The organism is Streptomyces sp. NBC_00690 (genome assembly GCF_036226685.1).
Taxonomy (GTDB): Bacteria; Actinomycetota; Actinomycetes; order Streptomycetales; family Streptomycetaceae; genus Streptomyces.
The window spans coordinates 8555003-8670345 of the sequence record NZ_CP109009.1 but is presented as its reverse complement, the minus strand read 5'-3'; the positions used below and the strand labels follow the sequence as shown (position 1 = coordinate 8670345).

Annotated in this window: 92 protein-coding genes and 1 riboswitch (2 of these 93 running past the window's edge); of the genes, 37 read left to right on the top strand and 55 right to left on the bottom strand. The window is 68.7% G+C overall.

Translation table 11 applies throughout. From position 1 onward, the window contains the following. Nucleotides 1-79: the end of an SAM-dependent methyltransferase gene (locus OID54_RS36780; protein WP_329026904.1), read on the top strand. It extends 722 nt beyond the left edge of the window; the window shows 79 of its 801 coding nt (coding positions 723-801); its start codon lies off the left edge, out of view; the stop codon is at nt 77-79. A 226-nt stretch (nt 80-305) separates the two neighbouring features. Here the strand turns inward: OID54_RS36780 and OID54_RS36775 are convergent, their stop codons facing one another. The 3 genes from OID54_RS36775 to OID54_RS36765 all read right to left on the bottom strand — a co-directional run bounded on the left by OID54_RS36775 (nt 306) and on the right by OID54_RS36765 (nt 1896). Then, entirely contained in the window at nt 306-815 is a 510-nt protein-coding gene (locus OID54_RS36775) for a GNAT family N-acetyltransferase (protein ID WP_329026902.1), read from the bottom strand. Between the two features lie 287 nt (nt 816-1102). After that, nucleotides 1103-1528 carry an RNHCP domain-containing protein gene (locus OID54_RS36770; RefSeq protein WP_329026900.1) on the bottom strand — a complete coding sequence of 142 codons (426 nt, stop codon included), beginning with the start codon at nt 1526-1528 and terminating at the stop codon, nt 1103-1105. Nucleotides 1529-1554: 26 nt separating this feature from the next. Beyond that, nucleotides 1555-1896 (bottom strand): RNHCP domain-containing protein, encoded by a 342-nt coding sequence (locus OID54_RS36765; protein ID WP_329028001.1) that lies wholly within the window; start codon nt 1894-1896, stop codon nt 1555-1557. Between the two features lie 635 nt (nt 1897-2531). Here OID54_RS36765 and OID54_RS36760 point away from each other — a divergent pair. Beyond that, nucleotides 2532-2846, top strand: coding sequence for a VOC family protein (locus OID54_RS36760; RefSeq protein ID WP_329026898.1), 315 nt, complete (start codon nt 2532-2534; stop codon nt 2844-2846). 21 nt (nt 2847-2867) lie between these two features. Here the strand turns inward: OID54_RS36760 and OID54_RS36755 are convergent, their stop codons facing one another. Both OID54_RS36755 and OID54_RS36750 read right to left on the bottom strand, forming a co-directional pair. Further along, the gene (locus OID54_RS36755) at nt 2868-3674 is read right to left on the bottom strand and encodes an SAM-dependent methyltransferase (protein ID WP_329026896.1); all 807 of its coding nucleotides are present in this window, start codon (nt 3672-3674) and stop codon (nt 2868-2870) included. Between the two features lie 65 nt (nt 3675-3739). After that, nucleotides 3740-3982, bottom strand: coding sequence for a DUF397 domain-containing protein (locus tag OID54_RS36750; protein WP_329026894.1), 243 nt, complete (start codon nt 3980-3982; stop codon nt 3740-3742). Nucleotides 3983-4879: 897 nt separating this feature from the next. On the opposite strand from OID54_RS36750, the gene OID54_RS36745 reads away from it, so the two are divergent. Further along, nucleotides 4880-6193 (top strand): amidohydrolase family protein, encoded by a 1314-nt coding sequence (locus tag OID54_RS36745; RefSeq protein WP_329026892.1) that lies wholly within the window; start codon nt 4880-4882, stop codon nt 6191-6193. 94 nt (nt 6194-6287) lie between these two features. Here the strand turns inward: OID54_RS36745 and OID54_RS36740 are convergent, their stop codons facing one another. Next, nucleotides 6288-6809 carry a GNAT family N-acetyltransferase gene (locus tag OID54_RS36740; protein ID WP_329026890.1) on the bottom strand — a complete coding sequence of 174 codons (522 nt, stop codon included), beginning with the start codon at nt 6807-6809 and terminating at the stop codon, nt 6288-6290. 182 nt (nt 6810-6991) lie between these two features. Further along, a complete protein-coding gene (locus OID54_RS36735; protein WP_329026888.1) occupies nt 6992-7234 on the bottom strand; it encodes a DUF397 domain-containing protein in 243 nt (80 codons plus the stop codon). Nucleotides 7235-7925: 691 nt separating this feature from the next. Here OID54_RS36735 and OID54_RS36730 point away from each other — a divergent pair. Both OID54_RS36730 and OID54_RS36725 read left to right on the top strand, forming a co-directional pair. Further along, entirely contained in the window at nt 7926-10322 is a 2397-nt protein-coding gene (locus OID54_RS36730; RefSeq protein WP_329026886.1) for a penicillin acylase family protein, read from the top strand. A gap of 217 nt (nt 10323-10539) precedes the next feature. After that, the gene (locus OID54_RS36725; protein WP_329026884.1) at nt 10540-11640 is read left to right on the top strand and encodes a calcium:proton antiporter; all 1101 of its coding nucleotides are present in this window, start codon (nt 10540-10542) and stop codon (nt 11638-11640) included. Nucleotides 11641-11710: 70 nt separating this feature from the next. Here OID54_RS36725 and metX read toward each other — a convergent pair whose 3' ends face one another. The 3 genes from metX to OID54_RS36710 all read right to left on the bottom strand — a co-directional run bounded on the left by metX (nt 11711) and on the right by OID54_RS36710 (nt 15304). Next, nucleotides 11711-12853, bottom strand: a complete 1143-nt coding sequence (metX, locus tag OID54_RS36720) for a homoserine O-acetyltransferase MetX (protein ID WP_329026882.1) — start codon at nt 12851-12853, stop codon at nt 11711-11713. Nucleotides 12854-12870: 17 nt separating this feature from the next. After that, a complete protein-coding gene (locus OID54_RS36715) occupies nt 12871-14229 on the bottom strand; it encodes a bifunctional o-acetylhomoserine/o-acetylserine sulfhydrylase (RefSeq protein ID WP_329026881.1) in 1359 nt (452 codons plus the stop codon). A 595-nt stretch (nt 14230-14824) separates the two neighbouring features. Further along, nucleotides 14825-15304, bottom strand: a complete 480-nt coding sequence (locus OID54_RS36710; RefSeq protein ID WP_329026879.1) for a hypothetical protein — start codon at nt 15302-15304, stop codon at nt 14825-14827. Nucleotides 15305-15701: 397 nt separating this feature from the next. On the opposite strand from OID54_RS36710, the gene OID54_RS36705 reads away from it, so the two are divergent. Beyond that, entirely contained in the window at nt 15702-17528 is a 1827-nt protein-coding gene (locus OID54_RS36705) for a serine hydrolase (protein WP_329026878.1), read from the top strand. Between the two features lie 89 nt (nt 17529-17617). Here the strand turns inward: OID54_RS36705 and OID54_RS36700 are convergent, their stop codons facing one another. Together OID54_RS36700 and OID54_RS36695 are read right to left on the bottom strand one after the other, a co-directional pair. Then, nucleotides 17618-19150: a phytoene desaturase family protein gene (locus tag OID54_RS36700; protein WP_329026877.1), complete on the bottom strand. Its 1533-nt coding sequence runs from the start codon at nt 19148-19150 to the stop codon at nt 17618-17620. 217 nt (nt 19151-19367) lie between these two features. After that, entirely contained in the window at nt 19368-21611 is a 2244-nt protein-coding gene (locus tag OID54_RS36695) for a serine/threonine-protein kinase (protein WP_329026876.1), read from the bottom strand. Between the two features lie 615 nt (nt 21612-22226). Here OID54_RS36695 and OID54_RS36690 point away from each other — a divergent pair. Continuing rightward, nucleotides 22227-25157, top strand: a complete 2931-nt coding sequence (locus OID54_RS36690) for an AfsR/SARP family transcriptional regulator (protein WP_329026874.1) — start codon at nt 22227-22229, stop codon at nt 25155-25157. A gap of 45 nt (nt 25158-25202) precedes the next feature. On the opposite strand, the gene OID54_RS36685 is transcribed toward OID54_RS36690, so the two are convergent. Next, nucleotides 25203-26474 carry a class-III pyridoxal-phosphate-dependent aminotransferase gene (locus OID54_RS36685; protein WP_329026873.1) on the bottom strand — a complete coding sequence of 424 codons (1272 nt, stop codon included), beginning with the start codon at nt 26472-26474 and terminating at the stop codon, nt 25203-25205. A 54-nt stretch (nt 26475-26528) separates the two neighbouring features. Continuing rightward, entirely contained in the window at nt 26529-26981 is a 453-nt protein-coding gene (locus OID54_RS36680; protein ID WP_329026871.1) for an SRPBCC family protein, read from the bottom strand. 492 nt (nt 26982-27473) lie between these two features. On the opposite strand from OID54_RS36680, the gene OID54_RS36675 reads away from it, so the two are divergent. Next, the gene (locus tag OID54_RS36675) at nt 27474-28181 is read left to right on the top strand and encodes a formylglycine-generating enzyme family protein (protein ID WP_329026869.1); all 708 of its coding nucleotides are present in this window, start codon (nt 27474-27476) and stop codon (nt 28179-28181) included. A 73-nt stretch (nt 28182-28254) separates the two neighbouring features. Here OID54_RS36675 and OID54_RS36670 read toward each other — a convergent pair whose 3' ends face one another. From OID54_RS36670 to OID54_RS36640, 7 genes are all read right to left on the bottom strand, one after another. Next, nucleotides 28255-29469 carry an MFS transporter gene (locus OID54_RS36670; RefSeq protein WP_329026867.1) on the bottom strand — a complete coding sequence of 405 codons (1215 nt, stop codon included), beginning with the start codon at nt 29467-29469 and terminating at the stop codon, nt 28255-28257. 5 nt (nt 29470-29474) lie between these two features. Then, entirely contained in the window at nt 29475-30590 is a 1116-nt protein-coding gene (locus tag OID54_RS36665; RefSeq protein ID WP_329026866.1) for a hypothetical protein, read from the bottom strand. A gap of 68 nt (nt 30591-30658) precedes the next feature. Further along, entirely contained in the window at nt 30659-31915 is a 1257-nt protein-coding gene (locus OID54_RS36660) for a hypothetical protein (RefSeq protein ID WP_329026864.1), read from the bottom strand. Between the two features lie 10 nt (nt 31916-31925). Beyond that, the gene (locus OID54_RS36655) at nt 31926-32180 is read right to left on the bottom strand and encodes a chaplin family protein (protein ID WP_329027999.1); all 255 of its coding nucleotides are present in this window, start codon (nt 32178-32180) and stop codon (nt 31926-31928) included. 317 nt (nt 32181-32497) lie between these two features. Beyond that, nucleotides 32498-36205 (bottom strand): carboxypeptidase regulatory-like domain-containing protein, encoded by a 3708-nt coding sequence (locus OID54_RS36650; protein ID WP_329026863.1) that lies wholly within the window; start codon nt 36203-36205, stop codon nt 32498-32500. Between the two features lie 198 nt (nt 36206-36403). Further along, nucleotides 36404-39997: a S8 family serine peptidase gene (locus tag OID54_RS36645; RefSeq protein WP_329026861.1), complete on the bottom strand. Its 3594-nt coding sequence runs from the start codon at nt 39995-39997 to the stop codon at nt 36404-36406. A gap of 398 nt (nt 39998-40395) precedes the next feature. Then, on the bottom strand, nt 40396-40584 hold the full coding sequence (locus tag OID54_RS36640; RefSeq protein ID WP_329026859.1) for a hypothetical protein: 189 nt from the start codon (nt 40582-40584) through the stop codon (nt 40396-40398). Between the two features lie 652 nt (nt 40585-41236). Between OID54_RS36640 and OID54_RS36635 the strand changes: the two genes are divergently transcribed. Further along, nucleotides 41237-41851: a hypothetical protein gene (locus OID54_RS36635; RefSeq protein ID WP_329026858.1), complete on the top strand. Its 615-nt coding sequence runs from the start codon at nt 41237-41239 to the stop codon at nt 41849-41851. 156 nt (nt 41852-42007) lie between these two features. On the opposite strand, the gene OID54_RS36630 is transcribed toward OID54_RS36635, so the two are convergent. Beyond that, nucleotides 42008-43195 (bottom strand): PP2C family protein-serine/threonine phosphatase, encoded by a 1188-nt coding sequence (locus tag OID54_RS36630; protein ID WP_329026856.1) that lies wholly within the window; start codon nt 43193-43195, stop codon nt 42008-42010. A gap of 80 nt (nt 43196-43275) precedes the next feature. On the opposite strand from OID54_RS36630, the gene OID54_RS36625 reads away from it, so the two are divergent. Both OID54_RS36625 and OID54_RS36620 read left to right on the top strand, forming a co-directional pair. Further along, on the top strand, nt 43276-43794 hold the full coding sequence (locus OID54_RS36625; protein WP_329026854.1) for a MarR family winged helix-turn-helix transcriptional regulator: 519 nt from the start codon (nt 43276-43278) through the stop codon (nt 43792-43794). 194 nt (nt 43795-43988) lie between these two features. Next, complete coding sequence (locus OID54_RS36620) at nt 43989-44363, top strand: STAS domain-containing protein (RefSeq protein WP_329026853.1); 375 nt, start codon at nt 43989-43991, stop codon at nt 44361-44363. Between the two features lie 4 nt (nt 44364-44367). On the opposite strand, the gene OID54_RS36615 is transcribed toward OID54_RS36620, so the two are convergent. After that, nucleotides 44368-45333, bottom strand: coding sequence for a serine hydrolase domain-containing protein (locus tag OID54_RS36615; protein WP_329026851.1), 966 nt, complete (start codon nt 45331-45333; stop codon nt 44368-44370). Between the two features lie 209 nt (nt 45334-45542). Further along, complete coding sequence (locus OID54_RS36610) at nt 45543-46322, bottom strand: TetR/AcrR family transcriptional regulator (protein ID WP_329026849.1); 780 nt, start codon at nt 46320-46322, stop codon at nt 45543-45545. 102 nt (nt 46323-46424) lie between these two features. Between OID54_RS36610 and OID54_RS36605 the strand changes: the two genes are divergently transcribed. The 8 genes from OID54_RS36605 (at nt 46425) to OID54_RS36570 (ending at nt 54656) form a co-directional block, all read left to right on the top strand. After that, complete coding sequence (locus OID54_RS36605; RefSeq protein ID WP_329026847.1) at nt 46425-47477, top strand: ABC transporter substrate-binding protein; 1053 nt, start codon at nt 46425-46427, stop codon at nt 47475-47477. A 3-nt stretch (nt 47478-47480) separates the two neighbouring features. Continuing rightward, nucleotides 47481-48407, top strand: a complete 927-nt coding sequence (locus OID54_RS36600) for an ABC transporter permease (RefSeq protein WP_329026846.1) — start codon at nt 47481-47483, stop codon at nt 48405-48407. Nucleotides 48408-48410: 3 nt separating this feature from the next. Continuing rightward, nucleotides 48411-49211 carry an ABC transporter permease gene (locus OID54_RS36595; protein ID WP_329026844.1) on the top strand — a complete coding sequence of 267 codons (801 nt, stop codon included), beginning with the start codon at nt 48411-48413 and terminating at the stop codon, nt 49209-49211. A 1-nt stretch (nt 49212) separates the two neighbouring features. Then, nucleotides 49213-50382, top strand: a complete 1170-nt coding sequence (locus OID54_RS36590) for an ABC transporter ATP-binding protein (RefSeq protein WP_329026842.1) — start codon at nt 49213-49215, stop codon at nt 50380-50382. A 25-nt stretch (nt 50383-50407) separates the two neighbouring features. Then, nucleotides 50408-50836 carry a cupin domain-containing protein gene (locus OID54_RS36585; RefSeq protein ID WP_329026840.1) on the top strand — a complete coding sequence of 143 codons (429 nt, stop codon included), beginning with the start codon at nt 50408-50410 and terminating at the stop codon, nt 50834-50836. Nucleotides 50837-50840: 4 nt separating this feature from the next. After that, nucleotides 50841-51956, top strand: coding sequence for a hypothetical protein (locus OID54_RS36580; protein ID WP_329026839.1), 1116 nt, complete (start codon nt 50841-50843; stop codon nt 51954-51956). 40 nt (nt 51957-51996) lie between these two features. After that, complete coding sequence (locus OID54_RS36575; RefSeq protein ID WP_329026838.1) at nt 51997-53148, top strand: M24 family metallopeptidase; 1152 nt, start codon at nt 51997-51999, stop codon at nt 53146-53148. Between the two features lie 107 nt (nt 53149-53255). Next, nucleotides 53256-54656 carry an NAD(P)/FAD-dependent oxidoreductase gene (locus OID54_RS36570; protein ID WP_329026836.1) on the top strand — a complete coding sequence of 467 codons (1401 nt, stop codon included), beginning with the start codon at nt 53256-53258 and terminating at the stop codon, nt 54654-54656. A 426-nt stretch (nt 54657-55082) separates the two neighbouring features. On the opposite strand, the gene OID54_RS36565 is transcribed toward OID54_RS36570, so the two are convergent. Further along, nucleotides 55083-56516, bottom strand: coding sequence for a S41 family peptidase (locus OID54_RS36565; protein WP_443055824.1), 1434 nt, complete (start codon nt 56514-56516; stop codon nt 55083-55085). 869 nt (nt 56517-57385) lie between these two features. Here OID54_RS36565 and OID54_RS36560 point away from each other — a divergent pair. Then, nucleotides 57386-59422, top strand: a complete 2037-nt coding sequence (locus OID54_RS36560) for a M4 family metallopeptidase (protein WP_329026832.1) — start codon at nt 57386-57388, stop codon at nt 59420-59422. Between the two features lie 251 nt (nt 59423-59673). Next, a complete protein-coding gene (locus tag OID54_RS36555) occupies nt 59674-60354 on the top strand; it encodes a pyridoxamine 5'-phosphate oxidase family protein (protein ID WP_329026831.1) in 681 nt (226 codons plus the stop codon). Between the two features lie 61 nt (nt 60355-60415). On the opposite strand, the gene OID54_RS36550 is transcribed toward OID54_RS36555, so the two are convergent. Then, complete coding sequence (locus OID54_RS36550; protein ID WP_329026829.1) at nt 60416-62041, bottom strand: MFS transporter; 1626 nt, start codon at nt 62039-62041, stop codon at nt 60416-60418. A 110-nt stretch (nt 62042-62151) separates the two neighbouring features. Between OID54_RS36550 and OID54_RS36545 the strand changes: the two genes are divergently transcribed. Next, on the top strand, nt 62152-62643 hold the full coding sequence (locus OID54_RS36545; protein WP_329026827.1) for a MarR family winged helix-turn-helix transcriptional regulator: 492 nt from the start codon (nt 62152-62154) through the stop codon (nt 62641-62643). Nucleotides 62644-63260: 617 nt separating this feature from the next. Continuing rightward, nucleotides 63261-63417, top strand: a riboswitch (cyclic di-AMP (ydaO/yuaA leader). Between the two features lie 3 nt (nt 63418-63420). After that, on the top strand, nt 63421-64185 hold the full coding sequence (locus OID54_RS36540; protein ID WP_329026826.1) for a transglycosylase SLT domain-containing protein: 765 nt from the start codon (nt 63421-63423) through the stop codon (nt 64183-64185). Between the two features lie 185 nt (nt 64186-64370). Here OID54_RS36540 and OID54_RS36535 read toward each other — a convergent pair whose 3' ends face one another. Continuing rightward, entirely contained in the window at nt 64371-65687 is a 1317-nt protein-coding gene (locus tag OID54_RS36535; protein ID WP_329026824.1) for an HEXXH motif domain-containing protein, read from the bottom strand. 137 nt (nt 65688-65824) lie between these two features. After that, nucleotides 65825-66925 (bottom strand): FxsB family cyclophane-forming radical SAM/SPASM peptide maturase, encoded by a 1101-nt coding sequence (locus OID54_RS36530; protein WP_329026822.1) that lies wholly within the window; start codon nt 66923-66925, stop codon nt 65825-65827. A gap of 357 nt (nt 66926-67282) precedes the next feature. Between OID54_RS36530 and OID54_RS36525 the strand changes: the two genes are divergently transcribed. The 3 genes from OID54_RS36525 to OID54_RS36515 all read left to right on the top strand — a co-directional run bounded on the left by OID54_RS36525 (nt 67283) and on the right by OID54_RS36515 (nt 72305). After that, nucleotides 67283-67465, top strand: coding sequence for a hypothetical protein (locus OID54_RS36525; RefSeq protein ID WP_329026820.1), 183 nt, complete (start codon nt 67283-67285; stop codon nt 67463-67465). A gap of 62 nt (nt 67466-67527) precedes the next feature. Next, nucleotides 67528-71256 (top strand): FxSxx-COOH system tetratricopeptide repeat protein, encoded by a 3729-nt coding sequence (fxsT, locus tag OID54_RS36520; protein WP_329026818.1) that lies wholly within the window; start codon nt 67528-67530, stop codon nt 71254-71256. A 47-nt stretch (nt 71257-71303) separates the two neighbouring features. Then, a complete protein-coding gene (locus OID54_RS36515) occupies nt 71304-72305 on the top strand; it encodes a hypothetical protein (protein ID WP_329026816.1) in 1002 nt (333 codons plus the stop codon). On the opposite strand, the gene OID54_RS36510 is transcribed toward OID54_RS36515, so the two are convergent. The 4 genes from OID54_RS36510 to OID54_RS36495 are packed head-to-tail and all read right to left on the bottom strand — an operon-like array spanning nt 72265 to nt 77972. Beyond that, the gene (locus OID54_RS36510) at nt 72265-74655 is read right to left on the bottom strand and encodes a hypothetical protein (RefSeq protein ID WP_329026814.1); all 2391 of its coding nucleotides are present in this window, start codon (nt 74653-74655) and stop codon (nt 72265-72267) included. The genes OID54_RS36515 and OID54_RS36510 overlap by 41 nt on opposite strands. Nucleotides 74656-74691: 36 nt before the next feature. Beyond that, the gene (locus OID54_RS36505) at nt 74692-75765 is read right to left on the bottom strand and encodes an ATP-binding protein (protein WP_329026813.1); all 1074 of its coding nucleotides are present in this window, start codon (nt 75763-75765) and stop codon (nt 74692-74694) included. Further along, the gene (locus OID54_RS36500; RefSeq protein WP_329026812.1) at nt 75762-76709 is read right to left on the bottom strand and encodes a hypothetical protein; all 948 of its coding nucleotides are present in this window, start codon (nt 76707-76709) and stop codon (nt 75762-75764) included. Before OID54_RS36500 ends, OID54_RS36505 begins: the two co-directional genes overlap by 4 nt. Nucleotides 76710-76739: 30 nt before the next feature. After that, on the bottom strand, nt 76740-77972 hold the full coding sequence (locus tag OID54_RS36495; protein ID WP_329026811.1) for a hypothetical protein: 1233 nt from the start codon (nt 77970-77972) through the stop codon (nt 76740-76742). Nucleotides 77973-78680: 708 nt separating this feature from the next. Between OID54_RS36495 and OID54_RS36490 the strand changes: the two genes are divergently transcribed. Beyond that, nucleotides 78681-79922, top strand: coding sequence for a cytochrome P450 family protein (locus OID54_RS36490; RefSeq protein WP_329026810.1), 1242 nt, complete (start codon nt 78681-78683; stop codon nt 79920-79922). 43 nt (nt 79923-79965) lie between these two features. Here the strand turns inward: OID54_RS36490 and OID54_RS36485 are convergent, their stop codons facing one another. Beyond that, entirely contained in the window at nt 79966-80334 is a 369-nt protein-coding gene (locus tag OID54_RS36485; protein ID WP_329026808.1) for a hypothetical protein, read from the bottom strand. A 159-nt stretch (nt 80335-80493) separates the two neighbouring features. Further along, nucleotides 80494-81123 (bottom strand): ATP-binding protein, encoded by a 630-nt coding sequence (locus OID54_RS36480; protein WP_329026807.1) that lies wholly within the window; start codon nt 81121-81123, stop codon nt 80494-80496. A gap of 311 nt (nt 81124-81434) precedes the next feature. On the opposite strand from OID54_RS36480, the gene OID54_RS36475 reads away from it, so the two are divergent. Both OID54_RS36475 and OID54_RS36470 read left to right on the top strand, forming a co-directional pair. Continuing rightward, the gene (locus OID54_RS36475) at nt 81435-82064 is read left to right on the top strand and encodes a class I SAM-dependent methyltransferase (protein ID WP_329026805.1); all 630 of its coding nucleotides are present in this window, start codon (nt 81435-81437) and stop codon (nt 82062-82064) included. Nucleotides 82065-82288: 224 nt separating this feature from the next. Then, nucleotides 82289-83665 (top strand): PAS domain-containing protein, encoded by a 1377-nt coding sequence (locus tag OID54_RS36470; protein ID WP_329026803.1) that lies wholly within the window; start codon nt 82289-82291, stop codon nt 83663-83665. Nucleotides 83666-83736: 71 nt separating this feature from the next. On the opposite strand, the gene OID54_RS36465 is transcribed toward OID54_RS36470, so the two are convergent. Further along, nucleotides 83737-83916, bottom strand: coding sequence for a hypothetical protein (locus OID54_RS36465; protein WP_329026801.1), 180 nt, complete (start codon nt 83914-83916; stop codon nt 83737-83739). A 181-nt stretch (nt 83917-84097) separates the two neighbouring features. Continuing rightward, nucleotides 84098-84544 carry a nitroreductase family deazaflavin-dependent oxidoreductase gene (locus tag OID54_RS36460; RefSeq protein WP_329027997.1) on the bottom strand — a complete coding sequence of 149 codons (447 nt, stop codon included), beginning with the start codon at nt 84542-84544 and terminating at the stop codon, nt 84098-84100. Between the two features lie 311 nt (nt 84545-84855). Here OID54_RS36460 and OID54_RS36455 point away from each other — a divergent pair, with 311 nt between their 5' ends. Beyond that, nucleotides 84856-85221: a DUF779 domain-containing protein gene (locus OID54_RS36455; protein WP_329026799.1), complete on the top strand. Its 366-nt coding sequence runs from the start codon at nt 84856-84858 to the stop codon at nt 85219-85221. Nucleotides 85222-85293: 72 nt separating this feature from the next. Here the strand turns inward: OID54_RS36455 and OID54_RS36450 are convergent, their stop codons facing one another. From OID54_RS36450 to OID54_RS36410, 9 genes are all read right to left on the bottom strand, one after another. Further along, on the bottom strand, nt 85294-85488 hold the full coding sequence (locus tag OID54_RS36450; protein ID WP_329026797.1) for a hypothetical protein: 195 nt from the start codon (nt 85486-85488) through the stop codon (nt 85294-85296). A gap of 344 nt (nt 85489-85832) precedes the next feature. Then, nucleotides 85833-86576 (bottom strand): class I SAM-dependent DNA methyltransferase, encoded by a 744-nt coding sequence (locus OID54_RS36445; protein WP_329026795.1) that lies wholly within the window; start codon nt 86574-86576, stop codon nt 85833-85835. Between the two features lie 287 nt (nt 86577-86863). Continuing rightward, nucleotides 86864-87526, bottom strand: a complete 663-nt coding sequence (locus tag OID54_RS36440; RefSeq protein WP_329026793.1) for an ABC transporter ATP-binding protein — start codon at nt 87524-87526, stop codon at nt 86864-86866. Between the two features lie 245 nt (nt 87527-87771). Beyond that, nucleotides 87772-88689, bottom strand: coding sequence for an ABC transporter ATP-binding protein (locus OID54_RS36435; protein WP_329027995.1), 918 nt, complete (start codon nt 88687-88689; stop codon nt 87772-87774). A gap of 41 nt (nt 88690-88730) precedes the next feature. Further along, entirely contained in the window at nt 88731-89609 is an 879-nt protein-coding gene (locus OID54_RS36430; RefSeq protein ID WP_329026791.1) for an ABC transporter permease, read from the bottom strand. Next, nucleotides 89602-90567: an ABC transporter permease gene (locus OID54_RS36425; protein WP_329027993.1), complete on the bottom strand. Its 966-nt coding sequence runs from the start codon at nt 90565-90567 to the stop codon at nt 89602-89604. The genes OID54_RS36430 and OID54_RS36425 overlap by 8 nt, the downstream gene beginning before the upstream one ends. A gap of 62 nt (nt 90568-90629) precedes the next feature. Beyond that, nucleotides 90630-92261, bottom strand: a complete 1632-nt coding sequence (locus tag OID54_RS36420; RefSeq protein WP_329026789.1) for an ABC transporter substrate-binding protein — start codon at nt 92259-92261, stop codon at nt 90630-90632. 314 nt (nt 92262-92575) lie between these two features. Beyond that, complete coding sequence (locus tag OID54_RS36415) at nt 92576-93334, bottom strand: PIG-L deacetylase family protein (protein ID WP_329026787.1); 759 nt, start codon at nt 93332-93334, stop codon at nt 92576-92578. Nucleotides 93335-93384: 50 nt separating this feature from the next. Beyond that, nucleotides 93385-94683, bottom strand: a complete 1299-nt coding sequence (locus tag OID54_RS36410; protein WP_329026785.1) for an alpha/beta fold hydrolase — start codon at nt 94681-94683, stop codon at nt 93385-93387. A 347-nt stretch (nt 94684-95030) separates the two neighbouring features. Between OID54_RS36410 and OID54_RS36405 the strand changes: the two genes are divergently transcribed. Both OID54_RS36405 and OID54_RS36400 read left to right on the top strand, forming a co-directional pair. After that, entirely contained in the window at nt 95031-96194 is a 1164-nt protein-coding gene (locus OID54_RS36405) for an ABC transporter ATP-binding protein (protein WP_329026783.1), read from the top strand. A gap of 319 nt (nt 96195-96513) precedes the next feature. After that, nucleotides 96514-97926, top strand: a complete 1413-nt coding sequence (locus OID54_RS36400) for a hypothetical protein (RefSeq protein WP_329026781.1) — start codon at nt 96514-96516, stop codon at nt 97924-97926. A gap of 67 nt (nt 97927-97993) precedes the next feature. On the opposite strand, the gene OID54_RS36395 is transcribed toward OID54_RS36400, so the two are convergent. The 4 genes from OID54_RS36395 to OID54_RS36380 all read right to left on the bottom strand — a co-directional run bounded on the left by OID54_RS36395 (nt 97994) and on the right by OID54_RS36380 (nt 100829). Continuing rightward, complete coding sequence (locus OID54_RS36395; RefSeq protein WP_329026779.1) at nt 97994-98953, bottom strand: ABC transporter substrate-binding protein; 960 nt, start codon at nt 98951-98953, stop codon at nt 97994-97996. Continuing rightward, the gene (locus OID54_RS36390; RefSeq protein ID WP_329026778.1) at nt 98950-99621 is read right to left on the bottom strand and encodes an ABC transporter permease; all 672 of its coding nucleotides are present in this window, start codon (nt 99619-99621) and stop codon (nt 98950-98952) included. The genes OID54_RS36395 and OID54_RS36390 overlap by 4 nt, the downstream gene beginning before the upstream one ends. Beyond that, the gene (locus tag OID54_RS36385; RefSeq protein WP_329026776.1) at nt 99618-100298 is read right to left on the bottom strand and encodes an ABC transporter permease; all 681 of its coding nucleotides are present in this window, start codon (nt 100296-100298) and stop codon (nt 99618-99620) included. The genes OID54_RS36390 and OID54_RS36385 overlap by 4 nt, the downstream gene beginning before the upstream one ends. A 114-nt stretch (nt 100299-100412) precedes the next feature. After that, nucleotides 100413-100829: a VOC family protein gene (locus OID54_RS36380; protein ID WP_329026775.1), complete on the bottom strand. Its 417-nt coding sequence runs from the start codon at nt 100827-100829 to the stop codon at nt 100413-100415. Between the two features lie 83 nt (nt 100830-100912). On the opposite strand from OID54_RS36380, the gene OID54_RS36375 reads away from it, so the two are divergent. The 3 genes from OID54_RS36375 to OID54_RS36365 all read left to right on the top strand — a co-directional run bounded on the left by OID54_RS36375 (nt 100913) and on the right by OID54_RS36365 (nt 106908). Next, on the top strand, nt 100913-101503 hold the full coding sequence (locus tag OID54_RS36375) for a TetR/AcrR family transcriptional regulator (RefSeq protein WP_329026773.1): 591 nt from the start codon (nt 100913-100915) through the stop codon (nt 101501-101503). 657 nt (nt 101504-102160) lie between these two features. Then, complete coding sequence (locus OID54_RS36370) at nt 102161-105415, top strand: nSTAND1 domain-containing NTPase (RefSeq protein WP_329026771.1); 3255 nt, start codon at nt 102161-102163, stop codon at nt 105413-105415. 230 nt (nt 105416-105645) lie between these two features. After that, nucleotides 105646-106908 (top strand): MFS transporter, encoded by a 1263-nt coding sequence (locus tag OID54_RS36365; protein ID WP_329026769.1) that lies wholly within the window; start codon nt 105646-105648, stop codon nt 106906-106908. Nucleotides 106909-106995: 87 nt separating this feature from the next. Here OID54_RS36365 and mnhG read toward each other — a convergent pair whose 3' ends face one another. Genes mnhG through OID54_RS36335 form a run of 6 tightly spaced genes read right to left on the bottom strand, consistent with a single transcriptional unit; the run spans nt 106996 to nt 113463 of the window. Then, nucleotides 106996-107370 (bottom strand): monovalent cation/H(+) antiporter subunit G, encoded by a 375-nt coding sequence (mnhG, locus tag OID54_RS36360; RefSeq protein WP_329026767.1) that lies wholly within the window; start codon nt 107368-107370, stop codon nt 106996-106998. Beyond that, complete coding sequence (locus OID54_RS36355; RefSeq protein ID WP_329026765.1) at nt 107367-107684, bottom strand: monovalent cation/H+ antiporter complex subunit F; 318 nt, start codon at nt 107682-107684, stop codon at nt 107367-107369. Before OID54_RS36355 ends, mnhG begins: the two co-directional genes overlap by 4 nt. Continuing rightward, the gene (locus tag OID54_RS36350; protein ID WP_329026764.1) at nt 107681-108286 is read right to left on the bottom strand and encodes a Na+/H+ antiporter subunit E; all 606 of its coding nucleotides are present in this window, start codon (nt 108284-108286) and stop codon (nt 107681-107683) included. Before OID54_RS36350 ends, OID54_RS36355 begins: the two co-directional genes overlap by 4 nt. Before the next feature lie 7 nt (nt 108287-108293). Further along, nucleotides 108294-109952, bottom strand: coding sequence for a Na+/H+ antiporter subunit D (locus tag OID54_RS36345; protein ID WP_329026761.1), 1659 nt, complete (start codon nt 109950-109952; stop codon nt 108294-108296). Continuing rightward, entirely contained in the window at nt 109949-110551 is a 603-nt protein-coding gene (locus tag OID54_RS36340; protein ID WP_329026759.1) for a Na(+)/H(+) antiporter subunit C, read from the bottom strand. Before OID54_RS36340 ends, OID54_RS36345 begins: the two co-directional genes overlap by 4 nt. After that, entirely contained in the window at nt 110548-113463 is a 2916-nt protein-coding gene (locus OID54_RS36335; RefSeq protein WP_329026758.1) for a Na+/H+ antiporter subunit A, read from the bottom strand. Before OID54_RS36335 ends, OID54_RS36340 begins: the two co-directional genes overlap by 4 nt. Before the next feature lie 343 nt (nt 113464-113806). Here OID54_RS36335 and OID54_RS36330 point away from each other — a divergent pair, with 343 nt between their 5' ends. Together OID54_RS36330 and msuE are read left to right on the top strand one after the other, a co-directional pair. Further along, nucleotides 113807-114892: an LLM class flavin-dependent oxidoreductase gene (locus OID54_RS36330; RefSeq protein WP_329026756.1), complete on the top strand. Its 1086-nt coding sequence runs from the start codon at nt 113807-113809 to the stop codon at nt 114890-114892. Further along, on the top strand, nt 114889-115343 hold the 5' portion of the coding sequence (msuE, locus tag OID54_RS36325) for an FMN reductase (RefSeq protein ID WP_329026755.1). 112 nt of this gene lie beyond the right edge of the window; 455 of the gene's 567 nt are visible here — the first part of the coding sequence; its start codon is at nt 114889-114891; its stop codon lies off the right edge, out of view. Before OID54_RS36330 ends, msuE begins: the two co-directional genes overlap by 4 nt.

Below are 115343 nucleotides of genomic sequence, written 5' to 3'. Positions count from 1 at the left end.
GATCAGTCTGTGGCGGCCCGAGCAGCCTCCGACCGGAGAGCCGGTGGAGCAGTGGGGCTTCGTGGCCGTCAAGCCGTAGCCGACTCTTGATCAGCTAGGCCGACGGGTTCCACGACGCCGAGTACGGCTGAGACCTCCGACGTACGGGTATCGCGCCCACGTCGGAGGTCTCTCTTTGCCTCGTGGCCTGCCCGAGCGGGCCGTGTGCGGGCCCGCTCGGGCACCGTGTGCCACGAGGGGAACACCGGGGAACGAGCTGCTGCACCGTTGACGGCTGGTTCGAAGCGTGAGGTGGTGCGAGGCGTTCAGACGCCGAACGGTGCGGCATATCTGATCACACCGGACGGAACTGGTAGGTCCGAATCCAGGACGAGCGCCATCATCGCCTCGTCGGGCACCTCGAACGGAGCGCGGATGCCCCATCGGGAAGCCGGCAGAAATCCGAACCGCGGGTAGTAGTCGGAGTGCCCGAGGACGAGCACGAGGCTCTCCCCCATCCGTGCCGCGGCGTCGAGGGCGGCCCGGATGGCCGCGGAGGCCGCCCCTCGGCGCTGGTGGACGGGCAGAGTCGCGCACGGTGCAAGGGCGAGCGCAGGCCGGCCCTCCACATGGCACCGCGTGAGCAGGGCGTGTGCCGCAAGGGTTCCGTCCAGGGCGACAGCAACCCAGGACAGTCCGTCGATCCATGCGTCGGGATCGGCGCGGAGCGCATCCACCAGATCCGCTTCGGCTTCGGTGTCGAAGGCGGCGGCATTGATCTGGTGAATCGCCGCCCTGTCCGCAGGGGCTTCGGCACGGGTGGTCCACTGGGTCATCGTGCATCTCTTTCCGGCAGTAGGAGGGTGCGGGAGCGGTACGCCATCGGCAGGGCGGTCGCGTCCGGGCGGACGCATCGAATGATCCCTCCCCCGTCTGGCCTGCCGAGACATGCCATTCCGTATCGGGAGGAAGAAGCTGCGCCCACTGGGCGCCCGGGGGCGGTGAATGACTCCCGGGTGGTGCTCGACCAAGATCGGCACAGTAGTGGTGCCGTCCTCGTTCAAACTTCCCGGGTGCGACCCACCGCTGTGGTGGGGTCCGCACCCGGGAGACCCTTGGTCCTTCAGAGGGTGAGCAGCGCGCGGATGGGCATGCTGCCGTCCGCGAGCGGCCGTACGGCGATCCGTACCAGGGCCAGGGCGTTGTCGTCCCCGGCGATCCGGTTGGCACTGAGTTCACCGCACGACAGACATTGATGGATGATCATCCATTCGCCATCTGCACGTGCGGCCATGCTCAGCACCGTCATCCGGCCGCGGCACGTGGCGTCCCGGTCGCCCGGTACCCGCCGGTCGACGTGAAGGCTCGTCAGACAGTGCGGGCAGTGGTTGCGATGGGCCGTGCCGGGCGCACTCACGGAGACGTCGAGCCGGCAGCCGACGCATCTGAACGCCTCCCCCTGGCTGCCGTTGCGTCCGTGGAGCACGTCCTTGTGTCGTTGGGTGCGCGCAGGGCGCTGGCGGTTCTGGGGTGCTTTGCGTCGTGGCATGGTCGTCCTCCGTCCTTCCGGTCCCCTCACAGTTCCGCGAACAGTTCGAGTGGGAAGGGCGGCTGGGCCAGTGGTCTGACGGCCATGCGCATGAGGATCAGCTGGTTGTCGTCGGTGCAGATGGCGCTGGAGGTGAGCTCGTCGCAGCGGGTGCAGCGGTGGATCACCATCCAGTCGCCGTTTCTGAGGACGGCGATGGAAATGGGTGCCATCCGTGATCGGCAGTCGGAAGCACCGCCCTCGACGTGGTCGTGGACGTGTCGGGAGTGCAGGCAGCTGGGGCAGTGGTTGCGCCCGGTGCCGTCGGGCCCGAGTTCGCTGACGGTCAGTCCGCAACGTACACAAGCGAACGTCTTCGTCCGCTGGATGGGACTCGGCGTGAAAACGGGTCCGCCGGAGGCATGGGAATGCGAGTTGTGTGAAGACACCCTCGGTGCTCCTTGCTGAAGGTATGAAGCGATGACAGCAGGAGGAGGCCGAGCGGCCCTGGGCGAATCGTGGCCGTGAGGCGCGGTGGGAGCCGCGGTTCTCGGGGCGCGGCAAAACGGCGCACCAGCGGAATCGCGGTGTCGGAGACCGTGATGGACTCACCGACGGCCCGTTGCAACAGAGGCGGGGTCGGGTCGGCGATCAGGCTGTGGTCAGCGACCGGACCGGTTCACGGTTCGGCGGGGCCTTCTCGGCACGGACCGGGGCATACATCAACTACTTTCTCGGGCCGAGCGGTCCGATGGCATCGAGGAACGGCTGCCTGATGAGGCGGTGAGCACGCTAGCAAGCACGTATCGGTGCATGCCAATGGTTTTCCCACACTCATGTCCGACCAGGTCCCACGGCCGCGCATCGATCGGCCGGGGAGAAATGTCGATGATCCGCGATGGTCGGCAGGCGCCGGGGGCATCCGTACACGGGGCCCGTTCAAAGGCCCCCTGTCGACAGTTCAACGGACGGCCCATGCTCTGATGGAAGCGGCCACCGCGGCGCCACAGAGGAGATGCACCACTTGCACACCACCTTGACCGTGCTCTACACCGATCGACTCGAAGCGTGTCACGCCTTCTACACCGGTCTCGGGTTCGACTTCGTCAAGGAGCAGCACGGCGACGGGCCCGAGCACTACGCCGCGCAGACGCAGGACGGATGCGTGTGGGAGCTCTATCCGAGCGGTAGGCGCCCGGCCACGGGACGTCTACGACTCGGCTTCACGGTGCGGGCGGCCCGGGGCGCGTCGGCATACGCCCCGGGCCAACACCGCCTGACGGATCCCGATGGGCGCACCGTGATCCTCAGTGTGCTGGCTGCGGCCCCGTCCTCCTGAGCCGCGGCCGGGCTGCCCGCCCTACTGCTTGCGGGCGATGCCCACGTAGAGCGGGACCTGTACGTCGTCGCTCTCCGGGGTGTCGACCGGTCGGTGCCAGTCCCCCGCCAGCGCCAGACCTGGATCGAGGAGTACGAGTTCCTCGAAGAAGGCGGCGATCTCGTCCCTGGTGCGCAGTTGGACCGTGACGCCGCCGCTTCGATAGACCTCCATGACCCGTGCCATGGTTTCGGGGTCGACGTCGGCCGTTCCATGGGACAGCACCAGATGACTTCCGGGCGCCAGGGGCGCGAGGAGGTCGTGTACCAGTCTGCGGGGGTCCTGTGCGTCGTCGATGAAGTGCAGCAGTGCCACGAGGGACAGCCCGACGGGTTCGTCGAAGTCGAGCACTTCACGAGCCGCGTCGAGGATCGCCTCTGGATGGCGGACGTCCGCCTGGACGTACTCGGTGCGCCCTTCAGGACGGCTGTTCAGCAGTGCTTCGGCATGGCGTAGGACGATGGGGTCGTTGTCGACGTAGACCACCCGTGCATCCGGTATGACGCCCTGGGCGATCTGATGGAGGTTCGGCTCGGTGGGGATGCCGGTGCCGATGTCCAGGAACTGTCGCAGACCGCTTTGGGCGAGCTGCCCTACGGCTCGCTGCATAAAGCGACGGTTGGCCTGCGCGGCGGCCTTGGCTTGAGGGTAGAAGGTCAGGACCTGTTCGGCTGCCGCAGCGTCGACGACATGGTGGTCCTTCCCGTTGAGGAAGTAGTCGTACATACGGGCCGGATGGGGTTGGTGGGGGTTTAACTGGGGCGATCCGTCGTCCGTCGTTGCGGTCATGTCCCGTCCTTGTCTCTCGTCGGTGCGGGTGCCTCGGATGTGGTGTCAGACGACTCCGTGGGCACTCAAGAGATCAAGAAGTCAGCGCCGCCGTCCTTGGTCCACTGGATGAAGACCCGCATCTCCTCCGTGGTGCAGACCAGGGCCGGGCCGTGTGGGTCGGTGGATTGACGCAGGGCGATCCTTCCTCCGGGGAGCTTCTTGGCCTCCACGCAGGAGGCTCCGTTGGGTCCGCTCCACGGTCGGTTCCAGTTCTCGTCGCCCAGGTCTGCGGCGGCGTGGTCGACATGGTGGATACGCGCGGTCATTGCATCTCCTTGTGGATGTCCGTCCCCGGGACATCTCTGAACTTGCTGGGGGGTGTGCTGCGGTCACGCTCGGCGGGGCGGCGGTCGCGCGAGTGGAAGTGCGGAAGGTGGCGAACGCGGTCGGGGATGCTGATGTGGCCGGCCCGTCTACCAGGCTCGGTGGTGGCCACCACATCGTCTCCCCCTCCTTCGTGCAGACCATCCGTCGACACGGGCCGACGACGAGCATCGCCGGCCTTTTCGAGGCCGGGTCCGCCCTGCGGCAAGGGCGCGCGGTGTCGTGGTCCGCCGTGCCGATTCGTTCGACCGGCCGGTATCCATCGAAACGGCACCGACCCTCCGGCACACCGTCAAACACCCCTGCCCGTAGGCCCGTTGGGAAGCAGTTTGCCATGAGTGAGGTGGGGTGCACAGAGCACTTCACGACAATGCACTGTGCATTGTTCAGCGTGCAATCCCGGCAGCTCGGAAGGCGTGCAGGTCATCACCGTGTTGACTTACGCCACTGCACTACCGACTGTCCCGATCTCGATGGGGCACCTCTGGGCGGCGCCGGGGAACCGACGTGTTCGCCCTGGGTCCCGCCGCTGCCCGAGGGCGTGCGGCCCCTGGCCGGCCGCCGCTCCCGAACAGCGGAAGACGCAAAGGGTTCTGGCCCCATGGCGGACGAGCAGCGCCTCCATCTCATGACGGCTTCGACCTTCGGGGCCATAACACCCCGGCCGCAGGAGCAGGCACGGTACGACCCTTTCGTCGCACCAGTCGGAACTGCACACTCCCGTGCATTAACTGTTGTCTGCACACATACATGCGGCTAGGGTCCTGGCCATCGAGCACTGATCGCGCAGCAGGAGAGCGAGCGCGGAGCCGTAGCCACACCCTCAAGGAGCTATGTCCATGTGCGTTGACCCCAACATCCCGCCCCCTCCCTCCCGGGTCACGCGTCGCGGCGTACTCGCCGGCGCGGCCGTCCTGGCGGGAGGGGCGGCACTCACCGGCACGGCCGCGGGAACCGCCTCGGCGGCGGACGGCGCTCGCACCCATCAGTCCCGCCCGCCCCGCGGGGGCACCTTGATCATCGACGGCGGTACGCTGCTGGACCCGTTGACGGGTCGGGTCACCGAGGATGCCGTGGTGGTCATCGAAGACGGTTCCGTCCGTGCGGCAGGTACCCGGAAGGCAACGCGCAACGACGTGGCGGCCGTACGCAAGGTCGCTCGCGTCATTCGGGCGAACGGCCGCTGGATCCTGCCGGGACTCATCGACGCGCACATCCACTTGAGCAACCAGACCGACGCCCACCGGGCCATCAAGCTCGGAGCGACGAGCATCAGGAGCGGAAGCACCAGCTTCTACCAGGACATCGCGCTGCGAGAGTTGGCGCGCTGGGCACCCGGACGCGTGCCGCGGATACGGGCGGCAGGCATCTTCGTCACACCCAAGCTCGGGGACACGATCCTGGCCGACCCGGACCTCGCACCGCTCAGCCGGCTCAAGGACGGCGTGCGCACGGCCGAGGCGCTGCGCAGGGTGGTGGAAGTGAACCTGTCCCGAGGCGTCGACGTCATCAAGACGCGGGTAAACGAGCGGGCCGGATCACCGACGGAGGATCCGCTGACCCAGGTGTACGACCGCGATCAACTCGCCACGACCGTGGCTGCGGCCCGAAAGGGCGGCGCGACCGTGCTGTGCCACAGCTACAGCGAGAAGGGCATCCACGATGCGGTGATGGCCGGGGTCAGCAGCATCGAACACGGGGTGTACCTCGGCGAGCGCACCATGCGGGAAATGCGGAGGAGGGGTACCTACTTCACTCCCACGCTCGCCGCCATGGCCAGTCTCGCAGCCGATCCGGACCCGATACTCGCCGAGCGCGGTAGACGCTTCCTCCCCATCGCCCAGCGCGCCGCCCTACGAGCTCACGAGCTCGGGGTTCCCATCGCTTCCGGAACCGACTCCTCCACCGGTGCGGTCGATCCGATCGGCCGAGAGGTCGAACTGCTGCGCGAGGCCGGGCTGCCCGCGTTGGACGCGATCCGTACGGCGACCACGGGTGCGGCACGACTGGTGGGACTGTCACGGAGCGCCGGACGGCTGGCGCGCGGCTTCCGCGGTGACGCCGTACTGGTCGATCGCGACCCGCTCGACGACGTGGCAGCGCTCAAGAACCCGAGCACAGTGATCAGCTACGGCTTCCCCGTCGACGCCTGACGGATCCGCGCAGGTCGTCGCCCGGTCGGGCCGCTCACCGGGTACGACCGGGCCGTGGCCCGCCATCGACCGTCGGCCTCACCGCGGCGGCGGGTCACGGTCCAACCCCCGCGTCATCCGGCCCGTCGGACCAGGTGATCCGGTAGAAGGCCAGGCGTTCGTCCTCGGCGACGCATCGCATCCCGACGGCTTCCATCACGCGTCGGGATGCGATGTTGTCCCGATCGGCGTCGCCTTCGACTGCTGCCACACCCCAATCGCGCGCCGCCGCCAAGAGGCCCCGGAGTGCCTCCGAGGCGTAGCCCTTGCCCTGCGCCGAGTGAGCCAGTCCGTAGCCGATCGTCACCGTGCCGGCGGCGTTCGGCGGGCCGTGGAAGCCCACGCCACCGATGGCCCGGCCGTTGTCCGCACGACGGAGCTCGTACGGGCCGTACGGCCTTGTATCACCCGTCCTGGCGCAGTTGTCGAGGAACTTGCGAGCGCCCGTCACATCCCCGTCGGTGGGATATCCGGCCTCCCAATGGTCCTCGCCCTGAGGTGTGCTCTCCACCAACCGCCGGGCCTCGTCGATGCTCAGTGGGTGGAGAAGTAACCGCGTTGTGATCAGATCTGCCATGCTCCCGTGCCTATCACACGGGTTGTTGTGGGCGCTCGTGCATTTCGCGGTGCTTGCCAGCACGCCAGGCAGCCGAGGACGATCTACGGCTGAGTGCCATCGACGGGCGAACAGGGTTTCAGCTCGACGGACAGAGCGCCGTCCCATCGCACCGCGCCCACGGCTGGAGGCGGTACAGCAGGTCAGGTGAGGTCGAACTCCCCCTCCCGCGCGTTCAGCACGAACGCCCGCCACTCCGCCGGGGTGAAGATCAGTGACGGGCTCTCGGGTCGGCCGCCGTTGCGCATGGCGATGAAGCCTTCGACGAAGGCGATCTGAACGTCTCCGGTCCCTTGGGTACCGGAGCGCCAATCCGCTCTGCTGAGGTCGAGCTCAGGCTTCTCCCAACTCGAAAACATCTGCGTGGTGGTGGTGCTCTCGGCCACGTCCGTGCTCCTCCCGCATGGGTTCCGAGCCAGCGTAGCCACCTGCCGCCCTCCCGCACAGGCCGCCGACGCACCCGGCGCGGACCACACGATCGCGTGCCGAAGCCACCGGCCCGGCCACCAGCCCAGACGCCCGGGCATCCGAGGCGAATCGATCGTGATCGGTGCAGGGACAGCGGTTCACGACCGGCACCAACTGGTGGATCTGGCGCTCGACAACGCCACCGACACCTCGGCGGCTCGGCCGACTCCTCGTCTTTCCGCGATGGAAAACAGGGAGGGGGCATCTTCCGACGGGCTTCCGAACCAGAGGGCGACCCATACAACTCTCACCCTAGACTTGAGGTTGAGAGTGCGCCCTGAGCGAGCGATGGATGACCAGCGAACAGCGGCTCGACGATGCCCGTCGACAGGCCCGGCGTCATCCGAATCCCTCCGGGATGAGGTCGGACCACACCCTCGCACCGATAGATTCCGGACTCCCTCAACGGGGGCGCACGCAACCCAGGAGCCCACCAGCCCCAGGGCTGCCCAAGCCCCGCACACAACACAACCCCGACCTCGGTAAACCGGGGGCGTGCAAGGGATGACACGCGCCCTCCTCGGTTGGCCTGATCGCCCCGTTGACAGGAAATACCCGGGCTGACTGCATGGGGCGACCCCTTGTCGTTCGCCCCTCTGGGGAGGCACCGTGTTGCTCCGTACCCGTACCGGACGCTTTGGACTCGTGGGCATCGCCCTGGCGATAGGGGCGACCCTCCTGCCGACCAGCGCCGCGGCCCGCAGCACCGCACCACCTGCTCTCCGCTTGGCCGGTGATGGTCTGTCCGCAGTGATCCGGTATACCGAGTACGGCATCCCCCATGTCCTGGCGAAGGACTACGCGGGTCTCGGCTTCGGCACCGGCTGGGCGCAGGCGGCCGATCAGGTGTGCGTCCTCGCCGACGGCTTCCTGACGGTGCGCGGGGAACGGTCCCTGCACTTCGGCCCCGAAGCCGACTCCGACGATTCACTGTCGGCGGCTGCCAGCAACCTCTCCAGCGATCTGTACTTCCGAGGGGTGCGCGACAGCAGGACGGTCGAACAACTTCTCGCCACGCCCGCACCGAGGGGACCCAGCAGGGCATCGAAGGAGCTGATGCGCGGCTGGGCAGCCGGATACAACGCCTGGCTGAAGCAACGTCAGATCACCGATCCGGCCTGCCAGAACGCCGCCTGGGTGCGTCCGGTGTCCGCCCTTGACGTGGCGCGGCGAAACCATGCCCTCGCGGTGCTCGGCGGTCAGGGACGGCTCGTCGACAGCATCACCTCGGCGCAGCCACCCCAGCGGGTGGGCGGACCCGCGACCGTACCCGTCCCCACAGCGGCAGCGGAGGCGGCACGTCGGCTGTTCTCGGACGAGAGCACACGGAGTGCGGAGATGGGCTCCAACGCCGTCGCGTTCAGTGGCAACACGACCGCCGACGGACGTGGACTGCTGCTGGGCAATCCCCACTACCCCTGGCACGGCGGACGACGGTTCTGGCAGGTCCAGCAGACCATTCCCGGCGTGTTGAACGTGTCGGGCGGTGCCCTGTTGGGCACCACCGTGGTGAACATCGGCTTCAACGAGAAGATGGCGTGGAGCCACACCGTCTCCACCGGCGTACCGATGAATCTGCACCAGTTGGTGCTCGACCCCGCCGATCCCACCGTGTACGTCGTGGACGGTCTGCGGGAGAGGATGCGTCAGCGGACGGTCACCGTCGAGGTGAAGGGCGCGTCCCCCGTCACGCGTACGCAATGGTGGACGCGGTACGGCCCCGTGATCACCTCGCTCGGCCCGACGCTGCCCCTGCCGTGGTCGACGAACGTCGCGTACGCGCTGCACGACCCGAACGCCAGCAACCTGCGCCTGCCCGACTCGGCGCTTGCCCTGGGTGCCTCCCGTTCCACCGGCGAAGCCCTGCGCGCGCTACGACGGACCCAGGGATTGCCCTGGGTCAACACCATCGCCGCGGACTCCAGGGGCGGCACGCTGTTCACCCAGTCTCAGGTGTTGCCCCGTATGACGGATGAGCTGGTCACACAGTGCTCGACACCTCTGGGGCAGGCCATGTACCCGGCCTCGGGCATGGCCGTGTTGGACGGGTCCCGGAACGCATGTGCTCTCGGCTCGGACCAGGACGCGGTCCAACCGGGCATCCTCGGCCCCTCCAGGATGCCCACCCTGGTCAACGCTCCCTATGCCGCCAACTCCAACGACAGCGCCTGGCTCGCCAACGCGAATCAACCGCTGACCGGATACGAGCGGATCTTCGGCACCGTCGGCACTCCCCGATCGCTGCGCACCCGCGGTGGGATCGAGGACGTATCGGCCATGGCCGCCAGGGGCAGCCTCACCGTGGCGGACCTCCAGCGTCAGCAGTTCGCCAATCGGGTACCGGTCGCGGACCTGGCGATCACCGATGTGGTCCGGGCATGCCCTGCTGCCCTGCCCGATGACACGGAAGCCTGCCGGGCTCTGGCGAACTGGGATCGCACGGTCGGCGCGGACAGCCGCGGCGCACTGCTCTTCGACCGGTTCTGGCGGCGGTTGAGCGCCCAGTCGGCGGCAACGCTCTGGCGGACGCCGTTCTCGGTGACGGATCCGGTGGGCACGCCCCGTACGGTCAACACCCAGTCGGCCCTGTTCGGACAGGCACTGACCGCCGCGGTGGCCGAACTGCGCCAGGCCGGCATCGCCCTTGACGCACCGCTCGGACGGCACCAGTTCGTGGTCCGCAACGGCGAGCGCATCGCAGTCCACGGGGGTACGGAGTCCCTCGGCGTGTGGAACAAGGTCGAGGCGCGATGGGATCCCGCGGGGGGCGGGTACGCGGAGGTGGCCATGGGGTCGAGTCATATCCAGGCGGTGGGCTGGGATGGGGGGCGGTGCCCGGTGGCGCGGACCTCGCTGACGTACTCCCAGTCGTCGAATCCGCTCTCGCCCCACTACCAGGACCAGACGAAGTTGTACGCGGCCGGGAAGTGGGTGACCTCCCGTTTCTGCGAGAAGGACATTCTGAGCTCGCCCGCCCTACGGGTGGTGCAGGTGCGCGAACGATGAGGCACACCGTTCGAAGCGGGCCGGCCACCGGCTGCGGGCGGGTGCGGTCGTCTCAGCGGTGAAGCCGGTCGTCGGAACTGCTCGGGGTGGACGGCCCCGAGCAGTTGCGCAGGTCGACAGCCGGTCCGTTCCGAAGCGCCGGTGAGGGGTTGCGCTCCGCACCCCGTTGGCGCAGCACCCCGCGCGCCCGGCCCTCGCTGCTGGCAGCGTGGCGTGCATGAAGACTGGCGCACCACGGCTGAGATCCCAGTGGACCACGTGGGTGCCGCCCATTGCGGTGATCGCCCTCGTACTGGGGTGGGGTCGGGAGCTGCCCGGTCCTGCCGTTGCGCTCATCGGGGTGTGTCTCATCGGTGCCGTGCTGGCCGCGGTGCACCATGCGGAGGTGGTGGCGCACCGCGTCGGTGAGCCGTTCGGCTCGCTCGTCCTCGCCGTTGCCGTGACCGTCATCGAGGTGGGGCTGATCGTGACGTTGATGGCGGGGGGCGGCGCCAAGGCATCCACCTACGCCAGGGACACCGTCTTCGCCGCCGTCATGATCACGTGCAATGGGATCGTCGGCTTCTCGGTACTGGTCGGAGCCTTGCGCAATCGGGTCGCCGTCTTCAATGCCGAGGGTTCCGGCGGCGCCCTGGCGACCGTCTGCACGCTCGCCACGATGACCCTGGTGCTGCCGACCTTCACTACGGGTCAGCCCGGCCCCGAGTTCACCGGAAGCCAGTTGGCGTTCGCCGCCGGGGCATCCCTGTGTCTGTATGCGTTGTTCGTCGGGGTCCAGACGGTGCGCCACCGGGACTACTTCCTTCCGGTGCGCTCCCAGGACCAGGCCGCCGACCCCGATGACCACGCCCCGCTGCCGAACGACCGTGAGACCTGGTCGAGCGTCGCGCTGTTGGTACTGGCGCTGGTGGCCGTGGTCGGCAATGCGAAGCTGGTCTCGCCGGCCATCGAGGACGGTGTGGAGTCGGCGGGATTGCCCACGGCGGTGGTCGGTGTGGTGATCGCCCTGCTGGTGCTCGCTCCGGAGACGCTCGCCGCCGCACGAGCGGCCCGTCTTGGCCGGATGCAGACCAGTCTCAATCTGGCCTACGGCTCTGCGATCGCCAGCATCGGTCTGACCATTCCGGCCATCGCGTTGGCGACGCTCTGGCTCGAAGGACCGCTGGTACTGGGCGAGGACGCCACCCATATGGTGCTGCTGGTGCTCACCGCGGTGGTCAGCGCCCTGACCGTGGTGCCGGGGCGGGCGACGCTCCTCCAGGGCGGGGTGCACCTGGTGTTGTTCGCCGCGTTCATCTTCCTCTCCTTCAGTCCCTAGACCCGCGCACGGAAGGACGTGGCGGCCGTGGATACGTTCCCGGCCTCTCGGGTCACTCGGGTCACTCTGGTCACTCGGTGTCGAGCAGTTCCCCGACCAGTGCGGCGACCTGCTCGACCTCTACAAGGAACCCGTCGTGGCCGCAGGGCGATGCGATGGTGCGTACCCGGTCGGCCCCAGGGATGTGTGCGGCGAGGTGGTGTTGCTGCGCGAGTGGATAGAGCCGGTCGGAATCGACGCCGGCAATCAGCGTGCGGGCGCTGACCCGGCCCAGGGCCGCTGCTGTTCCGCCGCGGCCTCGACCGACGTCATGGCTGTTCATGGCCTCGGTGAGGACGACGTAGCTGCCGGCGTCGAAGCGGTGGACCAGTTTGCTGGCGTGGTGGTCGAGATACGACTGAACCTGGTAGCGACCGCCGCGCCAGGGGTCTTCCGCTTCCTGCGCCGCGCGCCCGAACCTGATGTCGAGTTCGCTCTCGCTGCGGTAGGTGACATGCGCCAGTCGTCGGGCGAGCCCCAGGCCCTGGTGGGGTCCGCGCCCGGGTCCGGCGTCGTGGTAGTCACCGCCGCGCCAGTTGGCGTCGCTACGGATCGCGCCCAACTGCACGCTCGCCCAGGCTATCTGTTCCGCGCTCGCCGCCGCGGTGGAGGTGAGCACGAGCAGCGAGGCCACCCGGTCCGGCCAGGACACCGCCCACTCCAACGCTCGCATCCCTCCCATCGAGCCGCCGACCACGAGGGCCCAGCGATCGATGCCCAACTGATCCGCGAGGCGTGCTTCAGCCTCGGTCTGGTCCCGGGTGGTCACGAAGGGAAAGGCTCCGCCCCAACGACCGCCGTCGGGGTGGGGCGAGGACGGGCCGGTGCTGCCCTGACAGCCGCCGAGCACATTGGGGGCGACCACGAACCAGCGGTCGGTGTCGAGGGCGCGTCCCGGCCCGATCAGCCCGTCCCACCAGCCCGCGGTGAGATGGCCTGGGCCGGCCGGGCCGCTGACGTGGCTGTCGCCGGTCAGCGCGTGGAGCACGAGTACCGCGTTGGATGCGTCGGGGGCGAGCTGCCCCCAAGTCTCGTACGCCATCCGGGCCCCCGGGAGTTCCCCGCCGCTCTCCAGGGGCAGTGCCGAGCGCAGTCGGGCCCACTGTCGCCGGCCGGGCGGGTCGCCCTCCTGCCAGGCCCCGGTGGCGGGGGGCAGGAGGGCGTTCCGGGACACCGTGTGGGCCTGAGGGTTCAGGATGCGCCCTTCGCCGCGCGGAATCCTGCTTCCAGATCCGCCTTGAGGTCGGCGATGTTCTCAACACCCACCGAGAGTCGGACCAGCCCGGGGGAGGTTCCGGTGGCGGCGAGCTGCTCGGGGGAGAGCTGGCTGTGCGTGGTGGATGCCGGATGGATGATCAAGCTGCGTACATCGCCGATGTTGGCGAGATGGCTGAAGAGTTCCACGGCGTCGACGAAGCGCTTGCCGGCTTCCACCCCATCCCGCAGTTCGAAGGAGAGGACGGCACCGGCGCCACGCGGGAGATAGCGCTGGGCGGCCCCGTGCCACCGGTTGCCGGGCAGGCCGGGGTAGTGGACGGCGGCCACTTCGTCGCGCTGCGACAGCCATTCGGCGAGCGCCTGGGCGTTGGCGGAGTGCCGCTCGATGCGCAGGCTGAGCGTTTCGATGCCCTGGAGCAGGAGGAAGGCGGAGTGCGGTGCGATGGCGGGGCCGATGTCCCGCAGGAGTTGGACGCGGAGCTTGATGGCAAAGGCGCTGGGCCCCAGGGCGGGCCAGTACCTCAGGCCGTGGTAGCTGGGGTCAGGCTCGTTGAAGTCGGGGAAGCGCTCGGCGTGCGCTCCGAAGTCGAAGGTGCCGCCGTCCACGACGACACCGCCGAGGGTGGTGCCGTGGCCGCCGAGGAACTTGGTCGCCGAGTGGACGACGATGTCGGCGCCGTGCTCGATGGGCCGCAGCAGGTAGGGCGTGGGGACCGTGTTGTCGACGATCAGTGGGACGCCGGCAGCGTGGGCGGTGTCCGCCACTCCCTGTACGTCGAGGACGTTGCCGCGGGGATTGCCCAGCGTTTCGGCGAAGAGCGCCTTGGTGTTGGGGCGGACGGCGGCGCGCCAGGCGTCGAGGTCGTCCGGGTCGTCGACGAAGGAGACCTCGATGCCGAAGCGGGGCAAGGTGTGGCGGAAGAGGTTGTACGTGCCTCCGTAGAGGGAGGTGCTGGAGACGATGTGGTCGCCGGCGCTCGCCAGGGTCAGGATCGCCAGGGTCTCGGCGGCCTGTCCGGAGGCGAGCGCAACGGCGGCCACCCCACCCTCCAGGGCTGCGACCCGCTGCTCCAGGGCGTCCTGAGTGGGGTTGTGGATCCGGGTGTAGATGTTCCCGGGCTCCGCGAGCGAGAAGAGGTCGGCCGCGTGCTGGGTGTCACGGAAGACGAAGGACGTCGTCTGGTAGATCGGGACGGCCCGCGCACCGGTGGTGGGGTCGGGTGCGGTGCCGGCGTGGACCTGCTTGGTCTCGAAGGACCAGCCCGGGCCGGGTACGGATGCGGTGTCGTCGGGCGTGTGACCGGCGGCGACCGAGTCGATGGGCTGGCTCATGGCTCTTCCTTCGGATGTGGTGGACGGTGTCGGACGGAGTGAGGTTGCGTGGCACTCCCGGGGCATCCGCTGCGGTGCTCGAAGAGGTGTCGGAGCACGGACGGAGGTCGCGGTGGCAGCGCCGGGCCGACGGGCGCGGTCCACCGCGGCGGTGGCCGGACGTCGAAGCGGGAGCGGCGGCCGGCTCGGCAGGTCTCCCGACGGGCTGAGGTCGATCGCGTGCGGACGGCCGGCGCGCGGATCGCCGTCGTCGTGAGGTGCCGTCGTTCAACCGCGTGCCCTTCCCGCTGCCGGTGGCCGAGGGGTCCCGAGAGATCGTGCACTGCAACGTAGCGACCCGGGGTGGTACCGGGAAGGGCGACGCCCGTTTCGCCACACTGCCGCAATACCACGGCAATATTGGATAAATGACCGAATGTACGTTCGGTGTTGATGCGAGTCTGTTCGGGCCCGTACGGGGTCGGTCCGCACCCGGTGGCCCGTCGTTCGGGTCAGGGCCGGACGACGGGGTACCAGACTGTTTGCAGGGGAGAGAACACCCCACGCACATACGGAGATCAGGGGGTGCGATTCCCTCCCCGGTCCCACCGGGATCTCACTCTCCCTGGAGGACCCGACCGGCAGGTGTGCCGAAGTACCAGTGGCGCCCCGGTGGGGGTGGCGGCAGGGTGTCGTCCACCAGATCGGACATGGCCTGCCCCAGCTCCACCAGAGGGCCGGGGGCCACATGGCGGGCGCCGCGCAGATCGATGGTCTGGCCGTCCAGTACGTTCCACCCGGCGACCTCGGCGAGATCGACACCGCCCCGCTCGGTCAGCTGCACGCCCGCTCGTGAGACCCACCCCAGCAACGCCCGCTGTTCCTCGGCGCTGAACTCGTCCAGGAGCACGGCCATGCTCGCCCCCACCACCGCATGCACCCGCAGTTGGTGCACCAACTCGCCCCACCACAGGGGATGCCGCTTCGCGGTGGATTCCTCGGCAACGCGGATCGCCTCGGCGAAGAGGACGCCCAGCCCCACGTCGTAGGCCCAGAAGAGCCTGTCCCCGAAGCAGACTGGTGTCGCCCTGCTCATCGATCCCGCCCCTGGAGTCCGGCCGTACCCGCCGCCGCCCGGCAGAGGTACCGCTCCGTGTCGCCAGGCTATACGCACGTGTCCTCAGTGGGACGCGCTGTTGCGCCCACTGCCACGGACGCGGTAAGGCCCCCACCCCTCGAATGCGCCGGAGCGCCGTGGGACGTGTCCCTGCGCACGGCACGGGGCACCCGATCCCCCGGGTGGGATCGGGTCGCGGCTCGATGCCTCGACAGCTCTGATGAACCGTCGACCTGCGGGGCAGACGAAGCAGCAATCCGCCGGACGGTGTCGAACCGGTCGGAGTGTTGACAGCGCACGACTTCCGCAAGAAAGCTTCACTGCTATTCGAGGACCCGCGAATTCTCGGCGGATTCACATGAGAGAGGGGTTCCGGGTGACCGAGGACACGACAGGCGCGGGAATCAGCAGACGTTGGCTCGGCAGCGGGGCACTGGCCCTCGGCGGGGCGTTCGCGTTGGCGCCGGCTTCCTTCGCGGACGCCGCGGGCTCGGACGACGGGCCCGTCGACGGCCTGTCATCCGACGCCGCCCTCCGCGGGAGCGGCCCCACCCTGCGCCGCGGCACGCCCGGACGGGCCGGTCTGATCGGGGCGCATCTGGAGCAGTTGGTCACCGAAGCCGAAGCGTTCCTCCGTCCTTCCCCGCGCAAGCCCTGGTACGCGGGGGCGGTGCTGCTGGCGGGGCGTGGCGGCACGGTCGCACTGCATCGCCCCATCGGCATGGCCGTGCGCTACGCCGGATACGACGAGCGGTCCGACACGGGTGTCGAACTGCCCGCCGAGCGGCAGATCCCCATGGCCGAAGACACCGTCTTCGATCTGGCTTCGGTTTCCAAGCTGTTCACCTCGCTGCTGGCCGTGCAGCGGATCGAGCGAGGAGAGCTGAAGCTCGACGCCACCGTCGCCTCCTATCTGCCGGAGTTCGCGGCTGCGGGCAAGCAGGAGATCACCGTCCGTCAGATGTTGACGCACACATCGGGACTGCGGCCGTGGATCGCCTTCTACCGGGAACCGACCCGGGAGGGAATGCTGCGACTGCTCTGGCAAGAGGCTCCCGTGAGCCCTCCGGGGAGCACCTACCTCTACTCCGATCTGAATCTGATCGCCCTCCAGTTGCTGCTGGAGCGGATCACCGGCCGGTCGTTGGACGTTCTCCTGCGCGAGGACGTCACCGCTCCCCTGGGGATGCAGCGCACCCGGTTCAATCCGCCGTCGTCGTGGCGGCCGAAGATCGCCGCCACCGAGGACTCCAGACCGCCTTGGTCCGGTCTCGACCGGGGGCTCGTCTGGGGCGAGGTGCACGACGAGAACGCCTTCGCGTTCGGCGGTGTCGCCGGGCATGCAGGAGTGTTCTCCTGCGCCTGGGACCTGGCGGTGCTGGCCCGTGCGCTCCTGAACGGCGGCAGCTATGGAGCCGCGCGCATCCTGCGACCGGAATCGGTCGAGCTGATGTTCCAGGACGCCAACACGGACTTCCCGGGGAACGCCCACGGCCTCGGATTCGAGTTGTACCAGCCCTGGTACATGGGGGCGATGGCGACACCGCTCAGTGCCGGGCACACCGGATTCACGGGCACCAGCCTGGTGCTCGACCCCAGTACCGACTCGTTCCTGATCGTCCTCGGCAACTCCGTGCACCCCGTTCGCACCTGGCGGTCGGGCAGTGCGCCACGGGTGGCGACGGCCGACCGCTTGGCGCGTGCCGTCGCGGTGCGCCCACGACGGGGACGCACCGCCTGGTTCTCGGGGATGGCCAACGCATCCGACGTGACGCTGACGCTGCCCGCGCTTGCCGTGGACTCGCCGTCGACCCGGTTGGTCAGTTCCGTGTGGTGGGACATGACCCCGGGAGCGGACCGGCTCCGGTTGGAGGCGTCTGCCGACGGCGGCGCCACCTGGCGACCGGTGCCCTTCGACACCGTACGCCTGGGAGCGCGCCAGCCGTCGGGGCACCATCCGGACGGGTCGGCGGGCGGCTGGTCCGAACGGGTGTGGCACCGACTCACTGCCGATCTCTCAGCCTGGCGGGAGACCTCGGTACGGATCCGCTGGAGGTACACCACGGATTCGCGGTCGGTCGGGCGGGGAGTCTACGTCGACGCGATCAGGGTCGAGGACCGGGTCCGCACGCTCTTCGACGAGCGGCGCCCGGCGGATACGGCACGGATCGAGACCGTCGGATGGACCGCATCTGCGGACTGAACCCCAACGGAAGCCGAGTGCACGGCCGTCGCGGTGCGCGGTATCACCGAGCCGAATAACTGCCGCAGTGTTGGGTCCCGGCTGACGGCTCACCGCCCCAGTACCGCCATGGCCGCATTGTGTCCGGGCACTCCGCTGACTCCCCCGCCGCGCACCGCGCCGGCACCGCACAGCAGCACATTGGGGTGCTCCGTCTCGACGCCCCAACGCCCGCTGGAGTCGGTGGCATAGGGGAAGCTGAGGTCACGGTGGAAGATGTGCCCACCCGGAAGACGAAGTTCCTGCTCCAGGTCAAGCGGGCTGCGGGCCTCGATACAGGGTTCGCCCCGCTCGTCGGTGGCGAGGCAGTCCCGGATGGACTCGTCGAGGTGTGTGTCGAGTTCTGCGAGGGTCGCTTCGAGGAGTTCGGCGCGGGCTCGCGCGGGCTCGGCGGCGAACAGCCGCGCGGGAGTGTGGAGCCCGAAGAGGGTGAGGGTGTGATAGCCGCGGGCCGCAAGATCCGAACTGAGGATCGAGGGGTCGGTGAGCGTGTGACAGTAGATCTCGGACGGGGGTGCACTGGGCATGGTTCCCGATGCGGCTTCCCGATAGGCGGCAGCCAACTGCCCGTACCCTTCGGACACATGGAAGGTGCCTGCGAAGGCATCGGCGGGGTCGACCGTCCGGTCCCTCAAGCCGGGCAGGCGCCGCAGGACCATGTTGACCTTGAACTGCGCGCCCTCGGCGGGCTCCGGGGGCGACGTTCCCAAGAGAGTGGCCAGCTCCTGCGGGGAGGCGTTCACCAGGACATGACGGGCGGCCACCGTCACCTCGGCGTGGGGCGAGCGGCAAGTGACCTCTGCCCGCTCGCCGTCAGTGTCGATGCGGGTGGCCTCGTGCAGGGTCGCGATCGTGGCCCCCGCGTTCCGCGCGGCGAGGGCGAGCGCGTCGGTGAGCGCGCCCATCCCACCGACGGGCACGTCCCACTCTCCGGTGCCACCGCCGATCACGTGGTAGAGGAAGCAACGGTTCTGGCTCAGGCCGGGGTCATGGGCGTCCGCGAAGGTCCCGATCAGGGCATCGGTGAGCACCACGCCCCGCACCAGGTCATGGTGGAAGTACGTTTCGATCGCCGCGCCGATGGGCTCTTCGAACAGCACTCGCCAGGCCACTTCGTCGTCGATACGGGCCTTCAGCTCCGCGCGGGTGGGCAACGGTTCGGTCAGGGTGGGAAAAACCCGGCCGGCCAGGGCGCTCGTCATGCCGTAGAACTCCTGCCAGGCCGAGAATTCCCGCTCTCCTCCGGTGAGTTGGGCGAAGGAGTCCTGGGTGCGACCGGCGCCCACGAGGAGTCCGCTGTTGCCGCTGGGGGTGTAGGAGGACACGCGCCGCCGCCGTACGGAGAAGCGCAGCCCGAGGTCGCGCACGATCTTTTCCGGCAGCAGCGACACCAGATAGGAGTAGCGGGACAGTCGGGCGTCGATCCCGGCGAAGGGACGCGCGGAGACTGCGGCACCCCCGGTGTGCGGTCCGCGTTCCAGCACGAGGACGGAGCGCCCGGCGCGGGCCAGATAGGCAGCGGCGACCAGACCGTTGTGGCCACCACCGACGATCACGACGTCGTACGAAGTGTGTGCGGGCATGGCCGGAACATAACCGCTGGGGCCGCTGTCGAACCACCACGGAAGGCGACACCTTGGTCGCGGTGTGATCACGGGATGCCGTCGTCACGCGGTCCGGAGCTCGGGTCGGGGCTCGGGTCGGGGGCTCCGGTCAGAGCTCGCCAGGGGGACCACAGGGCCGGGCCGGCCGCGGACGCAGCGTCCTGGAACGGCGGCACAGCCGCAGGGATTCCCCTTCTCAGCTGCCGCGTCTCTCCCGCAGTGCGGCAACCCGACGGTAGAGTTCCACGGCTTCCGCGCGCCGACCCAACTGCTCCAGGCAGTGCGCCTCGTCATTGCGGCTCGCCAGCGCATCGGGGTGGTCGATGCCCAATACGCGCTCCCGGGCCAGGGCCACCCCTTCGTACACGGTCAGTGCGTCGTTCCAGCGACCCAACCAGCCCAGGCACACGGCGACCTCCCTGCGGCTCACCAGGGTGTCGGGGTGGTCGGCGCCCAGGACCCCTGATCTGAGGGAGCTGACCTCCCTGGCCTCGGTGAGTGCCTCCTCCCAACGGCCGAGCCGGCCCAGGTTCACGCCGAGACCGTGCCGGGCGCGAAGCGTTTCGGGGTGGCGCGGACCGCTGAGTCGGCTGCGGTCCGCGACCAGGCGCTGATAGAGCTCCAGCGCCTGGTCGGTGTGGCCGAGGCGACCGAGACCGATGCCCACCTCGTAGCGGGCGGCGAGCGTGTCGGGATGGTCGGCGCCCAGGGCACGGGCACGCGCGGTCGCCACCTGCCGGTAGGTCTCCAACGCCTCGGGCCAGCGCCCCAACTGACCGAGGGTGTACGCCACCTCGTAGCGGGTGACCAAGGTGTCGGGGTGGTCAGGGCCGAGCACTCGGGCCCTGGCGGACGCGACATCGGCCGCCATCGCGAACGAGTCCTCCAACCGGCCCAGCCGGCTAAGGCTGAAGCCCAGGTTGTGGCGGCAGCGCAGGGTGTCGGGATGATCGGGGCCCATGGTTCGCTCACGGGAGGCGAGCACAGCCGTATAGATCTCGTGCGCCTCGAAGTGGCGACCGAGTTGTCCGAGCACGTACGCCGATTCCTGACGTGCTGCCAGGGTGTCGGCATGATCGACGCCAAGGGCCTGTGCACGGCCGTCGGCCACACGTTCGAACTCGCGGAGGGCATCCGCGGCCCGTCCGGTCCTGCTGAGGGTGAAGGCGACCTCGTAGCGGCTGGCGAGAGTGTCGGGGTGGTCAGGGCCCAGGGCGTGTTCGCGCTCGGCGGCAACCGCCCTGTGTACTTCGCCCGCTTCCTCCCACCGACCGAGGCGACCGAGGCTGAGTCCGGCGCTGTGCCGACTGGCGAGTACGGCCAGCGACTCGGGGGACGGGGTGGGACGCCTGGGTGCGGTGAGCACCGGCGCGGCGGCGACACGGCGGCTGTCGATCCCCGTCGTCCACTCGCCGGTCAGACCGGCCGGGGGGTCCACCGGTTCGGGGCGCGCCGCGCCACCGGTCGCGCGGTGGCCGCCCGTCATACCCGTGGTCCAGGTCGGCAGGGCCGGCAGCGCTCCTGAGTGCGGGGCGAACCGGACGCCGGGCGACGGTGCCTGGCCGCTGTGGGTCAGGTGCGGCACTGCCCGATCGATCGAGGTGCTGATGCGGCGGCGCAGGTCCTTGGCGTCGGCCGGACGGCCCTCGGGCGCCTTGGCGAGCAGGTCGAGCACGATGCGCTGCAAGGGGTCGGGGATGTCGTCCCGGTGGGTGCGCAGCGGCTGCGGCGGGGTGTCCCGATGACCCACCAGTACGGCCCAGGCGTCCTCGTGGTCGAAGGGGGGAACACCGGTGGCGATCTCGTACAGGACGCATCCCAGCGAGTAGAGGTCGCTGCGGTGGTCGACGGGGCCGCCGCCGATCTGCTCGGGCGACATGTAGTGCGGGGTGCCCATGGCGATGCCGGTGCCGGTGAGTCGCGAGGTCAGTCCCATGCTCTCGCCGAGTCGAGCGATGCCGAAGTCGCAGATCTTCACCTCGCCGTCGGTCAATCGCATGATGTTGGCGGGCTTGAGGTCGCGATGGACGATTCCCCGCTCATGGGTGTAGGCGAGGGCGTCGGCCACCTGCTCCGCGATGTCGACGACATCATGGACCGGCAGCGGGCGCTGTCTGTTCTCCTCCAGCAGCTGGCTGAGGTTGCGGCCTTCCAGCAGTTCCATGACGAGATAGAGGACGCCGTCGGACTCGCCGAAGTCATGGACGACCGTGACTCCGCGGTGTTGGAGGGACGCGGCGACCCGGGCCTCCCGGCGGAACCGTTCCCTCAGCACGGGTGCGATACCCGTGTCGGGCTGTGCGCCCATCGGCTTGAGGCACTTGACCGCGACCCGTCGTCCCAACGACTCGTCGACGGCCCGCCACACCTCGCCCATGCCCCCGCGTCCGATGACGTCGAGAAGCCGATACCGGCCTTGGATCAGCCTGGATTCCGCCATCGCGTCCTGTTGCCCCCGTCGCTCCACTGCCGCCCTCCCCGGCACTCCAGTATGGCGTCCTGGCTGCGCAGTCTGTACGTCGAGGGGCTCGTGGCGGGCCCGAGTCGCCCCATCGCTCTCAAGATGTGACCTGGCGCTGCGTTGCGAGAGAGTGCGGCACGGGGCGTCGCGTCGGATGGGGCTGAAGTGGTGGGACGGCAACCCGCCGTCGGGGGTGGTGCACCCGCTTGCCCGGGAGCGACCGGCCGGTCCCGATCACTGCTGGGAGCCCGCGCGCCGGAAATCCCGTACAGCACCCGGCTTCTGTAGGCGCCAGGAAGTACCCGCCGACCGGTACGAAGCGTTCCACTGTCGGTGCCGAGATGCCTCCTACAGATTTCAAACGTACGGCAACCGGCCATTCCGCCTGGAACCGACCGCACCCGCCAGTTGATCGTTGAGATGATCCGGTGCCGAATACGCAGAGGACGGATGGTGGTCGCATGAGCGTTCCGGGGACGACCGGTGCACGGTGAGGTCGGCCGCGGGGCCGAGTCCGCTCATCCCGGTCGGCGACGCACCGGGCAACCACCGGCGACTCAGGACATGGCTGCCAACCTCGCGGAAGGAACGGGCATGGGCGACTCCCCCGCGGTGAGGTTCTCCCTCCTCGGAGCCGTGCGCGGCTGGCGCGGTGGCGAGGAGTTGGCACTCGCCGGCCCGCAACAGCGGGCGACACTGGCCATGCTGGTGGTGGCCGCGGGGCAACCGGTCGCCATCGAGGAACTCATCGACGGACTGTGGGGCCATCAGGCGCCCAAGGCCGCCGCCACCACGGTCCGCACCTACATCTCCCGCATCCGCACGGTCCTGGAGCCCGAACACCGCGTCGCGGCGGGCCCGGGTCTTCTGGTGTCGGTCGGCACCACGTACGCACTCCATCTGCCAGCCGGCGGGGCCGACGTCACGGAGGCGGATCGAGAGGCGGCAGCCGCTGCGCGAGCCAGGCAGGAGGGTGATGCGCTGGGGGCTCACGGACTGTTGCGCCAGGCCGTCGGACGTTGGCAGGGGACTCCGCTGACCGGCCTGACCGGGCCGTTCGCGGTGTCACAGCGGGAGCGGCTGACCCAGCGGTACCTGGATCTCCTGGAGTCGCGGATAGAACTCGATCTGGAGTTGGGCCATGCCGGCGCCGCCGTCGCCGACCTGACCGCTGCCGTCGCGGCGCACCCGTTGCGGGAGAGCCTGCGCCTCCTGCTGATGCGGGCGCTCTACCAGTGCGGCAGGCAGGCCGAGGCACTGGCGGTGTTCGCGGACACCCGGACGACGCTCGCCACCGAACTGGGCATCGACCCTGACCCCCGCTTGGGCGAACTCCATGAGCGGATCCTCCGCTCGGACCCCGATCTGCTGTGCGCCGCCTCGGGGGCTCCTGCCCCCGCGACCGTACCCGTGCCGGCGCAACTACCCACCGACATCGACGACTTCACCGGCCGGGTGGATCTGGTCGCCGAACTGAAGGCCCGTCTCACCCAACCGGCCGGTTCCGCGGTGCGGATCTGCGCCATCTCCGGCATCGGCGGGGCGGGCAAGACCTCACTCGCGGTCCACGTGGCCCATGAAGTGCGTGGCCACTTCCCCGCCGGCCAACTCTTCGTGGACCTCGCTGGCGTCCAGGAGGATCCGGCGGACCCCGCGTCCGTGCTGGCCGCGTTCCTCCATGCACTCGGCGTCCCCGAGACCGCCGTACCCGAGGGCTTGGAGGCACGCGCCGCGCTCTACCGCACCACCTTGCACGGCCGCAGGGTCCTGGTGGTGTTGGACAACGCGACCGACGCGGAACAGATCAGACAACTGCTCCCCGGCTATCCGGGCTGTGCCGTGATCGTCACGAGCCGCGCACGGATGACCGCCGTCCCCGCGCACCCCGTCGATCTCGACCCGCTCGCCCCCACCGAGTCCCTGGAGCTGTTCACCTCCGTGGTCGGCCCCGCGCGGGTGGCCGCCGAACCGGAAGCAGCCGAGGAACTGCTGGCCGCCTGTGGGCATCTGCCCCTGGCGGTGCGCGTGATCGCCTGTCGGTTGCTCGCCCGCCCCGGTACGAGCATCGCCGAGTGTCTGCGCAGGCTCGCGGACGAGCGCCGCGGCCTCGACCAGCTGCGTACCGGGGACCTCAATGTGCAGGCGTGCTTCAGGCTCGGATACGACCAGCTCGATCCCGTACTCGCGCGAGCATTTCGGCTGCTGGCGCTGCCCGATGCGGCGACCGTCTCGCTGAGCTGTGCTGCCGCGCTGCTCGGCGTCGACGAGTACGACGCGGAAGACGTGCTCGACGCCCTCCTCGATGCCAGCCTGTTGCAGTCACCCCGGGCCGGAAGCTATCGCTACCACGATCTGTTGCGGTTGTTCGCACGCCATCTGAGCGCCGAGACCGACTCCGACGCGGAGATCACGCACTGTCTGGCGAATCTGCTCGACTTCCTCCTCGCCACCGTCCGTCACGCCTATCGCGTGGTGCGGCCGGGTCATCTGATAGCCGAACGGCTGGCGCCTGAGGCATCGGAGGGGATCGGTTTCCTCGATGCGCACGCCGCCCTTGCGTGGTTCGATCGCGAACGGGACTTCGTGCTGCGGGTCCTGGGACAGACCGTGAGGCGGGCGCCGTCGTTGATGGGCACGGCCGCGGACCTGCTGTTGGGGCTGGACCCGCTGTTGGAGCGCACCTACGCCTGGTACGACATCGTGGAGTTGGGCCAGGCGATCGCTGACGGCAGCAGGCGCGCCGGACTCGCGCGGGAGGAGGCCGGAGCGCTCTACATGCTCGGCGGTGGGCTCTGGCAGATCAGTCGGTCCGAAGAGGCCGAGGCCCCCATCGAACGGGCAGAGGCGATCTGCCGCGGCCAGGACGATCAGCTGGTGCTCGCCGAGGTGCTCATCGTACGAGCGTTGGTGACGGCCCATCGCCACGGCCACGACGCCAAGACGGTAGCCCTGCTGACTCAGGCACGGGAACTGCAGCAGGCCACCGGCAATCTGTCGGCCGAGGCGAACGCGCTCGGCAATCTGACGTTCTCCCACGTCATGATGGAGGAGCACCGCGAGGCGATCGTCACCAGCGGGGATGGACTCGCGCTGTATCGACGGCTCGGTGACTCCATGGGCGAGGCCCAGACGCTGATCCATCGCGGCACCGCGTGGCGGCAGCTCGGTGACACGGAGGCCGCCATGCGTTGCTATGCGGCGTCCTTGGAGCTGAGCCGAGAGTTGGGCATGCGGTATCTGGAGGCCCACGTCCTGCATCGGATCGCGGAGACCCATCTGTTGTGCGCGGACGCCCAGGCAGCGGCAGGGGCAGCCGAACAGGCCGTGGAGATCGGTCGGGAGACGGCGATGACCAGGGCTGAGGCCCGCGCGCTGGCCACGCTCGGTGAGGCGCTCGCCGAACTCGGACAACGCGACCGCGCGATCGCCTGTGTACGGGAGTCGGTGGCGTTGTACCGCGGACTCGGGGCGGTCGACGGTGACAAGGCCGAACAGACCCTGCGGCGGCTGACCGCGGGACAGTGATCCACGAAGGGTGCACCCGACGTCATATCGGACGGTGACCATGCATCAGAAGGTTCCTCGGCGGGCCACGTCGGTCAGTGCGCTGTCGAGAATGCCGAGCGCCTGGTCGAGTTCGGCGTGGGTGGTGGTGAGCGGAGGGAGCAGCCGTACACTCCGGGGATCGCTGAGGCAGGGCGATACCAGGAGGCCCGCATCGGCCAGCCTCACGATCACCTCGCCGGCCATGTGGGGGGCGGTGAATCCGATGCTCCAGAGCAGCCCGCGGCCTCGGAATCCGCTGAGCATCCGGGGGTGGAGATCGTGGAGTCCGCGCAACCCGTTGGCCAGCCCGTCGGCCAGCGATCGACCGTGGTCGGCGAGTCCTTCGATCGCGTCCAGCGCGGCCGGGAGCGCGGCGCAGCTGAGGGGGTGCCCCCCGAAGGTGGAGGTGTGCAGCAGGGGGTCCGCGCCGAGCGGTCGGTAGAGCACCTCCGTACAGACCACGGCGGACAGAGGCATCACTCCGCCGCCCAGCGGTCCGCCGGTCAGGACGGCGTCCACGGGGAGCCCTTCGGCAAGGGCGACCGAGCGTTCGCCACACCGGCGCAGCCCGCTCTGGATCTCGTCCGCGATGACGAAGGCGCCGTGGGCCCTGGCATCGAGGGCCCAGCGGTGCAGCACATCCGTCGGTAGGGGAAAGGCGCCGTTCTCCCCCTGTACGGGTTCGAACACGAGGGCCGCGACCGGCCCCCGCGCGATCTCGTCCATGACGGCGGCGGGTTCGAACGGATCCAGGTGGACGGTCTGTGACACACAGCCGCGCAACCCGGCCCGCAACCCGGGGTGGTGCGTCAGCGCGAGTGCGCCGAGGGAGGTGCCGTGGTAGCCACCCCGTACCGCCAGCACCCGGTCCCTACCGGTGGCGAGGCGGGCCAGTTTGACCGCCGCTTCCACGGCGTCGGAGCCGTTCAAGCCGAAATGGACCTTGGGCAGGGCGCCGCCGAAGTAGTCGACAAGGGTGGCGGCGGCCTCCGCGGTGACCGGGTTGGCGAGCGCCCGGGTGGAGGTGGGCATCGTCGCCAACTGACGGTGCACGGCCTCGACGACACCGGGGTGGCGGTGTCCGAGGAGGGCGACCGAGTAGGACCCAAAGTCCAGGGCGGTGCGCCGGTCCGAGAGGGTGATCGAGGCTCCTGCGGCAAAGGCTTCCACGGCTCCGTTGCCCATCGATTCCGCGGCCAGCGCGACCCCGCGTGACAGATGGCGTCGAAGCCGGTCGAAGGTGGCGCCGGGCTGGGCGGTGGCGACCTTGGGCGGGGACTGCGGGCTGGCGGCCACGCGCGACCTCCTGGGAGCGGGCTACGGATGTACGGGCGGGGCAGGGGCAGTGGATCAGTGCAGCGCGCTCGACAGCAGGCGTGGTTGGAGGGAGGCGACCATGAGGTGGGCGTTCTCCCAGAGCCCGCTGGCCAATGTGGGGCTGAGCCGTTCGGCGAGCGACGAATCGCCGATCTGGAACTCGGCGTACAGCGTGAGCAGGCTGCCCCCGATGCCTGCGGGGCGGACGGCCCAGTGACCGGTGAAACAGCGCAGGTCACCGCCGATGCGGTGGAAGTAGAGCCGGCTGGCCCGGGTGTCGATCTGCTCGGTCTGGGTCCATTGGAGGCCGGTATCGCCCCATTGCATGCGCCAGGCGGTCATCCGGTGCTCCGGCCCCGCCTGCTCCACGACGTCGGCGAGGACGATGTTCTCCGAGCAGTTGCTGTGTCGGTCCACGTCGATGACCGCAGACCAGAGGTGGGTGGGCGCCAGGGCGGTGTGGATCTCGACGACGACGCAGTGCATGGCGGCCTTCTTTCCGTGGTGCGCGGCGGTGCGGAGCGTCGGGGATCGGGGCGGAAGGCGTGGTGGTTCGACGGGCAGGGGCGTCGGGTGAGGTGAGGAGGGGTGCGTGGACGGCGGGGGGCCGTCCACGCACCACCGACTCGGCGGAGGAGTGGGACTACCGAGGCGGATGCCCTTGAGGTTGCCAGAGACGGATCAGTACCCGATCAACAACCGATCAACGAGCCGGGTGGGCAGTTGACCCCGTTTCCTGGGCGGGCGATCGGGGACGGGTGTCCCGCGGACGTCGGTCCGAAAGGGCTGCATCGAATGGCCCGGGCTGTCGGGTGTGTTGTTCCGTTGGGTGCGTCGACCCCTTGGCCTCTGCGCCTTTGGACCGGCCGCGGGCTCGATCCACCGGGCGGGCGCCAACGGCCCCTCCTCCGGCGGTAGATGCCCCTGGTCAGGCCGCCGGCCCGTATCGTGGACGGCACGCCCTTCGCAGGGACGCCCATGAACAGAGAGGCCCTCGTGCAACGACCGGTCGACGCCCCAGCCGCCCCCTCGATGGTTGCAGTCCCCGGGGGCTCGGTGGAACTGCGCGACGACCGGCTCGGCACCTGTTGGCGGTCGGAGGTGTCCCCTTTCCTCCTGGGCCGGTATCCGATGACGGTCGAACTCCATGGGGCGGTGATGGACGTGGGCCTTCGACCAGGGGCCGGCGATCAATCCCCGGTGACCGAGGTCAGTTGGCTGGATGCGATCGAGTTCTGCAATCGGCTATCGATCCGTTCGGGGCTGGACCCGGTGTACTCCAGCGATCCGACGAGCGGCGAGGTCACCGCGATCGGGTCGGCCGACGGCTACCGTCTGCCGACGGAGGCGGAGTGGCAGTACGCCTGCAAGGCCGGTACCCGCGGCTATCGCTACGGTGAGATCGACGACATCGCCTGGTACGCGGACAACTCGGCCGGCCGCACCCATGAGGTGGGGGCCAAGGCACCCAACAACTTCGGTCTGTACGACATGTTGGGCAATGTGTGGGAGTGGTGCTGGGATCTCTACGACTCCGAGGTCTACGGGTCCTACCGCATCTTCCGCGGCGGTGGCTGGGCCGAGTCGGCACGGGGTTGTGGGGCTTCGGTGCGGCGGCGTAGCCATCCGTCCTTCGCCATCGACGACCTGGGGTTTCGGGTCGCCCGCAGCATCACGTCGCCCTGACCTACTCCCCCGTCGGATCCGTGGCGTCGGGGGTCGACGTCGAGCCCTGTCCTGAGACTCGGGGCGCTGTGGTTCATTCACCCCTCTCGCTCGTCGCAGTGGGTACGGGCGGCCGGTACAGGAGGTACAGCCCGACGCACAGTGCGAGGACGGTCACCACGACGGTGAAGACCAGCCCCGCATTGCGCAGTCCGAGTGCGAGGGTGAGGGCTCCGACCCCGACGACGGGCAGTGCGATACCGGCGTAGGCGACGACGAAGAAGGCCGAGATGGCTCCGCCTCGGTGCTTGCTCGGCGCGGCTTCGCCGACCGCCGTCAATCCCGCCCGGAAGGCGAGCCCCTGGCCGAGCCCTCCGATCAGGGCACCCGCCAGCAACAGCGCCAGCGCCTCCACGAGGAGGGAGGCACCCACCAGCAGGAGTCCCACCACCAGTGTCAGACATCCCACGGGCAGGGACCGGCGAGCGCCGATCCTGCTGGTCAGGGACTGCCCCAGGGTCGAGGCGAGGAAGGCGGAGAACGTCACGGCGCCTGACAGTGCCAGATTGTGTACGTGGAGGGTCTCGGCGACGAAGCTCGGCGCCACTGCCGTGAACAGCCCCAGCAGGGCGAAGCCGGCGAACGCGGCGATGGCTGCCGAGGGGAAGACTCCCCGCACCTCGGGAGGCAGTGCCATCCCCTGAGGGTGCCACCGCGGCCGACGTCGTGGATGTGCGACCGTCTCCGGTAGCAGCCAGGCCGGAATGCACGCCAACGCCACCAGGGCCAGATGGACCACGAACGGCAGACGCAACGGCTCCGGTGCGTATTGGGCGAGCACCCCCGCGAGCAGGGGACCGCACCCGACTCCGCCGAGGTTGGCCGCGGTGGCGGCGAAGCCCGCACGTGTCCTGCGGTTCGGCGGTGCGAGTTCCAACACGGCGGCGGTCGCGGCACCACTGAGCAGACCGGCCGAGAAACCGGACAGCAGGCGCCCCGCAAACAGCAGCGGCAGTCCGTCCTGGAACAGGAAGCAGAGGTCACTGGCCGCGGACAGGCCCAGTGCGACGAGGATGACGGGGCGACGGCCCACCTGGTCGGACTGATTGCCCGCCAGGAGCAGTGCGGTGATGACGCCCACCGCGTACACGGCGAACACCACCGTCACGATCAACTCGGAGAAGCCGATCTCTTCCTGGTAGAGGCCGTAGAGCGGTGTCGGCAAGGTGGTGCCGGCCATCCCCACGGCGAACACCCCGGCGGCCAGGAGATAGCCGGGCCGCCTGTTCCCACGATGCTGTACGACCATGGGATTCACGGTACGGAGCAGCCGGTCTCCGGCGCGGGCGGCTCGTACGAGTGCGGGTCAGCGGCCAGCCATCCGGCCCCCATGCGACGTACCGGTGCGCAGCCGTCCGTCGTGCGGCGCACTCTCATCGGGAGTGGCTCGGGACTGAAGCCCTGGCCGGTTACCTGGGAAGGTCCTGCCGGAAGCAGATCGCCATGGTGTTGGCGCAGGAGCCGTTCGTGGTGCGGCGTGAAACTGGTGCGCCAGGTGCCCACGCTCAGGTCCTCGGCGTCGCATGGTGGAGGTGCCGGGGTCAGTGCGGTGAGCGCTGCGCGGTGATCGGAATGTCCGACGGCATTCAGCAGCGTGGTGAGGGCTACCGTGCGCCCCTCGTCGGTACCGCCGTGGTCGGGCCCGGCGAGGTCCTCGTGTGCGATCACCTGCACGGCGGGGTGGTGCAGGAGCCATTGGCAGTGTCGTGCCTCCCGCATCCCGGGAAAATCGGGGTCGGTCAGGGCGAGGGTGATCCGTTCCTCCAGGGTGGGCAGGGCAGTGACGATGTCGCGGTAGATGAGGTGTTCGGGCTGGGTTCCGACCCGGTCCACGGGCTGGGAGAGCAGCTTGATCTGACTGATGATCCGATCGCGCACATCGCGGTGGTGGAGGACGAGTGCCGGTCGCCCCGTCGTGTGCCAGGCGCGCAGGAAGCCCCCGTCGGCGCGCTGGAGGTCGAGGGCGTTGACGTACCAGCAGCCGCGGCCCGGTAGCAGTCGGATCAGGTCCGCGTCGGGTACGCGGGCCAGGCGGCCCTCCAGGTGGGGATCGACGGGTGACCCCAGGCTGACCGGTTGCCCGAGGCGCAGCCACCAGATCCGCCACAGGGCGGTGACGGCCTCTTGGAAGGCGGCCTCCAGTGCCGCACAGTCCACGTGCTGATCCTGGAGCAGCCGATGGGTTCGGTCTGGACCGTAGGCGGCCATGAGCAGGGGGTGGACCTCACCGGGGCCGGGCCCATCGCCGTGTGCGGACTGGGTGCCTCCCATCGTGCCGTACGGGGTGTAGCCGAGGGCGGTGGTGGCCTGGGCGAGGAGTTGGGTACCGCTTCCGCGCAGGGAGACGACGACGACCTGGGGCGTGAGCATGAACTGTCTCCGGGATGCTGTGGTGCGGCGGGTCTGGGGTACGGCGGGTCTGGGGTGCGGCCGTCGGGTCAGGTCGCCGAGGAGAGGAGGAGGTCCTCATAGCTGTGGTGCCGTCGCGTGGTGATGCGATGGTGGAGGAGGTCGGCCGCGCGGGTGTGTTCCCCGACGTCGACCAGGGCGCGGGCCAGGGTGTCCTGGACGATTTCGCGCTCCACCCGTACTCCCCCGATGCGCTGGACAGCCGCGCCGAGAGAGGTCAGCAGAGTGACGGCCCGTTGGGAGTGGCCTGCCGTGACCGCGGCCAGGGAGCGCACCACGGGGGCCAGTACGTCCCGGTACTCGGGGCGTGCGTCGTCCTCGGCTCTATGGGCCAGTGCCACGAGGTCGTCGGTGGCTGCCTCCACGGCCAGAGCGAGGGCCAGGTTGAAGGTGTGGAAGACCTCTGCCATGCCGCCCGGGGCGGCCAGCAGTTCGCGGACGTGGTCGAGATCGCAGCGGCCGGCGGGTTCCTGACCTGCCAGGAGCAGCCGCCAGTTCGTCGCCGACCGCATGCCCACATCGCCGCGCCCCAGTACTTCGTCGGCCCGTCTCCGGGCATCCGCGAAGTCTCCGCAGGCGATCGATTGCAAGGCCGCGTGCCAGTTCAGGTGTTTGAACTGGATCGCCTGGGGGTCGGCGGCCAACCAGCCGTCGAGGAAGGCCGTGGAGGCCGGTCCCGCTCCCGATTCCTGTTCTGCGTGCGCGCGGGCATGGGCAGCGAGACCGGCACGGGGAAAGCGCTCTAGGGCGAGGGCCGACAGTGCGAAGGCTTCCTCCGGGCGCCCCTGTTCCGCCCGGGTCCAGGCCAGTCGCCCGAGCCATGGCCAACTGCCGTGCCCCACTTGGGCGTACTGGCGTTCGATCAGCGCATCGCCTTCCGCCCGGTAGGAGTCATCTCCGCACGCGGCGAACGCGTCGAGCATCAGCGAGGCCACCTCGTCGCCGGGCCAGCGCGCGAAGTGCCCCATGAGGTGATCGGCGGTCAGCCGGTACTGGCGGTGGGTGTGGAGGAAGGCCCCGTACACCAGACTGGCCGATCGCTCGTCCACCTCCTGGGCATCGCGATGGGCGATCACCAACTCCTCGCGCAAGGCCACATCGCTGAAGGACTCGCTGGTCGCCAACGTCAGCAGGGCGCGCGCCACGCCCAGTCGGGGGTTCTCCGCGACCCAGGCGCGCAGGAGTGGAAGGGCCTGCCCGCTCAGGGCCAGGAGCTCCCGCACCGCTGGTTCCCGTCCGGTGACGGCCACTCGCGCGGCAGCACGCGTTTCGGGAACTGTTGACATGTCTGCTGCGCTACTCACTTGGCCTGAACAACGCGGTGCAGATGATCCCGCTGTTGCCGCAGTGGTTCCTCGGCAGGCTCAGGGGCAGGCCGGCCTGGTTTCCGCTGGCCGCCCCACTGGCCGCGACGGTGGCTCCGGATGTCTGTGCCCCACCCTGGTTGGCGCAGGTATTGCCGAATGCCGGGTTCCCGATGGCGATGATGTTCGCCTGTGCCGCGCCGGCGGGCACCAGTGCCGCCCCGAGCGCCGTGCCCACCACCGCCATACGCTTGCTCACCCTCGCCGTACTGCTCTCCATCGTCTGACGCCCCGCACCAGCCACGTTGTCCGCCTTCCGTCACCCGACCGCAGCCGGAGGTCCCGATCGTCGGTTCGACTCAGAGGAGAGGACCCCGGAGTCGAACCGACCAACGACGAGGCATGCCGTGCGGACACGCGGGTCGCACCGGCGGGTGACCCTCACCGGTGCCCGGTCAAGCAACTGCATACGGGGACGCCGGGAGGTACCGGGGACCGGCCGCCATATGCGGTGAGGGCCTGTCCGACGGCTGTCGGACAGGCCCCTTGACGGTGTGCCCGAGGTCAGCCGGTGAGGTCGGGACGCTCGGTGACCCTGATCGAGTTCACGAGCGCCTTGCCGACGCTGGCGACGAAGCGCAGGTTGAGCTGTCCATCGGTGACCCGCACGGTGAAGGCCCGGTCATGGGCCGTCCGTACGCCCGGCTCGCGGGCGAGATCGAGATCCGGTACGACGACGGCGCCTTCGGCCATGACGTCGAAGACCCGGCCTGCGACCGCCTGGTTGGCCAGTTCGGCGAAGCCGAGTTCCACCCGGTAGGTCCCGGTGGGCAGCGCGTCGAACCGGTACTCGTGCATGCCCTGCCGGGCGGTCTGGTAAAGGGCTCCGTCACCGGACGCGGGCACCCCGGCGACGGGGCGGACCGTCGATTGGCGGGTGGTGGTGCCGAGGTAGCCGTGGCTTCCCGTGGTGTAGACGCGGTCCGGCGTCCAGGCGTCACCGTGCTGATCGGTCAGCGGCTGGAAGGCACCCGCGTCGATCGCCGTCTGGTAGGCGGGGACGACGACGGAGACGGGGATGTCGATCACCGGTAGACGCCCGCTCAGGGAGACGACCCGTACGGTGCCCGTGAGCACGGTGCCCGGGGCCACTCCAGCCGTGTCCACGGTGAGCGACACGGCCTGCTGTCCGCCTGCGGCCAGTTGACCGCTCGCGGGGGTGGCGCTGAGCCAGCTCTTGCCGTCCTTCTCGGCAACGGTGTAGGCGACGCTGGAGCCCGTGTTGGCCAGCTGGAGCGTGTGGCTGCGCTGCTGCCCGGCGGGCACAACCACATTCAGCGCGGTGGTGTCCGCGGCGATCCGACCGGTCGACAGGTCGACGTTCTCGGTGGAGATCTCGCCCGCGTTGCGCGGGGGCTGACGGTTCGCCCGGGTGTAGTTCGGGGCGGTCACTGTGAGTTCCGAGCCGGCGGTCACCGGCACCTGGACGAGATAGCCGCCGTCGGCGCCGGTGGTGTCGCTACCGCTGCCGGTACCGGTGCTCGTGGCGATCGCACCGGTCACCGGCCTGCCGTCGTTGGCATCGGTGACGGTCCCCCTGACCACGGCGGTCTTGGTGGTCCGGAAGTGGATGCTCATCCCGTCGTGGACGGTGGCTTCCTCGTGCGAGTACGTCAGTCCGTCGGTGCCGGTGGCGTTCTCGATGCCGATGGTCGCCCTGGAGGCGTTCTCCTGGCCGGTGCCCGAGACGTCCTTGTAGTGGAAGGACGAACTGCCGTCCTCACCGACGACCGCCGAGAAGGAGAGTCGCTGGTTCGGCCGCCCGAGGACGAGCGGGGCGTTGCGCCACTCGACGACGAGTTGACGGTGGGGCGCGGTGCCGGTGGTGGTCCAGTACACACCCGATTCGGCGTCGTGCCAGAAGTCGTCCCAGAAGGGATACAGGGCGCCATTGGGTCGCAGGGCGTCCGGGAGCGGTACCCCGGCAGACTTGGTGGTCATCTCACCGAAGCCGAGCACCCCGCCCAGGGACACGGTGGCCTTGCGGTAGGTCTGCCCGTAGAACGGCACCGGGAAGGGCAGGTCGAAGGTGGTCATGGAGTAGGTGGCGTGGTTGTTGGCGAAGGTCAGCCTGGTGGTCCCCTGGGGGAACGGTGCGCCGGTGGTCACCGTGCAGGCGGTGCCGAAGTTGTCGGTCCGACGGTCCAGGGCGAAGTCCTTCGCCGTGGCTGCCGTGATGGTGATCCGGGCGGTGGTGGCGGTGGCGCAGCGATGGCCGGGGGCGGCGGTGACGTCGTACGTGCCCAACGGCAGCCGAAGCGCATAGGTGCCGTCGGCGGTGGTGGTGGCGGTGGCCGGGGTGCCCTGGACCTTGACGGTGGCGTTGGCCTCGGGTCCGCCGTGGCCGGTGACCTTGCCGGTGAACTGGCCCAGCGGGGCGTCCGGGAGGACGAAGTCCTTGACGGCGGTGCCGTTCGGGGCGACGGTCAGGTCGACCGTGGCATCGAGGTATTCGTACTTGGACGCGGTGACGCGGTAGCTACCGGGCAGCAGTCGCGGGACGGTGTAGGCGCCGGTCGCATCGGTAGCGGTGTGGGCCTCGGTCGGCCCGGCGAAGCGAAGGGTGGCGTCGGCGAGCGCGCCGGTGCCCGATGTGACCGTGCCGCTGACGCTTCCCATCGTGCCCCGCGAGGTCGCGGTGACGGCCGCGTACGCGTCGAGCCGACCTTCGCCGTAGACGTTGTTCTTGGCGGCCGTGCCGCCGCAACTGGTGTCGTCGACGTCGATGGCGGAGAGGTCGAGGAGGCGTTCCGTCTCGGCGATGTTGCCGCGCAGTTCGGGAGCTGCGGACCACATCAGCGCCACGGTGCCGATGGTGTGCACGGCGGCCAGGGCGGAGCCGCCCCAGGTGCCGTACTCGCCGTTGCGCGCGGCGGATCGGACGTGGTTGCCGGGGGCGGAGATGTTGGGTTTGATCCCGCCGTTCTCACCGGTGCCGCGCGAGGAGCTCGGATCGATGAGGTTGTTGGAGTCGAGTGCGGCGGTGGTGTAGGCATTGCTGAAGGAGCCGGGCACGTCCGCGGTGTTGCAGCGGGGACCGACGCTGGAGTTGGGGTACGAGGTGAAGATGCCAGCGTCCCGCCATGCCTGGACGACCGTTTTGAACCAGGTGCCGATGAAGGCGCCGCTCGCGACCTGGTTGACGACGTGCGGGGCGAGGTCGGGGCGGGGGTTCGCGCCGTTGGAGTCGGTGGGTGCGATCACCCACTGGGCGGCCTGGAGCACCGTGTCCGTGGAGCAGGCCCAGCCCATACAGGCGTTGACGGACACCCATTTCGCTCCGGGGGCCACACCGATCCGGTGATCGGCGCCGTCGTCGCCGACGGCGACGCCCATGGCGACAGAGCCGTTGCCGTCGACGTTGCACGGCACCCCGCCGGTGCACGCGCCCTGGGGGTCGAACCAGTTGTAGTTGTGGTCGTAGGTGCCGTCGGCCTTGAGCCCCCGGTACTTGGACTTGAGGCTGGGGTGGTTGACGTCGACACCGGAGCCGATGCTGGCGATGACGACGCCTTCGCCGCGCAGCCCGAACTCGGACCACACCTTGGGGGCGTTGATGCGGTCCACGTTCCAGTCGACGGGCCGTGCCTCAGTGGAGGTGCGCAACGCGGTGCGCGCGGCGCCCTCCTCCGAGACCTTGGCCGGGATCTTGGCGGCACCCTGACCCGGTCCCTGGGCCGATCCCCCGTTGCCGGGGATGACGGTCTTCGCCTTGCCCTGTGTGGGAAGGGCCTTGGGCAGCGAGAGGGGAACGTCCGCTTCGAGTGCGGCGACCTCGGGACGGGCGGCGATCTTCTCCGCCAGCTTCGCGTCTGCGGTCACCTTGACCATGTTGGCGATCCAGAACGACTCGTACCGGGCGCCGGCACGGTCGAGGAGCGCCTTCAGCGACTTCTGGGTCCGGTTCGCGTGGGCCCGCTTGGCCGTGTAGAGCGCGCGGCCCCGTTCGGTCTTGGTGCGCTGGACGCGAGCGGTTGCGGTGTTCGCCTCCTGGGCGAGGGTGACCCAGAAGGTCGCCTTGTCCTTGGCCGCGAGTTGCGCGCGGACGCTGTCCTCCGCCTTGCTCCGGAGGGGGGAGGGCGCGGCGGCCGAACCCGCCGAGGGGTCCGGTAACGCCTGGGCGGGGGAAGCGCCCAGAGCGAGGGGGAGCGCCACGACTGCGGCGGTCAGGGCGCCGAGCGCCCTGTGCCGCCCCTGTGTGCGTCTGGCCACGTACTCTCCTTGTTGTGAGTGGGGTCCATGCGGGCACCGCAGAGTGCGGTGCCTCGACGGGTGGAGATCTGAAGGGACCTGTGCCTGTGGTTGTTCACCGGCGCGGGTGGTCGAGCGCGCGGGAGCGGCGACCTGTGCCGGGCGAAGCGTGGGGGTCCGGTCGGCCGCCGCGGACCGGACCCCGTCGTACGACGGCGGTCAGCCGGTCAGGTCGGGGCGTTCGGTGACCCTGATCGAGTTCACCAGGGCCTTCCCGACGGTGGGGGTGAACCGCAGATTGAGCTGTCCATCGGTGACCTGGACGGTGAAGGCACGGTCATGGGCCCTCCGTACGCCCGCTTCCAGTGCCAGATCGAGGTTGCTGACGACCTGGGTGCCTTCGGCGGTGACGTCGAAGACCCGGCTGGCGGGCCGCTGGTTGGTCAGTTGAGCGAAGCCCAGTTCGACCCGGTAGGTTCCATTGGGCACACCGTCGAACCGGTACTCCGACATGCCCTGGCGGGCGCTGCGGTACAGGGTCGGATCGCTGCTCGCCGAGACGCCGGTGATGGCCCGGGCGGTGGAGCTGCGGGTACTGGTGCCGAGGTGTCCGTAACTGCCGGCTGCATAGGCCCGGTCAGGGCTCCAGGCATCACCGGAACGGTCGGTCAGCCCGCGGGTGGCACCGATGTCGACGGCGGTCCGATAAGTCGGTACGACGACGGAGACCGGGATGTCGATCACCGGTTGGCGTGCGCTCTGCGAGGTGACGCGCAGGGTTCCCGTGAGGACCGTGCCCGGCGCGACACCGGCCGTGTCCGCCGTCACCGTGAGCGTCTGACGGCCACCGGCGCCGAGTTGACCACTGGCGGGGGTGGCGGTGAGCCAGCTCTTGCCGTCCTTCTCGGCGACGGTATAGGCCGTGGCGGAGCCGGTGTTGGCGAGGTCGAGCGTACGGCTGCGCCGCTCTCCCGTGGGAACGACGGTGGTGAGTGACGGGGTGTCCGCGGTGACGCGGCCGGTCGTGAGCGCGTAGTTCACCAGCACCGCGTCGCCGGGAGCGGGGGTGGTGCTGGTCTTCCGTGCGGTGTACTCCGGGGCGGTGACGGCGATGTCGTGTGCGGCGGGAGCGGCCACGTGGACGAGGTAGTCGCCCCGGGCGTCGGTGGTGTCCCCACCGCTGTCGGTGGAACCGGAGCTGGCGGTGACGGTCGCTCCGACCACGGGCTTGCGGTCGTTGGCGTCGGTGACGGTACCGGTGATCACCGAGCTCTTGGTCGGGCGGAAGTGGATGCCCAGCCCGTCACGGATGGTGCCCTCGTTGAACGAGTAGATCAGGGCGTCGGTCCCGGTGGCGTTCTTGATGCCAACCGATGCCCTGGAGCCGTTCTCCCGGCCGGTGCCGTTGCTGTCCTTGTAGTGGAAGGAGGAGGTGCCGTCCTCACCGACGACCGCAGCGAAGGAGAGCCGCTGCGCGGGGCCGCCGAAGGAGTCGTAGAGCAGGGCGTTGCGCCATTCGACGACGAGTCGACGGTGGGGCGCGGTACCGGTGGCGGTCCAGTAGACACCGGCTTCGGCGTCGTAGCGGAGGTTCTCCCAGAACGGGTGGAGCGAACCGTTGGGTCCGTTGCCGCCGACCAGCGGGGCCGCACGGGTGGCGGGGTTCGTGGTCGTGAAGCCGAGCGCTCCGGACTGGAAGACCGTGGCCTTCCGATGGGTCCGTCCGTAGAAGGGCACCGGGAAGGGCAGGTCGACCGTGGTCGAGCCGGATTCGATGCCGGGGTAGGACAGTTTGGTGGTGCCCTGCGGGAACGGGGCACCGGTGGTGGCGGTGCAGGCGGTGCCGAAGGCATCCGTTCGGTCGGGAAGGGTGATGGCCCGCGTGGTGTTCGCGGTGACCGTCACTCGGGCGGATGTCACCCCGGCGCACCGGTGGTTGGGCGTGGCGGTGATGTCGTACGTCCCCAGCGGCAGCCGTAGCGCATAGGTGCCGTCGGCGGCCGTGGTGGCGCTGACCGGGGTGCCTTGGACCTTGACGGTCGCCTTCTCCTCCCCTCCGGCGTGGCTGCTGATCTTTCCGGTGAGGTCTCCGAAGGTGGCTTCGGTGAGTGTGAAGTCCTCGGCCGCGCCGCCGTTCTCGGTGATGGTCACGGTGGCGACGGCGTTCTCGTAGCCGTATTTGCCGGCGGTGACGGTGTAGGTGCCGACCATCAACTTGGGTGAGGTGTAGTTGCCGGCCGCATCGCTGACCGTGGTGGTGTTGGACGGTCCGGCGAAGCGCAGGGTGGCCCCGGCCAGCGGACTGCTACCGGAGCTGACCTGGCCGGAGACGGTGCCTACGGGTCCGCGGGGCGATGCCAACACGGCCGCGTAGGCGTCGAGACGGCCTTCGCCCGCGACATTGTTGTGGGCCGGTGTGCCACCGCAGGACGTGTCGTCGACATCGATGGCGGTGGCGCTCAGCAGCTTCTCGGTCTCGGCGACATTGCCGCGCAGAGCCGGTGCGGCCGACCACATCAGGGCGACGGTGGCGACGGTGTGCGGGGACGCCATGGCGGTACTGGACAGGGAGAGGTAGCGGCCACCGGGCCAGGCGGAGACGATGTCGACGCCGGGGGCGACCAGGTTGGGCTTGGTCTCGCCGTTGTCCCCACTGCCGCGCGAGGAGGAAGTCGCGACGGTGTTGGTGCTGTCGAAGGCACCGGAGGAGAACGAGGTGCTGTGGTCGCCGGGCGATCCCGAGGTGTTGCATCCCGGGCCCTCGTCGCCACTGGCGATGGCGGGGAAGATGCCGGCTGCCCGCCATGCCTGGGCGACGGTCTTGAACCAGGGGTCGTGCCCCCTGCTGCCCCAGGCGATGCTCACGACGTGCGGGGCGAGTTCCGGTCGGGGGTTGCCACCGGTCGAGTCGGTGGGTGCGACCATCCACTCGGCGGCGCGCAGCAGATGCGATCGGGCGCAGGTTTCACCGCATCCCTTGGCAGCGATCCACTTCGCTCCGGGGGCCACGCCGGTGTGGTTGGCAGTGGTGTCGTCGCCGACCATGGTGCCCACGGCGTGGGTGCCGTAGCCCGAGGTGTCGCACGGGGTGCGCGGGGTGCAGCCCATGGTCGGGTCGAACCAGTTGTAGTCGTGGTCGAAGGTGCCGTCGGCGCGGTATCCGCGGTACTTCGACTGGAGTGCCGGGTGGGTGTGGGAGACGCCCGAGTCCATGCTGGCGACGACGATGCCCTCACCGCGCACTCCGAGTTCGGACCACACCTTGGGGGCGTTGATCCGGTCGATGTTCCATCCGACGCTCTGTGCCTTGGTTCGAGCGGTCACGGTCGCTGGTCGGGGCATGCGGATCGGTTCGTCCGCTTCCAACGCGGCGACGTCGGTGCGGGCGGCGATCTTCTCGGCCAGCTTCGCGTCCGCGGTCACCTTGATCGTGTTGGTGATCCAGAACGACTCGTACCGGGCGCCGGAGCGGTCCAACAACGCCTTCAGCGACTTCTGGGACTTCTTCGCATGGGCCTGTTTCACCTGGTGGAGCGTGCGCGTCTTGGCCGTGCGATGGCGCTGCGCGCTGGCGGCCGTGGTGTCCGCCTCGTCGGAGAGAGCGATCCAGAAGGTCGTCTTGTCCTTGGCTGCGAGTTGCGCCCGGACAACGTTCTCCGCCTTGGCCCGAAGGGCGGCGGGAGCGGCGGCGGAACCCGCGGAGGGGTCCGGTAACGCCTGGGCAGGGGCAGCGCCTAACACGAGGGGAAGCGCCACGACCACGGCCGTCAGGGCGCCGAGCGCCCTGCGCCGTCCCTGGGTGCGTCTGGCCACGAACTCTCCTTGCTGTGAGCGTGTTCGTACGGGGCCATCGCATGGTGAAGGAAGCGCCATGTGCATGTAAAGAAAGTCTCAGGAGTAATTTAAGACTTCTTTTGCCCCATGCGTCACACAGAAAGGAGAGGGGGAAGAGTGACGCCCTGAGCGCGGGGGTGACCAAAAGAGCAGCGCCTCCCGGCGGTCGAAAAGGCGCGGTCGACCGCATTCGGCATCGACGAATGAGGAGGTCAGCTACGACGACCGGACGGGCCGTACCCCGGCCGGAGCCGTACCGAGCCCGCCGCACAAGGGGGGCGCCGTCTCCCTGAACCGTCGACGTGAACGCACTCGTGCACGCACCCCGCTCCGGGCCACACCACCGGACCGCGCTTCGTCCGCTGATGTCCCGGCGCTCAGCTGGCTTGATCCCGAAGGGTGGTCCGCCAGCGCAGGAGCGTTACCAGGCCGTAGGCGAGCAGGCCGACGGCCACCAGGACCGCCAATGCCCTGAGCCCATCGGGCAACGGCGCCGTGGCGAGCATCAGGTTGTACGCGCTGTGCGCGACGACGAAGGGCCACACCGAGCCGATACGTCGGTACAACCACCAGCCCGCCCATCCAGAGCCCAGCTACTGGTCCTGGTGGCGCTGCGCCTTCCCTTCCACCTCTACTACGACCCGTCGGCCGTGGTCCTGGTGGCCATGAACCCCGTATGGAGCGCAGAGGAGTGACCGTGCGAGACATCGGGGTCCAGCAGTCGGGCGACACCCAGATAGCCGGTCCAACAGAACGCGATGAGATACGCGCGCCGGCGAGGTCGCGCAAACGGATCTCCATACACCGTCACGATCATGGACCTGTGGTGCGACGGGCCTGATCATCGTCGCGCAAGGAATGTCAAGGAATGTCACGGGATGCGCGGTGCGGAACACACCCCGGAGAGAACGCCCACCGGTGGCCCGGCCCGCCCATGTCATTGACACGGCGAGCACCGGCGCGCCACTGCCTCCCGCATCATGTCTCGCCGGTCGAAGGATGTACGGGGCGCCTGCCACCGACGCACAACCACCGCCACGCGTACGGGCAGTGGCGCGAGCATGGCCGCCCCGGTTCCCACTGGACGGCCCGTCATGGACCATCCGGAAAGGGGCTGTTCACCGCGGTCTATGCTGGTCGGATGTGTGATGTGAGCAGCAGCACCCACGGCGTGAGCGAGCCGTTCCCCACCCTGCGGACAGCTATGGCGGTGCGCGCGTGAGCCCGTGGAAATCCCTGCGCCGTACCCTGTTGCTGGTGGTGATCGCCTGGGCCTTCGCCGGGACCAACACCCTGATCGCCTATGCGTCATTGGGGACGACTGACGCCATACCCATCTTCACCGGTGTCCTTTTCGGCATTGCGTTCGTCGTGGCCCTGCGCATAGTCCACGAGGCATGGTGGCTCGCGGCGCTCTCCCTGGCGCCCGCGCTGATGGTGCTGGTGGGCTCGGGCGACTACGCCCCGTACAGCGCCTTGGAAGTGCGCGGCGTCCATGAGCAGGTGACGATCACCGCGGACAGTGCGGCCGGCACGACGAGCAATCGCCATGAGTTCACCCTCGTCGGCGAGGACGGGGAGTTGAAGGAGAAGCTGTTGTACCGGGGCCAGTCCCCCGACTATGCGGTCGGTGACCGCATCGAGGTGGTCTATGACCCCGAGGGCGCGGCCCCCTTGAAGGACGCGTCCAAGGTGGATTCCGCGGGGCGACTCACCATGCTGGTGTGGGGCACGTCCGGTTGGACCGCCATGGCGCTGCTGGCCGGGTGGCGCGGCCATGTGAATCGGCGGAACAACCGCGAACCCCTGTTGGAGCGCATCGGTCTGATGTGATCGCGAGGCACCACGGGCGAACGCACCGACGGGCCTGCCGTGCCCCCGGACGCTGCTCGCCCGTCCCGTGCGACGCCCTCGGCCGCATCCCCCGGAGCAGCCGTGCGCCACGCCCTTCACCCCCGGGGGCACGTCGTTCGCCGTTGCTCGCGTCCGTCAGGTTCCTGCGGCGCCCTCCCGGCCGAACCAGTCGAGGCACAACACCAGGGCGTCGTCCGTGGTGTCCGTCTCGCGGTACTCCGCCAACTCACGCAACACGGCTCGCGGAACGTTGGCAGCCGGCAGCAGACTCGTGGCGTGGATGGCGAGGGCCAATGCCCGCTCCCCGTAGAACTCGCCGGTCGGCGAGGCTGCGTCGAAGACACCGTCGCTCACGATGAGCAATCGGTCGCCGGGCAGGACCCGTAGATCCTGAGTGACGTACTGCGTCTCCTCGAACATGCCGAGCGGGAGTTGGGGCTCAAGATCGATCCGCTCGACCGTCCTACCGCGGCGGCGCCAGAGTTGCGGGGAGCCGGCGTCCACGATCTCGACTCGGCCGGTCGCCAACTCGAAGCGCAGCAAGAGTGTGGAGACGTAGGACGCCCCTCGGTACTGCTCGTAGAGTGCCTGGTCGGCCAGCGCTGCCTGGTCGGCGATGGGGATGCCGGCACGTCGTGCGTTGCGGAGCGCGTTGACCGCGAGATTGGTCAGGAGCGACGCCTGGATGCCGTCACCCATCCCGTTGGTGAGCGCCAGGGTGAGTTCGTCCCGATCGGCCGCCCAGTCGTAGTTGTCGCCGTGGATGGCGTAGGCCGGTTCGAGCTGCGCTCCGATCGCGTACTCCTGCGCGCTGCACGCGCGGGCGGGCAGCAGTTGCCACTGCATCTCGGCGGCTAGTGTGAGCCGGCTGGTGCGTCGCGCGCGTCGGTAGAGATCGGTGTCACGTTCGGCGACGAGGATCTCATGGCCGAGGAGGTCGGCCACCTGGGTCAGCTCGTCGACGGTCTGTCGGGTGGAGCGGTCGCCTGGCAGCCGTACCGTCAGGATGCCGAGGCGTTCGCCACGGACGGTCACCGGTAGATGGTGGTCGACGGCGTCCCCGTGACGGATCTGGTGTTCGCGCGGTTCTTGGCTGCCGAAGGCCCGACCTTCGGGACTGTTGTGGATCGACAGCGGCTGCGGCGGGTCGGCGACCTGGTCGAGAGCTTCCAGCGGATTGAGCACCGTCAGCCCGTAATCCGCTAGAAACAGCCGCACGGAGGTGGCTCCGTGGGATGCGGCGAGCTGGGCGCGAACCGTCTCCACCAGGGCGTACGGCGCTGCGGTGCGCACCGCTCTCTCGATCTCTGAGCGTTCGGTCACGGTCTCTCGGGAGTCCTTCGTTCTTGGTTGGGAGCGATCCTGGGCTGACAGATTCGGCTGTCGGGTGACACAGTGGGCGGGTGTCCCGTTTCACCGGTCCGTCCCGTCCACGCGAGCAGCTGTCCGAGGCAGTCTGCGCCGCCTCCGAGCTGCTTGAGGTCCTGTGGGGACGCGGCCAGGACGCCGCGCCCTCGGGAACGGTCTCGCCCTCTCAGCTGCGTGCCCTGTTGGTCATCGAAAAGCATGAGGGGACGAACCTGCGTGCGCTCGGCGAGGCGATCGGATCGCGTCCGCCCTCGGTGAGCCGGCTCTGTGACCGCATGGAGGCGATGGGCCTCGTCGAACGATGTCCCAGCCCGACGAGTCGGCGCGAGGTCGAGCTGCGCTTGAGCCCGCGCGGGCGGGCGCTGTTGGCGGAGCACCGTGCGATTCGGATGGACGAGGTCGCAGCGGTCCTCGCCGTCATGGAACCGGTGTCCCTGAAAGCACTCGCGGAGGGGCTCGCCGCCTTCCATGAGGCAGCTGCCGCCGAGCTTCGGGGGAGTGACGGGCGTCCGCTTCTGGAACATGACCCTCATCCCATCGCGGACAGCGCGTAGCCGCACGCGCGTTGGTGTCCGTGCGCGCTCGGTGCACCGCGGTCGGTCATCAGGTGACTCATGACAGCAGATTGTTGCCTCACGGATAATGTTGTCAAATGGCAACTGTTACTTTTAGCGTGGACCTCGCCAACTCCAGGAGTCACGTGAGGCGCCACCCAAAGTGCCATAAGGCGCCCCATACCACCTGAAAGGTGTACGTGACCCAGAGCGCTGATCAGAGACCGCCCGTCGTTGCTCGACGGGACCGCGGAGCCTTGATCCTCATCTTGAGCGGAGAGTTCGATCTGGACACCATCGCTCCGGTCACCGCCGCCTTCGACCAGGCCATGACGGGCCCGGAAGCGGTGGTGGTCGATCTGGCGGAGGTCTCCTTCGCCGACTCCACCATGGTGAACCTCCTCCTCCAGGCGCACCGGGCCCTCGGCACCAGATTCCGGCTGGCCGCGCCTTCACCTCCGGTGCGACGCCTGATCGACCTCCTCGGCCTGGATGGCGTACTGCATCTCCACGCCTCGGTCGACGATGCCCTTGCCGCAGGCCCATCGACTCCGTCGGGCAGTGGCTGACGGCTCAAGAGCAGCGGCCCCCGGCGCCACGACTGGGGAAGGCCGGCAGTTGGACGAGCTCCGACAGCCAGGCGTACGGATCGACGCACTCGTCGTGGGTGAGCACCACAATCCCGGTGTCGGCCTCCGGCAGTCGCACGAGCAACGACCGGTATCCCCGGTTGTCACCGTGGTGGAAACGGGCCGGCCGCCCGGCCAACTCTCCGAGGAACACTCCGTAGCCGTAGCCGGTGGCGGTGAGCGGATCCTCGCGCATCTCCACTCCGCAGTGCTGGGTGACCATGGCCTGCAAGGAGCCATTGGCCAGCAGCTCCCCGCGTTCCACGGCGCGCGCCCAGCGGGCGAGATCACGGGCGGTCGACCACAGGTCTCCGCTGCCGGGCATCCAGGAGACGTCCTCACTACCGCGGACCGCTGGACCCCGGTGGCCACGGGCGGCCACCGCGGGCGGCGCAGTCCCGAAGGTCGTGGCCGCCAGGTCGAGCGGCGAGAGGATCCGCGTACGCAGGAAGTCGCCGTAGTCGGACCCACTGGCCCGCTCGATCATCAGGGCGACCAGGACGTACCCCGGGCTGCTGTAGTGCCAGGTTCGGCGCCCGGGCCGGGGCAGCAGGCCCATGATGTCGGCCACGACCTCTTTGCGTGTCGGTGGCTCCTCGCGGTCGAGGGCGGGGAGCGCGTGCCAGTGCGGCAGACCCGAGGTGTGGGTCAGGAGTCGGTGCAGGGTGATGTCCGCCCACTGCTCCGGAGCGTCGGCCAACCAGGTGGACACCCGGTCGGTCAGTGCGAGAACGCCGTCCTCGACGAGGAGCAGGGCGGCAGCGGCGGCGAACTGTTTGCTGAGCGAGGCGATCTGGAAGCGGGTGTCGGGGCCGCAGACCGCTCCTGTCTCCTCGTCCGCCACGCCTTCGTACGTCTCGTACACGGCATGGCTGCCGTGGGTCATCAGTGCCGCACCGATCGGTCGCATGCCCGGCAGCCAACCACGGAGGAGTCGGCGAGGTTGCCACTTGTCCATGGACAGCGCCCCGGTGTTGCCCGGAGCGATCCGGCAACCTCCCTCGCTCCTCCTGCGCGCCCGGCTCAGGACAGCCCGGGTCGTCCCCCCTCAGCCCTCCCCTCGGGCGAGCGGCCGTTCGGCCCTGTCGACCCGGCGGTGCCGCATCGACAGCCGGGACGTCATGCGGGCAGTTCCCCGATCAGCGGGCTCCAGTCGATGCCGTCGCTCGGTTCGGGCTCTTCGGGGTAGTGCGGGCTGATGATCCGCGGCAGGTCCCTCAGTGCCTGATCACGGGCCTCGTCGCTGATGCCGAGGATGCGGCAGGCCATGTCGATGAGCAGGTCGAACATGCCCTCGTCGTCGAGCGTGTCACCCGCCATCAGCACGTGCACCGCCGCGCCGTCGGCGAGGGACATCAGGATGACGCTGACCCGGTCCACGGGCACCGAGGGTGTGAAGTCACCGGTGGCCAGTCCCGCGTCAACAGCCGAACGGAAGGGAAATTCCCACCGTTGGTAGACATTCTGCGCATAGGCCCGCAGGGTGTCGTCGCGGTTGGCTGCTGACCAGAACTCGATCCAGAAGGACCAGCGCTTGGGGAAGGGGGCCCAGCCGGCGACCTGGAACCGCAGCAGGGCGAACAGCCTCCGCACCGGGTCGGGCTCCCGCTCGGACACCGAGCGCCAGGTGGCCAACGTCAGCTCCAGCATCGCGCTGATCGTCTCGCTGATCAGTTCCTCCCGTCGACGGAAGTAGTGCTGGACCATGCCGAGGGAGACGCCCGCCTCCTGGGCGATGTCCTTCAGCCTGGCCCCGTCCACACCGTTGCGGCAGATCACTTCGCTTGCCGCGCCGATGAGTTGGAGTCTGCGCAGCGCGGTGAGGTCGACCTCGGTCGCTGCGTCACCGGCGCGTACGGAGCTTCCTCGGCCCTCGACGTGCGCGCTCTGTGGAGCCATCTGTGTGCCCTCCTGGATCTCACTTGTTGGGTGGAGGGTATTGCCAACCTGAACTCCATCGCAATAATAAGCGCTTATTGCCACTTCGATGGAGGACCGGACGTGCACTTCCCATCGCGACGCCTAGGCGCGGCGACTGTCGCCATCGCCCTCACCATGATCACCGCGGGCTGTTCCAGTGGCTCCGGCTCCGACAGCGGGGGCAAGCAACTCACCTTCACCTCCTACGGCAGCGGCTACCAGGAGGCCCAGGCCAAGGCATGGCTCACCCCGTGGGCCAAGGAAGCCAAGGTCAAAGCGGTCCAGGACCAGCCGACCGACTACGCCAAGATAAAGACGATGGTCGAGTCGAAGCGCGTCACCTGGGACGTCGTGGACACCGAGCCGTTCTTCCCGGTCGGGGCCTGCGACAAGTACGCCGAGAAGCTCGACTTCAAGAAGATCGACAAGTCGAAGTTCCCCGAGGGCACCGTCTCCGACTGCGCCGTACCGGATGCGATGTACTCGCTCGTCCTGGTCTACAACCCCAAGAAGTACCCGAACGCCAAGCCGGCCTCGATCTCAGACTTCTTCGACACCAAGAAGTTCCCCGGCAAGCGCCTCGCGCCCGGCTTCGCCACCGGAGGTGCCATCGAAGCCGCACTGCTCGGTGACGGCGTGGCCTCGAACGCGCTCTACCCGCTGGACTACGACCGGGCCTTCAAGAAGCTCGACACCCTCGGCAAGAACCTCAGCTTCTGGGAGACCTCGGCGCAGAGCCAGCAGGCCCTGGAGTCCCAGCAGGCCGACATGGCGCTGGTCTGGTCGGGCCGCGCCTACATGGCCGCCAAGAACGGCACCGAGTACGTACCGATCTGGCAGGACAACATGCTGGCCTACGCGGTGCTCATGGTGCCCAAGGGCGCACCGAACAAGGACCTGGCGATGGACTTCATCGCCTACGCCACCAACGCGAAGTCCCAGGCCGCGTTCGCCGAGGACCAGCCGTATGCGGCCGTCAACTCGGACGCCAAGCCGCAACTGGAGCCGCTCGCCGAGGAGTGGAACACCGCTCGGGACGACATCCAGGAGAAGGGCTTCTACCAGGACGTCGCCTGGTGGGCCAAGAACCAGGACGAGGCCACCAAGCGGTGGACCGGCTGGGCGACGGGCTGAGCCATGACCGACCTCCTGAGCGGTACCGCGGCCCGGGCACCGGGCCCGGACGCGCACCGCGCCAAGCGCCCCGCCAAGAGCCCGCTGCAACGGGTGCTCGGCGGACAGGGCAGACAGTGGCTACTGCTGGCACCGGCCGTGCTGATGCTGCTGGTCTTCTTCGCCTATCCGCTGGCGGACATCGTGTGGCGGGCGTTCACCGACCCGGAGCCGGGCGTGGGCAACTTCTCCGACCTGCTAGCCGATCCGACCACCGGTCGGGTGATGGGGCGTACGCTCCTCACCTCCCTGGTGGTGGCGGTGACCACACTGCTGCTCGCCTACCCCTACGCCTATCTGATGACGGTGACGGGGCCGCGGATGCGTGCAGTGTTGATGGCGCTGGTGCTGCTGCCGTTCTGGACCAGTCTGATGGCGCGCAACTTCGCGTGGATCGTGCTGCTCCAGGACGGTGGCCCGCTCGGGATGCTCGGATCGCTCTTCGGACGGGACGGTGGACTGCTGGGAACCGCACCGGGCGTGGCGATCGGCATGGTGCAGGTGCTGCTGCCGTACATGGTGCTGCCGCTGTACAGCGTGATGAGCGGAATCGACCGGCGCCTGATGAGTGCCGCGTCCGGCCTCGGCGCGGGACGCTTCACCTGCTTCCGACGCATCTACCTGCCGCTGTCCATGCCCGGTGTGATCTCCGGTACGACGCTGGTGTTCGTCCTGGCCCTCGGCTTCTACGTCACCCCCAAGCTCCTCGGCTCGCCAAAGGAGTCCATGGTGGCGCAGGTGATCGGCACCAAGGTCGAGAAGCTGCTCGACTTCGGGGGCGCAGGAGCGTTCTCGGTGATCCTGCTCGCCCTGACCGCGCTGCTGCTGGTGCTGGTCTCCCGGGTCAGCCGTGCCGGGGCCGCGCTCGGCCTGTCCGCGAAGGAGGACTGACCGATGGAGAACCACCAGTTCCGCGGTGGGATAGGGCTGCGGCTGTGGGCCGCGATGGTGGGAGCCGTTCTGGTCGCCCCCACGCTCATCGTCATTCCGTTGTCCTTCACCGGAAAGCGCAGCTTCACCTTTCCGCCCGAGGAGTGGTCGCTCCAGTGGTACCGGAACTTCTTCTCCAATCCCCTGTGGCGTGACTCCCTGCTGACCTCGCTCCAGATCGCCCTGGCGGTCGCCGTGTTGGCCACGGTGCTGGGGACCTTGGCGGCGATGGCCCTGGACCGTGGTCGCATCCCCGGCAAGGGTCTGATCCAGGGGCTTCTGATGGCACCGATGGTGGTACCGCAGATCGTCGCCGCCATCGCCGTGTACGCGGCCTTCTTGAACTGGGGCCTCTCGGGCACGCTCGTGGGCTTCGTGGTGGCGCACACCGCGCTGGCCGTGCCGTTCGTGGTGGTCGCCGTCTCCACCAGTCTGCGCGGCTACGACCGGGGGCTCGATCGGGCCGCCGCGATGCTGGGTGCCGGACCCTTCACCACCTTTAGAAGGGTCACCGCACCGCTCATCGCACCCGGTGTGCTCTCGGGGGCGGTCTTCGCCTTCGTCACCTCGCTCGACGAGGTCGTCATCGCCTTCTACCTCCAGAGCCCCACCCTGCACACGCTCCCGGTGACGATGTTCAGCAGCGTCACCGTGGAGACCGACCCGACGATCGCCGCCGCGTCGAGCATCGTGCTCGTCGCCACGACCGCGCTGATCCTGCTACCGCAACTGCTGCGGCGCAGCAAGCGCGAGGGGAAGAGCTGACATGGCCGACACCGCCGGCACGACCGCCACTTCGTTCGACGCCCCCGCCGGGTCCGGCGCGGTCGCCTCGTCCCGTACCGGCGCCGCGGTCCGGTTGCACGGGCTCACCAAGCGGTACGCGGGGCGTGCCGCCGTGGACGAGGTCTCGCTGGACATCGAGGTGGGCGAGTTCATGACCTTCCTCGGCCCGTCCGGTTCGGGCAAGACCACCACGCTCAACATGATCGCCGGCTTCACCAGGGCGACCGAGGGGTCCATCACGGTCGACGACACGAATGTCGCAGATCTGCCGCCGCACCGGCGTGACCTCGGGATGGTCTTCCAGCACTACGCGCTGTTCCCACACATGAGCGTGGCGAAGAACGTCGCGTTCCCCCTGGAGCAGCGCAAGGTGTCGAAGCCGGAGATCGCGCGCCGGGTCACCGAGGCCCTGCGCATGGTGCAGTTGGATTCGATGGCGGACCGGCTGCCGAGCGGGCTGTCCGGCGGGCAGCAGCAGCGGGTCGCCCTCGCCCGGGCCGTCGTCTTCAATCCACGCGTCCTGCTGATGGACGAGCCGCTCGGTGCCCTGGACAAGAAGCTGCGCGAGCAGCTCCAGACGGAGATCTCCCGGATGCACCGCGAGTTGGGCATCACCTTTGTCTTCGTCACCCATGACCAGGAGGAAGCGCTCGCCCTCTCGGATCGGATCGCCGTGTTCAACGACGGTCGGATCGAGCAGGTCGGCACCCCCGAGGAGTTGTACGAGCGGCCGGCGACGCTGTTCGTGGCCCAGTTCCTCGGTGAGTCCAATGTCTTCCCCGGTCGCTGCACCACACCGGGGGTGCTCACCGGCGAGGGATATGAACTCACGGTGCCGAAGGCCGGTGCGTCGGGCAGCTCCGCCGAGGGCGTCGCGCTCGTCGTACGGCCCGAGCGGATGCGGCTGCTGGCCGCCGGCGAATCCGTACCCCCCGGACACAACGCCCTGACCGGCACGGTCACGGAGGTCGTCTACTTCGGGGCCCACCGACGCATCTCCGTCGAGCTGGAATGCAACGTGCGCGCACAACTGCGCGAACCGGCAGGACAGGAAGGAGCCGCGGCGCCCGGAGCGGCGGCGCGGATCGTCTGGCCCGTGGACCACGCGGCCCTCGTACCGGTCACCTCGCCGGTACGACCCACCCAGTAGAACCCACACGTACGAGGAATTCGATATGACCATCTCCCCCACCGCCACCGACGTGCCCGGCCGGGTGCCGCCCAGTGTCGTCGCACTCTCCGAGGTCCCCGTGACACCGGCGGCCGAGGCCGTCACGAAGGTGCGGATCGCCCGCCTCATCACCAAGCAGCGCAACGGCTCCAATCTGATGCTCGGCGCGGCCTGGATGGATCCGGGCGAGCGCACCAACGTCTGGTCGTCGCGCGGTGACAACGATGTTTCCGACGGCGACCACTGGTACGGGCCGGTCGAGGAGACGTACTTCATCATCCGCGGGCAGCTCCGTCTGACCTGGGACGAGGGCCACTTCGACCTCGGTCCCGACGACTGTGTCTACCTCGCACCCGGCTGGACCTACCACTTGGAGAACACCGGCAGCGAGCCGGCCTTCTTCACCTACTCGATGACCCCTTCCCAGGAGTAGTCCCGTGAGTGACACCGTTCATGTGTTCTGGGACGCCCGCGTCCTCGACCACGACACAGGCGCGGGGTTCTGGGAAGCCGCCCCCTCCGCGCTGCTCGCCGAATCCGAGTTGCATCCCGAGAGCGCACCCCGCATCCGCAACATGAAGTCTGTCCTGGAACGCGGACCGATCGCGGACCGGGTCGTCTGGCACCCCGGCCGGCTCGCCACCGAGGCGGAGCTCACCAGCGTCCACGACCAGGCATACGTGGACCGGGTGCGCGAGTTCTGCGCCGCCGAGTCGGGCACCCGGTCCTGGCTGACGTCCACCACCACCGTCACCGGTGGTTCCTGGGAACCGCTGCTCGCCGCGGCCGGAACCGCGCTCGCCGCCACCGACGCCGTACTCGACGGCACCTGTGATGTGGCGTACGCACTGATCCGGCCGCCGGGCCACCACGCCCAACCGTCCCAGGCCGACGGGTACTGCGTCTTCGGACATGCCGCGTTGGCAGCCCAGCGGGCGCGTGAACGCGGCGTCGAACGCGTCGCCGTCGTCGACTGGGACGTCCACCACGGCAACGGCACCCAGGAGTGCTTCTACGGTCGGTCCGACGTCCTCGCGTTCTCCCTCCACATGGCGCACGGCGCCTGGGGGGCGTCCCATCCGCAGACCGGCTCGCCCGATGAGCTCGGCCGGGACGCGGGCGTCGGGTACAACGTCAACGTCGAACTGCCCGTCGGTGCCGGGGACCGGGCGTACGCCGACGCCATGGAGCGGGTCGTCCTGCCGGTCCTCCGGCAGTTCCAGCCGGATCTGATCGTTGCGGCCTCGGGCCAGGACGCCGCCACCTTCGACGCCAACGGCCAACACAACGTCACCATGGCCGGGTTCCACCGCATCGGTACCCTGCTCGGCGAGATCAGCCGGGAGTTGACGAACGGGCGCCTCGTCCTCACCCAGGAGGGCGGATACGCGCGCAGCTACGCAGCGTACTGCCTGCACGCCACCCTGGAAGGACTCCTCGGCCAGGAAGCCACGCTCGCCGATCCGATCGCCTACGTACCCGACGACATCGCCCGCGGAGACGCCGCGATCGCCCGGGTCCGCGCGGCACTCGCCCCGCACTGGGCGCTGTAGCAGAAGCCCCCTCCCCCACCGCACAACAGAGAGGTCCACCATGGAACTCCCCTTCAGCCTGCCCACGTACGACGACCGCCTGCGTCGGGTGCGTTCCCGGATGACCGAACAGGGGCTCGACGGCCTCCTCGTCAGCATGCCGGACGTCGTCCACTGGCTGACCGGCGTCAGCTCCGTGGGATATCTGTGGCCCCAGGTCCTCGTCATCGACTCCAGTGACTCCGAGCCGGAGTACATCACGCGCACCACCGAGGAGCCGGGGGTGCACATGCTGTCCTGGCTGCGCTCCCCCCGGGTGTACGACATCGCCACCGAGGACTCGATCGAGGTGATGGCGGACAGCGTGCGCAAGCGCGGTCTCGACCAGGGCACGCTCGGCATCGAGTTGGGCGCCTTCACCCTCCTGCCAGGCAACTGGGACCGGCTGCGTGCCCTGCTGCCGAACGTCCGCTGGGTGGATGCGACCAATCTCGTACCGGAGGAGCGGCTCATCAAGTCGCCCGCCGAGATCGCCTACCAGCTACAGGCCGCCGAGATGGCCGACTACGCGATGGAGCAGGTCTTCGCCGCGATTCGCCCCGGTGTCTCCGAGACCGAACTCGCCGGCATCGCCAGCATGGCGCTCGGCGAGGCGGGCAGCGAGTACGCGGCCATCCCGCCGATGGTCGTCTCCGGTGAGCGTAGTGCGATGGTCCACGGCATGGCGTCACGGCGGACCCTGTCCCGCGGCGACGTGGTGTGCATCGAATTCGCGGGAGTGGTGCACCGATATCACGCGGTGCTGATGCGCACGGCGGTGGTCGGTCAGCCGACGCAGAGGGTGCGGGAGGTCGCGGAGTGTGTGGGACGGGCGACGGAGGCGGCGATCACCGCTTCGGCCCCGGGCGCGCCCGCTCCCGCGCCGGACGACGCCTGCAACGCGGTCCTCGGCGAACTGGACCTGGTCCGCCGCCGCTGTCACCGCATCGGCTACAGCCTCGGCGTGGCCTACCCGCCCGGCTGGTTGGAGCCGATGACCCTCGTCGAGGGCGACGACCACATCCTGGCCCCGGGCATGTCCTTCACCATCGAACCCAATCTGCATCTGCCCGACGAGGGCTTCGGCATCAAGATGGGTGACACGGTGCTGTGCACCGAATCAGGCGCGCGGAGCATGTCGAGGCTTCCGCACTCCCTGTACATCGCCGACTAACCACCGGCCCACGTCCGGGGCGGGGTGTCGGAGCCCCCGATGCCCGATCCCCCGCCCCACACATCCCTGCTTCAGCCCCACCACCGTCCTTGAATGGAGGCATTCCCGTGAGCGTCCCGTACGCGAGCGCACTCGCCGAGGCCACACCCCGAAGCCACTGGCTGGACAGCGAGGAGGCGCCCGGCGCCTCCCCGGCGCTCGCCGAGGACACCACCTGCGATCTCGCGGTGGTGGGCGGTGGTTTCAGCGGGTTGTGGACCGCGCTGCTCGCCAAGGAGCGAGACCCGTCGTCGGACGTCGTCCTGGTCGAAGCGCGCACAGCGGGCTGGGCCGCGTCGGGGCGCAACGGAGGCTTCGTCTCCTCCAGCCTCACCCACGGCATCGGCAATGGTGCTGAACGCTGGCCGCAGGAGTTGGCGGAGTTGGAGCGGATGGGGTTGGACAACCTCGATGAGATCGAGGACACCCTGCGGCGGTACGGCATCGACTGCGGCTTTCGCCGCGACGGCAAGCTGTGGGCGGCGACCGAACCGCACCAGGTCCATGAGATCCGGGCGATGTGCGATCTCGCAGCTGCGCACGGTCGCCGGATCGACTTCCTGTCCCAGGACGAGATCAGGGCCGAGGTGGACTCCCCCACCTTCCTCGCGGGCGCCTTCGACGGTGAGGGCTACGCACTGACCGACCCGGCCAAGCTGGTGTGGGGGCTGCGCGAGGTCTGTCTGCGCCTCGGGGTGCGGATCTACGAGAACACACCGGTCCAGTCGATGCGCGAGGGTTCGTTCAGCGTTCTCCTCGACACGCCGTACGGGCGGATCGGAGCCCGCAGCGTGGCGCTGGCCACCAATGTCTTCCCCTCCTTGCTGCGCAGGTTGCGCCTCTACACGGTGCCCGTCTACGACTACGTCCTGACCACGGAACCGCTCACCGACGGGCAGTTGGCCTCCGTGGGGTGGAAGGGCCGGCAGGGGATGTCGGACATGGGCAACCAGTTCCACTACTACCGGCTCACCGACGACCAACGGATCCTGTGGGGCGGCTACGACGCGATCTACCACTACGGCAACGGGCTCCGCGACGAACTCGACCAACGGCCGGAGACGTTCGCCAAACTGGCGGAACACTTCTTCACCACCTTCCCTCAGTTGGCGGGCGTGAAGTTCAGCCATGCCTGGGGCGGTGCGATCGATACCTGTACGCGGTTCACCGCGTTCTACGGGAAGGCCATGAGCGGCCGGGTGGCCTACGCGCTCGGCTACACGGGCCTCGGGGTGGCGGCCAGTCGGTTCGGGGCACAGGTGATGCTGGATCTGCTCTCCGGCGAGGAGACCGCACGGACCCGTCTGGAGATGGTGCGCAGCAAGCCGCTGCCGTTCCCCCCGGAGCCCGTGCGCTACGTGGGGGTCGAACTCACCCGACGGTCCCTGGACCGCTCGGACCGCAACGGCGGCCGACGAGACCTGTGGCTGCGGACGCTGGACCGGTTCGGGTTGGGATTCGACTCCTGAGGCGCCTTGCCGGGTTCGCGCACCCGGCACCGGAGCCGGTCGAGATCCGTGCGGCCATGGGCGTGTGACACGTGGTCGGGCCACTGCCTCTCGCTGGCGACCGCTTGAGGGTCGGGCGAAGGGCAGTGGCCCGACTGCTGGTGTGGACGGTGTCCGCGGGTGGTTCACCCTCGCGCCGGACGAGCTGCGCGATCAGGGTCGCCGCAGGCCACCGGGATGGTGGTCAGGCAGATCCGGCGGGGCTCCCGGGAGACCGGAGTCGGTCAGGCGCGAAGCCGTCAGCGAGTGGGTGCGCCTCAGCCGGGCGCGAGGCGGGGTTCCCAGCCTTCCGCGCCTTGCCTCTTTGTCCGCTGTTGTCCCGAGCTTCCCCGGCTTTGCCCGTCGTCGGTGGGTGCCACGACGCAGGCCCGCGACCGGGCGCAGGGGTCAGCGCCTTCGGGTGAGCACCGCCTTGGCGCGGTCGAACGCCGAATCGCGGTCAGCGGCCAACTCCTCGGCGGTGAAGACCGGTGTGCGCAGGTCCGGAGCGATTCCCGGACCCTCGTAGGAAACTCCCCCGGGAGTCGTGTACTTCTCGTTGGACAGACCGAGTTGCCAGCCGTTGGGCAGTGTGCGTCCGTGTACGTCGGACAGGATGCCCTGGGTGTTCTCGCCGATCAGAGTGGTGGCCGAGGGGCGTTCGGCCAGTGCCATGGTGAAGGTCTCACCGGCACTCACCGTCGACCCGCCGATCAGGAGCGCGACGGGTCCGGTGTAGCGGGGCGAGCCCGCTGCCGGCACGACACGGAGCTTTTGCCGCGGGGTGAACCGGGTGTCGTCCTGGGGATCGTTGCGCGCCTGCTTGGCGTAGGCGGTGTAGGCACGGTCGGTCAGTCGGGCCGCGATCTGCTGCCCGAGTCCGTCCGAGCCGCCGGCGTTGACCCGCACGTCGACGATCAGGCCGCGCCACGCGGTCCGTCCGGTGGTACGCGCCTGCGTGATGATCTGGTCCAGTGCGCGGTCGAGTTCGGCGCTGTCGTTGTCGTAGCCGCCGTCGGGCGAGTAGGCGACGAACCGGTTGATCCGCAGATACCCGATGCCACCGGGGAGGTCCGCATAGCCGATGGCGCCCTGTGCGTAGTCCTGGAGGGGCGTTCCACCGAGGTCACGGCGTTCGATGAAGGCACGGATCTGGTCGTCGTACTCCTGGGTGGGGCCGACAGTTCCGTCCCTGATCGTCCGGGACATACGGGTGAGTTCGGGGGTCTCCGCGGCGAGGGACACATGGGCGTCCTGCAACGGCGCGGTCATGGCGCTGAGGATGTCGAAGAGTTCACTGGGTGTGGTCCCGGCGTGGACCTTGGGCCGGTACTGGGCGCGGACCGCGTCCCAGTCCACACCGCGGCGGTCGAAGAAGGCGTAGTTCTCCTTGAACGTCTGCCAGAACACATCGAACGTCGCCACCGGGCCGGATTCCTGCGGCTGGCCGCAGAGCGCGGGCAGGGCGGTGATCCGACGGAGTCCACGGATGCCCACGGAACCGTCGATGCTGAGGGTGGCGTGCCGGGCGGCCTTGGGCCGTACCGTCAGGATCAAACCGTCGGTCCCGTATCGAACCGAGCCGTCGGCGCCTGGAGTGCCTTGTTGCTGTGCGGTGAGGGAGCTCTGGCAGCTGATCGCCGTGGTCTCCCAGGCACGCAGCACTCCGTCGCGGACTCCGACGACCATGCCGTAGCCGTCCATGCGCCAGAATCCGTTCGGCGTCAGTGCGGCGCCCCGGTTCGAGGGGGCATCGGTCGGGGCCGAGCGCTGACCGACGGCGGGGGCGGCAACCGCCGCGCCGAGCGAGCCGACGAGAGCGAGCACGGTGCCCGCGGCCATGAGTACGCCACGCCTGGCGGGGTGGCCCGAGGTCCGTCTGCTGCGGTGCCTTCGGGGTCTGTCGGAGTCCTCGGTCACACCTGAGGACATCTCTGAGGTCACGATGTTTCCTTCCATCGTTGGGATGTCTCCATCGTCCGGTGGTGCCTTCCCGGACCGCGTCGGCCATAGGGACCCGTATGCCCCTCAGGTATCAACCAGGTGCTGTACGCGTGGGGTTGGCTACCCGTAGGGGGTGCCCCTGACGGCGGCAGATCACCGTGCCTCGTCGTGGCGTCGGCCGTCGTGCAGCGCGGGCGTTGTGGACAGCGAGGTCTCGTAGGGGTTGCTTCCGTGCTCCTGACGGCGGTCCACCTCGTTCGTCCGGGCGCCGATGGTGCGAGTTCAGCCCACTCACGGTGATAACGGAGCAGGGATCGGGGCTTTCCCGGGTGGCTCGTCGCGGCGGTGCCCCACTGACGGCCCGTACTCATCAACGGACGGTGGAGCAGCCTCAGCCGGTCAACCGCGAGGTGGGGCGGGTTGTCGCCCGATGGAGATCCCCGTGGACAACCCCGTCTCGGGCGCCTGCTCCGGCACCGGCGTGCCCTTCGAGCCACCCTCGTGCGGAGGTTCGGTGCAGGCGAGGCCGAAAGGATACGGCCAACCTCGTTGGTCACAACCACCCAACCCTCCCCACTGATGCCACCATTCCTCAGGGCTTACAAGGGCGACCCGGTCCTGGCCACCCAGAGGCCCTGGCGCAGCCGTGAGCGACGGCGCCCATACGACTTCGTCGAAGAACTGCGCTTCCTCCCGTCCTCAGCCGACGCCCCGCGCCGGCCAGTCCTGTTCCGGTCGCCACACGGCCGCCACAGAAGGAGTTCCCGTTGAGACGGTCTTCCCTCCAGACATCGGCCATCGGCGCCCTCGTCGCCGCCGCGAGCCTGCTCGTCGTAGCCCTGCCGAGCACCACGGCGGGGGCGTCCCCCTCGTCAGCAGCGGCGCCCGGGCAGCCAGCACCGCCGCCCCGCGCCGGCGCGTTACCCGCCCAACTCACCCCGGCACAGCAGAAGGGCCTCTTGACCAGGGCCGGCGCCGACCGAGCCGCGACGGCACGGGCCATCGGGCTGAGCGGCAAGGAGCAGCTGGTACCGCGCAGTGTGCTTAAGGACGCCGACGGCACCGTCCACACCCGCTACGAGCGCACCTTCGACGGCATCCCCGTGCTCGGTGGCGACCTCGTGGTCCACTCCTCTGCGTCGGGCGCCGTCAAGAGCGTGACCAGGGCGACCCAGGCCCGGATCACGGTCCCGAGCACCACTCCCGTTCGGTCCGCTGCTTCCGCCACCCGTTCCTCACTCGCCCGCGCCAAGGGGTTCGGCATTGCGAAGACCGCGCCCGCAGGCGCACCCAGAGCGGTGGTGTGGGCGGGCACCGGTCGACCTGTCCTGGCCTGGGAAACCGTGATCAACGGCATCCAGGACGATGGGGCTCCCAGCGAACTCCATGTGATCACCCATGGCACGACGGGCGCCGAGCTCCACCGCTACGACGGGGTGCGGAAGGGCACCGGCCACAGTCAGCACAGTGGACCGGTCACCGTGGGCAGCTCCCGCTTCGGGTCGTTCTTCAACCTCACCGACAACGGGCGCGGCAGCCACCGTACGCTCGACCTCAACGGAAAGTGGGGCTGGGACGCGGTCGGTACCGTCCTGACCGACACCGACGACGTCTGGGGCGATGGAACCGCATCGAACCGCCAGACGGATGGTGTGGACGCCGCCTACGGCGCTCAGGTGACCTGGGACTACTTCGCCGAGAAGCACAACCGCTACGGACTGCGGAACGACGGGGACGGCGGAACCTCCCGGATCCACTACGGAACCGACTACCGCAGCGCGTTCTGGCAGGACTCCTGCTTCTGTGTGACCCACGGCGACGGCGGCACCGCGCCGCACACCTCCCTCGACGTGACCGCACACGAGTGGGCACACGGCCTCACCGCCCAGACCGCGAAGCTGTACTACTTCGGCGAGGCGGGCGGTCTGGCGGAGGCGAGCAGTGACATCTTCGCCACCGCGGTGGAGTTCCACGCGGACAACGATCACGACCCGGGCGACTACATCATCAAGGAGAAGGTCGACACGGCGGGTTGGCCCTGGATGGTCCGCAACATGGACCGGCCGTCCAAGACCGCGATGCACACGGACTACTGGCACCCCCGCATCGACTCGGGCCGGCGTGACTGGTACATGGCCGGTCCGGCCAATCACTGGTTCTATCTGCTGTCCGAGGGCAGCGGCGCCAAGACCGTCAACGGGGTCCAGTACGACAGCCCCACCCACGATGGACTGCCGGTCGCCCGGATCGGCCGGGCCGCGGCCGAACGGATCTGGTACCGGGCGCTCACCGTCTATATGACCTCGACCACCAACTACGCGGGGGCACGTACCGCGACCCTCGCCGCCGCCGCCGATCTGTACGGAGTGGGCTCCACGGTCCATAAGCGGGTGACGGATGCCTGGGGAGCCGTGAACGTGGGCCAGCGCTCGGGGAACCCGACCCCGAGGCCCCCCGGGCCCGAGTTCGAGAACATCACCGACCACCCGCTCACCGGCACCCCTGCCCAGGCGGTCTCCTCCATCACGGTCAGCGGGGTACCGGGCAACGCCCCCAACATCCTGACGATCGACACGAACGTCATGCTGGCCAGCACGGCGGATCTGGAGCTGATCGCCCCCGACGGGACCGTCTACCCCATCGCGGGTGCGTACGGCGGGATCGAAGGACCGAATCTCTACCAGGGCACGGTCGCCGTCGACGCCTCCGCGGAGGTCGCCAACGGCACCTGGAAGCTCCGGGCGACCAAGGGGCCCTACGAGGGAGCGGCAGGCTACATCGACAGCTGGAAGCTGTACTTCTGAGGCATCGCTCGCACACCGACGGCGGCCGGAGGCATCTGCTCCCCGGCCGCCGTCGGGCTTCCCCGGCAGCTTGGCGACCACTCCAGGAGGCAACGGATTTCGTCGTTTGGACGTCACCCAGCTTCGATTTACTACCGTATCTAGAATATTCTTATGCGATATCGCTAGTATCTGGCCGAAAGGGTATCGGTCACCCCTACCCTTCGGGCCCCTCCGGGGAGCCCTCCATCCGGTCCGATGAAAGAGCCGATGTGACGCAGAGCCCGCTGCCGCCCGAGCTGCCCACGACCGAACGCACCCGCCATCGCCGACTGCGGGACCAGGGGAGCAACGACCGCCAGGCTCTGGACTCACTGTTGAGCTCGGGCTTCATGTGCCACTTCGGTGTGGTCATCGAAGGTCAGCCGATGGTCGTACCGACCGTGTACGGAGCTGACGGCCTGCACCTGTACTTCCACGGCTCCGTCGCCAGCCGGAGCCTCATAGCCGCCCCGGATGCCAGCGTCTGCGTCACGGTCACCCAGGTGGACGGTCTGGTACTGGCCCGGTCGGTGTTCGAGCACGGTGTGAACTACCGCAGCGCCATGATCTACGGCGTACCCCGTGTGGTCATGGATCCCGAGGAGAAGCTGGCCGGCCTGCGATGTCTGACGGAGCAGGCCACTCCCGGCCAGTGGGACTACGCCCGCCGCCCCACCAAGAAGGAGCTCGCCGCCACCACACTCCTCGCCCTCTCCCTCGCGGAAGCCTCCGTGAAGATCCGCACCGGAGACCCGGACGACGGGGACGGGCCGGACGCCGAACTCGGCCTGTGGGCGGGCACCCTGCCGTTGGTAACCACCTTCGGCGAGCCGCAGCCGGATTCCACACTCGATGCGGGCATCTCCGCGCCACCCCACATCCTCGCGCGTACGGGCACCCGACTGGGCTGACGCCCACTGCGCGGAGCCCCGAAGGCGGGCATCGTTCCACCATGCACACAGGAGCCGGGAGTCAGCTCCTCACCGTGTCCGCGCGCTCCCGGACGGCCCGCGTCGGTCGCGCAGGGGAGATGAGTACGGTCGCCACCAACCCGAGCGCGATCAATCCGGCCGCGACATAGCTGCCGATGGCGATGCTCAAGGTCATCGCGGCATCGGCCGCGTCGGCGACCGGAACGGTCCCCGGATCTGCCGCAAGGGGCCCGATCGCCGCTCCCGCACTGTCGGTAACGGCCCGGGTGAACTCCTCGGCCTGCGCGGCAGGCACCTCGATGCGCGTGAGACCGGCCCTCAGATCGGCACTCAGTGTGGTGAAGAAGACCGTGGTGAGCACGGCGATGCCCAGGGCCGCCCCGAGTTCGCGGAAGGCGCTCTGCATGCCCGATGCCTGTCCGGCGCTGTGCTCGGGCACCTCGGCGAGCACAACATGGGTGACCTGGGCCGTGGCGAAGCCCACGCCGATGCCGTACAGGAAGAGGACCAGCGCGATGGACCACCAGGAGCTGTCCGTGGCGGCCATCAACCCGAGCCACACCAGAGCGACCACCTCCAACACCAGACCGATGCGCACCTGGTCTAGCGGCGAGACCTTGGTGGTCATACCGAAACTCGCCCCGCTCGCGACGAAGCTGCCCACCGCGAGGGGGACCAGGGCGAGCCCCGCTTGGAGCGCGCTGTACCCCAGGGTGAACTGGAGCCACAGCGGGAGCACCGCGATGATGCCGAACTCGCCGAGCCCGATGATCACGGTGACGACATTGCCGTTGCGGAACGAGGCGATCGAAAACAGTCGGACGTCCATCAGAGCGCCCGCCCCGTCACCCGCCCCGTCGCCCCGAGTGAGCGCCTTTTGCCTGCGGAAGAAGACCTGGAGCACCAGAACCGAGAGCCCCAGCGCCAGCAGCACGGGCGAGGGGCCGCCGGACCACGAGAACCCCCACACCTCCAGCGGTCGGATGGTGGTGATCCAGCCGTAGGTCCGCCCTTCGACGAGCCCAAAGGCCAACAGCCCGACTCCGAGTACGGACAGCACTCCACTCACCGCGTCCACCCGGCCACGGCTGCTCGGCGAGGGGGCGAGCCAGGCGAAGGCACCCGCCACGATCAGTGCCGAGAGGGGGACGTTGATGCCGAACGCCCACCTCCACGAGGCGTGCTCGGCGAGCCATCCGCCCAACAGCGGGCCGAGTGCGGCGGCGGCGCCGATGGTCGACCCCCAGACGGCGAATGCCTGCCCACGTTCCTTGCCCGTGAAGGTGGCGTTCAGCAGGGCCAAGGAGGTCGGCAGGATCATGGCCGCGCCGACCCCTTGGAGGAATCGGGCCAGGATCAGCCATTCACCGGTGGGCGCCAGCCCCGCCACCACGCTGGTGGCGCCGAACACCGCCACGCCTGCGATGAAGACGCGGCGCGCACCCAGGAGATCGGCGAAACGCCCCGCCAGCAGGAGCAGCGCCGCGAGGACGATCGCGTAGGACTCCTGGATCCACTGCACCTGGACCGAGCTGATGCCGATGTCCTCGATCATCGGCGGGACGATCACATTGACGATCGTGGTGTCGACCACGATGAGGGCCACACCGGCCGCGATGGCGATTAGACCGAGCCAACGCCGGGCGGGGGAAGAAGGAGCAACCACTAGATACCTCCACCGTAAAGTAACTTCGCGGTGAAGGTAATGTGATCGACGATAGGTTGTCAATGCGTCGTCATGGATCGTCGGCGCGAGGAAGTAGAGGAGGCGCCTCGATGGAGGAGTCGATGACGCCCGACGGTGTCGCGGCCCAACGGGAACGACTGGCGGAAGAGCTCCGCGCCTACGGCGCGAGCTTCACCGAACTCGGCCGACGCTTCGCCGTGACGTTGGGCGTGCACTCCACGGACGCCTTCGCCCTGCTGGAGATCGCCTCGGCCGAGGAGTCCGGCACACCACTGTCTCCCGCCCTGCTCAGCAGGCGCATTTCCCTGACATCGGGCGCCATGACCACCCTGCTGAACCGTCTGGAACGCGCGGGCTACATCTCGCGCTCCCGCGAGCACAGCGACCGCCGCATCGTCACTCTGCGCTCCAGCGCCCAGGCGAAGGAGCTCGCCCGGTCGTTCTTCGAGTCCGTGAACTCACGACAGGACGCCATCCTGGCCGAGCACCCGCCCGAGCTGCTCGACCGACTCCAAGGCATCCTCGCTCAACTGAGGGCCACCATGGACGCCGATCTTCGAACCGAGCACTCGGAGGGATAGCAGGCCGCGAGGGCTACCGACAGTTCAACGCCCACACCACCGGAGAATCGGTCCGCTCGGCCATCTGGGCACCCAGATCACCTGCCGGCACCGCCCGCCCGCACCTGCTCCCGCCCCGTCCGACAGATGGGGCGGGATTCCCCCCATGGGCCATCGGCCCTCACCCGCCCCGACAGGCGACTGCACGACACCTGCCGAGCGACGTCGACACTTCCCGACGGATCGAGTTTGGCCGCTGGCGTACCCCTCCCCCAGCCCCCGCCGCCACGACGCCGCACCCGCACGGCGCCACAAGGCTGCCCCATTAAGTCCGAATTGCCCATTTAGGGGTTTTCGCTACACAAAAAGAGGAAGCCCCGCAAAGGATCATCTCTATCAGGTAACGAGAAATTGCGTGACTTGGGTCACGCAGGGCAAAGAATTGATCTTTCCGAGCAACCCCACAACGCCTTCACAGAACGAAAGTTGAGCATCCGAGCGAAATCCCGAAAGGGAGAGCTCCGAGACAGGAAATGATCCAATAGCCATCCGAACGGAATTCGAGTCTTGTTCCATTCCCGTTCTCTCGTCTACGGTCATCCTCGAATCCGGACGGACCGCCGAATCCTGCCACCGTCCAACAAATCCCACTCACTCACGTATGGCAGGAGCGGGGGAACCAGGTAAGTCGCCGTCCAGCAATGGAACGGCTTGGGGTGAAGTCGCACAGTGTGCGACCGGGCATCTCCAGCCCGAATCCGACAGCTCACCTCGCAGGCGACGGAGAGGAAATTCGCCATGCCTGCATTCGGTAAGCACCGCCGCCCGCAGAACAGTTCAATCGCCAAGAGCCTCATGGTCCTTGGGGCAAGCGGGGCCCTGCTCGCCATCCCCGCCCTGGGAACGGCCACCGCCCACGCGGCCCAGCCGACCAGCACCAAGGCCGCCCCGGCAGTCATCGCCCAGCAGCAGGTCAGCAAGCAGGACACCGCCAAGACATACTCCGTGGTCACGGGTGACTCCCTCTCCCAGATCGCGGCGGACCACCAGCTGAGCGGCGGCTGGGAGAGCCTGTACGAGCAGAACCGCGAGGCCGTCGGCGACGATCCTTCGCTGATCCACCCCGGTCTCAAGCTCTCTCTTGGCAAGGCCGGCACCAAGGCCCCGGAAAGCACCGCCAAGACGGCCACGATCGCTGCCGAGCCCGTGGCGTACAGCGCCCCGGCCGCGGCTGTGACCTATGCCAACAACCTCGACGGCTGGATCAAGGAATCCCTTGCCGTCATGGCCGAGCACGGCATTCCGGGAACCTACGATGGAATTCACCGGAACATCATTCGCGAATCGTCGGGCAACCCCCTGGCGATCAACAACTGGGACTCCAACGCGATAGCCGGAACCCCTTCCAAGGGTCTCCTCCAGGTCATTGACCCGACGTTCCGCGCCTACCACGTTCCCGGAACTTCGACGAACAGCTATGACCCGGTCGCCAACATCACAGCCGCGTGCAACTACGCAGCTGACCGATACGGTTCGATCGACAATGTCTTCGGTGCCTACTAGGTCGCCCATTGAGGCTTCATCAGCTCATAGCATGTAATGCTCAGCTGAGGCCCTGGAACCCCGTCTTGCGACGGGGTTCCAGGGCCTCACTGCGTTTCCCGCGCCGACTCCCACGACCCGTATGAGCAGTCACCTGCCGGTACAGGCACCATGAGTTGGCCGCCGGGCAGTGAAGTCCGCAGTACTCACCATCGCGCACCGTGGTCAAGGAGCCAGCGATCCCGGTGCTCGTCACCGAGTTCCTTCGCCCGTGCCGTCGCCGCACGGGGCACCGGCTCCTGGGCCAGTTCCGCAAGTGTGCTGCGCATCTGCTCGGCGAATCTCCGTCCGGCTTCGGTGAGACATCCGCCCGCCAACAGCGTCTCGTTGGCCTCCTTGGCTGCGTCCCGCCACCGCGCGAACTCCACCACGGCCCGCCAGGCGGTAGCTCCGTCCTTCGACGCCCGGCGCTGCCGTCGCCAGAACTGGGCCACTCCCATGTGTGCGTACACACCGTGCAAGAGGCCGCCCGGGGGGCGGGGGTCCTCGCGCCAGGGCGCGTAGAAGAGTGCGCCGGATTCCCGTACGACGAGATCGACCAGGTGCGTGAGTGCGCTGAGCTTGTTGTGCTGGAGTTCGTGCACCAGCGCCAGGGCCAGATCGAGGGGCGAACGCGGGACCGAGAGAACCGAGCAACCGAACGCCTCGTCCGAACTGCTGGAGATATTGCGGTCGGTGGGTGCCCCGGTCGGCACGATCGCACGGTATGCAGATCGGGCCTCGACCGCCTGCCCCGGATGAACGGTGTGCAGGAGTTGCCACGCCTCTTCGAAGACACACCGCCACCGCTGCCACTGACACACGGTCAACCTCCCTGGATGCCCACCGCCGGGAAGAAGGTGCGGATCGAGGTCGTCCAGCAGGAGTGCCGGATCGTCGGCCGGAGCGAGAAGTTCACGCAGGGGCAGCCAGGGCATGTCGGCATCCTCGTGTGCGAGGGCGTGGTCGGACCGTTCCCTGGGGATCCGCACCGTCGTGGCGCCGCACTGAACCGTCGGCGAACCGGATGTGGTCGACACCAGGGCCGGTTCGCCGTCGGATGCCAGGGGGAATCGGGCACGCCCCAACGACGGCAGGAGCAGCCCCCCGCTGTGGACTGTCAACCGGACGGCGGCCGGCAGCCCGGTACGTACGGCTGCTACCGCCGCCACTGCGGTCAGGGCATCGACCGAGGGCGGTGGACCCGCCGTGGATCGATCGGTCGTCAGTTGGTTGAGGGCCCAGAGTTGGGCGGGCCCGACCGAGGGGTACGTCAACATCTCATGGACCACGGACGGGGCCCGGCGGTGCGCCGCACCCAGCAGTGACCATGCGTCGCGCGCCTGTGCGGCGAGCGCCCCGCCTCGCCGTTCGGCCTGTTCAACGACGGCCCGGGCGAGGATGACCCGCCGACTGTACTCAGCGTTGCGCAGCAGGGAGAGTGCCCGAGGGCCACCGTTCCCGGATGCGATCTCGTGGAACACATCGCCGTCGAGCCGGTGGTGGGGCGGGGCGGGCTCGTGCAGAGCGTGCGGAGTGTGCGGAGGGTATGAAGCATGTGGAGCATGCGGAGTGTGCGGAGTGTGCGGAGTGTGCGGAGTGTGCGGAGTGTGCGGAGTTTTCATAGGGGAGGCGTTCCGGTGGGTGCAGGGGCCGCGCGGAGTCGGTCGACATCCTGCGCCACCCGTCGCCGCACATGGTCGATGAGCGCGGTCAGATCAGGGCAGTAGACACTGGGATTGACGAAGCCGGTGCCGTCCGCTCGATAGCGGTGGGCGTAGTGTCCACCGCCGCAGACCCGTCGTAGCCGGCAGCTTTGGCAACCGGTCGCGAGTGCGGCGAGTCCTGAGCGCCTCGCCACCAGTGCGGATTGGTTCAGTGCCCGGTCGAAGGGGTCTTTCAGTACGTGCAGCGCGGTGGCGGCGGCGCCCGGATAGGTCGTGCGCAGGGTGTCGTCCTGGCTGATGGAGCCGTCGGTCTCGATGACGACGTAGCCCAAGGGCTCCAGACCGAGTCCCTCCACGACGGCGCGTCCACCGAGGAGCAGTGCGACGATCTGCTCCAGGATTCTCACCCGGGTCTCCTGGACCGGTGCGCCGTACCACTGTTCGAACACTTCGATCAGCCAGTCGGCATACGGGGTGTCGGCGCTGGCTGGATTCCGCCCCGGTGGCGGCGTGGACCAGTTGCCGTGCGGAAGCAGAAAATCCACCATGGGCGGGCGGTGGCGCAGGAGCGCGCGATAGGTGCGCACCGGGTCGTTGTCGAGGTCGATGGTGCACAAGAGCCCGCTGAACAGGGGGCGGTAGGGGCCTTCGGCGATCCGGTCCACCGCCGCGGCCACCTGGGCATGACTACCGCGGCCGTCGGCTCGTCGGCGATGGCGGTCGTGTGCGGTGCGGTCACCGTCCATGCTGATGCCGACCCTGACGTGGAGTTCGGCGAAGAGTTCGAGGTATTCCTCGTCGAGCCGGACCCCATTGGTCTGAATCGCATAGGTGAGCTGAACCGTCTCATCCACTTCGCGGCGAATCGCTCTCACGGCACTGCTGATGAATTCCTTTCCCGCCAGCAGCGGTTCACCGCCGTGCAGCACGATTCCCAAGGCGCCGAGTCCATGGGCACGGGCATGTTCGCCGATGCGCCGCGCTGTGGACTCCATCACCGCGGGTGACATCGTGCGCGGTTGTGTGCGCCAGACCTGATCGACGCTGCGGTACATATAACAATAGTCACAGGCGAGATCACATCTGCCATGGATTTTGATCACGAAATTGCGGAACGGAATCTCTTCCGGTCGGGCTGGATTCACGTACTGCACGGTGCGTGCACCTCTCGTGAAGGAGCTCTGGCCCGCCCAGTCCGACGGATGGCGTGGATTCAGTATTTTCAGCGGCTGATTGGCCCGTCAAGGTCAGGAATCGGCCGTCGTACAGGAATGCCCGCTTCCGTAGGGCGTCCGTCGGTTCTCCAGGAACCTGGCGCAGCGACCTGACTCAGCGTTACAATGTACGCGCGTGTTGCCCCCGCCTTGTGACCGGTTTCTATGAATCTCGCGAGAAGGGTGGTCGATCTCCCGATGACGGAGCCGGCCGAGGCACCGAATGATCTCGATTCCCCATTGGTCGATCTTTCTGGACTGCCATTTGAAAAGATCGCACAACTTCCCCAATCCGCGTTGGGTTTCACCCTGCGCAGACTCCATGAAGTGGCCGAACGGCCGGACCGCATCTTCACGGCGGACTATCAGGACCTCATCTGACGCCTTCACAGATCCCGCAGAGATCCCCGGCCCCGGTGATCCCGACCATGGAGCCAACGACGATGTCGATCTTGTCCGATGCCGGCCGTGACAACGGCCGTACCCGGGTGACCCTCTTCTGCTCTACCGCCGAGAACATCGGGCAGACCACGACGGTGGTCAATGTCGCCCTGGTCATGGCCGAATCGGGGCGTCGTGTGCTGATCGTGGACACCCGGCAGTCGGACATCAGGGCCTTTCACTATCTCGGTTCGCTCTCCGCGGGCACGCCCAACAGCGACCCGGATTCGACCAGATCATCGGGGGCCGCGCTTCCGCCGCCTTCGATATGGGACGTCTCCCTCCACAACCGCACCCTGCGCGTCGACCTCCTGACGCTCGACGACGTGCCCGCCCTCACCCGGCTCGACCCGTCGGTCCTCCTGCGCTACGACGAGGTCCTCATCGACGCCCCCGTGCCGCGCCATGACGAGGAGTACACCGTCCTGGCCGGGCTGCCCCACGTCCTCGCCACCTGCTTCCCCCTCAACTCCTGGCGGGTGGAGAACGCGGCGGCACTCGCCCGCAGGGTCAGACAACGAGCGGTGGGGCAGATCGGAGTGCTCGCCATCGGTCTGCGCGCGGACAGTCGGATGTACGACCAACTGCGCACCGCCCGGGCGCTGGTGCGGGAGAACTTCGAAGAGCTGAGCGACGGAGCGGGTGCCCACTACGTCGAGTTCCCGTACGAGTCGCTCTACGCCCAACTCGATCGACTGGCCGTGCAGGAGGAGGACCCGGGCTCCGACGGCGGGCTGCGACCCCGCTTCGTCCAACTCGCCGACGAACTCGCCCGCACCCAGCCGGTGGAGTTGAGCCGGGTCACGCTGCTCCACACACCTCGGCACATCGCCTGGGCGGAGTGGATCGCCGGCCAGCTGGAGTCGTGCGGGGTCGAGGTCTCGCGGAGCGGGTTCGACCCCTTCATCGGAGAGCCTCCGCTGCCCGGGGCGATGCTGCTCGTCGTCTCGCCACTGGGGGTGGAGAGCTCGAAGGCCGAACTGTTGGCCGATCTCTCGCATCCGGATGTACGGATGGTGCTGGTCGATGAGGAGGTCCTGCCGCGGGAGCTCTCCCACCACGAGCAGATCGTGATGCGGCACGTCTCGGAGGCGGAGGCTGTGATCGCGCTTCGGGAGAGTCTGCATCTGCCCGGTCCCGCATTGTCCGAATCCGTTCACCGCTTTCCCCGGATGCCGCGTGACAACAATCTGTGGCCACGCAACAACGCCTTCATCGGGCGGGACGCCCTCTTCGAAGAAGTGCGGGAGACCTTGGCCGCAGCCGCCGTCTCGCGCAGTTGCGGTCTGCTGCTCGGGCAGCCGGGCATCGGCAAGAGCCAGATCGCCCTGGAGTTCTGCCATCGCTTCCGGGGCGACTACGACCTGGTGTGGTGGGTGCCGGGCGACGGCCCCGCTTCGGTTCGCCGAGGTCTCACCTCCCTGGCCGAACGCCTGGGCCTGCCCACGGTCGGGGACCCCGTGCCCCGGGTCCTGGCCCATCTCGGCAGTCCGGGCAGCGGGGATTGGCTCCTCGTGTACGACGACGTGCGCGACGCCGCGGCCCTGTCGGCGCAGAACCTGATCCCGACCAGTCGTGGCGGGGGCCATGTCCTGATCACCGCCAGGCTCGGTGATCAGGTCGCGTCCGGGCACGTGGTGGAGGTGGCGCCCTTCTCCGCGGAGGAGAGCCGTGCACTGCTGGCATCAGCGGTGGACCAACTGCCCAGCCACCTCTCCGAGCAGATCGGCCAGACGGTTGGTCATCTACCGCTGACGGTCGCACTCGCCGCCGCCTGGCTCGATATGGACGCCGCCCGTCACGAGGCGGAGAACCGTTCGCGGAACGAAGCCGTCCTGCGGGCTGCCGAACGCTTCGACCAGGCGTTTGCGACCGCCCAGACCGATCTATTGGCGCACGAGAGGAAGGTGCCGCTGCCACGGGTGGTGCTGGAGGTGGCCGTCCGCTCCATCGGACTGACCGACGCAGCCCAGGCATGGGCGCAGGAGCACGGTGGCGCCACGGCGCTGGGATGGGTGTTGGAGTGCTGTGCGCTGCTGACCGGTGCCGGCGCCGATCTTGCCCTACTGCGCTCCCCACAGATGCTGTGGGCGCTCGCGCACCGCACCGGAGGAGCCGTGGGTCCACCGGAGCCCGCCGCCATGGTCAGCGATGAGCTCATGGTGGACGTGGCGCTGTGGGCGCTGTCGGGCCTCGGTCTGATCGAGGTCGACTTCGCCCGCCCGGGGCGCCCGGTACGAATGCACCAGGTGCTGCGCGAAGCGGTGTTGACCCGCATGGGCGACACGGAGCGCAAGGTCCGAGAGCGTGAGCTACGAGCCGTGGTCGGCGGGTACTCCCCCGGCGCCACCGCGGCGCAGGACGCCGGCCCTGCCGTGGGGACCAACGGAGGGCAGGGCGGCGAGCGCCAGCTGAGCGCCTCGCAGACGGGACAGCTGACCGCGCTGAGGATCTGGGAGGACCAGCGACCGCCGGTACAGCGCTGGCTCCTCGACCACCTCGGGGTGCTCACCCGCTCCGACGACGTACTGCGGCTGGCCGAGGCGCTGGAGTTGGGGCGTCGGGCCGAGTCTGCCTGGGCCAACTCTCCAAACTCCGCTGAGTACTTGAGGCTCCAGACGCTGCTCGCCCGTGCGTTGCGCAACAGTTCGGAGTATCCCGGGGCCAGTCGACACGCACGCGTCGCCCTGCGCGGATACCGGGCCTCGTTCGGCACCCACCACCCGCGGACCCTGCTCTGTGCCGATGCGTACGGTGCGATCCTGCGGGCGGACGGGCACTTCACCGACGCCCTCTTCGAAGGGCGCCACGTCCACCGGGGCCTCTTGGCGCTGCTGGGGCCCCAGCACCGGGCGACGGACCAGGTCGAACACAATCTGGCGCTCAGCGAGGCATTGGCGGGCGATGCGCCGTCCGCTCTCCAGTTGCTCCAGGACCAGTTCAACCGCCGACGGGCCATCGGCGGACCGGACGACCCGCGCGCCTGGCAGATCGCCAACACCCTCGCGGGCACCCACCGGGCGCTCGGGCAGAACCGGGAGTCGTCCACTCTGCTGCGGGAGTTCCTTGCGTACCGCAGTGCGATGGCCCCTTCGTCGGCGCCGGACGCCGATGTGTTGCGCGCTGAGAACGGGCTCGCGGTGGGCGAGCGGCGCTTCGGGCGGACCGGACGGGCCCATGAGCGTGACGGCCGGGTGCTGGCGGACTGTCTGCGGTACCTCGGCGAGTGGCACATCGTGACGCTGCGCACCCGCTACAGCCTCGCGATCGACCTCTATGAGTTGGGCAAGCACGAGGCGGCACTCCAGGAGTCCGCGATCTGTCTACAGGCGCTCGGCCACACCTTGGGCGCCGATCATCCCTACACCCAGCTGTGCCGGGTGCGCCATGGCGTCCATCTACGCGGAAGCGGTCGACCGGACGAGGCCCTGGAGGAAGGGCGCACCGCACTGGAGCAGTTGGAGGCACGGCTCGGTTCTACCCACCCGTGGAAGCTGGCCGCCGCGTCCAGCCTCGCGGGCACCCTCGCGGCGCGGGGAGAGTTCGAGGAGGCCGCGGACCTGGAGGAGTCCACGTTGGAGGGGTTCGACGAACTCGGTCTGACCCAGCATCCGTACCGTGAGCTCGTCGCCCGCAATCTGTCGGATCTGTTGGCGGTGGTGAGCGGGGAGAGCCGGGCAGGCGACGCGCTCCGCGGGGACATCGATCTGGAACTGCCCGGGGCCGTGTGAGACAGCCGGAGAGCGGGCCGAGGGCAGCGAGAAGGAGTGCACTGGAGATGACCGACATCCCTGCGGAACGACGACCACCCGATGCCCCGGTGGCGTTGCACGCGGAGCACTGGAACACCAAGGTCCAGGAGGACATCAGCGAGCTCTGTCAGCGGCACGTCGCCCAGTGCCCGGCCATACGGTCGGTCGCGCACTACAGCAACGGCATCCTGGACTTCGTCGTACACGCCCCCGGCGCGGAGCCGCTGCCCAGTGGTCCGCTGGTCGACCACCGCATCGACGCCGAGGGCCGGCCCGGACACCAGCTGGTCCGCTGTGTGCAGGACATCGACCGCTCGCTCGCGCCCCTGCGGACCGGCGAGCTGATGCGCACGGTCGTGGCGACCCCGACGGGCGCACTGTACTGCGGCCGGGTGAAGGCGGATCAGCACATCGTCGGGATCACCGTGGACGGTGGTCGGGTCGATGCGATGGACGATCAGCTCAACGATCTGGTGACCGAGCTGCGCGCCATGATGAACCTCCCGAACGAGTACATGGGCGGCATGGACGTGCCCTACGTCGTCCCGGACGGGACGGAGGGCCTCAAGTTCCTCACCGGCCATGCGGTCGACGAACCGATGGAGGCACGGCTGCGGGGAATCTGGCACCGCTTCCTCAACCACACCGACCTCCAATACCTCGCGTACTACCGGGGCTGGGACCTCATATGCGTGGGGGACGCCTTCGACAGTCCGCGCCTGGGCCTGCGATTCCTCGCCATCGAGCCGGATGCGCGGCGCCGGAGGTACCGCGACATCGCGGGAGGTCTCCGTACGGACATCGCACGACTGCGGGACGCCCTCCAGTCCATCACCCGGGACCCGATCAATCGTCTCGTGCTCGATGTCCAGGAGGGGGCCATCTACATCCACTGGTTGCCCGGGGGGCGCAGCAGCGACTTCCTGCTCGGTGTCACCCTCGACCAGCACCAGGTCGGCAATGCCGAGCGACGGTTGCGCGAGGTGCTCAGCGAACTGCCTCCCGCGCCCCGCCGCCTTCGCCGCTGACTTCACGCAGGACGGCCCGCTGAACCTCTTCGGCGAGTCGTCCGAAGACATCGCCGACCTGGGTGCGCCGCACGGCACGGGTGCCTTGTTCCTGAGTGGGGCGCGCACCGGGAAGGAGTTCGGCCCGAATCGGCGGCAGCACTTCGAAGGTGATCTCGAAGCTCCTGCACACGATGAAGAGGCTGTTCTCCTGCGCGGCGGTCGGCACGGGACCGGCTGTGGCCGCCACCGTGCGCAGCCAGCCCGCGATGCCGTCGCGGAAGCCGTCCAGCAACTGTCGGAGCAGCGCGGTGATGCCCAATGTCTGGAACTGTTCCATGGTGAAGGCCATGCGGTGGGGTCGGCCGTCGGGTGTGGCCATCCCGCTCGTGTCAACACCGAGTGACTGACGCAGGCTGGTGGTGCTCTCGCCGCCGGTCAGCAGGTCGAGGGCCTCCCTCGCGACGGTGAACAGCCGGTCCACCGATGCGGGCAGTGCAACGGCCGCTGTCCCGGAGGCACCGGACGCAGGGGATACGGACACGGGTTGTGCCGTTGCTCCCCATCGCTCCACCTGGCCGTCCAGCCGGTCCATGCGTTGCAGCACCTCGCCCTGTTGGACCGCCATGGTGCTCAGCCGGGTCCGCAGGGTGTCCAACGCGGTCTGCTGCCGTGCGGTCTCCATCCGAGCGGCCAGAACGTCCAGGGCACGTGCCAACTGCTCGCTGAAACCGGCGTCGCCGACCGCCAGTGGCGAGGTCCCGATGGCCTGTGCGACCCGGTTGCGCATGGTGCGGGGTACATGGCCGTTGGAGATGACCAGCACTTCGCAACTGCCCGCTCCGAAGGCGCGTCTCACGGTGCGCGTCACACGGGTGATGCGGGTGACATCGGCTTCCGCCAGTACGGACGACACCAGGAGGATGCCGATGGCGGAGGTCACGTCGACCCGCAGCCAGTAGGCGATCGCGTTGACTTCGTCGCCCGTGATGGCCGCCAGTTCGGGCGGGTGGAGCTCCCGGCGCCACTGACCGTCCGTGAGGGTCTTCTCCACGGAGTGGAGGACCTCCCCGATGTCACGGTGTTCATGCAGTTGGCGGACCGCCACCCGGATCAGATCGGCGTCGATGTGGGCGATGCGTTCGTCGGACGCCGCTGCGATCTTCCAGGACTGGTGACACACCCGCAACGCCTGCCGGGGCACCCCGTCGGACAGCTCCGCCACTGCGTCGATCGCCCCGGTGGCGAAGGGTGCGTACGTCGCGCGCTGCTCCTCGTCCAGTCCCGCGCCCCGGAGCGCGGCGGACGGCAGCGTACGGACGTGGGCGCGAACGAGCCGACCGCATTCCGCCCGCTCCAAACGGGTGGGCCAGATCTGGAGCACGCGCTCGTGCAGACTGCGCGGGAGCCTGCTCCACGGCTCGGGGCGGATGCAGAAGACCAGCAGACCGCCCTGATTGACATAGGTGTTGACCAACATCTCGAAGCCGTTGATGAAGGCGTTGTAGGAGTCGGGGGGCCAGTCCAGGACGTACTCCAGTGCGTCGAGGACGAGGACGTAGGGCTTGCCCACCCGACCGTGCAGGAAGCCGAAGACCGCAAGCGCGTCGAAGACCCCTTCGATGGCGTCGATCGACGAGAACACACCGCGCTCGATCAGCGACCGGGAGGGCGGGTCGCCGGTCAGCCAGTCCCACACCTCCCGGTTGTAGGGCCCTTCCAGCAGCAGGGCGAGAGCCGAGGCGAAACCCCGGTGGTCGGTGACGAGCCGAAGGTGCTCGACGAGGTTGCGGTGGATCAGTTCGCGGTCGAGGTCGATCGCCTGCTCGACCTTCTGCGGGTCGAACGACCGGTCACGCAACCCGGTGACGAGTTGCTCCCGCGCATGGCCGAAGCGACGCGACTCGTCCGCTTCCACCAGGTTCGCCGCGACGTCGGCACGGTAATGGCTGACGACCTGTTCGAAGGCGGTACGACGGTTGCGGTCGTCCCGGAGGCTCATCATCCTGTTGCGGTAGATCGAGCCCATGGCGATGCTCGGTTCATTGATCACCCAGAGCGGCGGCGGAAACGCCTCGACCGTGCTGCGGGAGCGGACTTCCGCCGCGACCTCGCGCGCCAGATGACTCTTGCCCATCCCTAGCTCACCGACGAGCGCTATCGCTCGCCCGCGCCCACCTCCCAGTTCGCGCCTGGCGAAGTAGTCGGCGACCTGGTCATGCACACGGGTGAGCGCCGCGGTGGCCACCGTTTCGGGCCGGGTCGCCGGTTCCAAGCCGGTCCGTACGTCGTCGGTGAACGCGCCCAGCTGCACCACAGGGCTGAACGGAAAGGGATTGCCTGCCTGGAAGATGTCATCCGTACGACTCACTGAGGTGATCCCTCCTCGCGCTACAGGTCGAGCCGGTCAGTATCCAAGGTCGCCGAGGTCAGGCGGACCGAAGTTGAGGGCGAATGCACTGAGTCGGTCCATGTCGATCTCCTCTTGTCCGGCTGCGATGACCTCCTGGGAGATCGCATAGAGAAATGTCTGAAGTTCTCTGACATTGCTGTACAAATGCTCTTCTGGACTAGTGGAGATGACTTCGTCGGCAATTTTCACGGCCTTGCCGGGAAGGCCACCGTCCGCCGTCCGCTGGCGTATGAAGCTAGCCCAGTCATCGGCCTTGATCTGCCCCATCTCCAGATGCATCAGATGCGTCGACTGATACTGATGAAAGGCCACTTCGACATCCTGACCGATGCTGCTTCCAGAACTCTCCAAAAAGAAGACGATACCGGCTTTGGCATGACTGTGACAGCTACCCAGGAATTGTTGACTGGCTTTTGGGTTCCGCCAGTTCACATGCGGCACCACGATCATGAGGACATGGTCCCTGATGCCGAGTTCCTCGCTGATCAAGGCATACATGTCGGACACGAACCGAAAGCTCAGTGCGGTCTTCTCCGTCTCCTTCGTCAGCACCTTCGCCCGCACCAGCTTGCGGAGCACCTCTTGGGCTATCTTGCGGTTCAGATCCGAAACACTGAGGGTGATGCCGTCCTCATGGCTGAATCCGTTGTCCTGGTTGCGGAATCCGCGCATGGTGACGACGTGCACACCGTCATATCCACTGTGCGGCTCCCACAGTCCGCCTTCCAATACGCTGGAGCGACCCAGGTAGTCATTGACCCGGCGCGATAGATCGTCAATACACCAATTGATCAGGGACGTCTTCCCGGAACCGGTCGACCCGCTCACGACGACGACGTATCCCGTACCCGGATCGCTGGAGACGATTCTCATGGGCTGAGGGCCCCGGGCCGCGAATGAGCTGATCAATTCGTCCGTGTGATCCACTGGAACCCAGAGGTTGAGATGCCCGGGAATGCGCCAGGGGGCTAACGGGCAGTCCTCCGTCGGCTTGACGATCTCGCCCGATCCGAAGACATCGAAGGGGGCCGGGATTCCGAAGGGGTTGACGGGCTCATCCGGGGTCATACGCGCCCACCCCTCGGTGCCCGACCCGGGAGCACCCGCCGCACATGCCTCAGCAGGGAGGTCGAGACGAGTCGTTCAACATCGGACAGCGCGGACTGGAGGAGGGTTCGCTGTCGATTCGCCTCCGCCTGCTTCTCGTGTTCCTTGAGGAGTCGGTTTCCTTGCGGCCCGCCCACGGTCTGGTCCGACAGGGGCTCGCCGAACGGAAGGGAACCGGCGAGGGCGAGGGCCTCAACACGCTGGGAGCCCGCCACTCCGAATCTCCGCAGGGCCACCACCAACTCACTCCGTGTGGAGTCGAGTTCGCTGTAGGAGGCATCGCGCTCCCCCTCCCACACGGACAGATAGCCTTCAGCGGCGAGCGCGAAGCGGATCGTCGCGCCGTCCAACTCGTCGGCCTGTGCCCTGCGCCGAGCGGAGGAGCGCTCGCTGGCTCCGCCGAGGAGGGTGAGCCCCGCGCCGAGCACGGCCAGCAGGGCCCCTGCCACCAAGGTCTCCAGCAGGCTCGGCCCCGATGCGCCCGGTTCGGACGAGGCGTTGGCATCGGCCTCCATCACCGCGGCGCACACCCGCCGGAAGGAATCCCTACGCTCCTCAGCCCACTCCTCCACCGTCCGGAAATCGCTGGCCTTCGGCGAGGGGCCCGGTGGCGATGGAAGGAGCCGTTCGGGCTTCCCCTTCGCCTTGGTGGCGACTCCGAGTCGCACCGCGGCGTCCACAACCGCCTTGCGCCGTTCCTTGGCCAGGCAGTACACCGTGTGGACATCGTCGGCACCGGCTCCCTTGCCCGTATCCGTGTTCCCCCCGGGGGTGGCAGCCGTCAGACCGGGCACGGCTGTGACGTCCCGTTCCCCTACCGCGAGGGCGTCCCCCACCGAAGGGGAGGCCGACAGCAACAGAAGTGCGCCGAGGCACCACAGAAGGGCCCAACCCCTCAACCACATGCCGCATCTCACCCGTATCCCCCGTTCGCCCTAGGGCTTGGCTGTATCGGCGCTCTCCATCGGCTCCTGTAGCAGCCCGCAAGGGCCTTCCTGGTCCTGGTGGAATCGGCCTCCAGTACGGTCCTCCCATGCCGCCCAGACTCCGTTGGTGACGTAGTACAGCGCGTTGACCGTGAGGATCGCGGGTCCGACGATGGCCACCGTCCCGGGGAAGTCCGGCTCCAGGGCGAGCGCCAGAATGATGGCCGTGATGCCGTTCTGCTGGCCGAGGCCCAACTGGACCCGATCGCTCCGCCCAAGGCCCGAGATCAGCCGTGGCGCGACCCACAAGCCGATGACCACTTGGGCGCCGAACGCCGCGAGACCCAGCACGAAGCCGCGCCAAGGAGCGATCCCCTCTGCGAGCAGCAACCCAAGGATCGAGGCGGCCAGGACGAAGGCAACGGACACGGCTCGTTGGACGACGGGACCGTACCGACCCACCCGGAGGAAGAGTCCGGCAACGGCCACCGCAGCCATCAGCATCCAACCCGCCGCAACGGCGATCAGCACCAGGGCCAGTAGGAGACCGAGGCCGTCCGGCAGTGCGGACCCCGTACGAGCGGTCGGCCGAGGTCCCCGGTGGCGCCGTGCCCTACGCAGCCACCAGCGGGGCACGCCCCACAGCACCGCGACGGCAAGGAGCAGGACGAGGTTCCAACCCAGGCCGGCCAGAAAGGCTGAGGAGCCTTCGCCGACCGTGCCGGCTGCCGGTCCTCCCGAGCGGTCCGACAACTGGAAGGCGAGCACGGAGAAGTACAACGTGAGCAGCACGGTCATCGGATCGTCGAATGAAGCCCAGGCCGCGAGCAGGGACTTGGCCCGCGGAGACATCCGACGGCTCTTATTCATGGCTGCCACGGACAATGGATCGATCTGGGCCACCGCAATACCAAGAACGAGATACTCCGGTTTCCCGAAGACCAGGATCATCACTCCGGCGATCAAGAGGGCCTTGAGAAGGACCCCCAGGGTTACCGCCAGAACGAGGACACGAAGATCACGGCGCATTTCCCCGAGATCGATGTCGTGCGTGCTTCCGTACAACCCCACCGCGAGCAGGAAGCCGGCCAGATACAAATACCAGGGGGCTTCCACCAGTTGCTCCGCGCTGAGCCCCTGACCAACGGCGACTCCGACCACGACGGCACCCAGAGCAGCCAGGACGACTCTGGGCGGGGCAATCCCTCCTGCCACTCCCCTGGCCAGGCGTAACACACTCACGCTCACCGGCGACCCTCCGTTCCCGTACCTCGATCTCCCCGCACAGGATCAGTGATCGAATATGAGTGAGCGGTTTCATTTCCGCACCAGAAACCGCAGAACAGCACAGAAAATAGCAACCATTGACCAGAAGGACTTGACCACCTTCTGCCAGTCCCGCCCATCATGCCGCAACAGGCAACAGAGCCACTCGGCTTCCCCGAAATATCCACCGTCGCCACCCCCCTTTCTATCGGAACCCCCGGCTCCAATAGACGGCTGACATCGGAAATCCCCAGCCTTCCTGATTCATTCCCTTGCGTCCGGGGATCAATCGGCCGTCGGGTGGCGCTGAGGGGGTTCGGGCGTACGGCCAGCGCCTCGAAAGGACCGGTGCCCGCCGCCCTCCACTCCGGAGCCAGCCCATGGGCCGAACACCCGGATGACCGGGCCCTACAGCGTCGCCCGCGAGACGGGCGCGGGGCGTCGCGGCAGGGTGCAAGGAAGGTGGCGCGGTTTCCGTCGGCCGGGGCAGAGGGCTGGTTCTTTGGCACGGGATGGACAGATGAGAAGGGAGAGGCGGCGGTGTCCCGCCTCATGGACTCGCGCGGTCTGGCGCCATGTCAGCCAGTCCCCTTTGATGGAAAGCGGTACACATCGGGGCGAGGCAATGCCCCAGTGCGCCATGACCCCGCAGGTCTCTCTTCGCAGCCCGGGAGGTACCACCCCATGACCAACCTCGACCCCTGTCCCGGCATCACCTTGGAAAGCGCTGGCGGCCCCCCATTACACGAGCAGGTGGAAATCCTGCGCCACGCCGGCCCCGCCGTGCCCGTCAGACTGCCCGAGGACGTGGTGGCCTGGTCGGTGACCCGTGGCGACGTCATCAAGAGGCTGCTCTCCCATCCGGCGGTCTCCCGGGATGCAAAGCAGTCCAAGCCGGGATATCAACCGGGCGCCGTGGCCTGGCTGGTGCCCTGGGTGGACGCCGAGAGCATGTTCAATGCCGAGGGCCGGGACCACACAAGGCTCAGGCGGCTCGTCGGGCCTGTCTTCGCCCCCCGGCGCATCGAGGCGATGCGCCCTCGGGTGGAGGCCGTCGTCCACGATCTCCTCGACGCCCTGGCGGCGTACGACGGCGACGAGCCGGTGGATCTCCGCGCCGCGTTCGCCTACGCCCTGCCCACCCGGGTGATATGCGACCTCTTCGGTGTACCCGGCCCCCAACGCCCGGCGATGTTGGAGTTGTTCAACGCGGTCCTCTCCACCGGGGTGGCCGCGGAGGAAGCCGCCGCCGTCAGCAGCGCGCTGGAAGTCGCGATACGCGAACTCATCGAGACCAAGCGCAGGCATCCCGGGGAGGACATGACGAGTCTGCTCCTGGCCACACACGAGGAGAGCGGTGACCGGCTGAGCGAGCAGGAACTCATCGACATGCTGATCCTGATGCTGGGGGCGGGCAGCGGCACGGCCATCGCACTCATCGGACACGCGGTCACGGAACTCCTCCTCCACCGGGGGCAGCTCGACATTGTGCTGAACGATGCGTCCACCTGGGCCGATGTCATCGAGGAGACCCTGCGACTGCATCCCTCCGTGATGCACATGCCGATGCGCTGGGCGACCGAGGACATCGATCTGGGGGAAGGGGTCGTGATACGAGCCGGGGACCCCATGATCATCGGGTTCGGTGCCCATGGCCGCGACCCTTCGGTCCACGACGACCCCGAAACCTTCGACATCAGCCGGAAGGAGAAGTCCCATCTCGCATTCGGCCATGGCATTCACTACTGCCTTGGCGCGCCGTTGGCACGTCTCGAAGCCTCGGTGGCCCTCCCGGCACTCTTCGCCCGGTTCCCCGAACTGACGCTCGCGACGCCTCCGCGAGAGTTGGAGCACCTCCACTCCTTCATCGGCAACGACATCACCACCCTGCCGGTTCTCCTCGGCCGTTCAGCGCGTGCCGCATAGCCCGACGAAGGAAAGCCCCTCGAAGGTCCAGGATCAGTGGCGCTCAGGGGCCCTTGGGTCGACAGAGGTCGAAGCTGGGTGAGGCCGTGCACTCGGTGGCACGCGGGACCATCCCACTGCCACGCACCACCTGGAACAGCGCCACCACGGCGACGAGGACCAGTGCCACCGAGAGCGTCACGGTCAGGGCCGAGGCTGCTCGCGCCGCGGCGAAGGTCTTGATCGTGTACCAGAGAGCCGCGATACCGCCGAGCAGTGCGGTGAGATTGAGGTAGCTGTAGTCGGTCAGTTCGCCGTTGACGACGGTCGATGACTGAGAGGTGACGGCAAGGACGAAGGGCAGGATCGCGATCAGGGCGAGGACCACGAAGGCTCGGATCGCACTGGCGGGTTTCCGTGGGGCTTCGAACACGCCGCGATCCTACGTGGCGCCCGGTGACTCGCCCTCGGCGGCGAGGACATGGGCACCGGCCCCCTGTGGCTCAAGGCACAGGGGGCTACTGCTTCCATCGAGTTTCGTCGAGTGCATCGAGAAACAGCGGGCGCCAGCGGGATCCCGCGCGGCCGTGTCCTAGCAGGTCTGTCCGGACCCACGCAGATCGGCCCAGACGACATGGCCCTCCGGAGTGCCGGACTCCCCCCAGATCTCGGCCAGATGGGCCACCAGATGCAGCCCCCGGCCGCCCGTGTCCATGTCCGCGGACGGCGTTGCGGGAGGCAACGGCATGCTCTGCTTCGCCTCGTCGCACGGCCCCTGGTCCTGGACCTCGATCCGTATGACGGCCCCCTCGGGGCCGTGCCCCTGGACGAGCCTGACCGTGAGGACGACGGTTCCCTGGGCGTGCAACAGGGCGTTGGTCACCAGTTCCGAGGTGATCAGGCAGGCGTCCTCGTCCATGTCGTCCAGGTTCCATCCGGTCAACTGGAGCCGCATGAGTCGACGGGCCGTCGCGACGGCCGTGAGGTCCGGGGCGAGGTGCCAGGAGAACACGGTCACGACGGAGGGTGACGTCGGCACGTCGACCGCACCGATGGCGGCCCGACGGGCGGGGCTCGGCTCCCACAGCGCATCGATGTGCACGGTGGGTGAGGGCCTCCGACGGAAGCAGGTCATCACGGCACCCGGGGCCGTACCGGCCTCACCCTTCGAGTGGCGCGCGGCCCGGTCAAGGGGAGTGAGATCCGAGTGGGCGTCGAGCATGGTGGTTCCTCTCCCTCCGGGGCCGTCGGCCGGGTCGGTACGAACCTGAGAGGTCCGCTTCTGCCAGGCTCCTCGGAGAGCGACGCCGATCACAGGGCGCGGGGACGCTCTTCATGGCGCATCCGCCAAGCAAAGAGTGCGATTCCTCTTGACAAGTACTAAAAAGACTCTTTGTCGGATTTTGAGGTGTCACAGCGGGGTCATCAGTGGTCCACTCGGCAGGGCACCCGGGCAGCCGCTTCCCGTCGACAGGCATTCCGGGGGCGAATCAGGGAAAGGACCCGAGCGGCGATCGAACACCGGAGGTAGAGATGACCCAGCGACCGACTCCCGCGGCAGAACTCTTCGATGCACTGGGACTGAAATACGAACAGGCGTTCGGCAATGCTCCAGCGCATCGAACGGCGCTGACCTGGCTGACCGAGCACCTCTCGCCGGCGAGCGAAGTGCTCGACATCGGGAGCGGAACCGGGCGACCCACCGCGCAGACACTCGCGGACGCGGGCCACCGCGTCCTCGGCGTGGACATCTCACCCGGCATGGTGGAGATCGCCCGCCGACAGGTGCCGAATGCATCCTTCCGCCATCAGGACGCCCGGACCCTGGAACTGCCGGACGCGAGCGTGGATGCCGTCTGCGCCTTCTATCCGTTCTTGCAGATGCCCCGATCCGACCAGAAGGACCTCATCGGCAAGATCGCCCGCTGGCTCCGTCCGGGCGGCCACCTGCTGGCCGCGACCGTGACCTTGGACATGGAGGGCGCCGTCGGGCAGTGGATGGGGCACGAGGTCGAGGTGACGAGCTTTGCCGCGGAGGCGTTCACCGCACTACTGGAGGCTGCCGACCTTGAGGTCCTGCGAACCGAGGAGTTGGACTTCACCCCGGAGACGGATGGAGCGATCACCGAGCCGCAGGTGTTCGTGTACGCAAGGCGGCGGTGAGCGCGGCGACCGGAGCCGTCTGACCACTCCCGCTGCCACCCGCACAACCGAGAGACCCTCGCCCCCACCAGAACGCGTTCACCTATCGATGCGGAATTACCTTTTTGGATGATTTCAAGAGCTTCGCAGTAGAATCCACGTGTATGTACGCCACGGAGTGAGGCTCCGCACTCCAGACCGGGATGCCTGGCCGCCCGGCGACCGACTGGCGCGGGAAGGCACGCATGGACGATTCCAAGGGCGGTCCTCATGCCGGGGGCGAGGCACCTGCCGCAGACGGTCGGTTCGTCCTCTTCATGGACTACAGCCCCGCCTTCTCCTTCCTCGCGGACCGCGAGGACCGGCTCGTGTGGGTCAACGAGACCTTCCTGCGATGGCTGGACCGGCCCCGCGAAGACGTGCTCGGCGTCCATCCCGATGAACTCCACGGCCCGGGTGCGGCCGAGCAGTTCTCCCCCTCCACCGAGCGGGTCATCGCCACTGGCGAGGCGCTGAGCATGGAACAGACGGTTCGGCTCGCCGACGGTTCCACCATGTTCCTCGTCGGCCACAAGTTCCCCGTACCGCAACCGGACGGCACCGTGTTGGTGGGCGGCACGTTCGTCGACATGACAGCCCGAGTGAAGGCCGAGCGCGCCTGGACCGAAGCCGAGGAGCGCTTCCGCACCTTTATGCAACTCCTGCCCGCCCTGGCCTACACCAAGGACTCCCAACTCCGATACACGTGGGCCAACCCTGCCTTCCTCCGTGCCGCCGGCAGGGAACTCTCCGAGATCATCGGACGTCGGACCGAGGACTTCCGGTCCGCCGGACCACCTCAGAGCGATGAGGAGGGCGAGGAATCGGCCGTCATCACGGACGGCCGACCCCGCTCCTTCCGGGCCAGGTTCACCCGGGCCGACGGAACGCTCGGCCATGCGTTCGGCTACCGGTTCCCCCTATCGGAGCAGGGCGATGACACCGTCGGTGGTGTCTTCGTCGACCTCACGGAGGAGATGGCGGTCCGGGACCGGATGGTGGAACGCGAGACCCGACTCGCGACCCTCTTCGAGCGCTCACCCGTCGGCATCGCCGTCATCGATCTGGAAGGTGCACTGGCGGAGGTCAATCCGGCGTTCGCGGCCCTCCTGGAATCCGGCGCGGCCGAACTCCAACGCATGGCCCTGATCGACATCGCGGCGGACGGGCCGGACTCGTGGGTGCGGCCCGCGTTGCGTGAACTGCTGGACGGTAGACGCGCCCAGCACCGTGTCGACACCGAACTCATCCGTCCCCAGGACGGCTCACCCGTGCCGGTGTCCCTCCTGCTCACACTGGCCCACGATTCCGCAGGAGATCCCCAGGAGTTCATCGCGATGGTCTCGCGACGCCCCGCCTCCCAGTCCGCCGATGCCTCAGGCTGGCCGGAAGACGAGGTGACCATCCTTCAACTGGTGGCGGCCGGAGCCTCCGACGCCCAGGTAGCACGGCAGTTGGGCATGGGCGAGTCGACGGTACGACTGCGGCTCGGTGCCCTCAAACGCCGACTCGATGCCAGGAACCGGGCACACCTCGTTGCACGCGCCTATCAGGCCGGTGTCCTCACAACCGAGGAGAGCTGAACGGACCTGAACACCGCCTGCGTACTCCCGGGTCTCCCAGGTCGAGATCACGACGAGCAAGAGGGCCGAAATCAGCGTGTCCCCCCACCGTTGCCAATGACCTTGCAACCTCCTCGCAACGTGCCGCGGTGTTGACTGAATTCCTGCGTCGGTAGTGTGCCGATCATGATCCAAAAGCAGTCGAACAGCGTCGTCACCGTAGAGGCTGTCGTCTCATCCTGGCCGGTCAGCAGCGTGGCGAGGGTGATCACGGCCTAAGGTGCGGCGCGTTCGGCTGAGGTGAGCCACCCACCACGGACATCCGTGGTGGGACCACCGATGGGTAGTGGATGGCTGGATGCCCATGGGTGTGCGGACCAGGACCTCGGAGCGGAGTCGGCGCCGCTCCGAGGTCCCGGCCCGCATGAGGCCCTCGAACGGCGCCCATCCACGTCATTCGGTCGTCGAGACCGCTTCCAGCACGAAGACGGGGATCTCCCGGTCCGTCTTCTCCTGATACTTGGCGTAGTGCGGGAACACCGCGACCGCGCGATCCCACCACTCAGCCTTCTCTGCACCGGTGACCTCCCGAGCGACCATGTCCCGCCCCACCGGTCCGTCCTGGAGCTCCAGGAACGGATGCACGCGCAGATTGTGGTACCAGAGCGGATTCTTGGGGGCGCCGCCGATGGAGGCGACCGCCGCATACCGGCCGTCGTGCTCGACCCTCATCACAGGTGACTTGCGGAGCTTTCCGGTCTTGGCTCCCCGATGGGTGAGCACGACCACCGGCATGCCCTGGATCGACGCCCCCTTGGTGCCTCCGGAGCTCTCGTACAACTCGACCTGGTCGCGGACCCACTTCTCCGGGCTCGGCTCGTACTCGCCCTCCAGTGGCATGTCTTCCATCCCGTCCTCGTGCGCTCGGCCCGGGGGCCTCGGTCAAGGAACCAACGTGCCAGAACGGTGCGTTGGTTCCGCAGCAACGGTGTGCGGCCGGCTCCACCACCCCTGCGGAATCCCACCGATGGCCGAGATTCGGCCGATCATCATCAGGTCGGGTAGGCCGGCTACCCCGAGGACCTCCAGAGGAGGGACACAAAGGGGCTGGTCATGCCTCACCCCCGACGCGTCGGCAACGCATGCAGATCCGTGGGCAACCGATCCGATCGGCAACGGTGTTGCAACCGCCGAAGTGGTCTGCTGGAGGGATGACGGAACGCCCGCGCGTGGAGCTGACCGAGACCGCCGCCTCGCTGCTACGACGGCTGAGTCTGACGCACGGTCCTTTGATGTTCCATCAGTCAGGTGGCTGCTGTGACGGAAGCGCCCCCATGTGCTTCCCGCGCGGAGAGTTTCGTACCGGCGCCTCTGACATCCTTCTGGAGGACCTCCGGGTAGAAGGGTTGGCGGAAACGGTCCCCTTCTGGATGTCACGCAGTCAGTACGAGTTGTGGAGCCACACCCGACTCATCGTCGACGTGGTGGAAGGTCGCGGCAGTGGGTTCTCGTTGGAGGCACCCGAGGGGGTGAGGTTCTTGATCCGCTCCCGTCTGGTCAACGCCGACGAAGCCTAACGACCCCCAGCGCGACAGCCGGCCCGGGCGTACGGCCTACTTCACGGGACGGCGCCACTTCGAAGGCACGACCTAAGGGTGCAGGCTGCTCACGACCTCGGCGGTGGCCGCGACGCCTTCGTAGATAGTCGGGGCCATGCTGGTGCTGGCGAGGAAGAAGCCGAGCAGCGCGCAGACCAGGGCGTGGGAGAACTTCAGCCCGCCGCTGCGGAGAAAGACCGCCGCGAGCACCACCAAGAGCAGCACTACCGAGATCGAAATGGCCATCGCCAACCTCCTATACCGTGCCGGAATTGCGGCATTCGGCCGTCAGTCTGGCGTAGCAGGTGGCCTTGGGGCGGCCGTGGCGTGTCGGCCGTACGGGTGGTTGGCGAACGCGCTCGGGGGGACTGATGGACGGCGGGGCGCCGAGAGAGCGATCGACCTTCGCCCTGCGAGGTGTTGGGGAGGCGGCGCCTGAAGCAGCCGACGGACGAACTGAATGGTGCGGGCGATGACGCAGAGCCCGGATCGGCGCAGAGGTGGGCCACCGCTACGGTCGTGGCCCACTTCTCATACTCTTCTGATGATCCGTCAGATCAATGCGTATAGGACGGCGCCTGCTCATCCGATCAGATGGACGGCTTCTCCCAGACGGAAACGTGTTGGCGGCTCTCGTTCGTGAACGGCTCTCGTGACCATCCCTCCCATCGGTCGGACAGCCGCAGCCCGGCGAGTTGGGCCATGAGGTCCAACTCTGCCGGCCATACATAGCGGAACGGAATGGACGTGTGCTTGGCCTGCCCTCCCTCGCCCACGGTGACGTAGTTGGAACTCATCGCCTGGGTGGCGACGTCGTAGGTGTCGAACGCCCACCGCGTGGCGCTGATGTGGAACGGCACGGCGCTCTGTCCGGGCGGCAGGAGGCGCAGGTCCGGCACCCCCACTTCGACGACGAACCGGCCGCCCGGCCGCAGATGGGCGGCGGCGTTGCGGAAGCAGTCCACCTGCGCGTCCTGGGTGGTCAGATTGTTGATCGTGTTGAAGACGAGGTAGGCGAGGGTGAAGTCGCCCGCCACCCGCGTCGTCGCGAAGTCCCCCACCGTGATGTCGATGGTGTCCCCGCCCGGTTTGGCACTCAACCTGTCGACCATCGCCCGGGAAAGGTCGATGCCGTGGACCGTCACCCCGCGGGCCGCCAGGGGAAGTGCGACCCGACCGGTGCCGATGCCGAACTCCAGGGCCGGGCCGTCGCCGGCGAGTTCGGCCAATAGATCGACCGTCGGGCCTACAGCAACCGAATCGAATATGCTCGCGTATGACTCGTCGTAGGTGGCGGCGATCGACTCTCCGAAGTATCCGTCGTTTTCATGCATGGGACGAAGCTATCGATTGCGGTCGGCGTGACGCGTCCGGATTTTTGTGGGGCGGCTGCTCCTCTTCACCGCCGAGAGCACACCGTAGGACACCAGTACCGTGAACAAGGTCGTTCCCCCGAATCCACGGCACGCGCCGTCCACCTGCGAGGCGGGTGGAACGAGCGGCTGTCGCGAGAGGGACCGACCGACCGGGACTGCTGGTGGAGTGTTGTTCTCCGGAACACCGCAATCACCGCCGGTGGCACCCACAGGACCGTCCGGATCCACCACTGCTCGGGAGTGGTTCAGCCGCCGTCGACGATGTCGGGCCATTGGATCGTTCGATCACACCAGCGTTCCAACAACACCCGGTCGTGGCCGACGGCGAGAAGTCCGGCGCCGCTCTCGCGGCGGTACTCCTCGACAACGGCGACCAGCGCGGCCGTGGTCGAGGCGTCCAGCATCGCGGTCATCTCATCGCACACGAGCCATCGTGGCCGCAGGACCAGAGCGCGGGCGAGGCAGGCACGTTGCAGTTGGCCGTCACTCACCTCGTGGGGGCGCCGGTTGAGCAGTTCCTCGGTGAGTCCGACCGCTGCGGACAGTTCCTTGATGCGCGGCACGATCTCAGCGCGTCGCCCGGTGGCCCGCAGGGGTTCCGCCATGAGGTCCTTGAGCGCGAGTCGGGGGTCTGCGGAGAGCCTCGGTTGTTGGAACACGACGCCGATCGCGGTGCGCTGCGCCTGAGGCGCGGAGTGTCGCCAGCCGTGGACCGGTTGACCGTCGATGCGGACGTGGCCCTGGTACGGGCGGTGAAGCAGCGCGGCGACCTTCGCGAGGGTCGATTTGCCGCACCCGCTCGGGCCGAGCAAGCCGATGGACTCGCCCTGATCGAGGGTGAGGGACGCACCCCGTACCGCAGGTGCGCGGCGGTCGTACCCGGCGGTGATCTCGTGGAGTTCAAGCACGGCGGGGCTCCTGACCGGCGAACGGGAGGTGTACAAGGCCGCCCGGGTGGTGCGCGGCCCTGCGGCCGATGTCCTGGGGGAGGGCGTGTTCGGCTCCCCCGATGGGACGGCGCGCCCGAGGGACGCTCGACGGGGACAGGACCGGAGCGGCAACACGCCGCACATGTCCGCCGGGCGTCACGCCGACGACACGCCAGAATCGCCCCCCGCCCAGCACGTGGACAGCGCCACTTTCGCGAAGCGGCCTAGGCATGTGCCGACTCCTGCTCCGTCGTCGACATCACGGGGTGATGGCAGGCCACCTGTGCGGTCAGGGCCGGGCGTGTTCCGCAGAGTTCCGTTGCACAGTCGCAGCGTGCCGCGAATGCACAGCCGTCCGGGAGGTCGCCGAGTTCCGGTGGCATTCCGGGGATCGCGGTGAAGTCCCGCTCCGGGAGGGCTGCGAGCAACCCGCGCGCATAGGGATGACGGGGTCCTGGGGCCCCGAAGAACGTCGTAGCGTCGGCGAGTTCGACGATCCTTCCGGCGTACATGACGGCGATCCGGTCAGCGATGCGTTCGGCTGCCGCAAGGTCGTGCGTGATCATGAGGAGGGCGCGGCCGTCGTCGGTGTGTCGACGCAGCTCGTCCGCCGTGCGGTTCACCAGGTCCCGGTCGAGTCCGGTCGTCGGTTCGTCGGCGAGCAGGAGCGGCGCGTCGCCGATGAGGGCGAGCGCGGTGGCGGCGCGTTGCGCCAGCCCTCCGGAGAGTTCGTGCGGGTACCGGTCGAGGTGGCTCACCGGGAACGCGGCGCGTCCGGCGGCTGCGACGGCGGCGGAGCGCAGGTCGCGTCGAGGAGTGTCGGTGAGGGCGCGCAGGGTTTCTTCGAGCTGCGCGCCGACGGTCCGTACGGGGGTGAGATGGGCGGCCGGGCTCTGCGGCACGAGACCTATGAGCCGTCCGCGTACTCGGCGGGCGAGGGTTCGTTCGTCCGCGCCCAGCAGTTCGATGCCTCCGACGGTCGCGGTGCCCGCGGTCTGGGCGTTGCCGGGCAGCAGGCCGAGCAGTGCGGACGCCAGGACGGACTTTCCGCAGCCGCTCTCTCCGACGAGGACCAGACACTCTCCCGGTGCCAGGTCGAAGGAGGCGGAGGTGACGGCGGCTATGTGACGGCCGCCGCGCATCCGGAAGCGTACGGAGAGGTCACGTACCGACAGTACGGCGCTCACAGCATCAGCTCCGATCGGCGACGTGGGTTGATGCGGTCCCGCCAGATGCCGGCGAGCCCGGCGATGGCGAGGGTGGGAACGATCAGGAAGAGTCCGGGGAAAAGCGTGGGCCACCAGTCGCCGGCCAGCAGTGAACTGCGTGCGGTTTGCACCAGATTGCCGAGGCTGGCTTGGTGGGTGGGGAGGCCGAGCCCGAGGAAGGAGAGCGCGGATTCGTGCCACATAGCGTGGGGCACCATCAGCACGGCCGCGAGGCCGGCTTGGGGCAGCACGCTGGGGAGCAGATGGCGGACGGTCACCCGGCGTCGGGACGCGCCGCCGGAGATCGCCGCGTCGATGTGGGGTCGGGAGCGCAGCGAGAGCACTTCCGAGCGCACGATCCGGGCGGTGGAGAGCCAGTGGGTGAGGGCGACGGAGATGACGACGGGCCACACCCCGGGGCGGAACATCGCCACGATGAAGATGCCGAGGAGCAGATGCGGTACGGATGCGAACGTGTCGACCAGGCGCATCACCACACGGTCGGTCCAACCGCCGAAGGCTGCTGCCGCCGCGCCGACGAGGGTGCCGATGACCGTGGCGACGAGTGCGGCGACGAGACCCACGAGGAGGGAGATCCGCAGTCCGTAGATACAGCGGAGGAGCAGGTCGCGGCCCACGTCATCGGTGCCGAAGGGATGTTCCCAGGACGGCGGCTGAAGCTTCATCGACAAATCGACTGCTTGTTCGTCGAGCTGGACGATGGGCGGCACCAGGAGTACGGCGAGGGTCACCAGCGCGACGATCACCGCGGAGGACCAGAACCGAACGGTACGCGTGGAGCGGCGGGTGCGACCGCGTGAGCGCCACGCAGTGGTGGGCAGGGTGTCAGCCATCGAAGCCCACTCTCGGGTCGGCCAGTCCGTAGAGCAGATCGGACAGGAGGTTGCCGAGGAGCACCGCGGTGGTCGCCAGTACGGTGAGTGCGGCCAACAGGGGGAAGTCCACGGAGGTGGCGGCGGTGACGGTGGCCGCGGCGATACCGGGCCAGCTGAAGACCGTCTCGACCAGGAGTGCCCCGGTGATCAGCTCCGGCACGCGGGACCCGATGAGGGTGAGCATGGGCAGCATCCCCGAACGCAGGGCATGGCCGAGGAGCACGGTCCGTTCGCTCAGTCCACGGGCGCGGGCGCCACGGACGGGGTCCTCGTCCAGCGCGTCCGAGACTCCTTGGCGTACGTAGAGGTAGAACCAGGGCATCTGGGAGACGCCGAGGACGGCCGACGGCAGCACCAGATGGGTGGCGACCTGGTCGAAGGTGACGACGTCGCTGGCGGTGTCGGTGAGCCCGCCGGCCGGTAGCACGCCGAGTTCGAGTGCGAAGAACCAGATGGCCAGCAGCCCGAGCCAGAAGGCGGGCGCGGCTTCGAGGGTGTAGGCGGCCGAGCTGACGCCGCGGTCGAGCCAGCCTCCCGGGCGACGTCCGGCCAGGACACCGAGCGCGGTCCCGAGGAGGATGGCGATCGCGAAGGCGGTGACGGCCAGCAGCACGGACCAGCCGATGCGTTCGCTGATGACGTCGACGACGGGTTGACGCATCACGCTGGAGTCTCCGAGGTCACCTTGGAGTGCGTTGATGAGCCAGTTCCACCAGCGGTTGACGAAGGGCTCGTCCGCGCCGAGGTTCGCCCGGATCTCGGCGAGCGTCTGCTCGCTCGCGGTGAGTCCGGCGGTGCCGGTGTACGCCTTGACCGGGTCGAACGGGGAGGCCGCTGCGACCGCGAACACGCCGAAGGTCACCGCCATCAGGATGGGCAGGGCGAAGAGCGCGCGCCGCCCGGCCATCCGAGCCATCGCCAGCCACGGGAGGCGGCGTCCCGACGCGGGCACCGCCTCCTGCTCGACGAGCGCGGACTTCACTTCTTCGGGGTCCAGTCCTCGACGTTCCACCAGGGGCCGGAGGCGAGGCCGTGGTCATGGGGCTCGATCTGGTTGGTCAGCCCCTCCCACTGGTCGTCGACGACGTAGAGGTGGTCGATGTGGGTGAGGAAGGTGTAGCCGGGGTTCTTCACCAGTTCCCGCTGGACCGTGTCGTACGCGGCCTTCCGAACGGACTTGTCCGCGCTCTTCCGGCCGTCCTGGAGAGCCTTGTCGACGACGGGGTTGTCGTACCACGCCATGTTGTTGAAGCCGTCGCCGGCGAGTGACGAGGTGAGCAGCAGGTACTGGTCGAAGTCGGGGTCACCGGGGGCTCCGCCGCCCGCGAGCACGGCGTCCTGCTTCATCCTCGGCTCGATCACCTCCCAGGTGCCTGCCTGGGTCTTGATCGAGATGCCCGCCTTCTTGGCGTCGGAGGCGTAGGCGAGGGCGTGGTCCTGGCGGAGCTTGTCACCGGAGACGTACCAGAGCGGGAACTCCGCCCGTACCCCGTCCTTGACGCGGACGCCGTCACCGCCCGGCTTCCAACCCGCGTCGTCGAGGATCTTCTTGGCACGGGTCAGGTCATGGGTGCGTTCGGTGCCCTGGGCGAACCACTCGCTGCCGGTCGGCACCGGGCCGTAGGCGGGCTTTCCTGCACCTTCGAGGATCTTGTCGACCATGGTCTGACGGTCGACAGCGATGTCGAGTGCCTGTCGGACCGCGGTGTCACCGGCGACCTTGTTGCCCGTGGGGAGGGTGACGGTCCGGTAGTCGTACGTGGTGGCCGCGTGGGTCTTCTTCGCCTTGTCGCCCTTGAAGCCAGCCGCGAGGTTGGGCGGCAGGATGGCTCCGTCGAGGTCTCCGGCACGGAGTCGGGTGGCGCGGACGTCGTCGTCCTTGATGATCGCCATGGTGAACTTCTTCACCTTGGGTGCGCCGCCCCAGTAGCCGGGGTTGGCCTTGAACTGGATCTTCTCGCCCTTGGACCAGTTGGTCAGGACATAGGGTCCGGTACCGATCGGCTTGGTGGTGAAGGGGCCGGTGTTGACGTCCTGACGGCCGGCTATGTGCTCGGGTGCGATGGGGAGCACCGTGCGCTGGGCGAACGGCGCATAGGGGTACTTCAGGGTGAAGACCACGGTGTCGTCGCCGACCGCCTTGACGTCCTTGATCGCGTCCAGTTCCGAACGGGAGGCGTTGTTGGTCTTGGCGTCGAGGATCGTTTGGTAGGTGAAGACGACGTCCTTGGCGGTGAAGGGCTTGCCGTCGCTGAACTTCACACCCTTGCGCAGGGCGTAGGTGTAGGTCAGTCCGTCGGCGCTGATCGTGGGGAGGGCCGAGGCCAGCGCGGGCTTGAGCTTCATCTCTGCGTCGAAGGTGAGCAACCCGTCGAAGATCTTGGAGTTGCCGTCCTTGCCGAAGCCGAGGAGGGGGCTGAGGCTCTCGGGTTCGTAGGCAATGCCGACGACCGCCGACTCTCCGGCTCCCTTGGCTCCTGCGGTGCCGCTGCTCGGGTTGGAGCAGGCTGCGACGGCGGTCAGTGCGGTGGCGGCAGCTACGGCCGCCAGGCCGCGTATCGATCGGGTCGACCTGACTGGACCGGTCGCTCGGGTCGGTCGGGCGAACATGACTCCCACCCCTACTGAAGATCAGCTGTTATTACAAAGCGCTCGCAATTAAACAGCACACAAAAGTATGGCTGGTACATCGGACCCGGTCGGAGGCTGCTCAAGGGCTGGTCGAGGGCCTCCCGTGGATCGGCACCGCAACGAGACAGCGCCGACTTCGGGGGCATGAAGAATCCAGCACGTGCTGCCCGATCGTGCATGCCCTTCAGCCCTGTCACACCGTGCCGAGCGAGGCCGCTACAGCGCGCGGCCCCGGGGCTACTCCCCCGCCCCGGGGCCGTCAGACACCGCCTGCGCCGCCGAAGTCTCCCCGGTCAGCGGCCGAACACCTCGAAGGTGACGGCGGGCTTCCCGCCGAAGCGCGTTCCCGCGGCCTCGGCAGCACCGACCAGGAAGGAGCGGCAGTACGCCTCGGGGTCCTCGTCCGTGAGCACGTCGATGTAGGTCCGGTGCTCCAGCAGGGACTGGACGGAGCGCTCCAACCCGTCGGTGGCGTCCACCGCGTGGGTGGGGTCGGTGGACCCGGCGACCGCGACCCAGCGGACCCCGTTCCACGGTTCGAGACCCTGGTCGGTGATCAGTTCGGGAAAGATCCAGCGGTTGCCCGCGTCCGCGGCGGCGTCCAGCGTGGCCCGTCCCACCGCACGGTGGTCGGGGGTGTTCCAAGCCGTGCCGCCCCAGGTGTCCCGGTGGTTCAGGGTGATGACCAACTCGGGGCGGTGGCGCCGGATGGCGGCGGCGATGTCCCGTCGCAGGGCGGTGCCGTACTCGATCACGCCGTCCCGGTGGTCGAGGAACTCCACCGTCGACACGCCCACGACCGCCGCGCTCGCCCGTTGTTCCCGTTCTCGCAGCGGTGCGCACTCGGCGGGGGCGAGGGTGTCGATGCCCGCCTCGCCGCGGCTGGCCAGCAGATAGGAGACGTCTCGGCCGCCGTCGGTCCACACCGCGATGGCCGCGGCGCATCCGTATTCCAGGTCGTCGGGGTGGGCCACGACGGCGAGTGCACGCTGCCAGTCCTTCGGCATGGGGAGCAGTTGGTCGGTCTCTGGGTGGTCCACGAGCTCGGTCATACGCGCAGAATACGGCGCCGCGCGAGGCTCGGCGCCGTATCACGGCCTTCCTAGAGCTCGTCCCTGACCAGGGCGATCAGCCGGTCCAGGACCTTGGGACCGCCCGCGCGCAGCCCATCGTGTTCGAACTCGTCGGTGACCCAGGTGCGCAGTCCCCGGATGGTGCGGGCGGTCCGCAAGGAGTGCTCGGTGTCCACGTACATGTCGTCGTGGTAGACGGCCGCGGCGACCGGCACTTCATTGGCGGCCAGCCGGTCCGCGTCGTACAGCGGGTCCCAGTCGGTTCGGGCCGCGAGGAGTTCGGCGGTTTCGCGCAGGGGGCGCAGCGCCGGGTCGCTCTCGAAGTGCCACGGGTGGATGGTCTCGCCGGTGAACAGGAGTGGGGAGTCACCGGCGAGCGCGGTGGCGGCGTCGAACTGCGGGAACTCGCCCCTCACGCGTTCGGCCGCCCATCCGGTCGGCTCCTTCCCCTGGCCGTAGATCGCCTCGTGGAGGACCGCATAGAGGGGGTGCCCGGCGAAAGAGAGCGTGCCGAGGACCGCTTCTTGGAAGGCGTCGGAGAGTTCGTACCGGTCACCGACCCGGACGAATGCGCCTTCCAGCAGGTAGTGGAGCTGGTGACTGCCGTCGCCGCCGCCGAGCAGGATGCCGAGGGACTGGAACGCCTCCGGGGTGAGGGTGTAGCCGTTGGGCAGTACGGGTCGGTGTTCGGCGAGATGGGCGGCGATGCGACGCGCCCGACGGACGTCCTGGGGATAGCGGGCGTAGTGGGCCTCCACCTTCCGCTGGATACGGGGGTAGGCGGCGCGGTAGACGTCGTCGGCGTGGCCGTCGAGGGAGGGCAGCCCTCCGGTGATGAAGACCTCGCGCAGGCCCTCGGGGGCGCTGGACAGGTAGTGGGTGGCGCAGAATCCGCCGAAGCTCTGGCCGAGCACGCTCCAGGGGGCGCCACCGGTCAGATGTGGCCTGATGGCTTCGCAGTCGCGCACGATGCTGTCGGCGCGGAAGTGGGCGAGGTGGGCGGCCTGTGCCACGGCATCGCCGCGGGCTGCGAGCGTCTGGCGGTTCTGCGGGGTGGAGCGTCCGGTGCCGCGCTGGTCGAGGAGGAGTACGCGGTAATCCTGGACGGCGCGCCCCAGCCAAGCGCCGCGACCGGTGAAGCGGCGGGCGCCGAAGCCGGGGCCGCCCTCCAGATAGATGAGCCAGGGCAGTGCGTCGGCGGCCCGTGAGCCGGCCACCACCTCGCGTCCGAACAGCTCCACCTGTTCGCCGTCGGGATCGGTGTGGTCGAGCGGCACGGTGAAGCGGCGGTCCGTGAGGACGACCCCGGGCTGGCGATAGCTGGTCACTGGTGCTCCTGTTCTCTGCATGGCGCTCGCCCATGGGATCACATAGGCGAATACGACCGGAGAGACAGGGTCCGATTTGCGACGATGATGTCTGGGAGCCGGACCGGGCGGCCTCCTCAGGATCAAACGGCACCGACAGGAAGCAGCGGCGGGCACGTCAGGCAGGCTGAGGTGCCGCGTACGTTCCCGCCGTCGGGACCGGACGGGTGCTTGCGCTCGTCGTTCCATCAGCGCTCTGCCCGCCCGTCGGGCACGGGCACGGGCACGGGACGAGTGCGGGAAGAAGCGGTGACTCGTACAGTCGCTGCCCGTGTGCGGCTCGGATGCCGGACTCCTACCGTGGGGGCATGATCCGGTTCGAGCAGGTCAGCAAGGTCTACCCGGACGGCACCACCGCCGTCAACGACCTCTCCTTCGAGGTTGCGAAGGGTGAACTGGTCACCCTGGTCGGACCCTCGGGCTGCGGCAAGACGACCACGATGATGATGGTCAATCGGCTGGTCGAACCGACCGCCGGCCGGATCTTCGTCGATGACGAGGACATCTCCACCGTCGACCCGGTGCAATTGCGTCGCCGCATGGGATACGTGATCCAGCAGGCAGGACTGTTCCCGCACCGAACCGTCCTCGACAACACCGCGACGGTTCCGGCGCTGCTGGGTTGGAAGCGCGCCAAGGCCCGGGCGCGAGCGGCCGAACTGCTGGATCTCGTCGGGCTGGATCCCTCCGTGTACGGGCCGCGCTATCCCTCGCAACTCTCCGGTGGCCAGCGGCAGCGGGTGGGGGTGGCGCGTGCGTTGGCCGCCGATCCACCCGTGCTGCTGATGGACGAACCGTTCGGCGCGGTCGACCCGGTGGTGCGGGAACGGCTCCAGAACGAGTTCCTGAAGCTCCAGGCCGATGTGCGCAAGACCGTGCTCTTCGTCACGCACGACATCGAGGAGGCGGTCCGCATGGGCGACCGCATCGCCGTGTACGGCCAGGGGCACATCGAGCAGTTCGACACTCCGGCCGCCGTGCTGGGCATGCCCGCGACTGCCTACGTGGCCCAGTTCGTGGGCTCGGACCGGGGGCTGAAACGACTGTCTGTGACCACCATCGAGGAGGAGGACCTTGAACAACCACCGCTCGCGCGTCTCGATGAGTCCGCACAGGCAGCCTCGGCCCGGCTCAAGGCGGAACGGGCCCGCTGGGCGGTCGTCACCGACACGGACGGCGAGTTGCACGGCTGGGTGTCGGCCGAGGCATTGGCGATCGCCGGGAAGGAGGGCACGGTCGGAGATCTGGCCCGCCGTATGGAGGCATGGGTTCCGTTGGGTGCGCCGTTGAAACAGGCGTTCAGCGAGATGCTCCAGTACGACGCCGGATGGGTGGCGGTGGTCGAGGGATCCCAGTTCGTGGGCGTCCTGACGCCCGCGAAGCTCCATGAGGCGCTGCGACGCTCGGTGGACGCGGACGAGCGCGGCGTGGGTCGGGACGAAGTGGACTTCACCTCCGTATCGGACGTCTAGAGCCGGCCCCCGGGTTAGCGCGCCGTCATCGAACCGCAAGGAACCCGTTCCGGCCGCAGGCGCGGGACCGGAGTCGGGATCGAGAGCGGACTCAGGATCGGGCGAGTGACGAGTCACGAGTCACGAGTCACGAGAAGAGTGCCGGCGTTCGGCCACGCCCGGCGCGGGCGCACGGCGGAGCCCACCGGTGCGGTCCCCCATTCGGCGCGGCAGGTGGCAAATGCGCCGTGCGGCAAGGTGAGTTGAGGGACATCGTACGGACACCGCCGGGACGCGGTACGGGGCGATCGACGCCCCTCGGGTCGGATACGGTGCAGGTGTGCTGATCACGGGAGGAAACACGGGGGCGCTGGGAACAGCGCTGCTGATCGCCGCCGCTCCGGTGGGCAAGGGGCGTCTGGTGGACGCGAGTTCGGTACTGCCGGCGCTGGCCGCCGTTCCCCCGAGCGCCTTGACGGGTACTCGGGTGGCCACGGTGATCGAATTGGCGGACCCGCTCGATCCGCAGACGGTACTGACCCGCGTTCGCGCGGCAGCGGCTGTCGACGGGCCCCTGTTCCTCTATGTCGTCGGACAGTTGCAGCTCGACCGAAAGCAGCGGCTTCCGCATCTCGCACTCGCCCGCAGCGCCCCCTCGACCCTGCGGTACACCGGACTGCCCTGGCACTGGCTCGCGGCCGAACTGGCGGGGCGACCCCCGGGGGCGACGACCGTCATCGTCGATCTGGTCGCCGACCCCGATGCCTGGAGTCAACTCTCCGAGGCCGGTTTCGGTCTGGGGCCTGGGGTGCGGCTGTACGGGAGGGTCGCACCGTCCTCGCGCCGGGAGCAGGCGCTGCCCAACTATCTGAAGACCTACGCCTCGGTCTGGCGCGGCGGCTCACGCCCGGACCTCGCGACCCTGCACGAACAGGCCGCGATCCAGGCCGGGATGGAGGGTGTGTTGCTCCTCGCGCATGTCCCCTCGGTCGGCCCTGCCGGGGGTGCGGGAATCGTCAGGTCCGAGGCGCCGCCCGCCGGTGTTCCCGCAGCCGCCCCGGCCCCTGTGGCGACCGCCCCTGCACAGACGGCGTCTGCCCCGGTACCGCGCGGCATCCCCGTGGTCGGTCCGCCCGCCGCGTCGACCGCGAGCCCGGAGACGGCGCCGCCCGGCTCGGGGACCCCTACTGCCCCCACGGCCGCAACGGTCTTCGGTACGGCCTCCGCTCCGGCCCGTCGGGTCCCCGCAACACCGCGCGCCAGCCGAGCAACGCCTCTGCCGAGGACGGCTGCGCCCCCCGTACCCCGGGCGCGGGAGACGCACGACCCCCATCCGGCGATCCTCGCCGCCGCGCGGGCCGGACGGCACAGCGAGGCAGCCGCGGCGGCAGCGGCCTGGGAGCAGCAGGAGCTCAGGACGCACGGGCCGCACTCCCTCCAGGCCATCCACTGGTTGGAGGTCCGCGCGGATCTGGCCCGGCTGGCGCAGCAGCCCGGGCTCAGTTGTGAGTTGTGGATGACGGTGGCCGATGCTCGGCTCGCACGGCAGCAGGCGGCGGACGAATCGGATGTCGAGGGGGCCGTGGACCGCGCCCACCACCAGTGGGAGCAGATCGGGGACCCGGCGCGGGCGCGGGAGCTCGCACCGAGGTTGGTGGCGCTGCGCCGAGCGGTGCCGGGGCGCCAGCGCGGTGCGCTCAGGGTGCTTCAGCGGCGACTGGAAGACCTCCACCCGGGCCACTCGACCGCATAGGCCGACTCAGGCCCGTGTCGCGGCTCCCCTGTCCCGGCGCTCCCCCGTCATCGCGCGGCGGCGATGGTCAGTCCTGGCGCAGGAGTGCTTTCGACTCCAGATAGGTGCGGGCCACGTCTTCGGGCAGCCTGCGCCAGCTGTCCACCTGTTCGTTGAGGGAGGCGAGGTCGGCCGTGGTCAGCACGGTGTTCACCGCGCCCAGGGCGTCGGTCACACCCGCGCTGCCGGCTCGGGCCCGATTCACCACGGGCACGATGTAGTCGGCGTTCTGCAGGTGCTTGTCGTCGGCCAGGATCACCAGTCCGAACTCATTGAGCGTCGCATCGGTGGTGGTGGTCAGCACCATCTGGTCCTGACCGCTCTGGACCGCCTGTTTGGCCTGAGTGGTGCCGACGCCCTTGGGGTCGATGGCCGTGATGTTGATCCCATAGGTCTTCTTGAGCCCGGGTTCGCAGTAGGGCCGCTGCACGCATTCGTCGCCTGCCGCGAGTCGGACGGGCAGTCCGGATCGACCCAGATCGCTGAGCGTCTTCAGCCCGTGTTCCCTGGCGTACTGCTTGGACACGGCGAAGGCGTTCTGGTCGACCGCCTTGCCCGGGGCGAGTACCTCAAGGCCCCTGGGGGTGGCGAGTCGTCGCAGGGCAGTCATGGTGGTGGTGAGGTCGGGTGAGCCGACGGGGGGCGCCTTCTCCCCGTTGACCTTGGCGTTCAACCAGTCGGCGAAGGTCGCTGCGTACTCGGGCACGACGTCGATCTGGCCGCTCTCCAGTGCGGGCTCGTAGATCTCCCGGTTGGTGACGGACAGGATCTCGGTGCGGTAGCCGGCCTGCCGCAGCAACAGACCGTACATCTGGGCGAGCAGGTCGCTCTCGGTGAAGCCGGCCGAGCCGATGGTCAATTCCTTGCTGTCGCCGGGTGATCCGGTGACGTCCCCCTGGTGCTCCAGCGACGGGCCGGACGTACAGGCGGTGAGGACGGTGAGAGCGGCGAACAGCAGGGGGACGAGTGCGCGATGGATGGGAGTCATGTGCCGTCCTGGGCCCAGGAGGGGGCGAGCCGCTGGCCGAGTTCGCAGATCCCCTCGACGATGAGGGCGAAGAGCGCGACCAGTACGGCTCCGGCCACCACCATGGGGGTGGAGGCGAGATTGAATCCGGCGGTGATGATCCGCCCGAGTCCGCCACCGCCGGCGAGTGCCGCGATGGTTGCCGTGGCGACCAGTTGCACGGCTGCGATCCGTACGCCGGTGAACACCAGGGGCAGCGCCAGGGGAACTTCCACGCCCCACAGCACCTGGCGGCCGGTCATCCCCATCCCTCGTGCCGCGCGGACAACGTCCTGGTCGACTCCGCGCATTCCCACATAGGCGTTGGTGAGCAGGGGCGGTACGGCGAAGAGCACCAGGGCGATGATCGTCGGCCAGGAACCGTAGCTTCCGATCGGGCTCAGCAGCAGGAGGACGAGGACCGCGAAGGTCGGGACGGCACGGCCGATGTTGGAGATGTTCACGGCGAGGGCGCCGCCCTTGCCGAGATGGCCGAGGACCAGTGCCACGGGCAGGGCGATCAGACAGCTCAGCCCGAGGCAGACCGCGGTGAGGAAGAGGTGTTCGAGGAGACGGTTCGCGATGCCGTTGTCCCCGGACCAGTGGGAGGCGGTGGTCAGCCAGTCCCAGGTGTCGGCGAGGGTGTTCATGACTGCACCGCCCGCGTCCAGGGGGTGGCGAAGCGCTGGATGAGCAGGAGCAGCAGATCCGCGGCGATGGCGATCACGACACAGAGGACGGACGCGGTGAGGACCTGGGCCTTGAAGTAGGTGTTCATTCCGGAGTAGATGAGGTTGCCGAGGCCACCGTGTCCCACGATGGCGCCGATCGTGACCAGGGAGACCGCGGAGACGGTGGCGATGCGCAATCCGGCCATGGCTGCGGGCAGTGCCAGGGGGAGTTCGACGGCGAGGAGCAGTCGGACGGGGCCGTAGCCCATGCCGCGTGCGGCCTGTCGGGCCTCGTCGGGCACTGCGCGCAGCCCGGCGAGGATGTTGCGCACCAGCAGGGTGAGGGAGTAGAGCACGAGGCCCGCGACGACCAGCGAGGCGGAGAGCCCGTAGACCGGGAGGAGCAGGGAGAACATGGCCAGCGAGGGGATCGTGTAGAGGATCGTCGTCACACCGAGGACCGGGCCGGCGGCCCAGTTCCAGCGGCGGGCGGCGAGGGCCAGGGGCACCGCGAGGGCCAGGGCGATCAGTACGGAGACCGCCGTGAGCTGGAGGTGTTGTTGCACCGAGTCCCACAGGATCTGACGGCGGGTGGAGAGGTACTCGCCGCAGATCCAGTCGTTGCGCGCGAGACAGTCGTCGGGGGGCGCGGTCACCCGTCCATTGCAGCCCCGGGGGCCGGGGATCGCGCGTTGTGCTCCCCTGTTCGGGTGTGCGGCTGTTCAGGTGCGCGGCGCGCAGCCGTCGGCCGGTTGCGAGTCCAGCGGGGCCTATCCGTTGGTCACAAAGCGGTCCGCGTACTGCTCTGCCGGCGGGATCTCGGTGATCACGTCGATGAGTACGCCGCTCGGGTCGGTGACGATGAAGTGGCGCTGGCCGAAGTCCTCGCTGCGGATCTCCAGGGTGGGAGTGAGCCCCTCGCGGACCACGAGCCGCTCCCATTCGGCGTCGACATCGTCGACCTCGAAGTTCAGCAGGAGGCCCGTGACCTTGTTGCGGTAGCCCTTCGGGATGGTGGGGTGGGTGTGGTCGAGGATCGCGAGTTCGTAGGGGAGGTCTCCTCCACGGCGCAGGCTGACGTACCAGTCGGCCTCGAAGGTGATGTCGAAGCCCATCAGTTTGGTGTAGAAATCCGCCGTCTCGCGGACGCGGTCCGTGGCGATCACCGGGTAGAAGCTGCTCAGCATGGCGGCTGCCCTTCGTTCACATTCCGTCGGTATGCGAGATACGCTATTGGCGTACCTTCGGTATGTCAAATGATGGGAGCACCATGCCGCACACGACCAGGGCCCAGCAGCGGGAGCAGACCCGCGCGACCCTGCTCCGGGAGAGCCGCCGACTGTTCGCGACGGTGGGCTACGGAGCGGTGGGACTGGCGGAGATCGTTCAGTCGGCGGGAGTCACCAAGGGCGCGCTCTACCACCACTTCGCCAGCAAGGCCGAGCTGTTCAGGGCCGTTCTGGAGGAGGTACAGGAGGAAGTGGGACAGCGGGTTGCCGAGGTGGCGGATGCCGAGGACGACCCCTGGACCGCGCTCGTCGCCGGGTGCCAGGAGTTCATCCAGGCTGCCACCGACCCCGACCGCCAGCGGATCATGCTCATCGACGGCCCGGCCGTTCTGGGGTGGAACGAGTGGCGGGCGCTCGACGAACGCTCCTCGGCGCGCCATCTGGCCGAGGCGCTGACCGATCTGATCGAACGCGGGGTGCTCACCCGCCAGCCGGTCGCACCGCTGACCCATCTGCTCTCCGGCGCGATGAACGAAGCGGCCCTCTGGCTCGCCTCATCCGGTCGGCCCGGCGATCTGGAGGACACCGGGAGGGCGCTGAGGGGGATCCTGGAAGCGCTTCGAACACGCTGAGTCGGGCCGGTGCAAGCCCCTCCGCGCACCGGATGGACCGTTCTGTTCCGGAAGCCCCACCCGCCCGGAACAGAACGGTCCGACGATCGTTCACCTACAGATATTCACCTACAGACGTTCCCCACTACCGAGCGCAGCGCACGGCCGACCGGAACGGCTCCCCGGAACCCGCGAATCCGGGATCCCACTCATCATCGGAAGCGGCGGCGGAGTAGTTGAGCGGGGGGTGGCCTTGCGAAAGGTCCTGCGCGTGTCCGTTCGAGCGGGTGTACGACTGGCGGTGGTTCATATCCGTGTCTCCCTGAGTCACGTTGGTGCAATGGCGGTGAGGTGCGCCCGCTCCGAAACGGTGTCCGTCCCTTCGCCCCAGCCCTGGAGTACCGACTAGTACCGACGAATTCGACGGCACGGGCCATGGCCCCGCAGGAAGCCCCACAGCACGCGGCCGGTGCTGCAAGGGGTTCACGCGGTCTCTTGAGGAGGTGGAACAAAGCCGTTGCCACCGCCGTACGCCCGATGGGGCGCCGGCGGTGCGGGGAGTCGGGGTGTGCCCCTCACCTGTGATTCCATCGGCTTTCGCATTGTTAGGCACCCCCCTTCCAGCAGCGAAACAATGGCCGGGGGTGATCTTTCATCGCCCATCGCCCTCCGCTTAGCGTGACCACAGACGAGGGCGGGACCGCGGGCATGGGGGCGAAGATGGCAGGGCGTCGGGAAGCACCCATCGACCCCGGCTTGGGTCCCGTTCCGCTGTTCGCGTCCCAACTGCGCGCGCTGCGGCGTGAAGCGGGAGGTCTGACGTACCGGGTGATGGCGAAGAGCGCGGGATACTCCGTCACCACGCTGTCCCGGGCGGCGTCCGGGGAACAGTTGCCTTCGCTTCCGGTGGCCCTGGCCTATGCGGGGGCCTGTGGTGGGGATCCGGTGCAGTGGGAAGCCCGCTGGCGCGAGGCGGCGGAGCAGGAGTCCGCTCTCCGAATCGGGGCGAGCACCTCGTCCGAGCCGCCGTACCGCGGTCTGGCGCGCTTCGAGCCGGATGACGCGGACCGGTTCTTCGGTAGGAGCGCGCAGACGCGCGATCTCGTCGCCCTCGTCGCCGCGCACCGGATCGTGGCGGTCGTCGGCAGTTCGGGCAGCGGCAAGTCATCGCTGCTCCGGGCCGGGCTCGTCCCGCAACTACGGGAGTCGGATCATGACGGGGACCGCCCCGCGGCGATCAGGATCCTCGCCCCCGGTGGGCGGCCGATGCGCACCCATGCAGAGGTGTTCACCGCCGCCGACGGTGCAGGGGACACCATCGTCATCGTCGACCAGTTCGAAGAGCTCTTCACCCTCTGCCTCGATGCCGAGGAACGGAATCGCTTCATCGAGCGGCTGCTGGCCGCGCTCGACCCCACGAGCCGGCTCCGGATCGTCATCGCCGTCCGCGCCGACTTCTACGGACGTTGCGCCGACGATCGTTCGCTCGCCGACGCCCTCCGGGTCGCGACCCTGCTCATCGGCCCCATGACCCCCGACGAACTGCGCGAGGCGGTGACCAGACCCGCACTGGCGGCCGGACTCACGGTCGAGCGAGAACTGACGGCACGGATCGTCGACGAGATCGCCGGCGAGCCGGGCGGACTGCCCTTGATGTCCCACGCGCTGTTGGAGACCTGGCGCGGACGCAAGAGCCGTACGCTCACCATGTCCGCGTACGACGCCGTGGGTGGAGTGCGCTCGGCGATCGCCACCACCGCCGAGAACGCCTACTCCCAACTCTCCCCCGCCCAGGCCGCTGTCGCCCGGCGCATTCTGTTGCGGCTGATCACCCCCGGCGACGGCACGCCCGACACCCGTCATCCCGTGCAGCGGAGCGAACTGGACACGGGGGCTCCCTCTACGGCAAGGAGCAACCGGTCACGGGCGGCGGGCCCCCAGGACACGGCCGTAGTCCTCGAAAGGCTGGCCGCGGCCCGTTTGATCACCCTCGACGGACAGACCGTCGATCTCGCGCACGAAGCCCTGATCACCGCCTGGCCCCGACTCAACGGATGGATCGGTGAAGCGCGGCAAGTGCTGCGGGTCCATCGCCGCCTGACCGAGGCGGCAGCGGCCTGGAACGAGTTGAACCGCGACGAGGGAGCTCTCTACCGGGGGTTGCGGCTCGTTGAAGCGGAGGAGTCCTTCCGTTTCGGTGAGCGGTTCACGGAACTGACCCAACTGGAGCGTGAGTTCCTCCGGGCGAGCACATCGGCCGCGGTGCGGCAGCGAAGGGGCAGGAGCGCCCTCATCGGCGCAGTGTCCGTGCTGGTGGTGCTGACCCTGGTGGCCATGATGACCGCCTGGCAGCGGGACCGCGCGGGGGCCGAGCGCCATGCCGAGTCGACCTCACGACGCCTCGCCTCGCTGGTGCAGAACCTCCGGTACAGCGACCCCCAGACGGCGATGCGACTCAGCGTCGCCGCCTGGCACATCAGTGCCACCGCGGAAGCGAAGAGCGCCCTCTTCGGCGCGGCCACCCAACGCGAGCAGGACATCTTCGAGATACCGAAGGGGCATGAGGTGATCGCCCCGATCGGCCCCAACAGCCGCTTCCTGTTGACCAACGAGAACGACCGGGTCCACGTGTGGGACACGGTCAAGCACACCACGACCCATCACTTTCGCCTCGATGCCACCGAGGAGGTCATGGGCTACTCGCCCGACGGCCGCCAACTCCTCCTCTCCACGGCGAACGGGCGGGTCAAACACCGGGACAACACCTTGGGAACGGTGGTGGGGCTGCCCTTCGCCACCGAGGACGTCGTCTCGGTGACCGGCCCCTACCGCCATACGATCGCCACCCGATCGAACACATCGCTCAGCGTCTGGGACGTCCCTCGGCAGCGACGGTTGTTCCACCGCAGCGGGAAGATCCCGCGGTCGACCCTGAGCAAGGACGGTCGAAGCATCCTGTTCTGCACCCCCTCCGGCACCTTGGAGGCATGGCGTCTACGCCCGCTCCACCGCGCCGTACTGCCCCGTTCGGAAGTCGTCTCCCGCAGCGCCTGCGCCGCAGGGGCGCTGGGGAGCCTCGTACCGTCACCCGTCAACCGGCTGGTCATGGTCACGGACACCCGATTGCAGATCTGGGACCTGGCCCGGGGCAGAACGCTGGGCTCGCTGAAGCTGTCCGGGCTCAACGACGTACAGGTGAGCGACGACGGTGCCTTCCTCGTCACCGCCGACAATCAGGAGATCCTCGTCTGGCGCCTCTCGAACATCTCGGCACCCGTCTATCGGTACTCGTTGAGACACCGGGTGCATTCGCTGGGTCTCGATCAGTCGAACCGGGTGATCCGCTTCATCGAGGAGGGTTCCGAGCCAGTGGTCCGCACCCTGGTCCTCGGGCACTCCCTGGATCCGACGGACAGCACCACGACGGAGTCGGCCCCATCGGCGGACCCGTCCACCGAGCTTCCCACCGCGATGGCCTTCGCCCCGGGGAAAGCCGATCGCATGGCACTCGGGAGCGCGACGGGTTGGGTCACCATCTGGGATCGGGCGCACGAGCAGCGGTTCGCCACGCTCCAGGCAACCACCAAGGGCTCCTCGCCCAAGGACACCGAAGCGGTCACTGCCCTGGCCTACTCCCCCGACGGTCGTGTCCTGGCATCCGGCGGTGCCCGCGGGTCCGTCCGACTCTGGGACACGGCCTCCGGTGAGGCACTGGGGACTCCGCTGTTGACGGCGGGCGACCCGGTGCAGTCCCTGACCTTCAGCGCCCGGGGCGACACCCTGACCGTCAGGGGCAGTCACAGTCCGCCCAGCACCCATCCGATCGACCCGAATCGGGTCGTCGAGCACGTCTGCGAACGAGCGCGCGGTGGCCTGTCGCACAAGGAGTGGAGGGCCTATGTGCCGGACCTCCCGTACCGGGGCATCTGCTGAAACCGCGGTTCGACACGGCACGGGTCAGGGGGCGCGAGTCCGACCGCACGATGGATTCCGACAGGAGACCGCCCCTCTCATCCGGCCCCTCGACACCGCGTCTTGCGGTGTCCGGCACGTGCGCACGCCGGATCAGTTCCCATCCTGTGCAGCCGGGTTACCGCGTACGCCCCGCCTTGCTGCCGCACCGGCCGACAGCCGACCATCACCCATGACAGGAGCGGCAGGCGATGACAGCCACACCCCCGGCGGCCCCCACCGCCGAACCCGGACCGCCGACCCGTTCCGTGCTGCGTGAGGGTGCCTTCCTCCGTCTGTGGTTGGGGGCCACCGCCTCGGGTCTCGCCACCTGGGCGCTGCCGTTCGTCCTCGGTCTCGCGGTCCTCGACCGTGCACTGTCCGCAGGAGAGTTGGGGCTACTCCTCGCGGTCCGTACGGTCGGCTTCCTCGGTGCGGTGCCCGTCGGTGGTGTGCTGGCCGACCGGCACTCCCGCCGAGCCGTGGTCTTCTGGTCGGGGTTGGTCGCTGCCGCATCGGCTCCCCTGCTCGCCGTCGGTCTGGAACGGTCCCTGCCGCTCATGGCAGCTGCCGCGGCACTCGCCGGGGCCGGTCAAGGAGCCTGCCGGCCGGCCTTCCAGGCCCTCACCGCAGAGGTCGTGAACGCCGACCGCAGACAGCAGGCCAATGCCGCCATGACCCTGGCCGTACGGATCACCACCCTGGCGGGCCCCACGCTGACCGCCCTGTTCGCCGTGGTCCTCGGCAGTCGGGCCCTGCTGCTGGGGGTCGGTCTGCTCTGGCTGGTCGCCGCACTGACACCGGGTCCCGGGCAGCGGTTGCGCCCTGGCCCTGCTCCGCTTCCTAGGCCCTTTCTGAACGAGTTCGTCGAGGGGGTGCGGGAGGCACGTGCCCATCCGTGGTTCCTGGCCACCCTCGCCGCGCTGACGGCGATCATCGCAACCGGCTACTCGGCGACGGGAGTGGCACTACCCCTGATCAGCCGGGACCGCTACGACTCCGGTGTCCTCCTCGCCGCGGCGACCACCGCGTACACGGCAGGTGCGCTCGGCGGCGCCCTCCTCATCGCCCGCTGGCGCCCCCGCGCCGAGGGCTGGACGGCTCTGGCTGCACTCTCGGCCTACGGTTTCGCTCCGCTGAGTCTGGTCTTCCCGGTGCATCCGACCGTGGTGGTCGCCGCCTACGCCGTGGCCGGGCTGGGCATCGAGTTGTTCAACGTGCCCTGGTTCACGGCGACCCAACGGGAAGTGGATCCGGACAAGCTCGCCCGGGTCTCCTCACTGGACTTCATGCTGTCGTACGGGCTGGCGCCGATCGGTCTCGCACTGATCGCCCCCGCCATCGACATCTGGGGCCCGGAAGCGGTCCTGACGGTCTGTGCACTGATCTGCTTCCTGGCGCCCTCGCTCGCCGCCCTGGTGCCCAGCGCCCGTCACTTCTCCACACGACGACCGCCCGCCGAACCCGGCACCTGATCCGCGGAACGGCGACGATGAGTCGACCGATCCGGGCTGCCCGGCACGTCCCACCGTCGCCGGCATACAGGATATTGCGGACACTGCCTAGGGCGACGCCTGGCTGTCGGGGGGCCGTCTGCTCAGTTGCTCGTCCAATTCGTCATAGAGCAGTCCCTCGCGGCCCACATGCCCGGTGCGGTAGGCGACCCGTGCCACCAGATGGGCGGCGACGGGCCCGGTCAACAACTGGAAGAAGCCGATGAGTCCCAACGTACCGAGGTCGATGCCGCTGCGCAGCCTCAGTGCCACGCCCACCAACACCAGGAGCATCCCCACCGCCTGGGGGTAGGTGGCCGCGTGGGTGCGCGAGAGCACATCGGGCAACCGCAGCATGCCGATGGCACCCACCAGGTTGAACGCGGCACCGACGAAGAGCAGTACCGCTCCCGCGGTGTCCGCGGTCTGTGCCCAGCCGCTCACCGGTTCTCCTCACCTGATCGAGGCCGGTCCGGTGCCCGGTCGCGGACGGCGATGAAGCGCGCGATGCCGACCGAGCCGGTGAACCCGAGGAAGGCGAGGACCAGCATGCTCGGGAAGTAGTAGGAATCCCGGGTGAGCGCGGCCCGTACGCCGATGCCCGCGATCATCAGCGCCGCACAGACGTCCAGGGCCATCGCCCGGTCCAGCATGGAGGGTCCCCGCCAGACCCGGAACAGCACCATGGCACCGGCGAGGAGGATCATCACCGCCGCGGCAACGAGGAGTGCCCGGTCCAAGTGTTGTGCCGTGCTCACCGGTCGCCCTCCTGTCCTGGCGGTGCTTCCCGTACGCGGTCGATCTCGTCCCGGTCTCCGAACGCCCGGACCATCAGTTCTTCCATGCGCCACACCGATCGTCGGGCGCGGGCTGCGGCATCGATGTGGTCCGCCTCCAGGATGTGGACGAACAGGGTGGCGTTGGAGCGGCGCACTTCGACGACAGAGCCGTCGGGAACGTTGGAGACGGCGATCGCGGTGGCGGTCAGCATCAGATCGGTGCGACAGCGCAGGGGGATCGCCAGTACGGCGGCGCGATAGGGCCGGCTGTCGAGCATGGGGCGGGCCACGCGCAGCCCGGAGGTGTACATGTCCCACAACAGGTGGATCGCCAGCCGCACGATGCCCAATGGATGCAACCGTAGGCCGATGTTGACCACAGGGAGCGGGAAGACCAGACACACCACCACGGCTACCAGGGCTCCTGTGATCAGGTTCGCCCAGGTCAGCGTGCCCCACAGCAGGGTCCAGACAACGGTGAGCCAGGCGATCAGCGGTAGGTCGAGAACCCGGCGCCGCCGCCCCACCACCGCACAGCTGAACCGCGGCAGTTCGGGGTCGCGGAAGGACAGGGAGATCATGCGGACGTCATCGGCCGAGGACCGCCTCGATGTAGGGGGAGCGTTGGAGGAGTTCACCGGCCGTGCGTTCGGCGAGCGAGGTGAATGGGTCGCCGAGCAGGGTGTACGCGAGGGACAGCAGTACCAGGGCTGCCGTCGCCCAGGTCATGGTCCGGGGCAGCCGGTCGGTCGTGGTGGTGATGGCTCGACCGGAGAGGGTCGCGGTGACCGCTTGTCCGGCCGGCCCCGATGGCGTGGCGCCGTTCCCGACGGGCCCGGCGTCGGTGTTGCTGTCGATGTCGTCATCGCCCAGGTCATCGGCGATGTCCTGTTCTTCGAGGACCGTGCCGCGCATCGGATGGTCGCGTGGTGCGGCACGCCAGAACGCGAGGTTCCACACCTTGGCCATCACATAGAGGGTGAGCAGGCTCGTCACGGAGGCCGCGGCGACCAGGGTGTAGGCCCATGGGCCCCCGGCTGCCACACCGGCCCGCAGGAGTTGGAGTTTGCCGATGAACCCGGACATCGGTGGGATTCCGGCGAGGTTGAGCGCGGGCAGGAAGAACAGCGCGGCCAGCGCGGGTGCGGCCTTGGCCAGTCCGCCGACGCGCGTGAGTTCGGTGGTTCCGCTGCGGCGTTCGATGAGTCCGGCGACCAGGAACAGCGCGGTCTGCACGGTGATGTGGTGGACGACGTAGACGATCGCACCGCCGATTCCGGCGCGGGAGCCGAGGCCGATACCGAAGATCATGTAGCCGATGTGGCTGATCAGGACGAAGGACAGCACTCGCTTGAGGTCGGTCTGGGCGACCGCGCCGAGGATGCCGATCATCAGCGAGGCGAGTGCGGCGGCGAGCAGGAGGTGGCCCAGTCGGTTGCCGGGGAACAGCAGGGTCTCGGTGCGGAGCATGCAGTAGACGCCGACCTTGGTGAGCAGGCCGGCGAAGACCGCGGTCACCGGGGCGGGGGCGGTGGGGTACGAGTCGGGCAGCCAGGCCCCGAGCGGGAACACCGCCGCCTTCACGGCGAAAACGGTCAGCAGCATCGCTTCGAGCAGGGTGCGCACGCCGATGGAGAGGTCTTCGAGCCGTACGGCGAGTTGGGCGAGGTTCACCGTGCCGGCTGCGGCGTAGGTCAGGGCGATCGCGGTGAAGAAGATCATCGAGGAGATCAGCGACACCACGACGTAGGTGGAGCCGGCCCTGACCCGTGAGGCAGTCCCGCCGATGGTGAGCAGGACGAAGCTGGCGACCAGCATGATCTCGAAGCCGACGTAGAGGTTGACGAGGTCGCCGGCGAGGAAGGTGCAGGAGACTCCAGCGACCAGCAGCAGATAGGCGGGGTGGAAGACGGCGAGGGGGGTGCGGTCGTCCCGGTCGGCCATACCCTGGCCCAGGGAGTAGAGGAGGACGCAGAGGGTGACGGCCGATGACACGGTGAGCATCAGTCCGGAGAGCCTGTCCGCGACGAGGGTGATGCCGAGGGGAGGCACAAAGTCGCCGAGGTGCACCACGATCGGACCGTCGGTCTCGGCCCCGATCAACAGTGTCACGGAGAGCCCGAGGACAACGGCGAGAACGACGACGCTGACGATCCGCTGACCGCGGGGAAAGCGGATGCCGAGGGCCAGTTCACCGCCGGAGGCGAGCAGCGGCAGGAGCACGGGCAGGGGTACGAGCGCGTTCATCGGGGGCCCTCCGCGGTGACGTCGGCGGGGTGGGGAGGCTCCGGGTCGACCGGGTCCTCACCGAGGATGTCGTTCCACAGGTCGCCCGAGGCGTCCCGGGCTCTGGCCTGGAAGGCCCGGTCCTCCCTCAGTACGCCTCGCAGCCTGCGGCGTTCGGTGCGGTACTCGGCCCGATCGCCTTCGGGCCCACGGCCTCGCGGGCCATGGCGTTCCCTCAGTGCCGCGCGTTCCTCCTGCACTTCGGCGCGGAGTGTGACACGGCGGTCCTCGATGTCGTCCTGGACCTCGTCCGTGCCGCTGACGCGCTGGCTGCGGTAGGCCATCGAGAGCAGGAAAGCCGTGGTGGCGAGTGTGATGACGATGGCGGTGAGGGCGATCGCCTGCGGCAGCGGGTCACTGACGTCGGCCAGCGGTACTTTTCGGTAGAGCAAGGGGGCCTGACCTGCGGCCCCGCTGGCGGCGAGCATCAGGATGTTGATGCCGTTGCTGAGGATGACGGCTCCGATGAGGATGCGGCTGAGGGCACGCATCAGCAGCAGCACTCCGCCCGCGGCGCACAACACGCCCGCCGTGACCAGGAGGGTGAGGCTGACGGTCATCGGCCCTCCCCCGGATCGGCGGCTTCACGCAGCGCGGCCTCTCGCTCGATCTGTCGATCGACCCGACCGCCGAGGGCCTTGACGATGTCCAGCACCACCCCGAGGACCAGGAGGTAGACACCGGCGTCGAAGAAGAGGGGCGTGCCGATGTGGAAGTGGCCGAACACCGGAAGGTGTCCTTCGTACGAGAAGGGGTGGAGCGCGGTGCCTTCGACGAGTCCGAGGAGGGCCACTCCGGAGGAGAGCAGGAGCCCGATCCCGGCGAGGAGTCCGGGGTGGCCGGGGGCGGCTTCGGCGAGTTCGTGGCGTCCGCCGGCGAGATAGCGGGCCATCATCGCCACCCCCGCCACGAGCCCGGCGACGAAGCCGCCGCCCGGGAGGTTCTCGGCGCAGAACAGCAGGTAGAGGGAGAGGACGAGGATGGGGTGGAAGACCAGTCGGGCGACGACCTCGAAGACCACGGACCGGTATTCGGGCGAGAGGGTGCGTCCCGCGGCGAGCCAGGTGCGTTCGGGTGCGGTGTCGGCGGGGTCGGGCTCGGGGGTGATGATCCGGGAGCCGATCGTCCAGGCGCTGGGAGCGTCCGGCGTGCCCGGTCCGGTGCGTGCCTCGTAGGCGAAGTCGTCGGGCGACTCGGTGCGTCGGTGGAGGTAGACCAGGCTGGTCACGCCCACCGCGGCGACCGCGAGCACGGCTGATTCACCGAGGGTGTCCCAGGCCCTGAACTCCACGAGGATCGTCGCCACGACGTCCTTCACCCCGTGCTCGGCGGTCGCCTGGACGAGGGCTCCGCCCGCGGGGTCGGCGCGACGGGCGGCTGCCACCACCCAGAGGACGACCGAGATGGTCGCCGCGGAGGCGAGGGAGAGCGGCACGCGCAACAGGAGTCGTCGACGGGGGATGTTCTCCTGGAAGTAGACCGGCATCCGGCGCAGTACGAGGACGAACACCAGGAGGGAGACCGTCTCCACACAGAACTGGGTGAGCGCCAGGTCGGGGGCGCCGTGGACGACGAAGAGCAGAGCCGTGCCGTATCCGGTCATACCGGCCAGGACCACGGCTTTCATCCGTCGGTGCACGGTCAGGCACAACAGCGCCGCGGTGCAGGTGAGGAGGGCGATCACGGCCTGTACGGGGGCGTCCCACAGCCGTGGGGGTGCGGCGCCGGTCCACGGCTGGTCCACCGCGAGGACGGTGAGTTGGCCCACCAGCATCACGAGCAGCACGGTGGCGAGGTAGACGGAGAGCGATCCGCGTTGGAAGAAGCCGGTGACCTGGAGGGAGAGGCGCTCCAACCCCAGGAGGACCAGACCGTAGGCGCGGTCGGCGGTCGGCCAGGCGACCCGACGGGCCAGCCGCACGACGGGCGCTCGCAGGACGAAGAGCGCCAGACCGCCCGCCCAGGCGGCCCCCGACAACAGCAGGGCCGTGCCCAGTCCGTGCCAGAGCGAGAGGTGGTAGGGGTGTGCAGGGGCGGGGAAGGCCGCTGCGTAGGCGCCGGTGAGCGGGTCGAGCCAGACGACACCGGGCCCGAGCACCACACAGGCTGCGGCGAGCAGGGCGGGAGGTCCGAGGAAGGCCGGGCCGACCGGTCGTACCGGCGTTTTTGCGAGTCCGGGTTTGTGTGCGAAGGCGCCCCAGAGGAAGCGGAGCGTGTAGCCGAAGGTGAGCGCAGAGCCGATGACCACGGCGGCGAGTGCCCAGCGGTCGGCGGCGCTCCCGCTCTCCAGCGCGGTGAACGCCGCTTCCTTGGCGGCGAATCCCAGCAGGGGTGGCAGCCCGGCCATGGAGGCCCCGGCGATGACGGCGACCGCGGCGACCGCGGGTAGCGCCCGCCCGACTCCGGACAGTTCTCGTAGGTCTCGGGTGCCCGTGGCGTGTTCGACGATTCCGGTGACCAGGAACAGCGGCGCTTTGAACAGGGCGTGCGCCACGATCATGGTGGCGGCGGCGAGTGCGGCGTCGCGGTAGCCGGCGCCGGCCAGCACGGTGAGGAAGCCCAGTTGGCTGACGGTGCCGTAGGCGAGGACGAGTTTGAGGTCGTTGAGCCGCAGGGCTCGCCAGCCGCCGAGGAGTATCGTGGCGGAGCCCAGCACCAGGAGCATGGGCCGCCAGGGCGGGGTGTCCGCGAACGCGGGTGCCAGCCGTGCGATCAGATAGATGCCCGCCTTCACCATCGCGGCGGCGTGGAGATAGGCGCTCACTGGGGTGGGGGCGGCCATGGCGTTGGGCAGCCACACGCTGAAGGGCCAGACCGCTGATTTGGACAGGGCGCCCAGGAGTACGAGGACGATCGCCGCCGACACAGTCCCGGACGGCTCAGGGGGGTGGGCGACGAGGTCCGAGATCCGGTAGGTACCGGCGGCGTGGCCCAGCATCAGAAAGCCGACGAGCATGGCGAGCCCGCCGAAGGTGGTGACCGTCAGGGCTTGGAGTGCCGATCGACGGTTCTGCTTGCGCTCGCTGCCGTGGCCGATCAACAGGTAGGAGAAGACGGTGGTCAGCTCCCAGAAGACGTAGAGCACCACCAGGTCATCGGCGAGGACGAGTCCGAGCATGGCTCCGGCGAACGCCAGGAGGTTGCCCGCGAAGCGTCCCAGCAGGGGGGTGTCGTCGGAGAAGTACCGCGTGCAGTAGAGCAGTACGAGCGCCCCCACCCCGGCGGCGAGTACCACCATGAGCAGCCCGAGTGCATCCCAACGGAACGCCAGCGACACCTCGTAGGCCGGAAGCCAGGGCAGCGAGGAGGTTCCGGACCCGCCGGCTGCCGCATCGCCGCAGCGGGTGATGGCCCATGCCAGGGCGACGGCCGGCGGCACCGCCAGTACGTAGAACGCCCTGGTTCCCTGCCGCGCCACGAGGGGACCCGCGCAGACGGCGACGAGGAAGTGGGCGAGGATCAACGCTGCCATACGGCTCCGGAGCCCGGCCCGCTGCCGCCGACGATCACCACAATGAGGACAGAAGGCACGCAATATAGCTATAAGGAGGCGCACCGCTTGCCGTGTCGGCGCGCCGACAATCCGTCGACCGAGCCCGAGGTCTCCCCTGCTGGCCCAGTGCGGCGGCTCCCACGGGCCATGGATCGGTCCGCTCGGAACGAGCCGCGAGCCCGCGGCGGGGGCTACCCGAGGATCCGACCGGCGCTGCGGGTGCCAGCCGAGGGCATCGCGGGGGCGGCGTGGGGAATAGTTCCAACCGGGGTCAGGTTGTTCGTTGCGCAACTAACGAAAAGACCCGGAGAGAGCGTTCCTCATGGCCTTTGAACTCGGCATTTACCACTTCGGCGAACTCACGCCGAATCCTACGACCCAGCAGCCCCCCACCCCGGGCGTACGCCTGCGGGAGCTGGTGGAGCAGGCGCGGGCCGCCGACGAGGCGGGGCTGGACGTGTTCGCGGTGGGTGAGCACCACCGTACGGACTTCGCCGTCTCCAGCCCCGCCGTGGTTCTCGCCGCCATGGCCGAGCACACCAGCACGATCCGGCTGTCGAGCGCCGTGACCGTGCTGAGCTCGGACGATCCGGTCCGGGTGTTCCAGCAGTTCGCCACCCTCGATCTGCTCTCCGGGGGGCGGGCGGAGATCATCGCCGGTCGCGGGTCCTACGTGGAGTCGTTCCCGTTGTTCGGCTACGACCTCAACGATTACGCGCACCTCTTCGCGGAGAAGCTCGACCTCCTGCTGCGACTGCGCGAGGAAAACCCGATCACCTGGCAGGGCTCCCTGCGGTCGTCCTTGACCCAGGGCGACATCACTCCGCGGCCGGAGCGCGAACTGCCGGTCTGGGTCGCCGTGGGCGGCACGCCCGCTTCGGTGGTGCGCGCAGGCCGACTGGGACTGCCCCTGTCGCTGGCGATCATCGGCGGCAGCTACCGCCAGTTCGCGCCGTTCGTCGAGCTCTACCGGGCCACGGCGGCCGAGGCGGGACACGACCCCGCCAAGCTGAAGGTGTCGATCAACTCGCCCGGCTTCGTGGCCCCCACCCACCGCGAGGCCATCGAGGTCTCCCACCCGTACTTCCAGGCGGGCTGGATGGCCAACCATCACCAGCGCGGCCAGGGCGTCCCCATGCCGAAGATGGCCTACGAGGCGCAGTCGACCCCCGCCGGCGCGTTCTTCCTCGGCAGTCCGCAGGAGATCATCGACAAGATCATGGCCCAGTACGAGCTGTTCCAGCACGACCGCATGATGATCCAGTTGGGCTTCGGCGATGTGCCGCAGAAGGAGATGATGCAGGCCATCGAGCTGCTGGGCAGCGAAGTGGCACCGGTGGTCCGTCGGGAGATCGCGGCGCTGAAGTCGACCCGATCCCTCGCACCGGCCGTGGAGGTGACCCGGTGACCGCGCCCCTGCGGGTGGTGGCCGTGGTGGGCAGCGTGCGCTCCCCGTCGAAGACCACCTCACTGGTGGAGCTGATGCTCCAGACCCTGGCATCGCACACCGAGATCGATTCACAGCTCATCGAGTTGCACGCGCTGGGACCCGGATTCACCGACGCCGCCGAGCGGGATGACATCGGCGGCGACGTGGAGAAGGCGCTCAGGGCAGTGGAGGAAGCCGATCTGGTCATCGCGGCCACCCCGGTGTTCCGAGGCTCGTACACGGGCCTGTTCAAGCACTTCTTCGATCTGGTCGACCAGTACGCGCTGGCGGCCAAACCCGTGATGCTGGCCGCGACCGGAGGCAGCGATCGCCACGCCCTGGTGATCGAGCACGCCATGCGCCCCCTGTTCGGATTCCTCCAAGCGTGGACCGCACCCGCGGGCGTGTACCTCAGCTCGGGGGACTTCGA

Bases quoted from the DNA above. Each gene is read 5' to 3' on its own strand.
- OID54_RS36390 (WP_329026778.1), bottom strand. From the start codon at position 99,621: ATGAACACCCTCGCCGACACCTGGGACTGGCTGACCACCGCCTCCCAC.
- OID54_RS36600 (WP_329026846.1), top strand. From the start codon at position 47,481: ATGACCGACCTCCTGAGCGGTACCGCGGCCCGGGCACCGGGCCCGGAC.
- OID54_RS36395 (WP_329026779.1), bottom strand. From the start codon at position 98,953: ATGACTCCCATCCATCGCGCACTCGTCCCCCTGCTGTTCGCCGCTCTC.
- OID54_RS36420 (WP_329026789.1), bottom strand. From the start codon at position 92,261: ATGTTCGCCCGACCGACCCGAGCGACCGGTCCAGTCAGGTCGACCCGA.
- OID54_RS36565 (WP_443055824.1), bottom strand. From the start codon at position 56,516: ATGGCCGCGGGCACCGTGCTCGCTCTCGTCGGCTCGCTCGGCGCGGCG.
- OID54_RS36680 (WP_329026871.1), bottom strand. From the start codon at position 26,981: ATGCACTGCGTCGTCGTCGAGATCCACACCGCCCTGGCGCCCACCCAC.
- OID54_RS36775 (WP_329026902.1), bottom strand. From the start codon at position 815: ATGACCCAGTGGACCACCCGTGCCGAAGCCCCTGCGGACAGGGCGGCG.
- OID54_RS36425 (WP_329027993.1), bottom strand. From the start codon at position 90,567: ATGGCTCGGATGGCCGGGCGGCGCGCGCTCTTCGCCCTGCCCATCCTG.
- OID54_RS36450 (WP_329026797.1), bottom strand. From the start codon at position 85,488: ATGGCCATTTCGATCTCGGTAGTGCTGCTCTTGGTGGTGCTCGCGGCG.
- OID54_RS36490 (WP_329026810.1), top strand. From the start codon at position 78,681: ATGACCAACCTCGACCCCTGTCCCGGCATCACCTTGGAAAGCGCTGGC.
- OID54_RS36615 (WP_329026851.1), bottom strand. From the start codon at position 45,333: ATGCGACCGATCGGTGCGGCACTGATGACCCACGGCAGCCATGCCGTG.
- OID54_RS36585 (WP_329026840.1), top strand. From the start codon at position 50,408: ATGACCATCTCCCCCACCGCCACCGACGTGCCCGGCCGGGTGCCGCCC.
- OID54_RS36710 (WP_329026879.1), bottom strand. From the start codon at position 15,304: ATGAGCAGGGCGACACCAGTCTGCTTCGGGGACAGGCTCTTCTGGGCC.
- OID54_RS36715 (WP_329026881.1), bottom strand. From the start codon at position 14,229: ATGAGCCAGCCCATCGACTCGGTCGCCGCCGGTCACACGCCCGACGAC.
- OID54_RS36500 (WP_329026812.1), bottom strand. From the start codon at position 76,709: ATGTGGTTGAGGGGTTGGGCCCTTCTGTGGTGCCTCGGCGCACTTCTG.
- OID54_RS36740 (WP_329026890.1), bottom strand. From the start codon at position 6,809: ATGGCAGATCTGATCACAACGCGGTTACTTCTCCACCCACTGAGCATC.
- OID54_RS36545 (WP_329026827.1), top strand. From the start codon at position 62,152: ATGGAGGAGTCGATGACGCCCGACGGTGTCGCGGCCCAACGGGAACGA.
- OID54_RS36665 (WP_329026866.1), bottom strand. From the start codon at position 30,590: ATGCTCACGCCCCAGGTCGTCGTCGTCTCCCTGCGCGGAAGCGGTACC.
- OID54_RS36750 (WP_329026894.1), bottom strand. From the start codon at position 3,982: ATGACCGCGCGTATCCACCATGTCGACCACGCCGCCGCAGACCTGGGC.
- OID54_RS36435 (WP_329027995.1), bottom strand. From the start codon at position 88,689: ATGCGCGGCGGCCGTCACATAGCCGCCGTCACCTCCGCCTCCTTCGAC.
- OID54_RS36415 (WP_329026787.1), bottom strand. From the start codon at position 93,334: ATGACCGAGCTCGTGGACCACCCAGAGACCGACCAACTGCTCCCCATG.
- OID54_RS36345 (WP_329026761.1), bottom strand. From the start codon at position 109,952: ATGAACGCGCTCGTACCCCTGCCCGTGCTCCTGCCGCTGCTCGCCTCC.
- OID54_RS36515 (WP_329026816.1), top strand. From the start codon at position 71,304: ATGACCGACATCCCTGCGGAACGACGACCACCCGATGCCCCGGTGGCG.
- OID54_RS36590 (WP_329026842.1), top strand. From the start codon at position 49,213: ATGGCCGACACCGCCGGCACGACCGCCACTTCGTTCGACGCCCCCGCC.
- OID54_RS36660 (WP_329026864.1), bottom strand. From the start codon at position 31,915: ATGTCAACAGTTCCCGAAACGCGTGCTGCCGCGCGAGTGGCCGTCACC.
- OID54_RS36350 (WP_329026764.1), bottom strand. From the start codon at position 108,286: ATGATCTCCCTGTCCTTCCGCGACCCCGAACTGCCGCGGTTCAGCTGT.
- OID54_RS36700 (WP_329026877.1), bottom strand. From the start codon at position 19,150: ATGCCCGCACACACTTCGTACGACGTCGTGATCGTCGGTGGTGGCCAC.
- OID54_RS36365 (WP_329026769.1), top strand. From the start codon at position 105,646: ATGACAGCCACACCCCCGGCGGCCCCCACCGCCGAACCCGGACCGCCG.
- OID54_RS36725 (WP_329026884.1), top strand. From the start codon at position 10,540: ATGAAGACTGGCGCACCACGGCTGAGATCCCAGTGGACCACGTGGGTG.
- OID54_RS36380 (WP_329026775.1), bottom strand. From the start codon at position 100,829: ATGCTGAGCAGCTTCTACCCGGTGATCGCCACGGACCGCGTCCGCGAG.
- OID54_RS36525 (WP_329026820.1), top strand. From the start codon at position 67,283: ATGACGGAGCCGGCCGAGGCACCGAATGATCTCGATTCCCCATTGGTC.
- OID54_RS36330 (WP_329026756.1), top strand. From the start codon at position 113,807: ATGGCCTTTGAACTCGGCATTTACCACTTCGGCGAACTCACGCCGAAT.
- OID54_RS36690 (WP_329026874.1), top strand. From the start codon at position 22,227: ATGGGCGACTCCCCCGCGGTGAGGTTCTCCCTCCTCGGAGCCGTGCGC.
- OID54_RS36540 (WP_329026826.1), top strand. From the start codon at position 63,421: ATGCCTGCATTCGGTAAGCACCGCCGCCCGCAGAACAGTTCAATCGCC.
- OID54_RS36505 (WP_329026813.1), bottom strand. From the start codon at position 75,765: ATGACCCCGGATGAGCCCGTCAACCCCTTCGGAATCCCGGCCCCCTTC.
- OID54_RS36340 (WP_329026759.1), bottom strand. From the start codon at position 110,551: ATGACCGTCAGCCTCACCCTCCTGGTCACGGCGGGCGTGTTGTGCGCC.
- OID54_RS36755 (WP_329026896.1), bottom strand. From the start codon at position 3,674: ATGACCGCAACGACGGACGACGGATCGCCCCAGTTAAACCCCCACCAA.
- OID54_RS36475 (WP_329026805.1), top strand. From the start codon at position 81,435: ATGACCCAGCGACCGACTCCCGCGGCAGAACTCTTCGATGCACTGGGA.
- OID54_RS36655 (WP_329027999.1), bottom strand. From the start codon at position 32,180: ATGGCGGTGGTGGGCACGGCGCTCGGGGCGGCACTGGTGCCCGCCGGC.
- OID54_RS36480 (WP_329026807.1), bottom strand. From the start codon at position 81,123: ATGCTCGACGCCCACTCGGATCTCACTCCCCTTGACCGGGCCGCGCGC.
- OID54_RS36430 (WP_329026791.1), bottom strand. From the start codon at position 89,609: ATGGCTGACACCCTGCCCACCACTGCGTGGCGCTCACGCGGTCGCACC.
- OID54_RS36455 (WP_329026799.1), top strand. From the start codon at position 84,856: ATGACGGAACGCCCGCGCGTGGAGCTGACCGAGACCGCCGCCTCGCTG.
- fxsT (WP_329026818.1), top strand. From the start codon at position 67,528: ATGTCGATCTTGTCCGATGCCGGCCGTGACAACGGCCGTACCCGGGTG.
- OID54_RS36695 (WP_329026876.1), bottom strand. From the start codon at position 21,611: ATGGCGGAATCCAGGCTGATCCAAGGCCGGTATCGGCTTCTCGACGTC.
- OID54_RS36675 (WP_329026869.1), top strand. From the start codon at position 27,474: ATGAACAGAGAGGCCCTCGTGCAACGACCGGTCGACGCCCCAGCCGCC.
- OID54_RS36460 (WP_329027997.1), bottom strand. From the start codon at position 84,544: ATGCCACTGGAGGGCGAGTACGAGCCGAGCCCGGAGAAGTGGGTCCGC.
- OID54_RS36670 (WP_329026867.1), bottom strand. From the start codon at position 29,469: ATGGTCGTACAGCATCGTGGGAACAGGCGGCCCGGCTATCTCCTGGCC.
- OID54_RS36405 (WP_329026783.1), top strand. From the start codon at position 95,031: ATGATCCGGTTCGAGCAGGTCAGCAAGGTCTACCCGGACGGCACCACC.
- OID54_RS36770 (WP_329026900.1), bottom strand. From the start codon at position 1,528: ATGCCACGACGCAAAGCACCCCAGAACCGCCAGCGCCCTGCGCGCACC.
- OID54_RS36745 (WP_329026892.1), top strand. From the start codon at position 4,880: ATGTGCGTTGACCCCAACATCCCGCCCCCTCCCTCCCGGGTCACGCGT.
- OID54_RS36375 (WP_329026773.1), top strand. From the start codon at position 100,913: ATGCCGCACACGACCAGGGCCCAGCAGCGGGAGCAGACCCGCGCGACC.
- OID54_RS36335 (WP_329026758.1), bottom strand. From the start codon at position 113,463: ATGGCAGCGTTGATCCTCGCCCACTTCCTCGTCGCCGTCTGCGCGGGT.
- OID54_RS36575 (WP_329026838.1), top strand. From the start codon at position 51,997: ATGGAACTCCCCTTCAGCCTGCCCACGTACGACGACCGCCTGCGTCGG.
- OID54_RS36610 (WP_329026849.1), bottom strand. From the start codon at position 46,322: ATGGCTCCACAGAGCGCGCACGTCGAGGGCCGAGGAAGCTCCGTACGC.
- OID54_RS36530 (WP_329026822.1), bottom strand. From the start codon at position 66,925: ATGTACCGCAGCGTCGATCAGGTCTGGCGCACACAACCGCGCACGATG.
- OID54_RS36470 (WP_329026803.1), top strand. From the start codon at position 82,289: ATGGACGATTCCAAGGGCGGTCCTCATGCCGGGGGCGAGGCACCTGCC.
- OID54_RS36595 (WP_329026844.1), top strand. From the start codon at position 48,411: ATGGAGAACCACCAGTTCCGCGGTGGGATAGGGCTGCGGCTGTGGGCC.
- OID54_RS36445 (WP_329026795.1), bottom strand. From the start codon at position 86,576: ATGCATGAAAACGACGGATACTTCGGAGAGTCGATCGCCGCCACCTAC.